This is a genomic window from Novosphingobium sp. SG720, from assembly GCF_012275365.1.
Taxonomy (GTDB): Bacteria; Pseudomonadota; Alphaproteobacteria; order Sphingomonadales; family Sphingomonadaceae; genus Novosphingobium; species Novosphingobium rhizosphaerae.
The window spans coordinates 1-114,351 of sequence record NZ_JAAZQN010000001.1; the positions used below are offsets into that span (position 1 = coordinate 1).

The window sequence follows — 114,351 nt, forward strand, 5'->3', positions numbered from 1 at the left end:
GGGCTTTGTTGCTAACATCGCGGGGTGGAGCAGCCCGGTAGCTCGTCAGGCTCATAACCTGAAGGTCGCAGGTTCAAATCCTGCCCCCGCAACCAGAATCTCACGAAGCCCCGTCGCTAACGCCTCGGGGCTTCGTTGCGTCCAGCACGCGCGCAAGCTCGCAACAGCCCCTCCCCATACCCCTCCCACTCGCGCGTGGGCTTTGGGCGTTCAGCCTAGCTGCGTTGGGTCGACGTGGGGGTAGGCGGACACCAGATCGCTTCCGTGGGCGACCAAGGCTGCCTCGCTCAGCGCTTGTGCCTTTGCCATCAGCAACCAATGGCGGCCAAGCGCGGCGAGATGATCGTGGATCGGTGTGCCGGACAAAGCCGCCAGGCGCGCGGCGATCCAGCCGGTCGTGGCAAGCGAAGCCAGTTGCAGGAACGGATAGGCGACGACGGTGCCCTTGGTCTTGTCCAGGCTTGCGGCGGCGTGCTCCAGCATGTCCAGCAGTTCGCCCAGCGCCCTGTTACCCAGGCAAGCCGCGTCTGCCCGCGCGCGGGTGAGGAATGCGTGGTAAGCGCGGCCTTCGTCGCCCAGCACGCGCCGCAGCACGAGGTCGAGCGCCTGCATGCCGCTGGTGCCTTCGTAGATCGCCAGCACGCGGGCATCGCGCAAGTATTGCTCCGCCGGCCATTCGCGCGTGTAGCCCGCGCCCCCCAGAATCTGGATTGCCTCGTTGGCGCAGAGACTGGCCGCCTCGGCGGCAAAGTTCTTGGTGATCGGCAGCAGCCACGACAGCAACAGGCCAGCTTGCGATCGGGCCGCCTCGTCCGGCTCGCGCGCCTGAAGATCCGATACGGCCGATGCGGTGAGGACGAGCCCGCGCGTGATTTCTGCCCGTGCGGCGAGCGAGAGCAACATGCGCTGCACATCGCCGTGCTTGTCGATCGTGATCGGCGGCGCGTCGGCCTTGCCACCCTGGCGACGTTCGGCCGCGTAGCGCCAGGCGAGGCTCGCCGCCGCGCCGGCAATGCCTGCACCTTGGCTTCCGACCGACAGGCGCATGCCGATGATCATCGTGAACAATTGCGCCAGCCCGCGCCCCGGCGTGCCGATAAGGTGGCCCACCGCGCCCTCGAAGCCCATCGCGCAGGTGGGCGAGCCATGCAGGCCAAGCTTTTCCTCGATCCGCCTCACGATCACGGCGTTGCGCGCGCCGTCGATATCGGACGGCACCAGAAACAGGCTGAGCCCGGCCGAGCCCGGCCCGCCTTCGGGCGTGCGCGCCAGGACCATGTGGGCGATGCGCGGGGTGAGATCATGGTCGCCATAGCTGATCCAGATCTTTTCCCCCGTCACCCGCCAGGTGCCATCTTCGTGCGGCGCGGCCATGGTGCGCAGGCGCGGCACGTCGGACCCGGCATCTGGTTCGGAAATGCAGATCGTGGCGGCCCAACTCCCATCCACTAGGCGCGGCGCCCATTCCGCGCGCAGCGCCGGCTCCGCATAACGCTCGATCACTTTGGTGGCGCAGCGCATCGGCGTGGGCAGCATGCCGAACGCCGGTGAGGCGCGGTTGAACAATTCCTCGCACGCCGAATGGACCAGCATCGGCAAGCCCGCGCCGCCCCATTCGGTGGCGCCTTCGAGCGTGGGCCAGCCCCCTTCGACAAAGGCCTGCCAGGCCGCATGGTGGCCAGGGGCGAGTCCGACGCGGCCCTGGTCAAGCGTGCATCCCGCGCGGTCCGCCTGCAGGTTGAACGGGGCGATCACGCCTTCGGCCAGATCGGCCGCGCCGCTGACGATTTCGGCCAAGGTCGCTTCATCCAGCCCGGTATCGGGAAACAGCGCCTGGACGCGGGCAAACTCGGGCAGCGCCAGGATCTGGGCAACGATCGTACTGGCAGCGGCGGCGTAGGACATCGGCGTTTCCTCTCTCAATACGCTACCGTATGGTGAGGCGCGACGCCCCGGTCAAGACCGGTTCTGGACGCGCTGCTGCCGTCGGCCTAAGCCCAGGGCATGACGCAAGCCGCGCCCCCGCACCCAAACCCGCCTGCCGCCAAGCGCCTCACGCGGTCAGACTGGATCGCCGCCGCGATCAGCGTGATGGCCGACAGCAGCGTGGAACAGGTGCGGGTGGAAAAGCTGGCCGTGGACCTGGGCGCGTCAAAGGGCAGTTTCTATTGGCATTTCAAGGATCGAAGTGCCTTGCTGGCAGCGGTTCTGGAAGAATGGCAGGCGCGGTCGACACTGGCGGTGCAGGACCGCCTGGTCCGCGAGGAGCCCGACGTGCGGCAGCGCATCCTGCGCCTGATGGAACTGCCGTTTCATTCGCAGGCTGCCGCTCGCGCTGCCGATCTCGAACTGGCAATCATGGGCTGGGCGCGCCGGTCGGACGCAGCGCGCACGGCGGTGGCGGCGGTGGACGACGCGCGCACGGCCTATCTGGCGGACTTGTTCGCCAGCCTTGGCCTTGGTCAGGAGGATGCCGCTTGGCGCGCGCACCAGGCCTATGCCTTGCTGCGCTATGTGGCCCAGCGCACCGATCTGCCATTGGCCGAGCGCAAGGGCATGGTGCTGCGCCTCCATGCGCGGCTGACAGAAGGCCATGCGGCCGAAGGGGCCTGACGACCGCGCGATCATGGCACGCGGTGGTCTGGGGCGGTAGTAGCAGCCCAGCCAGAGCTTTAGGCGCGCGTGCGACCGGGCTTATCCCGGCCCACGCGCGCCGATACAGGGGAAATGCTGTGGGCGGCGAAGCAGTTATTCGCCCTGCCAGCCTTCCAGCAGATCACGGAATTCGTCGGCGTGGTCTTCTTCCTGGGCCAGGATGCCTTCGAGCATGATCCGGGTGGTGGAATCGCGATCGCCGACATAGGCGATCAACTCGCGATAGGCCTCGACGGCAATGCGCTCGGCGATCAGGTCTTCCTTGACCATGTCCTTGAGCGTCTTGCCCACCTGGTATTCGGCGTGGCTGCGCTGGGTCAGCGTGGCGGGATCGAGGTCGGGCTCGCCGCCAAGCTGCACGATACGCTCGGCCAGCTTGTCGGCATGGGCGCGTTCTTCGTTGGCGTGCTCAAGGAAATGGGCCTTGATCGGTTCGGAAACCAGGCCGTCGGCGGTATAGTAGTGGCGCATGTAGCGCAGCACGCAGACCCATTCGGTGGCCAGCGCCTTGTTCAACTGGGCGATGATCACCTCGCGGTCCTTGGGGAAGGACTGGGTCACGGGCCCCTGGTCGATATGCTTGCGGGCCTGCGCACGCAGCGTTGCGGTGTCGGTGAACGTGGCTTCGGGCGGGGTCGTCGGCTTGGCAATGCTGGCGGTGGCCATGGAACATGCTCCTGCAATGGGGCGGCATGCGCGCGGGGCCATGCCGTGTCATCGGGCAAATGATCGGGCTGCCTTGCGGTTCCAATGCACCTTTGGGGCCAGGGCGTTTGCGGCATGCGGATCAATGCCGCCCGCGCGATCGCTCTGCCGGGTAATCCGGTCCGTCGCCGTTCGGATTGCCTTCCCCTCATGAGCGGGACTGCTATAGCCCCCTCACGATGGACCTTGTGACGACTCCGCTGCGCATGCCCGCAGACTGGCGCGATTTCTTTGCGCTGACCAAGCCGCGCGTGATGACGCTGGTGATCTTTACCGGCCTGTGCGGCTTGTTGGCCGCGCCCGGAGAGATTCATCCGGTGCTGGGCTTTGCCGCGATCCTGTGCATTGCCGTGGGCGCGGGCGGTGCCGCCGCGCTCAACCAGTGGTGGGAAGCCGATCTGGACGCGGGGATGAAGCGGACGGCCAAGCGGCCGGTGCCCGCAGGCCGGATGGAGCGCGAATCGGCGCGCGATTTCGGCTTTGCCCTGTCGGGCGGGTCGGTCGTGGTCATGGGCCTGGCGATCGGATGGCTGGCCGCCGCGATCCTGGCCGTCTCGATCTTTTATTATGCCTGGGTCTATACCGTGTGGCTCAAGCCGCGCACACCGCAGAACATCGTGATCGGCGGTGGGGCCGGGGCCTTTCCGCCGTTGATCGGGTGGGTGGCCGTGACCGGGCACATCACCTGGATGCCGGTGGTGCTGTTCCTGATCATCTTCTTCTGGACGCCGCCACACTTCTGGGCACTCGCCCTGTTCGTCCAGACCGACTACGCCAAGGTCGGCATCCCGATGCTGCCGGTGGTGGCCGGCGAACGGGTGACGCGGCGGCAGATCCTGCTTTACACGTTGCTGCTGGTGCCGCTGAGCCTGGTGCCCTGGGCGCTGGGTGGTACCGGGCTGGTGTTCGGCGTGGCGGCGGCGCTGCTGGGCTTGGGCTTCCTGGCGCTGGCGCTGCGCGTGGGGCTGCGCCAGAGTGTGCCGAACGACACGATGAAGCCGGAAAAGCGGCTGTTTGCCTATTCGGTGCTCTATCTGTTTGCATTGTTCGCCGCGCTGGTGCTGGATCGGTTTGCCGGGCTCCATGGGTGGGCCTGACGGGAGAGGACGAGACGTGGGCAAAGACCCGGAACAATTTGATCTCAAGGCTTTTCGCAACCGGCAAAAGGCGCGCAACCGTGCGCTGGGCGTGCTGCTGGGCGCGCTGGTCGTGCTGTTCTTTGCCATCACCATCGTCAAGCTGGGCGTGCAGGCGGAACATCGCCAATCGGCGCAGCGGCCGGCCGGCGCGAGCCATGCCTGAAGCCATGACGCGGGCCTGAAGGCTCCATAACGGGAGAAAGACGATGGCAGCGGCAATCGAGAAAACCGCCCGTGCCAATCGCAAGGTGGCAGCCATCGCGGCAGGCGCGGCGCTTGGGATGCTGGGGCTGGGCTATGCGGCCGTGCCGCTTTACCGCATGTTCTGCCAGGCCACCGGCTTTGCCGGTACCACCCAGCGCGCCACCGCGGCGCAGGCGGCGGCGGTCAAGGCCACGCTGCGCCCGATCACCATCCGCTTCGACGCCAATGTCGCGCCGGGCCTGCCCTGGACGTTCAAGCCCGAACAGGTGACCCAGGACGGGCGAATCGGCGAGCGCAAGATCGCCTTCTTCACGGCACGCAACAATTCCGACGCACCGATCGTGGGCCGCGCGGTGTTCAACGTGACGCCCGAGCAGACCGGCGCCTATTTCCACAAGATCCAGTGCTTTTGCTTCAACTATCAAAAGCTTATGCCTGGCCAGGAAGTGCGCATGCCGGTGGTCTACTACGTAGACCCCGCTATGCTGGATGACGCGAACACGCGCAACGTGCCGGAAATCACGCTGAGCTATACGTTCAACAAGGCCGCAAATTGACTGGACCGGCAGTGCGCAGGCCGATAGACGTTGCAACCATCACAAAATTGGCTCCCGCTGCGCAAATGGCGAGGATGCCAGGCAAGCCTTGGGGGAAGTAGACGATCATGGCCGGTGCCAAGAACCACGATTATCACATCCTGCCGCCTGATATCTGGCCACTGATGGGGGCTTTGTCCGCCCTGGTGATGACCAGTGGCGGCGTGCTGTTCATGCACAAGATCACCGGCGGCACGCAGATCATGCTGCTGGGCCTGCTCGGCGTGATCCTCACCATGTTTTCCTGGTGGGGCAAGGTGATCAAGGAAGCCCACGCCGGCGATCATACCCCGGTGGTGCAACTGCACCAGCGCTATGGCATGATCCTGTTCATCGCTTCGGAAGTGATGTTCTTCGTCGGTTGGTTCTGGGCGTTCTTCGATTTCTCGCTGTTCCCCAGCAAGATCAACACCGACGTGATCGGTGGCGTCTGGCCGCCCAAGGCGATCGAGGCGGTGATCAACGCCTTTGATCTGCCGCTGCTCAACACGCTGATCCTGCTGTGCTCGGGCACCACGCTCACCTGGGCGCACCACGCGTTGATCCACGGCGATCGCAAGAGCCTCAAGCAGGGCCTTGCTGCCACGATCCTGCTCGGCCTGCTGTTCACCTCGATCCAGGCCTACGAATACGTCCACGCGCCGTTCGGCTTTGGCCAGAACACCTATGGCTCAGCCTTCTTCATGGCCACCGGCTTCCATGGGTTCCACGTGATCATCGGCACGATCTTCCTGATCGTGTGCTGGATCCGCGCCGAACGCGGCGAATTCACCCCGCGCCAGCATTTCGGCCTGGAAGCGGCGGCCTGGTACTGGCACTTCGTCGACGTGGTGTGGCTGTTCCTGTTCGTGGCAATCTACGTGTGGGGCAACTGGGGCGCGGTGGTCGAATAAGCCACTGCTTTTCCGCACCGCCTAAGAAATGGGGCGCCTTCCAGATGAGGAAGGCGCCCCTTTTTTGTGCCTGCGGGGGAAGGCCGGCTGGCCTCCCCCGCTCGACCGTTACTTCACAGCGGCGAGTTCGGCAGACAGCCCGGCCGCGCGCTGGTCCTTGAGCACGGCGCAGTCCTGCACCCGCTCGATCGCGCGATCGAGTTCCAGCGCACCCGAGTTGTTGGCAAAGCGGGGCCGCCACGCAACAATCGCCTTGGCCTTGTCGGCCGAACAGAACCCGCTCACCACCTGCGGCAGGCTGCGTGCCAAGAAAATGCCGCCGCCGCTCGACAACAAGCTGTCGAGATGCGCATCGGCCCAGGCAAAGGCCTGGTCCGCTGTCTTTGGAGAAGCGATGGCCAGCGAAATGCCCATCAGCTTTTCCGAAAGGCGCAGGCGCTTGTCGGAAAAGTCCTCGACCAACCACTTGGCCACGGCCGGATCGTTGCTGCGCCCCACGGCGCGGAGCAGGGCCGGGCGCAGCACCGGGTCTTCCGAAGACAGCGCCTTCTCCATCAGCGTCTTGGCGCCGGCCAGTCCATGCGGCTTGAGCCAGGCCTTGAACGCGCTGTTGTAGAAGGCGGGATCGAGCGCCTTGGCATCGCCCGCCAGCATGGCATCCACCGCGCCCGCCAGCTTGGTGTTGAGCGCAGCATCTTCGGCGGTGTCGGCCAGTTCGGCCACCAGCGCCACGCGGCGTTGCTGCGTATCGGGATCGTCGCCGGCATGGGCGCCTGCGCGCGGATCGAAGCCCAGCTTGGCCAGTTGGGGAGCGCGCACTTCGCCCACCAGGCGGCGCAGTCCATCGTGCGCGGCAGGCGTCAACAGGCCCTGGGTATCGAACGCGATCAACTGGCCGGTGGCGCCATCGCTGGCATAGCTGTCGGGATTGGCGGCAAAGCTGCGCGCGGCGGCCACCAGTTGGGCCGGGGTGGCGCGGCCGGCCATGAAGCTCGCTTCCAGGCTGTCGATCGTGGCCAGCGCTTCGCCGCCGGGCAAGCTGGCCCCTTGGGCGATCAGGCTGTCCCACTGCGCGGCGGGCAATTCGAAGCGGTAATAGCCGGTGCCGCCGGCATTGGGCACCAGCGCGCCGGTCCCGGCAATCGAGACCGTGGCGGTCTGGTCCACCAGCAACTGGCAGGCGCGGGCGTCGCCCTGGCGCAAGCACAGCGGCACGCCCCAGGTTTGCGCCGGCGCCTGCGTGCCCAGTCGCGCATAGCGGCTTTGCGTCACCGTCCACTTGCCCTGGCCCGCCGGCGCGAAGGTGACGAGTGGCACGCCCTGCTGGTCGGTAAAGCTTTGCATCGCGGGCAGGATACGCGGATCGCCGGCAGCATCGGCCATGGCGCCAAAGAAATCGGCGGTGCTGGCATTGCCGTACTTGTGCTTGGCCATGTAGCCGCGCACGCCATCGCGGAACTTGGTATCGCCCATGAACGCGGCGATCATCGATACGACGTGGCCGCCCTTGCCATAGGTGATCGTGTCAAACGCCGCATCGATCTGGCTGTTACGCGTGATCGGCTGGTGGATCGGCCGGCCCACGAGCAGCGCATCGGTGCGCATCGCGGCAAAGCCTTCTTCCAGCGCGCCGGCGCCGATGTTGAGATCGGGCCGCCATTCGTTGCCGATGCGGAAGCCCATCCAGTTGGCAAAGCTTTCGTTAAGCCAGATATCGTCCCACCACGCCGGGCTGACCATGTCGCCAAACCACTGGTGCGCCAGCTCGTGCGCCACGACCATGCCGAAATTGCGCTTTTGCGACGTGGAGGCCTTGTCATCGAGCACGAGGAGCGAATCCTCGTAAAGATCGGCCCCGGCGTTTTCCATCGCGCCCGGCATGATCGGCGCGGTGATCTGGTCGAGCTTGGGGAAGGGGAAGGCCTGGCCGAAATAGTTCTCCAGATGGCTGACGATGCCCTTGGTGCCATCAAGCGCGAAATTCAGCTTGTCAGCATTGGGCCGGGTGGACACGACCCGCAACGGCAGCGGGGTGGCGCGCTGCGGCGTGGCCGGCACGGTGCCTTCCACGCTCACGAACGGCCCAGCCATCACCGCCACCAGATAGCTGGGCAACGGCAGGGTTTGGGCAAAGCGGTGCACGGTCTGGTTGCCACGGGTCTCGGTCGCCACTTCGGGTGCATTGCTCACCGCGCGCTGGCCGGCCGGCGTGGTGATCGTCACGGTATAAGGCGTCTTGAAGCCGGGCTGGTCGAACGACGGGAAGGCACCGCGCGCATCGATCGATTCGAACTGGCTCCAGCTGTACCACTGGTCGCCCACGTGGACGCGGAACAGGCCGGTGGGGCCATCGTTGAAGCCGGCGTCATAATCGAACACCAGCGTTGCCGTGCCGGCGGGAAGGGCCTGCGCGAACGTGACGAGCGCCACGCCGGTATCATCGGCTTGGCTGAACGTGCCGGCAATGGTCTTGCCACCCACTTTGGCAACCACGCGCTTCACCCCCAGGTTCAGCCCGTGCATCCACACATAACGGCCGCCCTCGTTCACGGTCACGTCGATCTCGGCATGGCCAGAAAAGCGCGGCTGGGCCGGATCGAGCGTGAAATCGAGGCGATAGGCCTGTGGCACCACTGCGTTGCCCAGCTTGCCTACCGGCATGGTGCCTGCAGCGGCGGGAATGGCCTTCGCCTCGGAAGCGGCGAGCGCCGGCGTAGCGGCAAGAGTGCCCGCCAGCATGGTGGCAGCAAGAAGCAGAGCGCGCATGGGATCCTTTCACGCGAAAAAGAGCATGCCCGCGTGCTTGCGCGCGCTTTGTTGCAGGGGCAACCGGTTTCGACGAACCGCAGGCAACGATCTGCCAACGGCGTGAGAAGACGCACGCCCATGCATGCGCGAAATTGTCATCGACATCGTTCGCGCAATCCGGGAAGCAAGGCACATGAACGGATGGCGGCCCCAATTCGAAGCAGCGCTGAAAAAGCTGGCCGAAATCAGTTCGGCGATGGATGAGCGCACGCTCACTCCCCCCATCCTCGTTGGCGGCGCAGCCGTGGAACTTTATACGCAAGGGGCCGTGAACACAGGAGACTTCGATCTGGTCAGCGCGCAACAATCCGCGCTTGAGGTCATGATGATGCGCCATGGCTTCGTCAGGCCGAGCGGTCCGGGCGTGTTGACGCGGGTTGGATACACCCGGACCTGAAACTGGGCTTTGAAGTGGTTGGCAGCCGGCTGCTCGATGGCCATGCCGATACCAGCCTGCTCCAGATCATCGAAGTTGCAGCGCATGGGACCGTGGCAGTCATTTCCATCGAAGATCTCATTGCCGACCGCATGGGGCAATATGCGTCAGGGGCGGCGCACGATATGCTGGGTCAGGCCAGGGTGCTCTTCACCCTTTCTGAAGGGCTCGATCTTCACTACATGGAACGGCGCATCCGCGAAGAGACGGCACAGGCATATGGCGTTCAAGACCTTGAAGACGAAGCGTGAGGCTATCAGTCTTGCCGCGCTTGGCGAACGCGTTGCCGCGCGCCGCCGCGCCGTGGATGTGGGCGAAGTACCGCGCAACGCCGGCACGCGCCGGACGCCGTCCAAGCAGGCACTGCTGGATGCGATCGCATGGGCCGGTGGCGAGTGGTGAGCGAGGTCTAGAGCGTCCTGCCTACTCGATCCCGCGGGCGCATGGCGACATAACCTATGCGAAGTCCGGGGAGAAATCCCAGACTTTCATAGAAACTGTGAACACGCGGATCGGTTCTACCGCTTTGCATGAGCACGTGGTGGCAATCACATGTCCATGCGTGATCGAGCGCCGCGCGGACCACGGCGCGCCCATATCCGAGGCCACGCTTGTTCGGATGGGTAACGACGTTCTCCAGGAAGCCGTGCTGTTGACCGCCGCGCAACAGGTTGGGTGCCGTTATCAAGGTGCACGTTGCCACCAGGCAGCCACGCACATCGACAACGAACACCGCGACGCTGTCGCTTGCCATCGTGCGCTGCCAGATGTGCTTGGCCTGTTCGCGTGATTGCACGGCGGCGCTGACTTCAGACTGGGCGAACAGCGAGAGCATCCCGTCCAGGTCAGATGGCAGGGCCAATCGCGCGGTGGACACCATGCTTACCGCAACAACCCGCCCAGCAGGCCGCGGGCGAAGCGGCCCAGGGCTTCGCCGCCCAGGCTGGTGGCGATGGAGCCGACCACGGCGCTGACGCCACTGGCCACCGGCGAGGCGCGCGATTTCTTGCCGGCGATTTGCGCCGCGATCATGGCCCCGGCAGAGGAAGCGACGGCGCCCGCTGCGGCCTTGCCGGCCTTGCCCCACAGCGAGGGGGACTGGCGCGGCTGCGCGCGTTGCGCGGCTTCGCCCTGTTCTGCCGCCACTTGCGCGGCGGCGGCGGCATCGGCGGCCTTCTGCGCCAGCACTTCCGCCGCGCTTTCGCGATTTACGGAGGTATCGTACTTGCCGCCGAACGGGCTGGCTGCCTGGATCGCGGCGCGTTCGGCCGGGGTGACCGGCCCCAGGCGCGAGCGTGGCGGCGCGATCAGGGTGCGCGCCACCATGCCCGGTGCGCCTTCGGCGTCGAGCGTGGAAACCAGCGCCTCGCCCACCTTCAGTTCGGTGATGGCCTGCGCCACATTCAGATCGGGGTTGATGCGGAAGGTTTCTGCTGCGGCGCGGATTGCCTTCTGGTCGCGCGGGGTGAACGCGCGCAGGGCGTGTTGCACACGATTGCCCAGCTGGCCGGCAACCTTTTCTGGAATGTCGATCGGGTTCTGCGTGACGAAATAGACCCCCACGCCCTTGGAGCGGACGAGGCGGACGACCTGCTCGACCTTGTCCATCAAGGCATCAGGCGCATCGTCGAACAAGAGGTGGGCCTCGTCGAAGAAGAACACGAGGCAGGGCTTTTCCGGGTCGCCCACTTCGGGCAGCGCCTCGAACAGTTCTGACAAGAGCCACAGCAGGAACGTGGCATAGAGCTTGGGGCTTTGCATCAGGCGGTCTGCGGCCAGCACGTTGACCAGCCCGCGCCCCTGTTCGTCCACGTGCAGGAAATCGTTGATCTCGAACGCCGGCTCGCCAAAGAAGCGATCGGCCCCCTGGCTTTCCAGGCCCAGCAACTGGCGCTGGATGGCGCCCACGCTGGCCTTGGTCACGTTGCCATATTTGGTGGCAAGCGCACCGGCATTTTCCGCGCAGGCCGCCAGCACGGCCTGAAGATCGGCCAGGTCCACCAGCAGCAGGCCGTTGTCGTCGGCATAGCGGAACGCGATGGTCAGCACGCCTTCCTGCGTTTCATTGAGGCCCATCAGCCGGGCGAGCAGCAACGGCCCCATTTCCGAAATCGTGGTGCGGATGGGGTGGCCCTGCTCGCCATAAAGGTCCCAGAACACCGCCGGATTGTCGGCATAGGCATAGTCGGCAATGCCCAGGTCCCTGGCGCGCTGTTCCAGCGAAGCGGCATGCTTGAACGTGGGGCTGCCAGGCATGGCGATGCCCGAAAGATCGCCTTTCACATCGGCCAGGAACACCGGCACGCCCGCGCGGCTGAACTGTTCGGCCATGCCCTGCAGCGTTACGGTCTTGCCCGTGCCGGTGGCCCCGGCGACCAGGCCATGGCGGTTGGCCCGGCCCAGCAGCAGCACTTCGCGTTCGCCCTTGTTGCCCAGGCCCAGGAAAATCTCGTCCATCGCCGCACTCTCTCGTTTTGGTTTCACCCGTGTTTAGGATGGCGCGCGATTGCCCGCGAGGGCTTTTTGCATCCGCATCGGCTTGCCGCTATGCGCGTGGGGCCATGACACGCGCCCCCTTCCTTTTGCTCGATGACGCTCGCCACGGCGATGCCGGCTCTGCCCGGCTCTATACCGACCCGCGCGAGATCGTGATCGCCCGCCGCCCGGAAGAAGTGGAAGCGGCCTTGGTGCGGATCGGTGCCACGCCGGGCCGGTGGGCCGGGGCGCTGGCTTATGAAGCCGGACTGGCGCTGGAAGAGCGACTGGCGCCGCGCGCGGCGGCGCGCACCGGGGCGGCCGGTCCGCTGGTGTGGTTTGCCCGCTTTGCGCAGATGAAAGCACTGACCAGCGCGCAAGTGGGCGCCTGGCTGGCGCGCGAAAGCAGCGCGCCTGGGCGGCTTGGGCCGCTTGGCCCGGCGCTTTCGTCCGGCGGCTATGCCCGCGCCTTTGCCAAGGTACAGGAAGCGATCCGCGCGGGAGACATCTATCAGGCCAATCTCACGTTCCAGCTGGCGGGATCGTGGGCCGGAGATCCGCTGGCGATCTATGCCGCGCTGCGCGAGGATGCACGCGGTGGGCACGGCGCCGTGCTGTGGGATGGTTCGCACTGGCACCTGTCGGTCTCGCCCGAGCTGTTCTTTGAGTGGCAGGGAACGCAAGTCACCGTTCGCCCGATGAAAGGCACTGCCCCGCGCGGCCGTACCGAAGCGGAAGACGCCGCGTTCAAAGCCGCGCTGGCCGGCAATGCCAAGGACCGCGCCGAAAACCTGATGATCGTGGACCTGATGCGCAACGACCTGTCGCGCGTGGCGGTGCCCGGCACGGTGAAAGTGCACGATGCCTTTGCCGTGGAAACCTATCCCACTGTGCACCAGATGGTGACGACGGTGACGGCGCAAGTTGTGCCCGGCACGGCGGCGGCCGATGTCTTGCCCGCGATATTCCCCTGCGGATCGATTACCGGCGCGCCCAAGATCCGCGCGATGGAATGGATCGACATGGCCGAGCGCGATGCGCGCGGGCTCTATTGCGGGTCCATCGGCTATGTCGATGTGCCCGATCCTGCCGCCAGCGCGGATGCCGATACACCTGGGGCCGATACACCTGGGGCCGATACACCGGGGGCCGATACACCGAGGACTGGCAGCGCGGCGTTCAATGTGGCAATTCGCACCGTGCGCCTGGTGCCAGACCATCCCGGCGCGGCCGGGGGGCGGGCGACCATGGGGGTCGGTTCGGCCGTGGTCGCGGATTCGGCGATGCTGGGCGAATGGCGCGAATGCGTGGTAAAGGGGAATTTCTTGCGCCTGAACGCCGGCAGTGCCGACCTGATCGAGACCATGGCCTTCGATCCCGCGGCGGGCATTCCGCTGCTGGAACGCCATCTCGAACGGATCAAGCAAAGCGCGCAAGCCTTGGGCTTTGCGTTTGACCGGCACGCCGTGCGCAATGCCATCCACGCGCTGTGTTTCGATCTCGATGCACCGGCCAAAGTGCGGCTGGTCGTGGCCAAGAGCGGTGCCCATGCGCTGGAGGCCGCGCCTTTGCCCGCGCCGTTCGATGGCGCGGCGGTTTGCGCGGTGCTGCCCTTGCCGGTGGACGCTGGCGATTGGCGCCTGCGCCACAAGACCAGCGATCGCGGCTTTTATGAGGCCGGCCTCAAGGCCGCGCGCCGCGCCGGTGCGCAAGAGGCCCTGCTGCGCCGCGACGACGGGCGGCTGACCGAAGGCTGCTTTACCAACCTGTTCGTGCCGCGCGATGGCGTGCTCGTCACCCCGCGTGCCGAGCTTGGCCTGCTGCCCGGTGTGCTGCGCGCACAATTGCTCGATGAGGGCCGCGCGGTGGAAGGCGATGTCACGCTTGATGACCTGGCCCCGGGCTTTTTCATCGGCAACGCCCTGCGCGGCTTGATCCCCGCCCGCCTGCTGGGGCAGGGCTGACCCGCCATGGACAGCCAGAAAACCAGCCAGGCGCTTGGGCGCATCTCGCCCTCGCGCACCAATGCGATGACCGACCGCGCGATCGAACTGCGCGCGCAGGGCAAGGACATCATTTCGCTCTCGGTGGGTGAACCCGATTTTCCCACGCCGCCCCATGTGATCGAAGCCGCCAAGGCCGCGCTCGATAGCGGCCAAACGCGCTATACCGCCGTGCCCGGCACCCAGGCCCTGCGCGAAGCCGCGGCGCGCCATTTCCGCCGCGACCTGGGGATCGTGGTGCCGCCCTCGCAGGTCATCGTCACGGCCGGCGGCAAGCAGGCGATTTTCGAAGCGCTGCTGGCCACGCTCGATGCTGGCGACGAAGTGCTGATCCCTTCGCCCTGGTGGGTAAGCTATCCTGAAATCGTGCGTTTTGCCGGTGCCACGGTGGTCGATCTGCCGACGCGCGCAGAGGGCGGCTTTCGCATCACGGCGGAACAACTGGAAGCGGCGATCACGCCCGCCACGCGCTGGCTGTTGCTCAACAGCCCCGGCAATCCCACCGGCGCCACCTATCCGGCTGCCGAACTGCGCGCGTTGGGCGAAGTCTTGCGCCGCCACCCGCGCGTGCTGGTGCTGTCCGACGATATCTATGCCCCGCTGCGCTATGGCGGGGGCGCCCATGCCACGCTGGCCGTGGAATGCCCGGAGCTGGCGACGCGCATCCTCACGGTATCGGGCGTTTCCAAAAGCCACGCGATGACCGGTTTCCGTATCGGCGTTTCCGCCGGGCCGGAATGGCTGATCCGCGCCATGGCCAAGCTGCAATCGCACAATTCCGGCAATCCCTGCTCCATCGCCCAGGCGGCGGCGACAGCGGCGCTGGCCGGTCCGCAGGATTTCCTGCTCGATCGGCGCGAACGCTTCCGCGCGCGGCGGGACAAGGTCGTGGTGGCGATCAACGCCATTCCCGGCCTGTCCACCCCGGTGCCCGATGGCGCATTCTATTGCATGATCGACGCTGCCCCGCTGATGGCGCGCTTTGGCGATGACGAGGCGCTGGCGCTGCATCTCCTGGAACATGGCGTGGCGGTTGTGGCGGCCTCTGCCTTTGGCGGGGCGCAGGGCTTCCGCATCTCGTTCGCGGCCGACGATGCCGTGCTGGACGAGGCGCTGCGGCGAATTGCGGCGGCGCTGGCCTGACTCCTTCGACAAGACGGGCGCAAGCGGCTAAGGGGCAGCCAACAACCCCGTTCGTGCTGCGCCTGTCGAAGCACGCCAGCGCAAGGCATCACCCGAATTCATGATTGAAATCCCCATCCTGTTCGAAGACGGCGAAGCGCTGGTCATCGACAAGCCTGCCGGCCTGCCGCTCGACCGGCCCCGCGCCGGCGGCATCTCGCTGGAAGACCGCATCGAGGAACTGAAGCTCGGTTTCCAGCGCCCGCCGATGCCGGTGCACCGGCTGGACCGCGATACCTCGGGCTGCCTGCTGCTGGCCCGCAACCCCAAGGCGCTCAAGCGCTTTTCCGCCGCGTTCGAAGCGCGCCAGGTGGAAAAGGTCTATTGGGGCGTGGTCGCCGGCGACGTGGAAGGCACGGCGGGCACCATCGCGCTGAACCTTTCCAAGATTTCCAGCGCCGCTGCCGGCTGGCGGATGATTGCCGCGAAAAAGGGCAAGCCCGCCGTCACCCACTGGCGCGTGCTGGCGCGCCTGCCGGGCCGCACGCTGGTGGAGTTCCGCCTGGAAACCGGCCGCACCCACCAAGTGCGCGTCCACGCGCTGACCGGCCTTGGCGCGCCGCTGCTGGGCGATCCGGTCTATGGCGATGGCAAGGGCGCCGCGCGCACGCTGCTGCACGCCACGCGCCTCGTTGTGCCGCGCGAAGGCAAGGAGGCGATCGTTGCCGAAGCGCCGATCCCGGCGGACATCGCCGGGCTGGGCTTCACCCTGTGAGCGATTCTCCCGAGGCAATCGTGGCCCGCGCCATGGGCCTTGTGGAGGAAAGCTTCATCGCCGCCGCCGGGCCGGGCGGGCAGAACGTCAACAAGGTGGCGACGGCGGTGCAATTGCGCATCAACGTTTTCGCCCTGCGCCTGGCCCCGCCGGTGTTCCATCGCCTGAAGGAACTGGCGGGCAGCAAGTTCACCAGCGGCGGCGAAATCGTGCTGACCGCACGCCGCTTCCGCACGCAGGAGGCCAACCGCGAGGATGCCCGCGCGCGGCTGGCCGAATTGCTGCGTGACGCGTGCAATCTGCCGGAAAAGCGCGCCAAATCCCGCCTCAACCGCGTGGGCAAGGTGCAGCGGCTGCAAGGCAAGAAGATCCGCGGCGCGGTGAAAGCCGGGCGCGGCAAAGTGCGGCTGGATTGAGCGGCGCTGTGGCGCTTCACCTGGCACAATAATACAACGTCACCCCGGACTTGATCCGGGGGCCAGCTTTTCTTCGAGCGGTGGCGCAAGGCGTCCAGAACAAGCGGGACCCCGGATCAAGTCCGGGGTGACGAAGGAATGGGGGCGGAGGGGTTACTCCGCTATCACTCCGAACAGGTCGTGCGCGTCGGCCTCTTCCACAACCACATCGACGAAATCGCCGGCCTTGAGGCTTTCGGGCACATTGCGCAGATAGACAGCGCCATCGATTTCAGGGGCATCGGCCTGGCTGCGGCCGGTGGCGCCGATGTCGCCGTCTTCGTCCGGCTCGCCCACGTCATCGATGATCACGCGGATGGTGCGGCCCACCTTGGCGGCCAGGCGCGCGGCGCTGATCGCCTCGGTCTTGGCCATGATCCGGGCATAGCGCTCTTCCTTCACCGCGTCGGGCACGGGATCGGGCAGAGTGTTGGCCGCCGCGCCTTCGACCGGCTCGAACCGGAACGCGCCGACGCGATCGAGCTGCGCTTCATCGAGCCAGTCGAGCAGGTACTGGAAATCCTCTTCGGTCTCGCCGGGGAAGCCGACGACGAAGCTGGAGCGGATGGCCAGATCGGGGCAGATGTCGCGCCAGGCCTTGATCCGGTCGAGGACCTTGGCTTCGTTGGCCGGGCGCTTCATCGCGCGCAGCACTTTGGGGCTGGCGTGCTGGAACGGGATGTCGAGATAGGGCGTGAGCAGCCCTTGCGCCATCAGCGGGATGACTTGGTCGACATGCGGATAGGGATAGACATAGTGCAGCCGCACCCACGGCACCTGGCCATCGGGCGTGCGCAGCTGGCCCAGCTCGCGCGCCAGGTCGGTCATGTGGGTGCGCACTTCGCGGCCCTTCCACTGCCTCGTTTCGTGGCGCACGTCCACGCCATAGGCCGAGGTATCCTGGCTGATCACCAGCAGTTCACGGGTGCCCGCCGCCACCAGCTTTTCCGCCTCGCGCAGCACGGCGTCGATCCGCCGGCTGGCCAGCTTGCCGCGCAGATCGGGAATGATGCAGAACGAACAGGCGTGGTTGCAGCCTTCTGAAATCTTGAGATAGCTGTAGTGACGCGGGGTGAGCTTGACGCCGCCCATGTCGTCCAATGCCTGCGGGATCAGGTCGAAGTATGGCCCCATCGCCGGTGGCGCGGCCTCGTGCACCGCTTCCACCACGGCTTCGTACTGGTGCGCGCCGGTCACGGCGAGCACGTCGGGGAAGCGGGCGCGGATCACCTCGGCTTCGTTGCCCATGCACCCGGTCACGATCACGCGGCCGTTCTCGGCAATCGCCTCGCCGATCGCGGCCAGGCTTTCCTCCTTGGCGGAATCGAGGAACCCGCACGTGTTGACCAGCACCACGTCGGCCCCGGCATAATCGGCGCTCATGGCATAGCCATCGGCGCGCAGGCGGGTGAGGATGCGTTCGGAATCGACCAGCGCCTTGGGGCAGCCCAGGCTGACCATGCCCACGCGCTTGGGCTCGGGGGCGGGGGTGGCGGAATTTTCGCGGGAATCGGGGGGAAGTGTGGCCATTGTGGGCGCGCCCATACGCGCAAATCGCGGCCACGTCATCCTATCATCGGTTTTCCCCGGCGGCGCGCCGATTGCTGCGATGGGGCGTGAAGGGAAAGCGATGACTTCCTGATGCATGTTTGCGCTTTGGCGCTGCCGGGTCTAGGCACTGCGACATACGGGGGCGCCGCACAGGAAAGAGGTGCAATGGGTCCGGTAAACTGGTTGGCAGTCGTAATGGCCGTGGTGGCGGCCTTGGTGGTGCAGGGCCTGTGGTATGGCCCGCTGTTCGGCCGCGCGCGCCTGGCGGAAGTGGGGCCCGGCGGCCTGGGCCTGCGCGCCGCGCCGGGGCGCACCCTGGCGCTCACCGCCGTGCTGCTGCTGGTCACGTCGTCGATGATGGGCCACATGTTCGCCCGCGTCGGTGCCGGCACGCTGGCGGTCAAGCCCTGGCTCTATTTCATGATGTCCGGCGGCCTGGCCGGCGCCTTCGTGATCCCGTCGCTGTGGATCAGCTATACCCAGCAGCGTGTTTCCACCCGCCTGGCCCTGATCGATGCCGGCTGCGTCATGCTGTGCTACCTGGCAATGGGCACGGTGTTCTGGCTGTTGGGGCATTGAGGCTGGCTTAGGTCTTCCGCCAACACAACACCCTCTCACAAACCCTTACAACCGTACCGGCAGGTAAGGCGCGGGATCGCGCGGCACGTTGTCGCGGCGCAACTCGAAATGCAGCGTCGGCTTTTTCGCTTCGCCGCTCTTGCCGATGCGGGCGATGGCCGCGCGCGCGGCAACCTGCTGGCCTTCCCTGACCTGCACTTGCCCGAGATAGGCATAGGCGGTGACCCAGCCGCCGCCATGATCGATCAGGATCAACTGGCCAAAACGTTCGGGTTCGGTGCCGGCAAAGATCACGCGGCCGGCCGCGGCAGCGTGGACGGTGGTGCCGGCCAGTGCGGCCAGGTCGATGCCGTTGTTGGGCCGTGTGCCGGTGCGGCCGGTCACCGGCACGCCATAGCGGCCCATGATCGCGCCCGATGTCGGCCAGGCCAGGCGCGGGGCGCCGGCCTCGCGCGCGTGACTGGGCGCAGGCGTGGGCGCCGGGCGAGGCGGCGGCGCAGGGCGGATCACCGGTGGCGGGCGGCGCACGGGTGCCTGGGCCGCGACCGGCGGTGGCGGCGGAGGGGGCGGGGCGGAAGCCGGGGAGGGCCGGCGCAGCACTTGCCCCTGCGCAATCAGATAGGGCAGCGGCACGCGATTTTCTGCCGCCAGCGCTTCCATCGAAACGCCCATGCGCCGGGCGATCGCGGCAAAGGTATCGCCCGGCTGGACCACATAGGTCCAGGCGATGATCGGGCTCTCATAGGGCGGGGGCGCGCTGGCCTTCTGCGCCGCCAGCGGCGCGGCGGGCAAAAGCAGGGCCGGCAGCAGCGCGCGCAGCAAGCCCTTACCGTGCCGCTGCGCGCCGGCCACGATCAGGCCTGCGGCACCAGGCGGGTGATCCCGCCCATATAGGGGGCAAGCGCCGCGGGTACTTCTACCGAGCCATCCTCCTGCTGGTAGTTTTCCAGCACGGCCACCAGGGTGCGGCCCACGGCCAGGCCCGAACCGTTGAGCGTGTGGACGAACTCGGTGCCTTTCGCGCCTTCCGGGCGATAGCGCGCGTTCATCCGCCGCGCCTGGAAATCGCCGCAGTTGGAGCACGAGGAAATCTCGCGATAGGCATCCTGCCCCGGCAGCCACACTTCCAGGTCATAGGTGATGCGCGCGGTAAAGCCCATGTCCCCGGCGCAGAGCAGCATCTTGCGATAGGGCAGGTCCAGCGCCTGAAGCACGGATTCGGCCGCCTGCGTCATCCGCTCGTGCTCGGCCGCCGAATCCTCGGGCTTGCAGATCGTGACCAGTTCCACTTTGTCGAACTGGTGCTGGCGGATGTAGCCGCGCGTGTCGCGCCCGGCGGCGCCCGCTTCGCTGCGGAAGCACGGGGTCAGCGCGGTCATGCGCAAGGGCAGGGCGCTTTCGGCTAGGATCTGTTCGCGCACGGCATTGGTCAGCGAGACTTCGGCCGTGGGGATCAGCCAGCGCCCATCGGTGGTGCGGAACAGGTCTTCGGCAAACTTGGGCAGCTGGCCGGTGCCGAATACGGCCTCGTCCTTCACCAGCAAGGGCGGCGCGCATTCCACGTGGCCGTTCACCCCGGTCTGGTGATCGAGCATGAATTGCGCCAGCGCGCGCTGCAGGCGGGCCATCTGGCCACGCAGGAAGGTGAAGCGCGCGCCGGAAATCAGCGCGCCGGTTTCAAAGTCCAGCCCCAGCGCGGGGCCAAGGTCGGCATGTTCCTTGGGTGCGAAGGCAAACTGGCGCGGGGTGCCCCAGCGCGCCACTTCCACGTTGCCGGCTTCGTCTTCGCCTTCCGGCACGGCGTCGGCGGGCAGGTTGGGCAGTGCGGCGAGGGCAGCGGCGGCCTGGGCAGAAAGCTCGCGTTCTTCTTCTTCCAGCGCGGGCAGCGTGGTCTTGAGCGCGGCCACTTCGGCTTTCAGCGCTTGCGCGGTGTCCTTGTCGCCCTTGGCCATGGCCGCGCCGATCAGCTTCGAGGCTTCGTTGCGGCGGCCTTGCGCTTCCTGCATGCGCGTGGCCACGTCGCGGCGCCGCGTGTCGAGCGCCAGCAGATCGGCAGAGGCAGGGGCCACCCCACGGCGGGCGAGGGCGGCGTCGAAGCGGTCCGGGTTTTCGCGGATCAGGCGGATATCGTGCATGGTCGGGCGGCTATGCCCGCAAGCCTGCGTCGATGCAATCGGGCGGATGCGATCAGGCTTGTCGGCAAGGCGCGAATGGGGAACAACGCGGCCATGACGCAGACCCGCCCTGGCCTGGACATCCAGGTTTCCGAACCGCTTGGCATCATCACCCTGGCCAACCCGCCGCTCAATTTCCTGTCGGTGGACCTGCTGGGCCAGATTGCCGATGCGGTGGATGCGTTGGATGGCGATGCCCGCGTGCGCTGCATCGTGCTGCGCGCGGCTGGCAAGACCTTTTGCGCCGGGGCCGATCTGGTGGGGGGCGCTGCGGGCGAAAGCGGCGCGCAAGGGCTGGCTGCGATCCGCCGCCTTTATGACCACGCCGCGCGCCTCTTTGCGCGGGCCAAGCCGATGATCGCGGTCATCAACGGCGCGGCGGTGGGGGCTGGACTGGGCCTGGCGCTGTCTGCCGATTTCCGCATTGCCAGCCCGCTTGCGCGCTTTTCGGCCAATTTCGTGGCGTTGGGTTTTCACCCCGGCTTTGCCATCAGTTGCACCCTGCCGCGCGTGGTGGGCGCGCAACGGGCGGCGTGGATGATGCTTTCGGCCGATCGGGTCAAAGGCGAACAGGCCCTGGAATGGGGCTTGGTCGATCGCCTGGCAGCGCCCGAGGCGCTGGACGAAGCGGCCCTGGCGATGGCGCGCCAGGTGGCGGCCAACGGGCCGCTGGCCCTGGTGGAGGTACGCGCCACCATGACGCGCGGCCTGGCGCAGGACGTGGCCGCCACACTCGATCACGAACTGGCGCGGCAGGCGGTGCTGCGCGAAACGGCCGATTATGCCGAAGGCGTGGCCGCGGTGTTCGAACGGCGCGAGGCGCGCTTTACCGGCCGGTAGCAGGGTGCACCCCGTCGACGGTTTGGCTGATAGTATCAAATATATCAGATAATTTCGTGCGCTGCTATGCACGTGTGGTCAACGCAACGCGCCCGAGACGGTGTGCTCACGCGGTCGAAGGTGCTCGTCAATTCGGACTTAATTATGTAGAAATGAAGGATTATAAAGCTATCCGTGGCCAGTCCTGCAATTATGCCACCGGTGGCAGGCCGGAAAATGAATTAAACTATTGATTGATAATAAGAAAAATCCATTTCCTAGCTCCTTTTTGTCCGATTTATCCGTTACGATATGATATCGTATAATATATTTGACTCATATTCTGAGATATGATGGATTGCGCCCCATTCAGAACATGAGGGGCAAAACATGCGATCGAAATCTCACCTTTTCCGGGGCTCGGCGGGCCTTGGCGCGCTGACGATGGTGCTGCTGTCGTCGGCTGCGGCGGCGCAGGACTATGTCGCGCCGCTGCCAGCCAATCCCGCCATTTCGCCCGACGCCTCGGACGGTGCGATCGTCGTCACCGGCACACGCATCAAGCGGGCCGACCTGCAAAGCAACAGCCCGCTCAGCGTGGTGAGCGCCCAGGAACTGCAATACCAGGGCAACACCAATGTCGAAGACGCGCTCAACCGCATGCCGCAGTTCACCGCCGACGCGAACGACAACGTGTCCAACGGGTCTGACGGCACGGCGCAGATCAACTTGCGCAACCTCGGCGCCAACCGCGTGCTGACCTTGCTCAACGGCCAGCGCATGCTGCCCGGCCAGGCGATGGACATCAATTTCGTGCCTTCGGCGCTGATCGAGCGGATCGACGTGGTCACGGGCGGCGCATCGGCGGTCTATGGCTCCGACGCCATTTCGGGCGTGGTCAACTTCATCCTGCGCGACAAGCTGGAGGGCCTGCGCGTCGATGCCCAGGGCAGCATCAACAACCATCACAACAACAATGCCTATGTGCGCGGCCTGCAATCCGCGCGCGGCTATGAAACCGCGCCCAACTGGGTGACCGACGGCGGCAAGGTGGATGTGAACGGCGCCTTTGGCCACAGCTTTGCCGGCGGGCGCGGCCATGTCACCGTCTATGGCGGCTATCGCAAGACCAACCCGGTGCTGCAATCCTCGCGCGATTATTCGGCCTGTGCGCTCAACCAGGCGGACGATGTGGGCACGGGGTTGGCCTGCGGGGGTTCGTCCAACACCACCTATGGCACCTTCGTGCCGCTGACCGGGCCCAGCGCCGGATCGGGCTACATCACCAATGCCAAGGATGGCTCCAAGACCTGGGTGCCTTACGATTCATCCTATGCCTACAACTACACGCCCACCAACTACATCCAGCGGCAGGACACGCGCTATACCGGCGGCGGCTTCCTCAGCTTCGACGTGTCGGATGCGGCCAAGCTCACCGGCTCGTTCATGTACATGGACGACCAGACCCATTCGCAAGTGGCACCCTCGGCCCTGTTCCTGGGCACGTCGTTCAACATCAACTGCGACAATCCGCTGATGAGCGCGAGCCAGGCGACCGCACTGTGCGGCGCGGCGGCGGGCACGAGCCAGACCGAAAGCACGCTGATCGGCTATCGCCTCAACAACGATTTCTCGCGCCGCGACGATCTGCGCCACAAGGACTATCGCTATAACCTGGGGGTGCAGGGCGATCTCGGCCACGGCTTCAGCTATAACGTGGACTACATGTTCGCCCTGGTCCGCTACAACGAGACCTACAGCAACAACGTGGACAACGTGAAAGCGCAGCGCGCGCTCAACGTGGTCAATGTCAATGGCACGCCCACCTGCCAGTCGGTGATCGACGGCACCGATCCCGATTGCGTGCCGATCGACGTGTTCCAGGCCAACGGCATTACCTCCGCCCAGGCCAAGTACCTGTTCAGCAACAGCAACACCGCCAGCCGCAACAGCCTGCGCCAGGTCACCGCCGGGCTCAACGGCGATCTGGGCACGTTCGGCATCAAGACGCCTTGGGCCAAGAATGGCGTGGCCATCGCGCTGGGCGTGGAAAACCGCAAGGAAACCCTGCTGTTCACTGCCGATGCCGTGGCCAAGCAGGGCGGCACCACCGACGCCGATGGCGAAATCAGCGTGTGGGAAGGCTATGGCGAAGTCGAAGTGCCGATCCTGGAGGACGTGCCCTTTGCCCACCGCCTCACGCTCAACGGCGGCCTGCGCTATTCGTCGTACACCAACGACCAACTCTCCAGCGGCAATCATTCGGCCTATCGCGTGTGGACCTACAAGGGCGAACTGGCCTGGGCGCCCGATACCACGGTGCGCCTGCGCACCAGCTACAACCGCGCCATCCGCGCGCCCAACATCACCGAACTGTTCGGCTCGCAAAGCGTGGGCAACGTCTCGCTCAGCGATCCGTGCGCGGGCACCGATCCCACCGCTTCGGCCACGGCCTGCGCGGCCACTGGCGTGACGGCGGCCCAATATGGCACGGGCGCGGTGATCCAGTGCCCGGCCGATACCTGTTCTCAGCTCTCGGGCGGCAACCCGGCGCTCAAGCCGGAAAAGGCCGATACGATCACCGTGGGCCTGGTGCTGACGCCTGCGGACTTGCGCAATTTCTCGGTCTCGGTGGATTATTACCACATCAAGGTGAAGGACTATATCTCCACCATCGATCCCTCGCTGATCGTCTCGCAGTGCGTGTCGACGGGCGATCCCTATTACTGCGGGCTGTTCCACCGCGATCCGCAATCGGGTGCGATCTTCGGCACCAACGGCTATATCGTCTCCACCACGCTCAATACCGGCTCGCTCAAGACCGACGGCATCGATCTCAACATCGATTACATGCGCGATCTGGGCCGGATCGGCCGCCTCAGCTTCAACTTCGCCGGCACGTTCCTGCTCAGCCAGGTGAACGAGCCGCTGCCGGGCCTGGGCACCTATGATTGCAAGGGCTATTTCGGCTATACCTGCGGCCAGCCCAACCCGGAATGGCGCCACAACGCCCGCCTCACTTGGTCGGCCCCGCGCGAGGTGGCCACCGTGTCGCTCGCCTGGCGCCACATCGGCGGCACGCGCCTGTCGAGCACGTCGAGCAACAGCTTCCTCACCGGCACGGGCAGCCTGATCAACGGGCGCATCAAGTCCTACGACTATATCGACTTGGCGATGACCGGGCGGATCAACCGGGCGATCAACGTGCGGGCAGGCGTGAACAACCTGTTCGATCGCGATCCGCCGGCGATCGCCTCGGGCATCCTGTCCTCGTTCGGCAACGGCAACACCTATCCGGGCGTCTATTCGGCGCTGGGCCGCAACCTGTTCGTGGGCGCCACCCTGGCGTTCTGATCCCTGGCCAACGCAAAGGCCCTGGTCGCTGTGCAGCGGCCAGGGCCTTGTTCATTGGGGGCAGGGGTGGTTCAGGCGGCCAGGCCGAAGGGATCGTCGATCGAATGGGCTGGCTGGGTGAACCATGCGGCGCCGGTTTCGGTCACATGGAAATGGTCTTCCAGGCGGATGCCAAAGCGTTCGGGCAGCACGATCATCGGTTCGTTGGAAAAGCACATGCCCGGCGCCAGCGGCGTGGTATCGCCGCGCACCAGATAGGGCCCTTCGTGGATCGACAGGCCAATGCCGTGGCCGGTGCGATGGGGCAGGCCGGGCAGGCGATAGTCCGGGCCCAGCCCGGCGCGCTCCAGCACGCGGCGGGCGGCCGCGTCGATCGCTTCGCAGGCCACGCCCGGCCGCACCGCATCGAAAGCCGCCGCTTGCGCCTCGCGCTCCAGGTTCCAGATGCGGCGATGCTCGTCGCTCGGCGTGCCGAAAACATAGCTGCGCGTGATGTCAGACGTATAGCCCTGCACATAACAGCCCGTGTCGATCAGCACGACATCGTCCTGCTCCAGCCGCCGTTCGCCCGGCAGGCCGTGGGGAAACGAGGTGCCCCGGCCGAATTCGACGATGCAGAAACTGTTGCCGGCCGCACCCAGCGCGCGATGCGCCGCCTCGATGAAGCGGGTCACTTCGCCCGCCGTGATGCCGGGGTGCAGGATGCGGGCCACGCGGCGATGCACTTCCAGTGTCATCTGCTTGGCCTGGGTCATGATCGCCAGTTCGGCGGGGGACTTGATCGCGCGGCAAGGCTCGATGATCGGCCCGCCATCGGCCAGGGCCACGCCCGGCGCGGCCGCTTGCAGGCGCAGCGCCATCTGGAACGGCAAGGCCGGATCGACGGCCAGACGCGTCACCCGCCCACCCGACAGCAGTGCGGCCATCAGGGCGTGGGGGTTTTCGTGCTCTTCCCAGGCGTGGATTTGCGCAGGAATGGCCAGCTCTGCTTCGAGCGAACCCAGCTCAAAGCGCGGCGCCACGATCTGCGGGTTGCCTTCGGGCAGGATCAGCATGGCCACCAGACGCTCGCTGGCACCCCATGGCACACCGGCAAAATAGCGCAGGCTTGATCCGGCATTGACCAGCAGCGCGTCGACGCCCTGTGCGGCCATCAGGCCCCGCGCCTTGGCCAGGCGATCATGATATTCGCCTGCGGTGATCGGCGCGGCACGCGCTGCCCAGGGTTGCAATTGCGCCAGTTCGGCTTGTGCGGTGGAGCCACCGATACCCAGCGTGGTCATGGTCATGATCCTTTGGTGAAAGCGGAAAACGGGTCAGGCAAAGCGATCGAGATCGAACGGCGCCAGATCGATCGCGGGTGCGGTGCCATCCACCAGGTCTGCCACGATGCGCGCGGTGGCCGGCGCCAGGGTCAGCCCCAGGTGCTGGTGGCCAAAGGCATAGACCAGATTGGCGGCGCGGGTGCTGCGGCCAATGGCGGGCAGGTAATCGGGCAGGGTGGGGCGCGCGCCCATCCATTCGCGGTGCGTGGTCTCGAACGGCAGGTTCAGGGCCCTGATGCGATGGCGCAGCGCCTGCCATTTGCGCGGGTCCGGGGGGGAATCCGGGCGGGCCAGTTCGACAAAGCTGGACGCGCGCACCCCATCGGCAAAGCGCGTGACGATCATCGCATGGTCCTCGAACACCACGGGCGGCAGTTCGGCTGGCCAGTGTGCGCCTGCGGCGTGAAGGTGATAGCCGCGCTCGGCAATCATCGGCACGGTATGGCCCAGGGCCTGCGCCAGCGGGCGGGATCCGATCCCCGCAGCCAGCACGACGACGTCGTCAGGGGGGCTGCCCACCACCCGGCAATGGCCCAGTGCCGTTCGCTCCAGGCGCGCCGGGCCATCGCGCCAGCGGCCGCCGGCCGCGGCAAAGGCTCCATGCAGCGCGGCAAACACCGCGGCGTGCCCGACGATGCGCCCGCTGCCGATGCAGCGGATCGCCCCGGCCGGACGCCGCCCGATGAGCGCGGCGATTTCGTCCAGTTCGCCTGCGTCGGCAGGACGAAACCGCGCGGTTGGCGTGTCGAGCCCCAGCCAGCCCGCCGCGCCCGCCTTGGCGCGGGCGGGATCGGACCACACGACCAGGTGGCCATCCTGGCGCAGCAGGCCCGGGGCGTCGAGCCGCTGGGCGAGTGCCTGCCAGGCCGGCATCGCATCGGCCATCAGGGCGGCAAGCGCGGCGCGCCCGGCGGCAAAGCGGCCGGGGGTGCTGGCGGCCAAGAGGCGCAGCCCGAACGGCAGCCACGCCCCCGCGTCGCGCGGGGGCAAAGACAGCGCGGCGCCCTGGCCCCACAACCGGCGCGGCAGGGCGGGCAAAGCGGCGGGGGAAGCCAGCGGCTCTACCTGCTCCACCGCGATGTGCCCGGCATTGCCCCACGATGCCGAATGTCCGCGTCCGGCGCGCGTGCCGCTATCGGCATCGTGGATGGTGACGGCATGGCCACGGTCTTGCAGCGCCAACGCAATGGTCAGGCCAACGATGCCGCCGCCGATCACGGCGATGGAAGCAGGGCGGGAAGAGGCAGGCATCGCTGAAATCCAATAGAGGTTGCGATCGGGCGCGCAAGCTCAGCGCGGGGTGAGCGTGAGGACGGTGGGCCCTGTTCCCAGCGCCAGGGCGGTGGCGCCGCGCTCGGCCGTGCCGCGGTCGGCGGCATAGCGGCGCCCGGTGGCGGTCGTGGTGGTCAGCACGAGGCGGGCCTGCGGTTCGTTGGGCCCGGCCGGATCGAGCGTGAGCTGCACTTTGCCGCTGGCGAGGTCATAGCGCGCGCGGGCGATGCGCCCCGCTTCCAGCGTGATCCACAGGCCGGCCGGGGCAATGAACAGGCGGCGGCGTGCGCCATCCTGTGGAACGATGGCGATGGAGCGCTGCCCCGGTGTAACCGCCCCGCCAAACCCCAGCCAGCCCAGGCGATCGTCATGCACCAGATAGGTCGCCGCGGCGATGGCGTGGCCATAGAAGCCCATGCCGTAATCGCCGCTATAGGCATCCCAGCGCATCATGTCGGGCCAGCTGTGGAATGCGGCCGAACCAAAACCCTGCTGGTCGATATTGGTGATCCCGCCCATCAGCCCGCCATAGGCGACGCGCAGCAGGTGCAGGTCTGCCGGATCGCGGCGATAGGCATCGAACAGCGGCACGGCATTGAGCGCGGAGCCATAGTGGTGGATCTGCCGCTCGATCCGCGCCACTTTGCCGCCATAGAGGAAATCCCAATAGCGGCGGGCATTGCCGTTGTAGCCCCAGCTGGGGATCGTGGGGTCATAGCCCAGGATCACTTCGCGGGTCTCCTCGGCCTGGCGATCATGGCCGAAATGGCGCATCCAGGCATAGACTTCGGCCTGGCCGGTGGAATCCCAGGCCATTTCGCTGCCGAATGGATAGGCCAGGCTCTTCCAGTGGTCGGCCCGCGCGCGCATCGCCGCCTCCATCGCATCGGCCTTGTCGGTCATGCCCTCGTGGCGCAGATCGGCCAGGATATCGAGGAAGACATCGCCCTCCATCTGCCCGAACTGCGCATATTCGGGCGCCTCGCGCACCATCGCCATGCTCGTGCGCCAGGCCCAGTCGAGGTAGAACCGCCAATCGTGGCGCGTGACCAGGCCCGCCTGGTTGCGCGCCAGGCGATAGAGCACCCAGTGCCCGATCGCGACGTGGGGATAGTTGTAGGATCGCCCCAAGTCTTGCGCCTGCGCCTTGGACCACGATGCCCAGGTGTGCCAGTCGATCTTGGGGTCATAGGCCTCGGGCAGGGCAGCGGGATCATAATAGAACAGGCTCTTGCGCACGCCGCCGGCTTGGGGGCCGCTGTCGACCTGCAAGTGGCCCAGCACCGTTTCATCGACCAGTCGCTCCAGCTTGGCCACTTCCACGCGGTTGGGGTTGTCGAGCTGCTTGGCGATGGCTGCCACCCAGCTGCCCGCGCCGCCTTCGTCGCTCATCCCCGCGATCCACACCCGCGCGTCCTGCGTCACCACGTGGTTGGCCTCGCGGTCATAGGTCAGGATCGCGGGGTTGCGGTGGAACGGGTCGGATGCCGGTTCGAACCATTGCGCCGTGGTGGAAAAGTGGCCCAGGTCCGCCATGACCTGCGGCAGCGGCTTGGTGATGAAATAGCTGACGGTCTGTTTTTGCCCGTCGACATAGGCGATGGTCAGCCGTGCCTGGCCCCAGCCATGGGCGGTCACGCGATAACGCGCCCAGGGCTTGCCCTGCTTGCCCGGCCCGCTGCCATCGCGCCGGGCCACCAGCGCGCCCTTGGGCGAGGCAGTGATGCTGGCCACTGCGCTGTGGCTGTTGAGGAACAGCGTGGCCACCTGGTCGGTCGGCACGACATAGCCGGGAATGCCCACCGCCACCGGCCGGCCCTGCTGCACCAGCGTATCCTCGATCGCGCGGATCGAGGGGGACAGGGCAAAGCGCAGGCCAACCTGCCGCCGGGCGCCCGGCGCCAGGGTGAAGCTGGTGGGCGCGTTCCATGGCGTGCCGGCACCGGCCCATTCGCGTTCGGCCAGTGCCTTGCTCGCGATGGTCCAGTCATAGAACCCTTCGGATACCTGGCTGCGCCGGCTCTTTTCGGTGAACGCCGTGCCCGCCGGCGCCTTGGCCGCTTCGGCCAGCGGCACATAGGCTTCCAGCGGGGTGCCGCGCTCGGGCACCACGAGCAGCGCCGGGCCGGCGCCGTTGAGGCGCGTCACCTGCACATAGCCGGCGTCGCGCCCGATATAGGGATCGGCAAAGCTGGCCTGGGCATGGGCCTGTTGCAGATCGCGGTCGGCGATGATGTTGTCGAACACCATCGGCAGGCCCAGCGCGCCGATCTCCACCGGCAGGGTGCCGGTGTTGACCAGCACGAAGCGCAAGGCGGGCGCGCCATCGACCATGGCCCAGTGCCGCTCCACCCGGATCGGCAGGCCCGCGCCCAGGCTGGCGGAAATATCGGCGGCGGCCACTTCGCCGGCGCGCGTGGGCAGCGGGATTATCGCCTGGCGATGGCGGGCCGAAGCGTAATCCTGCCAGGCGCCCCCGCCCACCCGCAGGCGCAAGTGGATATCGCCCACGTGGTTGTACCCGTCGCCCGCCCGCTCGCCCTCGCGCCCCGCCGGCACGAAATCGAACGCAGGGTCGCTGCGGGGTGACAGGCGCGCCAGCGTTTGCGTATCCTGGCGCAGCGCCATCAGGAACGCGGCCGTGTCGACCGGCATGGTGGCCGGCAGCGGCGTTTGCCTGGCGGGTGGCGTCGGTTCCGACCAGGCGTCGGGCGCCGTGGCGAGCAAGGCCAGCGTGGTGGACAGGAACAGGTAAAGGGAGCGGATCATCGGGCAGGGTCCATCATCCGGCAATAGCGCGGCAGCCGTGGAACGGTGGCGTCAGGACGATGGCTTGTCAAATATAATATACGATATAATGTGCAGTGCCATTCCCTGGTCGTCAGGCCGTCACCCATACGAAAGATCTACTCCATGAAACTCAGCCGGCGCGCATGGATGGCCAGCACGGGCATCGGCATCATCGCCTTGGCGCAAGCGGGCCGCGCCGTGGCGGCACCGGCCGATCTCGCCACGTCCCGCATCCGCCCCTTGCCGCTTGAGGCGGTGCGCCTGCTGCCTTCGGACTATGCCCGCGCGGTGGCAGTCAACCGGCAATACCTGCTCGCGCTGGAGCCTGATCGCCTGCTGCACAATTTCCGTGCCTATGCCGGCCTGGCGCCCAAGGCGCCGCTCTATGGCGGCTGGGAAGCCGATACCATTGCCGGCCACACGCTGGGCCATTATCTTTCCGCCCTGGCGCTGATGTGGCAGCAGGTGGATGACGGCGAATGCCGCCGCCGCGCCGACTATATCGTGGCCGAACTCGCCGCCGCGCAGGCCGCGCGCGGCAGTGGCTATGTCGGCGCGCTGGGCCGCCGCACCAAGGACGGCAGGATCGTGGATGGAGAACCGATCTTCCACGAAGTGATGGTCGGGCAGATCACCTCGGGCGGGTTCGATCTCAATGGCTCGTGGTCACCGCTCTACACCGTGCACAAGGTCATGGCCGGGCTGCTCGATGTCCACGCCGCCTGGGGCAATGCCCAGGCGCTGGCCGTCACGCTCGGCCTTGCCCGCTATTTCCAGAATGTCTTCGCCGCGCTCGACGATGCACAGATGCAGACGCTTTTGGGCTGCGAATATGGTGGCCTCAACGAAAGCTATGCCGAACTGGCCGCGCGCACCGGCGATGGGCAATGGCTGGCGGTGGCGCAGCGCCTCTATGACCGGCGCGTGCTCGATCCGCTTGTCGCCGGCAAGGACGAACTGGCCAATTTCCACGCCAACACCCAGGTGCCCAAGGTGATCGGCCTGGCGCGCATCCATGATCTGACCGGCAAGGACGAACCGGCCCGCGCCGCGCGCTTCTTCTGGCAGGCGGTGACCGGCCACCATTCCTACGTCATCGGCGGCAATGCCGATCGCGAATATTTCTCCGCGCCCGATACCATTGCCGATCACATCACCGAGCAGACCTGCGAGCATTGCAACAGCTACAACATGCTCAAGCTGACGCGGGCGCTCTATCGCTGGCAGCCCGACGCGGCCTGGTTCGACTATTACGAACGCACCCATCTAAACCACGTCATGGCCGCGCAAGACCCGGAAACCGGCGGCTTTACCTATATGACCCCGCTGATGAGCGGCACGGCGCGGGAATATTCGACGCCCGATGACGATCCGTTCTGGTGCTGCGTGGGCACCGGCATGGAAAGCCACGCCAAGCACGGCGATTCGATATTCTGGGAAGACGGCGCCACGCTTTACGTCAATCTCTATATCCCCGCCCACGCGCGCTGGCAGGCCAAGGGCTTGGGCTTGCGCCTGGAAACCGCCTACCCGTTCGAACCCGAAGCCACGCTGACGCTGGATACCGTGGGGCGCAAGGCGGCCTTTGCCGTGGCACTGCGCGTGCCGGGCTGGGCACGCGGGCGGGCGCTGGTTTCGGTCAACGGGCAGACGGTGCGGCCGGTGGAGCGCGACGGCTATGCGGTGCTCGCCCGCCCATGGCGTAGTGGCGATCGCGTGGGACTGGTCCTGCCGCTCGACCTGCGGCTGGAATCCGCGCCCGGCGCGCCCGATACCGTGGCCGTGCTGCGTGGTCCGCTGGTCATGGCCGCAGACCTGGGGCCGGCGCAAATGCCCTGGACCGGGCCCGATCCGGCGATGGTCGGCGAAGCGCCACTGGCCGCGTTTCGGGCGGTGCCCTCGGCCCATCCGCGCTATGCCACCAAGGGCGTGCTGCGCCCGGCAGATCTTTCCTTCGTGCCGTTCTACAGCCAGTATGCGCGGCGCAGCGCGGTCTATTTCAAGCGCTTTTCCGATGCTGCGTGGAAAGACCAGGAGGCCGCCTATCTGGCCGAGCAGGCCCGCGCGCGCGACATCGCGGCGCGGTCGGTCGACGTGATGCACCTGGGCGAAATGCAGCCCGAACGCGATCATGCCCTGGCATCGGAACTGTCCTATCCGGTCACCTATCGCGGCCGCAACGGGCGCGATGCGCGCTCGGGCGGCTATTTCGAGTTCACCATGAAAGTGCAAGCCGGGCCGATGCGACTCCAGGCCAGCTATTGGGGCGCTGAGCGCCGCCGCGTGTTCGATATCCTGGTCGATGGCACGGTCATCGCCACCCAGACGCTCGACATGGATCGTCCCGGCCAGTTCATCGATGTGGAATATGCCGTGCCCGAACGGTTGACCGCCGGCAAGGCCAGCGTGCGCGTGCGCTTTGTCCCCCATGCGCGCGAAAGCGCCGGGCCGGCGTTCGGCGTGCGCATGATCGCGCCCGCGCCCGTGGCCAATCCGGCCGGCACGAGCAAGGGGTAATCCGGGGGTTGCCATTTGATGGAATATAGTATACGAAAACAGACAAGATTTCGGAGGAACGATAAATGACCATTGCCAAGGCGTTGTGGAAGGGCGTCTATCCCGCCGCCACGACCCAGTTCGCCGCCGATCTGTCGATCGATTATGATGCCACGCAAAAGGTGCAGACCGCGCTCGTCGACGATGGCGTCAACGGCCTGATCCTGCTGGGCACCTGCGGCGAGAACAATTCGCTCGAAGCCGATGAAAAGCGCAAGGTGCTGGCCGCCGGCGTGGAAGCCGTGGGCGGCCGCGTGCCGCTGGTGGCGGGCGTTTCGGAATTCACCACCGCGCGCGCCATCGACTATGCGCGCGATGCGGAAAAGCTTGGCGTCGATGCGCTGATGCTGCTGCCCGCGATGGTCTATGTGCCGACCACCAACGAATTGCAGGCCCATTTCCGCGCTGTGGCCGAGGCCACCTCGCTGCCGATCATGCTCTACAACAACCCGCCCGCCTATCGCGTGAATGTCGATTTCGACACGCTCGATGCGCTGCAGGACGTGCCCAACATCGTCGCGATCAAGGAAAGCGCGCCCGATACCCGCCGCATCACCGACGTGATCAACCGCTTTGCCGATCGCTACACCGTGATGGCCGGGCTGGACGACGTGGCGTTCGAAGGCTTGCTGCTGGGCGCATCGGGCTGGGTTTCGGGCCTGACCAGCGCGTTCCCCGAAGAATCCGTGCGCCTGGTGGCCGCGCTGGACGAAGGCCGCATCGATGAAGCGCGCGATATCTATCGCTGGTTCATGCCGCTGCTGCACCTTGATGCCGAACACGATCTGGTCCAGTCGATCAAGCTGGCCGAACAGATCATGGGCCGGGGCAGCGAGCGCGTGCGCATGCCGCGCCTGCCGCTGACGGGGGCGCGCCGCGCCCAGGTGACCGCCTGGGTGGAACAGTGCGCCGCCACGCGTCCCTGCCTCAAGGCGGCCGTCGCGGCCTGAGGAAAGACCGCATGCGCCATCACTTCTTCTGCGTCGATGGCCACACGGCCGGGAACCCCGTTCGCCTGGTGGCGGGCGGGGCGCCCCTGCTGCGCGGCGCAAGCATGATCGAGCGGCGCCAGGATTTCCTGGAGCGGTTCGACTGGATCCGCACCGGGCTGTGCTTCGAACCGCGCGGGCACGACATGATGTCGGGCGGGTTCCTCTATCCGCCCACGCGCGCCGATACCGATTGCGGCATCCTGTTCATCGAAACCTCGGGCTGCCTGCCGATGTGCGGCCATGGCACCATCGGCCTGGTCACCTTCGGGCTGGAACATGGCCTGATCCAGCCGCGCGAGCCGGGCTTCCTGCGGATCGAAGTGCCCGCCGGGGTGATCGAGATCCACTATGGGCAGGAGGGCCAGCGCGTGCGCTGGGTGCGCATCCGCAACGTGGCGGCCTATGTCGCGGCCACCGGCATCGCCATCGATGTGCCCGGCTTCGGTCCGCTCAGCCTCGACATTGCCTATGGCGGCAACTTCTACGCCATAATCGAGCCGCAGGGCGCCTATGCCGGGCTCGATGACCTGGGCGCCGCGCGCATCGTGGAATTGAGCCGCACGGTGCGCGAACTGGTGCGCGCGCAGATCACGCCCGTGCACCCGCTCGACAGCCGCATCCAGGGCGTGAGCCACGTGCTCTGGGCCGATAAGCCCAAGGGCGAGGGCGCCGACGGGCGCAACGCGGTGTTCTATGGCGAGCGGGCGATCGACCGCAGCCCTTGCGGCACCGGCACCTCGGCGCGCATGGCGCACCTGGTGCACAAGGGCGTGCTCGCGCCGGGCGACCGCTTCGTCCACGAAAGCTATATCGGCAGCCGCTTCATCGGCCGGGTCGAGGAAACCACCGATCTCGCCGGCACGCCGGGGATCATCCCCTCGATCGAGGGTTCGGCGCTGGCCACCGGCTTCAACACCATCTGGATTGACCGCGAAGATCCGTTCTGGGCCGGCTTCACGGTCGTCTGACAAAAGGGCAGGGCATGAAATCGCTGTTGGGGCCGCGCAAGCCGGTCGTACCCGAGGCTGGCGACACCAGCGGTTCGCATCGGCTGAAAGCCACGCTGTCCTGGCCGCACCTGGTCGCGCTCGGCGTGGGCGCCATCGTGGGCACGGGCATCTATACCCTGATCGGCGTGGGGGCAGAGCGCGCCGGGCCGGCGGTGATCCTTGCCTTCCTGGTGGCGGGCGCGGTCTGCGCCTGCGCCGCGCTCGCCTATGCCGAGATGGCCACGCTCATGCCCGCGGCCGGCGGCGCCTATACTTATACTTACGCGGTGCTGGGCGAAACACTGGCCTGGATTGTGGGGTGGAGCCTGATTCTGGAATATTCACTGGCCTGCTCCACCGTGGCGGTGGGCTGGTCGGGCTATCTCGTCGGCTGGCTGCAATCGGCGGGCATCCACTTGCCGGCGGCGCTGCTGGTGGGGCCGCATGCGGGCGGGCTGGTCAACCTGCCGGCGGTGGTGGTGTCGCTGGCGATTGCCGCCATGCTCACGCTGGGCACGCGCGAAAGCGCCACGCTCAACATCGTGCTGGTGGTGATCAAGATGGTGGCGCTTGCCGCCTTCGTCGCCCTGGCGCTGCCCGCGTTCGACGCGGCGCACTTGCACCCGTTCATGCCCTATGGCTTTGCCAGCCATGTGCAGGGCGGCGAAACGCGCGGGGTAATGGCGGCGGCGGCCGTGGTGTTCTTTGCCTTCTACGGTTTCGATGCCGTGGCCACCTCGGCCGAGGAAGCGCGCAATCCAGGCCGCGACCTGACGATCGGCATCGTTGGCTCCATGGCGCTGTGCACGCTGATCTATATCCTCGTGGCCGTGGCCGCGATCGGCGCGCTGCCGTTCACTGCGCTGGGCCAATCGGCCGAACCCTTGGCCCTGGTGCTGCGCACGCTGGGCCACCCGCTCGCCAGTTGGGCCATTGCCGGGGCGGCGCTGGTGGCGCTGCCTTCGGTGATCCTGGTGATGATGTACGGGCAAAGCCGCATCTTCTTCGTCATGGCGCGCGACGGGCTGCTGCCCCCGGTGCTGGCGCGGGTTTCGGCCAAAAGCGGCACGCCGCGTCTGGTGACGATGATCACTGGCGTGTTCGTGGCGGCGGTAGCCGGGTTCTTCCGGCTGGACGAGATTGCCGAGCTGGCCAATGCCGGCACGCTGCTGGCGTTCATCGCGGTGGGCCTATCGATGATGGTGCTGCGCCGCACCGCGCCCGATCTGCGCCGCATCTTCCGCAGTCCCGCGCCCTATGTGGTGGGCACGCTGACCGTGCTGGGCTGCCTCTACCTGATGGCCTCGCTGCCCACCAAGACCCTGGTGCGCTTTGCCGAATGGAACGCCATCGGCCTGGCGATCTACCTGCTTTATGCCCGCGGGCGCAGCCTGGCGGGCCGCACTTAAAGCAGGTTCAATTGCTGGCGCAGGTCGTTGAGCGTGCCGGTGATGTGCGCGGCGGCCAGTTCCTGCGCCCGCGCGGCATTGCGCGAAAGCCAGGCCTGCAGCAGGCCGTTGTGTTCGTCATGCGCGCGGTCGCCGCGCCCGGCCGGCGCCAGGTGCGCCACGGTATAGCGTTCCGACATGATCTGCAGCCGCTCGATCAACTGCATGGTCAAGGCGCGGCGGCAGGGCCGGGTCAGCGCCACATGAAACTCGCGGTTGCGCATGGCCACCAGCTCGGCCTGGCTGGTGGCGGCTTCGTCCAGCGCCTGCATCGCGGCAATGGCGGCGGCGCGTTCCTCGTCGGTGGCGGCCAGCGCGGCCAGGCCCACGGCGGCCGGCTCCACCGCCAGGCGCAGAGCATAGATTTCCTCGGCCTCGTCCGCGCTCATCGCGCGCACGAAATAGCCGCGGTTGGCATGGGAAACGAGCAGGTTTTCCTGCTCCAGCCGGGCCAGCGCCTCGCGCAGCGGGATCTTGCTCACGCCGAATTCGGCGGCCAGCGCATCCTGGCGGATCGGCTGGTCCTCGGCCAGTTGCCCGGAAACCACTTTCTCGCGCACAAGGTCGAAAATGCGATCGGCCAAGGTACGCACAACAAGGCTCATTCCTGATCACTCCCGAAGCCGCAGCCCTGCGGCAGATGCCGCGCCCGCCCCGCGCGGTGACCATATACGGGCGGGGCGGCCATCCGCAATGGCGCGCTCACTCCTCGTCCGGGTAGGGGCCTTTGCCGCCCTGCGCAATGAAGCGATCGACCGCCGCATCAAGCACCGGCAGCGGCACCGATCCCAGTTGCAGCACGGTATCGTGGAAGGCGCGGATATTGAACTTGGGCCCCAGCGCCTTTTGCGCGCGGGCGCGGGCCTCCAGGATCGCACGTTCGCCCAGGTAATAGCTCAACGCTTGCCCCGGCCAGGCGATGTAGCGGTCGGTCTCGGTCTCGATTTCGTGGTCCGACAGCGCGGTGTTGTCGTGCAGGAACTGCTGCGCCTGGGCCCGGCTCCAGCCCATGGTGTGGATGCCGGTATCCACCACCAGCCGCGCCGCGCGCCACATCTGGTAAGATAGCATGCCAAAGCGTTCGTAGGGCGTGTGGTACATCCCCATGTCCTCGCCCAGCTTTTCGCAATAGAGCGCCCAGCCTTCGCCAAAGGCAGAGATGTAGGAATTCTGCCGGAACGGCGGCAGGCCCTTGTTCTCGGCGGCCAGCGGCATCTGGAACGCATGGCCCGGCGCGCTTTCGTGCAGGGTCAGCGCAGGCAGCGAATAGAGCGGCCGTGAGGGCAGGTTATAGGTGTTGACCAGGTAGACCCCCGGCCCGCCGCGCCCGGCGGTGTAATAGGGGGCGATCGCATCGGGTACCGGCACGATGGCAAAGCGGCGGCGGGGCAGATGGCCGAACCAGTCGGCCGCCTTCCCGTCGAATTCCTTGGCGATCCACGCTGCGCAGTCGAGCAGGGCCTGGGGTGTCTTCACATAGAACTGCGGGTCGCTGCGCAGGAATTGCAGGAACGCGGGCAAGTCTCCCTGGAAATGCACGTCCTGCATCACCGCCTGCATCTGCCTGCGGATCTGCGCCACTTCATCCAGCCCGATCTGGTGGATCTGCGCGGGTGTCAGGTCCAACGTGGTGTATTCGCGGATCTGCGCCTGGTAATAGGCCGCGCCATCGGGCAGCGAATAGGCATCGAGCCGAGTGCGTGCGCGGGGAATGTAATCCGTTTTGAGGAATTGCAGCAGGCGCTGGTGCGCGGGCACCACCGCTTGCGCCAGGGCGGCGCGGGCCTCTTCGCGCAAGGCCGCCTGGCGATCGGCGGGGATCGTATCGGGCATCGCCACGAATGGCGCGTAGAACGGATTGTCTTCAACCTTGGGCGCGGCGGTTACCGGCAGGATCGTGTCGTCGCGCCCCTGCAGGGTGATTTGCGGCGGGGTGAAGCCACGCGCCAGGCCGGCGCGCATATTGGCGATCTGCTGGTTGAAATAGCGCGGCACGTCGCGCAGCATGGCGATATAGGCGGTGTAGTCGGCCTCGCTGCGCAGATGCGCCTCGCGCGCGCTGTCGGCCAGGTCGCCCCAGAAATTGGTATCGGCGTTGAGCGGCTTTTCATATTCGCGATAGCGCTGCGCGGAAATCAGCGTGCCGATCTGATAGCGATAGATCGCCGCGTTCACCTGGTTGGCCGGGGACAGTCGCTTGGTGTCGATCTTGTCGAGTTGGGCGCGCACGTCTTCCCACTTGCGCAGGCGCGTGGCCTGGGCGGCGGCGCTCACATCGGGCAGCCGGGGCACGCCGTGGGTGCCGCTGTCCTCGTCATCGGGAAACTGGGTCTTGCGCCAGGCCCATTCCGCCGCTGTCAGCGCGGCGAACCGGGCATCCTCGCTGCTTGCGGCTGCCTTGCCCGCGGGCCGGGCCATGGCGGTGGCGGGCAGCACCGCCGGCGCGATCGCGCTGGCAAGAAGCAGGCCTGCAACCAGGTCGCGGACGGGGGAGCGGCGCCAGGGGAAGGGCATCGGGGGTTCCTTTGTTGCAGGTCTCGAAAAGGGATTAGCGCGGCGCAACCGGCAGGGCGAGGGGGCGGCGCAGCGCCAGCGCGGCCAGCGCACCAGCGGCCGCGATCGCGCCGTTGCCGGCCCAGAACGCGCTGGCGCCCCAGCTTTCGTAAAAGCGTGCGAGCCATCCGGCGGTGAGATTGGCGGCGAACAGCCCGGCATAGACGCCACCGATCAGCGTGGCGGTGAGATGGGGCGGTGCCGCGCGGGCCACGGCCGCCAGCAGCACGGGCATCACGAAAAGATAGGCCGACGACGCCAGCAGGAAATAGGCAAAGCCAGTTAGCGGCCCCAGCGCGTGGGCCTGGGGAAAGGCGTGGGCCAGCCCGGCCAGCAGCGCATCGGCCGCCGCCAGCATGGCGCAACCGATGCCAATGCGCGCGGCGGCATCCGGCAATCGGCCGGCTCGCGTCTGCCGCGCCCACAGCGCCAGCACCACCGGTGTTGCCAGCACGGTGATCAAGCCGTCGCTCGCCAGATACCAGGCCACTGGCATGTCCATGCCCCCGATGTGGCGATCGGCGGCATGGTCGATCCACAGCGGAAAGACGTTGTAGCTCTGCCCCACCGGAATATTGTAGAACAGGCTGAGCGCGATCAGGCCCAATAGCACGCCCAGCCGCGCGCGCGGGGCGTCATCCGCCGTGCCGTCGGCCAAGGCAGCCGGCCCGTCTGCGGGCAGGTGGCGCCAGCCGGCCACATAGACCGCCATGCCCACCAGCATGCCCACCCCCGCACAGGCAAAGCCCAGGTGCCAGCCCGCATCCTGCCCCAGGAAGCCGCAGACCAGCGGCCCGCCAAAGGCGCCGATGTTGATGCCCAGGTTGAACCACAGATAGGCCTGGTCGCGGCGCTGGTCGGCCGGGGCATAGAGCCGCCCCACTTGCGTGGCGATGTTGCCCTTGAGGCAGCCCGATCCGGCAATCAGCAGCACCAGGGCCACCAGGAAGAATGGCTGCAAGGCCAGCAGCAGGTGCCCCATCGCCATCAGCCCCGCGCCGATCAGCACGGTGCGCCGCCCGCCCAGCAAGCGATCCCCGATCAGCCCACCGGCCAGCGGCGTCAGATAGACCAGCCCGGCATAGAGCCCGAACACCTGCGAAGCGAAGGCCTGGTCCGACATCGGCCCGACCACGGCCGAAAGCGCCTGGCGCAAGCCGGCCAGCCCAAGCACCCGCGTCCCGCAATCGCCGCGCGCCTGGGGCAGCAATTGCGTGGTCATGTAGAGCATCAGCAACGCCTGCATGCCGTAGAACGAAAAGCGCTCCCACGTTTCCGTGGCGGCAAGCACCGCCAGACCGCGAGGATGGCGCAGCGGCGGCGCAGCGGTCATCGCCGGCCCCCGGTTGTGAGCGCAAGGCAGGCAGGGCGGGACGCGCAGGTAACGTGCATATATGGTATTTTGTATAATATTTTTGCGGATGTCCAGCCCGCATGCGCCAAGCGATTGCCGCCAGGGCGCACGGCGGCACAATGGCCGCAAAGCCTGTCTGTGGCGATGGCGAAGAAAGGGGATATCCGTATTGGCGCGTTGCGAAACGCTGCCGTCATCCCATCTGGGATGAAACCATAACCTCTTGATGTTCAGGAGATCATGGTGGGCGCGACAGGGATTGAACCTGTGACCCCACCCGTGTGAAGGGTGTGCTCTACCGCTGAGCTACGCGCCCGCCTCGATGGCGTCCCGCCGCGGCCGTTTGGGGCCGCCCGGGTGTGGAGGGGGCCTCTAACGGCCTTGCACAGCGTTGACAAGTGGGCACGTAAAGATATTTCGCACACACATGACCGATGCAATCGAAACGCCCGAAAACGCGGGCACCGAAACTGTGGACACCACTGCCACGTCCGCTCCCGCGCCTGCCGCTTCGGGCGATGTGCCGCCCGATCGCCTGGCGATCAACCCGCGCAGCCCGTTCTTCGATGCCGATAAGCTGACGCGTGGCGTCGGCATCCGCTTCAAGGGCACGGTGCGCAAGAACGTGGAAGAATATTGCATTTCCGAAGGCTGGGTGCGCGTGCAGGCCGGCAAGACGATGGACCGCAAGGGCAACCCGCTGACGCTCAAGCTCTCAGGCGCCGTCGAAGCCTGGTATGAAGACCTGGGCGAAGACGCCCCCGTGGCCAAGGCCTGATTCTGTTGGTGCCGGGTGCCTGCGTTCAGCGCAGGCGCCCAGTGCTGGCCAACGTACTGGCCGCTGCGCCGCCCATCCGGCTGGCAATGATGCGGCCGATCGGATCATCCGAAAGCGCCGTCCGCGCCATGCTGCCCGGCACCGTACGCGGGGCCGGGGCACGCCTGGCCACCGTGGTGGTGGCCGCTGCGGGTTCATCGGCCACCCCTTTCAGGAAATCTGCATCGATGCGGCCGCGCGCGGTCGCCGGTGCCCGGGCCATCAGCAATGTCTGGCGCGGGGCTGCCGTCGTGGCGCTGGCCAGCCGCAGCGGGCCGCCCAGGCCGATATTGGGCCGGCGCGCAGGCGCGCGGTTGTAGATGAAGCCATCGACCGGCCAGTGCGTGGTGCCCAGGCCCTGGATCGGGGCAAACCACACGCGCACTTCGCTCCAGTCGTTGGCATCCGAAACGTCCACCGCGCGCACGTCGTCTTCCCGCTGCCCGCGGGTGCCGTTGATGGGTGACCAGTTGGCATGGCGCAACAGCACCGTGCGCGAATCGATCACTTTGCTGACCATGGCGACATGGCCAAGGCGCATCGCGCCAAAGGGATGAAAGCTCATCACCGCGCCGGCCTTGGGCGTAAAGCCGCGTTCATAGCGGCCTTCTGCCTGGTCCCACCAGGTGTGGGCATCGCCATAGAGCTTGATGCCCGAAACCTGCCGCGCATAGGGCACGCATTGCAGATAGGGCAGGGCGCCGGTCGTGTCCGCTGGCGCGCTATCTCCCTGCTCAGGCCCGGGAATCAGCGCGATCGGGGCGGCGCGAGCAACCCCTGGGGCCATCAGCCCGGCGATCAGAGCCGCCCCCGCGGCCAGGCCCAGGGGCCTTGTTCTTGTCCACCACACCATGCCGCCGTTGTGCCGGCAAATGGTCAATGGCTGCCTGATCAGATTGGTTAACCACGCGGATACGATTGGCCCGCCTTGGCTGCATGCATGCAACGCCCGCTTGCCTTTGCCGCCAAGCCGGGCCAACGGGGGCTATGCGTCCCCAGGTTATCATCATCGGACGGCCCAACGTGGGCAAGTCCACTCTGTTCAACCGGCTTGTCGGCAAGAAGCTGGCGCTGGTTGACGACCAGCCCGGCGTCACCCGCGATCGCCGCTTCGGCGATGCGTCGCTGCTGGGCCTTGAATTCACCATCGTCGACACCGCCGGGTGGGAAGACGACGATCCCGCCAGCTTGCCCGGCCGCATGCGCCAGCAGACCGAAGCCAGCCTCGAAGGGGCCGATGTCGCGCTGTTCGTGATCGATGCACGCGCCGGGATCACCCCGCTGGACGAGGAAATCGGCCGTTACCTGCGCGGGCACGACATTCCCGTGATTCTCCTGGCCAACAAGGCCGAAGGCCGCGCCGGCGACCATGGCCTGTTCGAAGCGTTCTCGCTGGGCTTTGGCGATCCCGTGGGCGTTTCGGCCGAGCATGGCGAGGGCATGGGCGATCTGTTCGAGGCGCTGCTGCCCCACATCGGCGAAACGCCGGAAGACGCGGGCGAGGCGAGCGACGAGGAGATCGAGTACGATCCCAAGGCCGTGCTCAAGCTTGCCATCGTGGGCCGGCCCAACGCGGGCAAATCCACGCTGATCAACCGCTTCCTGGGCGAAGACCGCCTGCTGACCGGCCCCGAAGCGGGGATCACCCGCGATTCGATCGCGATCGACTGGAGCTGGACCGATCCCAAGGATGGCGAAACCCGCCCGATTCGCCTGATCGACACCGCCGGCATGCGCAAGAAGGCGCAAGTGGTCGACAAGCTCGAAAAGCTCTCGGTCGCCGATGCGCGCCGCGCGATCGACTTTGCCGAAGTGGTCGTGCTGCTGCTCGATGCCACGCGTGGGCTCGAACACCAGGACCTCAAGATCGCCTCGATGGTGCTCGAAGAAGGCCGCGCCCTGATCATCGCGATCAACAAGTGGGACGTGGCCGAGGATGCCAGCGGCCTGTTCAACGGCGTGCGCCAGGCGCTTGACGACGGGCTGGCCCAGGTGCGCGGGGTGCCGCTGGTGGCGGTTTCGGCGCGCACCGGCAAGGGGCTGGACAGTCTGCTGTCGGCCGCGTTCAGCCTGCGCGATGCCTGGAGCAAGCGCGTGCCCACCGCCGCGCTCAACCGCTGGTTCGATGATGCCCTGGCGGCCAATCCGCCGCCCGCGCCCGGTGGCCGCCGCATCAAGCTGCGCTATATCACCCAGGCCAAGACGCGCCCGCCCGGCTTCGTCCTGTTCGGCACGCGGCTCGACCAGCTGCCGGAAAGCTATCGCCGCTATCTGGTCAACGGCATCCGCCGCGAACTCGGCTTTGATGCCGTGCCGATCCGGCTCACGCTGCGCAGCCCCAAGAACCCGTTCGCCACGAAATGACCCACGTTCCCCCGCGCAGCCTGGCACAGGCCCTGTGGCGCGGGGGGCGGGGACACTGTCCGCGCTGCGACGGGGCCCGGCTGTTTGCCGCCTGGCTGCGGCCGGTGGCGCATTGCCCCGCCTGCGGGCAGGACTGGCGCGGCCATCGCGCCGATGATTTCCCCCCATATCTGGCGATCCTGGTCACCGGCCATGTCATGGCCCCGGTGATCATCGAGCTGGGCCTGCACACCGCGCTGTCGTGGCCGGTGATGCTGGCGCTGTGCCTGGTCATGACCGTCACCCTGGTGCTGGGCCTGCTGCAACCGGCCAAGGGTGCGGTGATCGCGCTGCAATGGTGGCTGGGCTTGCACGGCTTTGCTGCAGACCCCGGCAAGGCCGGCCGGCCGCTGTCCGAACCCGCGATCGAGACACGCAACCGCAACGAAACGTAATCGCCTGCCGCAGCGGGTGCGGTGGTGCAGGCACTGCCCCACCCCCGGATTGTCGGCGCTTTGGGCCGCATGCTGCGCCACGGCAGACATGAAGACGCAATCTTTTCTTGCGCAGCAACACTTCTTCACGAAGGCGCACCCATTGCGCAAAGGGCATGATGTTACCTCGGACACAACAACGAATGGAACGGAGTGTCCCATGATCATCGCCTCGCTTCTCGCCCTCGCCTCGCTGTCTGCGCCCGCTTCCCCGCTGCTGGCGGCGCCCACTGCCGCTGCCGCCCAGGCTCCGGTCTGCCAGGGTGCCCCCGGCCGTCCCTCGCTGTGCCGCCCGGCCGATGCGGTCAAGCCGGCTGCCGCCGCCCCTGCCGCCAGCGGTGCCCGCGTTGCCGTGGTCGCCTGCCATCCCGATCCCAGCAAGAACCGTGGTTGCTTCCGCCGTACCGAAATCGGTGGGGAAACCGCACCTGCTGCCAAGGCGCCGGTGCGCGAGGATGCGCGCTGAGACCGCGCTCATGACCGAGCCGGGAACCAAAGGAGCGCATCTGCGTAGCACAGCCATGCTGGCCACACGTCTTGCCCCCTCCATCGTCCTAGTCGAAGATGACGGCCCCCTCCGCACGCTGACAGCCCGCGCCCTGCGCGAGCATGGGTATGAAGTGCGCCCGGCCGCCACGGGTGCGGAAATGTGGGTGCTGCTCGACAGCGCACCAGCCGATCTCGTGGTGCTGGACATCATGTTGCCCGGCACCAACGGGATTGAACTGTTCCGCAAGCTGCGGCGGCTGAGCGACGTGCCGATCATCTTCATTTCCGCGCGCGGCAGTGAAGAAGATCGCGTGCTCGGCCTGGAACTGGGTGCGGACGATTACCTGGCCAAGCCGTTCGGCACGCGCGAACTGGTGGCCCGCGTGGGTGCCGTGCTGCGCCGCGGCGGGCAGGGCGGTGATGGCCTTGCCTCGGCCGAACCGGGCGAACGGGCCAGCGAAATCCGCTTCGACGGGTGGACCTTGTCGCTCGCGCGGCGCGAACTGCATGCGCCGGGCGGCGTGATGGTCGATCTGACCGGGGCGGAGTTCGATCTGCTCGCGACGTTCGTGGCCCAGCCGCAGCGCGTGCTGGGGCGCGAACGCCTGATCGAGCTGTCGCGCACCCGCCTGGGCGACAGTTCCGACCGCAGCATCGACGTGCTGGTGTCGCGGCTGCGCCGCAAGTTGACAGCGGCCGGTGGCGAAGCCCCGATCGCGACGGTGCGCGGCGTGGGCTACATGTTCAAGGCCCAGGTCACGCGCACTTGAGCGCCATGCCTTCATGATCCCTCGGCGCGGTTTGTGGCTGCGCCGGGCCATGCGCCGCTTCGGCTTGCCGGAGCGGCTTTTGGCTATTCTGGTGCTGATGGCGGCGATGGATTTCGGCGCCAACGCGGTGCTGTTCGACCGCGCCAGCAATTTCGCGCTGCGCAGCGACGATGCCGCACGCATTGCCGAAAACCTGGTGATCGCCAGCCGTGCGCTGGAAGCCGAAGAGCCCGCGCAGCGCCCCGCGCTGGCCGAACGGCTCTCGTCCCCGCGCTTTTCCCTGGCGTGGAAGCCGCGCCTGGCCCACGCCGACGATGCCTTGCCGCTTGATCGCCTGCGCGCGCAGGTGCTGGACGCCGCGCCCGAACTGGCCGCGGGCGATCCGCGCTTTTCGCTGCGCTCGCTCGCCTCGCCCGGCTCGGTCAACGGCGCCATGCTGCTCAAGGACGGCACGGGCGTGGTGTTCCGCACCCAGGCGAGCGAGGCCTGGACGCTCAACGCCGGCCGGCTTGCCGTGCTGCTTTTGCCAACGCCGCTGCTGGTCGTCTTGGCCTGGGTGCTGTTTCGCGCCACCATTCGCCCGCTCAAGGCCCTGGTTTCGGCCACCGGCCGGGTCGGTGCCGGCCCGCCCGAGGCGCTGATCGAGCGTGGCCCGGATGAAGTGCGCCGGCTGATTCGCGCCTTCAACCGCATGCAGAGCCGTATCTATCGCCAGATGCTGGACCGCACCCAGTCGATGCTGGCGATTGGCCACGATCTGCGCACGCCCTTGGCGCGTTTGCGCCTGCGGCTCGACGATGCCGGGATCGATCGCGAAACCCAGGCCGACATGGTGCACGACATCGACGAGATGATGCATTTGCTCGCCTCGCTCCAGGCCTATGTCGAAGGCGAAGGGCGCCAGATCCCGGCCGAGCCGGTTGACCTGGCCGCCATGGCCATGACCTTGGTCGACAATGCCTATGACCACGGCGGCGACGCCCGCTACGAAGGCGAGGATAGCCTGGTGATCCAGGCCCGGGCCGTCTCGCTGCGTCGCGCGCTTGGCAACCTGGTGGAAAACGCATTGCACTATGCCGGGCATGTCGAAGTGACAGTGCGCCGCACGGGTGATTTTGCCGAAGTGGTGGTGGCCGATCGCGGGCCGGGCATCCCGTCCGACCGGCTCGACGAGGTGACCCAGCCGTTCGTGCGCCTGGATGCCGCGCGCGGCCGCGATACGCCCGGCATGGGCCTGGGCCTGGCCATCGTGAAACGCGCGATCAGGGCCGAAGGCGGCACGCTGATCCTGGCCAATCGCAGTGCCAGCATGGGCGGCAGCGTTGGGGAAACCGGGCTGATCGCCACGGTTCGTCTGCCGCTCAAGACGCCTCAGCCGCATGCCGCAGCGCGGAAATAGTTCCTTACAGTTCCGACGGAACCGGGCAAAGCCGGTGCCTTACCTCCCTGATGCAAGCGCTGCGGCTTTCATGCTGCGGCGAACAACCAGGATGGGGTAGCAATCATGAACGAACTCATCGGCCGGGTCTTCAGTTTCGAGAAGACCGTCTTTCCGCAGAGCAGTGAACTCTACGGGCAGCTTTCCACCCATGGCCAGGCGCCCAAGGCCCTGATGATCTCTTGCGCGGATTCGCGCATTGTGCCCGAACAGATCATGCAGGCCCAGCCTGGCGACCTGTTCGTGTGCCGCAACGCGGGCAACATGGTGCCCTCGTACTCCACCATGAACGGCGGTGTTTCTTCCACGGTGGAATATGCCGTGGTCGCCCTGGGCGTGCGTGACATCATCGTGTGCGGCCATTCCGACTGCGGTGCGATGAAGGCGCTGGCTGCCCCCGAACCGCCGCAGGGCATGCCCAACGTGGTGGCCTGGCTGCGCCATGGCGCAGCGGCAGAGCATGTCGTGTCGAGCTGCTCGCCCCACCTCCACGGCACCGAGCGCGTGCGCGCGGTGAGCCTGCAGAACATCATCGCCCAGATCGATCATCTGCGCACCCATCCGTCGGTGGCCACGGCGATTGCACGCGGCGAAATGTCGCTGCATGGCTGGTTCGTCGATATCGGCGCGGGCCAGGTGCTCGGCCTCGATGGCGATACCGGCCAGTTCGTGCCGTTGCGTGAAGACCGGCCCCTGCCGGTGGCCCTTGCGGCGCGCACCCGCTTCGCCAGCGAACCCGCTCTGGCGGAGGCGGCCGAATGAGCCAGGCAGCCATCGCTGCATCGCCCGAGGCTGCCCCCCAGAGGGGCGGCCTCGTTCGCGATTTCACCGCGTCGATCGTGGTGTTCCTGGTGGCCATGCCGCTGTGCATGGGCATCGCCATCGCTTCGGGCGTCCCGCCGGAAAAGGGCCTGGTGACGGGCATCATCGGCGGCATCGTCGTGGGCCTCTTGGCCGGGTCGCCGCTTCAGGTGTCCGGTCCGGCCGCCGGCCTGGCCGTCATCGTCTTTGAATTCGTGCGTGACAATGGCCTGGCTGCGCTGGGCCCGGTGCTGCTGATTGCCGGCCTGATCCAGCTGGTGGCCGGCGTGGCACGCCTGGGCGGCGTGTTCCGCGCGATTTCGCCTGCCGTGGTGCATGGCATGCTCGCGGGGATCGGTGCGCTGATCGTGGTGGGGCAGTTCCACATCCTGTTCGATGCCAAGCCGATGTCCAACGGCCTGTCGAACCTGTCGATGATCCCGGCGCGTGTGCTGGGCCTGTCGCCGTTCGATTGGCAGGCCAGCGAAATGGCGCTGGTGCTGGGCCTGATCACCATCGGCGGCATGCTCGCCTGGGAAAAGTTCAAGCCCAAGGCGCTCGCCCTGGTGCCTGGCGCGCTGATCGGCGTGGTCGCGGCAACGGTCGTGGCGGCGGTGTTCAAGCTGCCGGTCGCGCGCATTGCCGTGCCCGACTCGCTGGCAGCGGCCTTTGCCGCGCCGGGTGGCGCGTTCCTCGATCCGCTGCTGGCCAAGCCCGCGCTGCTGGTTTCGGCCGTGGCGATCGCGTTTATCGCCAGCGCCGAAACCCTGCTCTCGGCCGCCGCGGTCGATCGCATGCACAACGGCGTGCGCACCGACTACAACAAGGAACTGCGCGCCCAGGGCGTGGGCAACCTGCTGTGCGGCATGGTTGGCGCGTTGCCGATGACCGGCGTGATCGTGCGCTCTTCGGCCAACGTCCAGGCTGGCGCGCAAAGCCGTTGGTCGGCCGTGCTCCACGGCGTGTGGATCCTGGGTTTCGTGGCCCTGCTGCCCTGGCTGCTGCGTGAAGTGCCGATGGCGGCGCTGGGCGGCGTGCTGGTCGTCACCGGCTGGAAGCTTGTCAGCCTCAAGCATGTGAAGCACCTGTTCGCCAACTATGGCGCGCTGCCGGCGGCAATCTGGGCCGTCACGTTTGCCCTGGTCGTTTCGACCGACCTTCTCACCGGCGTGCTGGTGGGCATGGCGCTCTCGCTGGTGGAACTGCTGCCGCACATGAAGCATCTCAACCTCGGGGTGCATCGTCACGAACATGACGGCACCACCAATGTCGAGTTGAAGGGGGCGGCCACGTTCCTGCGGCTGACCAAGCTCAATGCCGTGCTGGAAGACCTGCCGGCCGATCGCCGCGTCCACCTCGATCTGGGCCGGGTCAAGGCGATCGACCACACCACCGCCGAAACCCTGGGCGAATGGCTGTCGCGCCGCCGCCAGCAGGGCAATGCGGTCACCGTGTCGGGGCCCGAACCGATCTTGCGCGCGGTGCCGCACGCGGGATGACCTGACCAAACGCAGATTCCTTTGAGCCTACCCCCATCCGGGCTCTCAGGATGGCGCTAGGCGCCCGCTGCCCCCACTGGCCCATGGCGCCGGTGGGGGCAGTTTCGTTGTCAGGAACGGGCGGCCAGTTCCTGGCGCAGCACGGCGATATGTTCAGGGCCAATGCCGCAGCATCCGCCCAGGATCGTCGCGCCCTCGCCGGCCCAGGCGCGGGCAAAGGCGGCATAGCCTTCGGGCGTCAGGTCGGCGCGAATGGGGCTGAGGCCGCTGTTCGCTTCGGCATCGGCGCCCTGCGGGGGAAAGGCATTGGCATAGACGCCGATGGCCACGTCGCTGCCCGCCAGCGCGGTTTTGGCCTGTCCCACCGCAGCGGCCATCACTTCGGGCTGGCTGCAATTGAACAGCAGCGCCTTGGCGCCCAGCCGCTGTGCCGCTGCCGCGGCATCGGCCACGCTTTCGCCCGAGCGCAAGTGCACAGGCGCTGCCGGGTCTTCGTCGGCCAGGGTGAACGAAAGCCACAAGGGCTTGCCCGTGGGCGCGATCAGGTCGGCCACCAGTTCCGCTTCGGCAATGGCGGAAAGCGTTTCGGCCTGCCAGTGGTCGACATGGGGCGCAAGCGCGGTCACCAGCACCGACAGCACCGTGCGGCTGCGTTCCAGGTCGATCAGGTCGGGGCGGTACGATCCCGAAACCGGCGGCAGCGATCCGGCCACCGCCACCTGGCGCGGAGCGGCATCGGCCACGTCGCGCGCCAGGCGCCCGGCCAGCCCGGCCCATTCCAGGCCGTGCGCGTCGAACCGGTCCTGCCCGATATGAAACGGCACCACGGCATAGCTGTTGGTGGTGATCACGTCGGCCCCGGCATCGACATAGCGCTGGTGCACCTGGCCCACGAATTCCGGCGCCTCGATCAGCGCCAGGGCAGACCATTCGGGCTGCTGGAACGGCGCGCCGATGCGCGCCAGTTCGCGGCCGGTGCCGCCATCCAGGATCAATACGCTCACAGGCTCACCGTCAGCCGCAGGTAATAGGACCCGCCGTTGATGCCATAAGGCGCGACGTGCGAATAGCGGTCGTAGTTGAGCGCCTGGCCGGTCGCGGTGTCGATTGCGCGCGGGTGCACGTCGAACAGGTTGTTGGCACCCACCCCCAGCCGCACTTGCGGGCTGAAGCGATAGCCGATGTCGATATCGGTGATCACGCGGCTGCCAGTGTCGATGATGTAATAGGGTTCGGCATAGCCCTGGGCCTGGCGGGCATTGCTGTAGAACGTGTTGCGCAGCGTGAAGTCCCACTGCCCGCTGCTCCACGCTGCGGCAAGCGAGGCTTTCCACGAAGGCGTCGCGGTGGTCAGGTTGGTGCGCTGCACGGCGTCGACCAGGGTGAGCCCCGCATCGGCCAGCACGGCGGGCGCGGCGTGGACGCGGCGGATCGTGGTATCGACATAAGCCAGGCCCGCATCCCAGCGCACCGTCCCCAGCACGGACGTGGGCATCGTCCAGCTGGCGGTCACGTCCACCCCTTGCGTGCGGGTGTCGACGCCATTGGTAAAGAACACCGCGCTGACGTTGTCGGCTTCCAGCCCGGCGGGGATCGTCGTGCCGTTGGCGGCAATAGCCGCCTGGGCCAGATCGCCATAGAGATAGGCGCTTTCGATGATCCGGTTCTTCACGTTGATGCGATAGGCATCGACCGTGATCGCCAGCCCGCGCACCGGCTCGGCCACAAAGCCCAGGCTGGCGCTGGTGGAGGTTTCGGGCTTGAGCGCGGGGGCGCCCAGCAGGTTGGCGCCGGGCGAGCCGAGCGGCAGCTGGATCGAGGCATAGCCGGTGGTGACGGTCGTGGCCGAATAGTTCTGCTGCGCCAGGGTGGGCGCGTGGAACCCGGTGCTGACACTGCCGCGCAGGGCAAAGCCATCCGTCACGTCATAGCGGCTGGCGATCTTGCCGTTGAGGCGGCTGCCCACGCCGTTGTAGTGCTCCCAGCGCAAGGCGCCCGAAAGCTCCCACGCCTTGACCGGGCGCAGCGTCAGGTCGGCATAGCCGGCCACGCTGTTGCGGTGCACGTCGGCCGCGTCCGAAGGGCGGAAGCCGGGGAACGCCTGCGGCCCGCCGGAATAATAGGAGTTCGCTTCGCCGGCGCGGATTTCGTAGGTTTCATAACGATTTTCCGCCCCGAACGCGAACGTTGCCGGCCCGGCCAGGCCCACGTCGAACTGCTTCTTGACGTCAATGTTGCTGGTCCATTCCGACGCGGCAAAACCGCCGACATAAAAGTCGGTCTGGGCATTGCCGGTATCGGCCAGCAGATCGGGGTTGATCGTGCTGATGTTGCGCAAACGCACCACGTCGCGGCCATAAGTGGTGGAGAGGTCCACGGCCCAGTCGCCATGGCTCTTGATGCCGCCGGTCACGCTGAAATCGTGCTCGTTCAGCGTTTCCTGCGGGGTGAAGCCGTTCGGATAGATCGCGTCGACTGCATCGGAGAACCAGCCTGGCTGGCGGGGATTCTCGTTGGCCCGCGCCTTGCGCCAGGCATAAGTGCCGAAGCTGTAGAGATCGAGCGTCTCGCCCAGCGGACGGGTGTAGTCATAGCCGCCGCTGATCACCACCGAGCGCGGCAGGCCCTGCACCTTGGCCGGCTGCACCCCGCCGCTGTCGCCGCTGCGATTGGTGAAATCCTGATAGCGATAGCCGGCCGACAGATGCAGCACGCTGCCATCCTTGAAGCCCACGCCCTTGTCGGCGTTGGCCTGGATCGCCGTGCCGTCGCCGGCATAATACTTGCCGCCCTGCACCGAAACGCCGCCGGAATTGGCATCGTCCTTGAGGATGACGTTGATCACCCCAGCGATGGCGTCAGAGCCGTATTGTGCGGCCGCGCCATCGCGCAGCACTTCCACCCGGCCCACCGCGGCCAGCGGGATCATGTCGAGATCGACGACGTTCGAGCCCTGCGAGGGGTCGCTGTCGGCATAGATGCTGGATGAAAGGTGCCGCCGCTTGCCGTTGACCAGGACCAGCGTCTGGCTGGGGCTAAGGCCACGCAGGGCAAAGGTGCGCGCCAGGGCCCCCACGTCATAGCCCACTGCCGGCGCGCTGAACGAGGGCAGCACGTTGCGCAGCGAATCGATCAGGTTCGATTGGCCGGTGGCGGTCAGCGTGTCGGCCTTGACCACGTCGATCGGGGTGGCGCTCTGCCGGGCCAGGCGGCCGCTTTCGCGCGTGCCGGTCACGATGATCGCATCGCCGCTGGTGCCTGCGTCCACCGCCGGCGCATCGGCCTGGGGTGCGGCAAGCGCGGGTAGACTGACGGAAAGGCCGAGCGAAACCAGCGCCAGGCGCAGCGGCATACGATGATAAGCTACGGAAAAAGCCACACAAACCCCAGATGCAACGGAGAGCGGAAAATTCCACCTAGGGACTTGAGTATTATTCGGTCAAATGAGCTCTGCAAAACTGGCCAATCCTTGCGCATACTGTGGCAATCGCGCACTAGGGACATTCCAGATCATGGCCCCCAGCCTTGAAAGTGCCTGCTTGACCACGTCCTCCCCCACTCGCCCAACTCGCTCTGGCCCCCGCGCGCACCTGGGCGTGCCGCAGGCCATGCTCGTGGCCCTGGGCATGGTGATGTCCACCGACAGCCTCAAGACCGCGCCCACAGTGGCGGCCAATGCGCCGGGCGGCCACGTCCTGCTGCTGTGGATCGCGGGCGCGCTGGTCACCATGGTGGGCGCGCTGTGCTATGTCGAAATGGCCGCCGCCTTTCCGGATTCGGGCGGGGAATACAGCTTCCTGCGCCGGGCCTGGGGCGGGCGGCTGGCCGCGCTCTATGCCTGGTCGCGCTTTGCCATCATGCACACCGGGTGGATCGCGCTAATGGCGCACTTGCTGGCCGATTATGCCGCCGCGCTCTGGCCACTGGGCCATGGCGGGCGGACCGTGCTGGCGCTGGCCATCGTCGCGGCGATGACCGGGCTCAACCTCGTTCACGTGCGGCTGGGATTCCTGACGCAGGCCCTGTTGGTGGCGACGGTCGCCGTCGGCTTCGCCTGCGTTACGGCGGCGGGGCTGCTGGTGCCCGCGCCCGCCTCTGCCCCGCTGGCCCATGGCGGCGGCAGCGTGGGCGTGGCGCTGATCTATGTGTTCCTGGCCTATGGCGGGTGGAGCGACATGGCCACGCTTTCGGGCGAAGTGCGCGGCGGCAAGCGGGCGATGCTGGCGGTCGTGATCGGCGCACTGGCGCTGCTCATGGCCATCTATTGCATGATGAACTGGGCGCTGCTGCGTGGCCTTGGCCTGGCGGGGCTGGCGGCCAGCACGGCCCCCGGCGCCGATCTTGCGCGCACGGCGTTTGGCCCGGCAGGCGCTTGGCTGACCGTGGGCATCGTGGCGATCTCGGCGATCAGCAGCATCAATTCCACGCTCATCGTCTGTTCGCGGGTCACCGCCTCGGCGGCGCGCGATCTGCCGGCGTTGAAGGCACTTGGCAACTGGCATGATCTTCGCGGCACGCCGGCGCGCGCCACCTTGGCGGTTGGTGGCTTTTCCCTGCTGCTCACCGCCATATCCGGCCTGTCGCAAAGCGGCTTTGGTGCCATGGTGGACTACATGACGCCGGTCTACTGGCTGTTCGTGATCCTGGGCATGGCCGCGCTGATCCGTCTGCGCCGCACCATGCCCGGCCATGATTGGCCGGTGCGCACCCCGCTGTTCCCGCTGTTCCCCGTGGCATTCATGGCCCTGTCGGCCGCGATGCTGTGGTCCTCGCTCACCCAACTGGGGCCCGGCGCCCTTGCCGGTGCCGGGGTGCTGGCCCTGGGCCTCGTGCTGGGGCGGATGGCCGAGCGCGGGCGGCCGCTTACCCGATCTGTCCAACAAACCTGAACAATTTGAAGCGTCATATCAGGATTTCCTTGAATGCTTTGAACGCCTAAATCGGGGTCACGGCCCGGCAAGGGCGCAAACGAGGAACTCTCCCATGACCATCCGCACCCCCGATGTGCCGGGCATCGAATTTGCCCTTTTGCCCCCGGTTCGCGATCTGGGCGAAGGCTTCAAGGTGCGCCGCGCGCTGCCTTCGGCCCACCGCCGCATGGTGGGGCCGTTCATTTTCTTCGACCAGATGGGCCCGGCTGCCTTTGCCGGCGGGGAAGGGCTGGACGTGCGCCCGCATCCGCACATCGGCCTCGCCACGGTGACCTATCTGGTGGAAGGCGAAATTCTCCACCGCGATTCGCTCGGCTCGGTCCAGGCGATTCGCCCCGGCGAGGTCAACTGGATGACCGCCGGGCGCGGCATCACCCATTCCGAACGCACCGGCCCGGAGATGCGCAGCCGTGGCGGCCCGCTGTTCGGCCTCCAGGCCTGGGTCGCGCTGCCCACCCATGCCGAGGAAACAGATCCTGCCTTTGCCCATCACAAGGCCGATGAAATCCCCACTGGCCAATACGATGGCACGCGGCTGACGCTGATCGCCGGGCAAGTCGATGGCCTGGCCTCGCCGGTCAAGACGCTGTCGGACCTGGTCTATGCAGAACTGGTGATCGCGCCCGGCGGCCGGTATCGCGTGGCGGCAGAGCATGTGGAGCGCGCGCTCTATGTGGTGACCGGCGAAATCGCCGTGGGCGGCCAGACCGGCCAGTTCGCCACCAACGAACTGATCGTGCTCAAGCCCGGCGCGGAAGTGGTAATCGAAAGCACGGGCGGCGCGCGCGTGATGCTGATGGGCGGTGAGCCGTTTCCCGAAAAGCGCCACATCTTCTGGAACTTCGTCTCCTCCCGCCCGGATCGGCTGAAGCAGGCCAAGCTGGACTGGAAGGAAGACCGCTTCGATCACGTGCCCGAAGAGCACGAGTTCATTCCCCTGCCCGAGTGATCGGACTTTTTGGGTTTGCGGCCGGTGCCGCAGGCCTACCACTGTGGCGCCAAAGCCACAGCAGAAACACAGCAATACTTCGTCTCAATCGGGACAAGGAGCAGACAGCATCGCAGCCTAACCCCGGTCTCATCGGCGCAACCTGCTGCCGGAGATGACCGGGGTTTCCCTTGCCATCATCCGAGACGGGCAGGCGCCGATACGCAGGCGGAACCGTTTTCGATGACCGTGAGGGAAGGACGATTCCGATGATTCAACGCTCTGCACGCCGCCGGGCCGGCCGACTTGCCCTGGCCGCCACGCTGGCCGGTGCTTCCATGGCCGTGGCGAGCGCCGCCAAGGCGGAAGACACCGCGCCGCCTTCGGCCATCACCATTTCCGGCAGTGCTGCCGTGGTGACCGACTATCGCCTGCGCGGCGTATCGCAGTCGAACAATGGCTTTGCGCTTCAGGCCGGTGTGACGATCGCCCATGAAAGCGGCTTCTATGTCGGCACCTGGGGTTCGAACCTGGCCGGCTGGGGCACGTTCGGTGGTCCCAACCTGGAACTCGATGCCATCGGCGGGTTCAAGAAGACCTTTGGCGCGGCCACGCTGGACGTGGGCCTGACCTGGTACATGTATCCGGGCGGCGCCAACAAGACCGACTTTGCCGAACCCTTCGTCAAGCTGTCGGGCACGGTTGGCCCGGTTTCGGCCCTGGCGGGCGTGGCCTATGCGCCCAAGCAGCAGGCGCTGGGCCAGTGGTATGATTCGGGTGCCAGCTATGTCGAAGGCACGCCCGATCACCCCGGCGCCAAGAACGACAACCTCTATGTCTGGGGCGATGTCAGCGGCGCTATCCCTTCCACGCCGGTCACGCTCAAGGGGCACCTGGGCTATTCCAAGGGCAATCCCGGCCTTGGCCCCAATGGCACCAGCGTGGCGCCGACCGGTTCCTATTTCGACTGGCTGGTGGGTGCAGACCTGGCGCTGGGCAAGGTCGTGCTGGGCGTCGCCTATGTCGATACCGACATCAGCGATGCCGATGCGGCCTATCTGCGGCCCAACTTCACCAAGTTCCAGACGCAGGACGGCGCCTCGATCTCGTCCTCGCGCGTGGTGCTGACCGCTACGGTCAATTTCTAAAGCCAATTCTACCAGGTACGCACGACTGTCCCCCGCCCGGCATGCCAGGCGGGGGACTTTTTGTTCATCCCAGCAGCGCCAGGAACTTGTCCAGCGGGCAAACCATGGGCTGGCCTGGCAGCGCGCAGGCGGGCAGCGGCACGGGCACGCTCACCGGCGCGCGCGGCGCCAGGGTGCGGATCGCGTCGAGCGTCTGCGCGCGATAGCGCACGCGCACCAGGGGCCGGCCGCCGGTGCCGCGCAGCCGTTCGATAATGAAGGCACCGCCCGGCGCTGGGTCATCGGCGGCAAAGCCCGGCACCTGCCAATGCGCGTCGATCAACCCGGCCAGGTTGGCCACGTTGGTATCGTGGCCGGCGATCATGGTGATCCGCGCCGGTCCGGTAAGGCCTTGCCGCACGATCGGCGCCAGCCCGGCAAAACCGGGTGCTGCCACCGCACGCGGGCGCGCCAGCAGCGCGAATTCCAGCGCATGGAATTGCGATAGCGCCGTCACGTCAGCCGCGCTGGCCCGGCCCCAGCCCACATCGTGCATCGGCTTGCCCTCGGCATATTCCAGCAACAGGATCTGCGCAGCAGTAGACGCGCGATCGAGCGTGCCAGCCAGCTTGGGCTTTTGCCCCGGCGTGGCCGGCGCGATGCTGGTGGGCTTGTGGTTCACGCCGCAGCCGGTCTTGGCCGCGCCGCACAGAATGGCATTGAGGCGCGCGGTCAGCGGCTGCATCTGCGCGTCGCGCGCGGCCAGGCCGCCAGGGCCCACGGCCTGGGCCACGCCGGCATCCACTGCCGCCGGATCGAACGGGGCCAGGCCATGGGCAATCGCGTTGAAGCGCGGGTCTTCCACGTCCTGCGCCAGATGGTCGGCCTTTACGGCGCAGCCCGGTGCCAGGGTGCGCGTCCAGGCCTGCGCCGTGGCAATCGTGCGCTGGTCGCTATCGGCCACCACCACCAGGCGCCCCGGTGCGGGGCAGCCGCGTGCGGGCAACAAGCCCTGGGCCTTGAACAAGCGCGCATCGGCCGTGCCCAGCAGGCCCACGGCGCGGGCACCGTGGGGCGTGAGCCAGCCGGGCGCCACGGGCCAGGCCGGCCAGGCCTGGCTGGCAAAGCCGGCGGGCATGGCCGGGTCCTTGGTCGGCGGGCGCACGCCATGGCGCATGACCACCACCACTTGCTCCACCGTGGGCGCGGGCGTGGGCGCCGGCGCGCGCGCGCCAGCTGCACCCGGCAGCGCGAGCAGGGCAAGCCCTGCCATCCAGCGTGCGCGCATCAGAAGTGCACCTGCACGCCGCCGCGCACCATCGATCCATAGTGCTCGCGTTCGATCAACTGGCTCTTCACGCCCTGATAACGGCGCCAGGGCGCATCGGTCAGGTTGGTGGCATCGCCGAACACCGTCACCTCCGGCTTGATCTGATAGGCCACATGCACGTCGAGCTGGCCATTGCCATCGGTATACTGGTCGGTTGCCGCGCTGTCGCCCAGGGTATCGAGGTACGACGAGCGGTAGTTGAACGCCACGCGCGCCGACAGGCCGTACTTTTCATAGAACACCTGGACGTTGCCCACGTTCTTGGACTGGTAGGCCAGCGGAATGGCCCCGCTGCGCACCTGCCCGCCATGCGCGTCGCCCCACACGTGGGTATAGTTGGCCGAGATGCCGAAGCCGCCGAGCAAGCCGGGCAACTGGGTGAACTGGTACTGCACGTTGAATTCCACGCCCGAAAGCTGTTCGCGGTCCACGTTGATCGGCTGGGTGACCAGCGCGCTGGCATAGAGCGTGCCGCCCAGCGTCACGTTGGTTTCGGTCTGGCCGTAGCTGTAGATCGGGTTGTGGATATCCTTGTGGAAATAGCCCGCCGAAAGGATCGCGCCGGGCGCCGGATAGAATTCCACCCCGGCGTCATAGTTGATCGCGCGATAAGGCTGGAGATCGGCATTGCCGATCGAGACGGCCGGCACGGTGCCGCTGGTATCGGCAATCACATAGGGCGCGAGATCGGGATAGTTGGGCCGCCCGATCGAGGTGGTCACCGCGCCGCGGATGACCAGGCCACGCGCCGCGTCGATGCGCGCGGTCAGGCCGGGGAAGAAGTCGGTATAGCTGTTGCGGCCATAGCTGTTGTAGCCATCGGCCAGCGTGGAGGTGGCATCGACGATCTTGGCATAGGCCTTGTCCACCGTGTGCTCCATGCGCACGCCCGGCACCAGGGTGAGTGCCCCGGTCTTGATCGTGGCCATGGCATAGCCGGCCACGATATCTTCCTTCACGCGATAGTCGCTGGAAAGACTGTCGGAAATCGTGCCGCTGCTATCCAGCGCATATTGCGTGGGGTTGGCATCGAACCAGGCCTTGGCCGCGCTGTAGTCGATCCGCGTGCCGAACGGAAACTGCCCGCCCATGAAGCTGGTGTCGCCGGTATAGTCCACGTCGCTGAGCGCGCCGCCGGTCTTGCCGATCTTGCCGGTGGTCTTGTAGTCCTGCCGGTCGTGGTCGTCGGTCTTGTCGCGCGAGAGCAGCTTGGCGCCCACGGCCAGCGTCATGCTTTCGCCCACCGGGTGGGTATAGTCGATCCGCCCCTGCCAGATTTCCTCGGCTGCGTGGCGCGTTTCGAAATTCACCTTGCTGAAGGTAAAGGCCGAAGGCGTGTTGAACACGTCGGTGGTGGCGGCCAGCGTATAGGGATAGGTGCTGCCGTTATAGGCCGTGGTCACGCCGCCCTTGGCCGTGGAATAGGTGAATTCGCTGCGCAGCGGGTCGTTCTTCACCGCGCGCGTCCACCCGCCCGAAAGCGACAGGGTGCCGCCCGCCACTTCGGAAAATTCGCCACCCAGCGTGGCCGAGCGCGTGTTGTCGTTCTCGATCCGGCGGCGCACCAGCACCGTGGCCGTGGCGGCCATCGTGGTGGAATTGGTGATCGCCAGGCGGTTCTGGTCGCGGGTTTCGTTGTCCTTGTATTCGCTATAGCTGGTGCGCAGATAGATCTTGGCCGTGGGCGAAGGGTGCCAGTCGAAATTGCCGACCACGCCCAGGCGCGTGCGCGTCAGGTTGTAGTCACGCAGGCCATTGCCATCGGGCAGGCCACCCGACCAGGCGCTCGACCCCTGGTAGTTCTCGCTCTCGATATTGCGGCGCGAGTAGTTGACCGAGACCACCGCGCCGAACTGCTCGTCGGCACCAAAGCGGCCGCCCACGGTGCCATCGGCTTCCCAGGCGGTCTTGTGATTGAGGCTATAGCGGCCCAGCGCGCCGCGCGCGTCGAACGTGAAAGGGGCCTTGCTGTCGAACGCGGTGCGCGTGCGGATCGCCACTTCGCCGGCAATGGCATTGGCATCCTGGTTGGGCAGCACCGACTTGGTGACAGTCACCGCCTGGATCATCGCCGAGGGCAGGTCGTCCAGCTTGACCTGGCGACCATCGGGTTCGGGCGCGGGCAGGGTCTGGCCGTTGAGCGTCACGTTGAGCAGGCCCGGATCGATGCCGCGCACGATCGCATAACGGCCTTCGCCCTGGTCGTTGGCAACAGACAGGCCGGGCAGGCGCTTGATCGCTTCGGCCACGTTCTGGTCGGGCAGCTTGCCCACGTCGTTCGCGCGCAGCGTTTCGGTGGTGTTGAGCGCGCCCTGCTTTTCGGCGGCCGCTTCTTCCTGGGCGGCGCGCACGCCGGTCACGATGATGGAGCCTTCGGGCTCACCTTCGGCTGCGCCCGGCGCGATCGCGGCATCGGCGGCCGCGGGGATAAGGGCCCCTTTTTCAGCGACGATCACGAACACCCCTTCGCCGGTGCGCCGGGCGACCAAGCCGGTGCGGCCCAGCATGCGGGCAAGGGCAGTGGGCACGTCCATGGTGCCGTCCACGGCCACGCTGCGGTGCCCCTGGGCGACCGTCCCGGCCACCACGATCTGGACATGGGCCTGGGCGGCAAACTGGTGCACGGCGTCGGCCACGCCCTGGGCGGGAACATGCACGGTCACGGCTGGCATGGTGGCTACCGGCAGCGGCATGCCTTGGGCTGCGGCGGAAATGGCGGAAAGCCCGGCCACGGCCAGGGCGAGCGTCGAAACGGAGCGAAACGGCGCAGACATCGTGGAAAACCCCTCATACGATCCCGCTCAGGGCAGGGACACTGGCGTGACGAAGGGCCGGGTCGGTTTCCTTAAAGGCGCTCGCAAAAAATGTGGTTCAGCGCTCGATCACCAGGCCATCGGTCGTCAGCCGCGCCCGGCCACCCACGCTCGCGGCCACCGCCTGGGCAAAGGCCACGGGATCGTTGAGGCGAAACGCGCCATAGAGCGGTTCTGCCCCCAAGGCGGGCGTGCCCAGCGCGATCTGCAACTGGTTGTGCCGGTTCATCTCCGCCACCGCTTCGCGCAGGACTTCCCCGTTCAGGTCCAGCCGGCCTTCCGTCCAGCCGGCGGTGCGGGCAAGGGTGGTGGCGTCCACGGCCTGGGCCGGCGGGGGCGGCGCGCTGGCCGCAAAGCGGCCGCGCTGCCCGGCCACCAACAGGCGCGTGCCCAGCGGCGTTGCCACGCGCACTGCGCCTTCGCTGACGATCACGTCCACCGTCCCGGCATCTTCGTCCTGCGTCACTTCGAACACGGTGCCCACGTCGGTGATGGTCACGCCGCCGGCCACCACCTGAAACGGATGGGCGGCATCGTGCGTCACGCGAAACAGCGCGCGGCCCCCCGTCATGGCCACCTGCCGCCGGCCGCCACGCACCACGTCGACCGTCAGCCGCGATCGCGCATCGATGGCCAGAGACGATCCATCGGCCAGGCCCAGCCGCCGTACTTCGCCCGTGCCGGTGGCCACGGCCATGCCCCCGCGCGGCAGCAGCGCAAGTGCCAGCGCGGCTGCCACCGCGCCCAGCCCGGCCAGCATGGCAATGCGGGGGTGGCGGCGCGGGGGTGGCGGGCTTTCCAGCGGCACCGGCTCGGCCGGCGCGGCTTGCGCATCGGGGGCGAACATCGCCAGCACGGCCCGCGCGCGCAGCAAGGCGCCGGCGTGGCGCGGATCGGCGTCCAGCCAGGCGGCCAGGTCAGGGTCGTGTGCGCTGTCGGGCTCTGCATCGATGCGGGCAGCCCAGTGGGCCGCCCAATGGGCGGTGCCGTCTTCAACCGGTTGTTCTGGCCCGCCCTTGATCAATTCCCGTCCATTCCTTGCCTTCAGGCCCAGTGCCTTCACGGTTGCCGATGGCCCGTTGGATGGCCTTCAGTCCCTTTTGCACATCGTTTTCCACGATGCTTTCGCTGACGCCCAGGCGTGCGGCGATGGTCTTTTGCGGCAGACCTTCGATCCGCTTCAACCGGAAAATCGTGGCACAGCGCTCGGGCAGGGTGGCCAGCAGTCGCTCGACCAGCCGCAATTGCATCCGCGCCGCCACCACGGCTTCCAGCCCCAGTGCTTCTTCGGTGACGAACAGCGCGGCATTTTCCGTAATGTCTTCGAATTTTACCACCGCCGCGCGGCGCAAGGCATCGCGCCGCAGGTTCTTGACCATGGTCATGAAATAGGCGCCAGGCTCGGCAATGTGGGTCACGTCGGCCATTGCGGCAAAGCGGCAATAGGCTTCCTGGACAAGATCGTCCGCGTCGGCCGGGCTGACGCCGGCGCGCAGCAATGCTGCCCGCACCCGTGGCTCTGCCGGCACCACGTGCCGCGCCACCCAGGCGACAACTGTCGGCGGGGTCAGCGCGGCTCTGGCCGCAGCGCTGGGATGGGATACAGATCGGGCTGGCACGGGGGGCGTTCCTTCCGTGCCGGGGCGCTATAACCCCATCAAGACGTTTTCATGACAGGCGCATCAGGCGGCGCCGTTCCCGCGCGGATAGACGATGATCGACAGGTAGCGCAGCGTGCCCGGCCCCATCGTTTCCGGGCCGTGCTGGGCCTGGCTGTCGAACAGCAGGGTGTCGCCCGGCGCCAGCTCGAACCGCCGATCGCCGTGGCGATAGACCAGGTTGCCTTCCAGCATGTGGATCAACTCGGTCCCGGCGTGGGAAAAGCTGGTATAGGGGCTGGCCCCGTCCGACAGGGTGATCAGATAGGGTTCCACCGCCACGTCGCCCGCGCGCAGATGGCCCAGCAATTGATAGACGTGGCCCGATTTGGTCCCCCGTCGCTCGATCTTCACGCCCTGGCTCGCCGCCACGAACGACACATCGTGACGCTCTTCGGCCAGCGCGAACAGCGACGAGATCGGCACGCTCAGCGCCTGGGCCAGCGACTGGATCGAGGTGAGCGAGGCGGAAATCTGGCCATTCTCGATCTTGGAGAGCATGCCGGTGGAAAGCCCGGCGGCCGCGGCCAGATCAGCCACCGACAGGTCCTGCTGCCGGCGCAACTGGCGTACGCGCAGGCCCAGCGCCTTTTCCAGCGCACGCGGATCGTTGCTGGGCGCGCCCGAAAGCGTGGTGAAACCGTCGATCAGCCCATCGGCCACTTCGGTTTCGGCGTCGGGCTTGTCGTCTTTCTTGGCGCGTTTGGGCATATCTTCTCCTGGCGCCCTGCATGGAACGAGGGCGCGGCAAATTCAAGGCAACCCCATGGTCTTTTGACAAAGACCACTGGCCCGGCGCATGAGCGCGTCCATGCATCTTGCCCACTTCGACATCGCCCGGTTCCTGGCCACGGCCTGGCAGAAACAGCCGCTGCTGATCCGCAATCCGTGGGGTGATTGGGCCAATCCGCTCGAACCCGATGAACTGGCCGGCCTGGCGTGCGAGGCGGGGGTGGAATCGCGCCTGATCGTGCGCGGGCCGGGCGGGCTGACGCTGGAACATGGGCCGCTGGCCGAAGACCGCTTTGCCAGCCTGGGCGCCGATCCCTGGACGCTGCTGGTCCAGGCGGTGGACCAGCATGTGCCCGATGTCGCGGCGCTGATCGAACCGTTCCGCTTCGTGCCTGATTGGCGGATCGACGATGTGATGATCAGCTATGCCACCGATGGCGCCGGGGTTGGCCCGCACTATGACCAGTATGACGTGTTCCTGATCCAGGGGCTGGGCCGCCGCAAATGGCGCGTGGGGCCGCGCTGCAATGCCGCCACGCCGCGCCAGCCCCGTGCCGATCTGGCGCTGATCGCCGATTTTGCCGCCACGGGGGAATGGGTGCTGGAACCGGGCGATATTCTCTATGTGCCGCCCGGCTTCGCCCACGATGGCGTGGCGCTGGGCGATGATTGCATGACTTATTCCATCGGCTTTCGCGCGCCGGCGCGTGGCGAACTGGTGGAAGGCTGGGGCGCCCACGTGGCCGATGCGCTGGAAGAGATGCCCGATGCCACCGCCGATCGCTATGCCGATCCCGACCTGCCCTTGCAGGACCATCCCGGCGAGATCACTCCCGCCGCGCTCGACCGGCTGCACGCCATGACGCTGGAGGCGCTGGCCGACCGTGCCGCCTTTGCCCGCTGGTTCGGGCAGATGAACACGCAGGCCAAGTATCCCGAAACCGACTGGCGGCCCGAGGAACCGGCCGATCCCGCCGAAGTGGCCGCGCACCTGGCGCAAGGCGGGGCGTTGCAGCGCAATCCAGCCCACCGCCTGGCGTTCATCCGCGATGGCGCGGCGGCGCTGCTCTTTGCCGATGGCCAGTGCCACGCGGGCGTGCAGCCTGCCCTGGCAGAGGCCCTGTGCGGCGGCGCGCTGGTGCTGCTCGATCCCGCGCTCGCCAGGGCACCGGGCACGGCGGCGCTGGTTACCGCGCTGATCGACCAGGGCACGCTGGTCCTCGATCATGGCGACGATGACGATGATGATTGGGCGGATTGACCGGCCATGGCGCTGATCGCGTTCAACAAGCCCTATGGCGTGCTGTGCCAGTTCTCGGCCGAGCCCACAGGCCCGGCGCGCCCCACGCTGGCCGATCACATCGCGATGCCCGGCGTCTACCCCGCTGGTCGGCTCGATCTCGATAGCGAGGGGCTGCTGCTGCTGACCGACGATGGCCGGCTCCAGGCGCGGATTGCCGATCCCCGGTTCAAGGCTGCCAAGACCTATCTGGTGCAGGTGGAGGGCGAGCCGGACGAGGCCGCGCTCACCGCGCTGCGACGCGGGGTGCGGCTGAAGGACGGGATGACGCTGCCCGCCGGCGCGCGCCGCATCGATCCGCCAGACCTGTGGCCGCGCGTGCCCCCGGTGCGCTTTCGCAAGAGCGTGCCCGATTGCTGGATCGAAGTGACCTTGCGCGAAGGCCGCAACCGCCAGGTGCGGCGGATGACCGCCGCCGTCGGCCACCCCACGCTGCGCCTGGTGCGCTGGGCCATCGGCGACTGGACCCTCGATGGCCTGGCGCCGGGCGAATGGAAGCAGATCGGCTGAGCGATCACGGGGCCGGACTTGGCCCAAACCCGGCCGGCGGTGTCAGGCCATAGCCGGCCCAGGTCTTGTCCACGCCGGGCGAAAGGCTGCGCGCGCGGGAAAGATCGGCCAGTGCGCGGTCACGCTCGCCCAGCCGGGCATAGGCCAGGCCCCGGCCATAAAGCGAGGCGATCAGGTTGGGCGCAACGCGCAGCGCGGCATCGTAATCGGCAATCGCCGCCTTGGCATCGCCCTGGCGCAGATGCAGAAAGCCCCTGCTGTCAAGAAAGTCGGGCCGGGCAGGAGCCAGGCGCACGGCCGTGTCGCAATCCGCGCCAGCCGTGTCGAGCGCGGCGCCATGCGTCGCCTTGAACCAGCACACCAGGTTATAGGCCTCAGGATCCTTGGCATGCGTGGCTTGCACCTGGCTGGCAAGGCGCAGGGCATTGTCGATCTGCCCCTGATCGGCCAGGGCGTCCATCCGCGCAGAGGCCAAGGGCAGCGAATCCGGCGCCAGTTTCGCCGCCCGCGCCAGGTCGGCATCGGCCGCCGCGCCATTCCCGGCATCGCGGTTGATCCGCGCGCGCAGGATCAGCGCGTCGACATGGTCGGGATCGATCTGCAAGGCCTTGTCCAGGTCGGCCAGGCGCGCGGCGCGGCCCTCTGCGGGGCGAAGCTGCGCGCGGCTGACGTAATCCCTGGCCTTGCCGTCATGAGCGACCAGCCAATCGGCATCGGCGAGCGCGCTGGTCGTGTCGCCTTCATCCTTGCGTATCTGGGCGCGCATGCCGCGCATCATGCGGTCATCGGGGTTGACGGCCAAGACATTGTCCGCCGTGGTCAGCGCTTCGGCGTTGCGGCCCAGCATGGACAGAGCAACGGCGCGCAACGGTTGCAAAGGCATGCTTGGTTCGAGTGCCAGGGCCGCGTCGGCATCGGTCAGCGCAGGGGCGTAATGGCCCAGCGCCAGATGCGCGCTGGCCCGGCCGGCCAGGCTGCGCGGGTTGCGGTTGTCCAGCGCGATGGCGCGGTCGAACGCACCAACCGCGTCGCCCATGCGGTTGTTCTGCAAGGCCACCAGCCCCTTTGCGGCCCAGGCCATGTCCTGCTTGTCATCGGCGGCCAGCGCGGCGTCTGCCTCGGCCAGGGCCTGCGGATCGCGCTTGGCGGCATAGGCAAAGGCCAGCAGGCTGCGGGCGTAAAGCTGCTTGTCGTCCGCCGCCAGCGCGGCCTTGAGCGACGGAATGGCGCCGGCCATGTCGCCCTTGTCGAACGCCACCGCGCCGCGCATCAGCCAGGCATGCGCGAGCGCCGGCGTGTCGTCGGCCAGGGCGGCCATATCGGCGTCGGTCGCTTCATAGGACGTGGGCAGGCGGATGAACTGCCCGTGGTTGCCCAGCTCGGCCATGCGATCGCGCACTTTGGGCGCATCGGCGGCGGGCAATTCGCCTTTCAGCGCGCGGGTGTCGTTCTCCATCGTCACCGTGTCGCCCTTGAGCGCCACCTTGCGGTGAAACGTGTAAAGCCCGCCCACCGTCTCGTCCACGTCGCTGGCCTGCAAGGCAAAGTCCTTGCCGCCGCGCGGCAGGTGCACGGTTTCGCGGTTGGCCCACCAATCGGGATAGTCGAACGCAAACGGCGCATCGGCCAGCAAGGTGCCGTCGCGCTCGATGTCGGGTTTCCACCCCACGCGGGCACGGTCCAGCTCGTACCAGCGGGTCGTTCCGCTCGATACCCATTCCATCTTGGCGCTGCCGGTCATGGTCAGCACATAGTCGCCGGTGGCTTCTTCCACGCCGGCGGAAACGGTCTGCGGGGTGATGAAATCATAGACATCGCGCCACAGCTTGCGCAGCTGGCGTTCGCGCTCGGCCGGGGCAAGGCCGGCATATTTCATGCGCCAGCGCGCCGCCGTCTCGCCGCGCCCGCGCATTTCCGCCTTGGCAGGGGCAGGCACTTCCACCCCGGCGCTGGCATCCAGGTCCAGCGTGGTCACCACGGTTGGCGCGGTGGGCAGCGTGGGGGCCAGCGCCAGCAGCGTGCTGCCCTGCGCCGTCACCGGCAGGCCGGCGTGATAATCGGGCACTTCCAGCCGATCGAGCCGGGTGTCGCCCTGGCGCGTGCCGTCCAGCCAATAGCTGCGCCCGCCGATCCGCGCTTCCACCAGCACGTGATCGAACAGGCTCATCGCCGGCAGCCGCGCTGGCACCGCATCGCCGCTGTCGGTATCGACATAGACCGGCCGCGCATCCACCCCCAGGCCCTTGAGCAGCGCCACCAGCAGCGCCGTCTTGCCCTTGCAATCGCCAAAGCGGCGCTGCCACGTCAGGTCGGCCGGTGCGGGGACAAAGCCGCCATCGTTCATGCCGATGAACAGATAGCGCACCTGTTCCTGCACCAGGATCAGCGCCAGTTCGGCGCGGCGCACCGGATCGGGCGTGGCGGCGGCGATCCGCGCGATCTCGGCCTTGAGCGGGCTGTCGGCCTTCAGCGTCTCGGCCGCATCGAACAAGGCATGGCCGGTGCGCGAAACGCTGGGCCAATCGGCAAATTCGGTCAGCTCCACCAGGTTGACCAGGCCAAAGCGCGCCGGCGCCCCGGTGGGCGCGCGCTGGGTGACGAAATCGGTCTTTTCGGCCAGCAGTTCCATGGTGTCGCCCTGGCGGGTGAGCTTGGGCTGGACCATGCCGGGCCAGGCACGCCACTGCACGGCCCGCGAAGCCGGCCAGGTCACGCGCAGGCGATAGTGCCCCAGGGGAAAGCCATCGGGCGGCCCCAGCACCAGTTGCGCGCGCCCGCCGATCGCCGGATCGCGCCGCGTGAGGGTATAGGCAATGTCGATCACGTCGCCCACGCGCAAGTCGTCGGGCTGGAGCGAGGCGGTCAGCTTGCCGTCCAGCATCGCGTCTTCCAGGTTCTTTTCCCGCCGCACCACCGACAGCGCGCTGCCATCGCCCAGCAAGTCGATCACGCTGTCGCCGCGCAGGATGCGATAGCGGTGCAGGGTCAGCGTCTCCAGGCTGGGGTCCCAGCTCAGTTGCAGGGCGGCATTGTCCAGCCCTTGCGCCGTGGCGATGCGAAAGCGGTTGGCGCGATAGGTGCTGGTGCCGCCCTCGATCAGGCGGGCCTGCTCGTCCATCAACAGGTCGACCGTACCGGCACCTTGGGCAGCGCTTGGTTCTGGCGCGGCACCGGGAGGCAGCACCCATGGTTCGGGTGGGGCAATCGCCGGGCGGGCCAGCGTGTCGCGCGCAGGGGGCGTGCCATGCTCGGCCACGGGCGCGGCGCGTGCGGGCGCAATCGCCACCGGCAGCAGCGCCGCCAGCGGCAGCGCAGAAACCGCGGCCAGTGCCGCAGCCTTGTTGAAAACGCCCAAGCAACCCCCCGGAAGAATAGGGGCGGTCCCTTGCCCCATGCCCAAGCGTATCGCCTGGCCAAGCCGCCGTCCAGCAGGGCAAGCCCTCAAAATTGCTTCAAGTTTCGCGGCAAATCGGGCAGCAATGGACCAGCGCCCGGTGCGCGCGACAAGGAATTTTCCGGCATGGCCGTCTCTCATCTTCCCGCCCGCCCAGGTGGCCGGCCTGTCGGTCGGCCAATCGGCCGGGGCCGGCTGGTGGCGGGCGTCGCGCTGCATTTCCTGGCGCCCAGTTATGGCCTGGTGCTGGTGGCCGATGCGGCGCTGGGCCATGCGCCGGGCACCTGGGCGGCGTGGCTGCCGCATGCGCTGGGCCTGGGCGGCTGGTTCCTGGCGGCCTATGGCGGCGCGGCAGTGGTGGCCAGCGGCCTTGCCGCGCTGACCGACCGGCGGGGCAGGGCCAAGGCCCGGTCCGATGCGCCCGATCTCTACGCCACCATGGCAGCGGCGCGCGGCCGCTTTGGCGCGGATGCCGATGCCCAGCTCGATCGCATTGCCGCGCTGGCGGCGCAGGCCGGCAACGGCCCGATCGCGGCCGACATCGTGCGGCTGCTGGCCGCGAGCAGCGCAGCGCCCGCACCCGATGCGGCCTTGCAGCGCCACACCGCACAGGCGCTTGCCACCTTGGCCGATGCGCTTGACGCGCAGGTGCGCGCGCAAGTGGGCCAGGCGCAGGATCAGGCGCTGGTCATGGCGCGCTACATCGATCTCAAGTACCGGGCCGATCACGACAGGCAGGATACTTTGTGACATTGCGATTCTTGTGGATTTCAACTTGAAACAGGCATAGAAGAGATGCCGGTCGCATTTCGCGGCTTTTATCAGGGCAACAGCACCCATGGGTGTGCACTTCTTCCCTTCGGCCTGGACGATCGTTCGGCCAACTTCCGCCAAGCACAAGTTTGAAAGCCCGGGCACCTTGCGTCCTTAAGGGCTGATTGCGCCTGGCGAGAGCCGCGCCGCGTGCGCGCTCCGCACCCCCTTACCGGTATTCCCCGCCAATCGGCGCGGTGTCATGCGGCCTTTGCCGCTGCACGCCGCGCGCGATGGGGTGCCGTGTGCCCCTGATTTTCCAGACACCACAGGATGTCCTTCATGCCAGATTCCATCATGCTCGGCAGCGGTGCCGTGCTCGTTGCGTTCGTCTTCGTGCTGTTCGTGGCCTCGCGCTGCGTGCGCTATGTCGGCAACAACCGCGTTGCCGTGGTTGAAAAGCTGTGGAGCGGCGCCGGTTCGATCACCGATGGCCTGATTGCCTTGCGCGGCGAAGCCGGGTTCCAGCCCGATGTGCTGCGCGGCGGCTATCACTTCTTCTTCCCGTTCCAGTATCGCATCCACAGCCAGCCGCTGGTGACCATTCCCCAGGGCCAGGTCGGCTATGTCTTTGCCCGTGACGGTGCGCCGCTCGGCCCGACGCAGACCCTGGCGAGCAATGCGCAGACGGCCGATTTCCTCGATGTGCGCGCGTTTCTGTCGGGCGGTGGGCAAAAAGGCCCGCAGCGCGCAATCCTGCGCGAAGGCACTTATGCGATCAATTCCGCGCAGTTCGTGATCGTCACCCGCGATCGCATCTATGGCCTGATGCTCAGCGCCAACGATGGCGACCTGTTCGATCAGATGCAGGCGCTGATTGCCGGGCGCAACGGCTTTGAAGCCGTGGTGATCAAGGATTCGTCAGACCAGATCGGCATCGTCACGGTGCACGATGGTCCCGCGCTCAACGCCGATCACATCATCGCGCCCGAAGTGGGGACGGAGCAATCCGATGCCGCCACGTTCCACAACTCGTTCCAGGACCCGGAAAAGTTCATTGCCGCTGGCGGCCGGCGCGGGCGCCAGCTGCAAGTGCTGGTGGAAGGCAGCTATTACATCAACCGCCTGTTCGCCACGGTGGAAATGGTGGCCAAGACGGTGATCGAGGTGGGCCATGTCGGCGTGGTGATCAGCTATACCGGCAACGACACGGCTGACACCTCGGGTGACGACTATCGCCACGGCGAACTCGTCGCGCGTGGATCGCGCGGGGTGTGGAGCGAGCCGCTGCTGCCGGGCAAATATGCGTTCAATACCTATGCCGGCAAAATCCTGATCGTGCCCACCACCAACTTCATCCTGAAGTGGGAAAGCGACACCATCGGCCAGCACAAGTTCGATGAAAACCTGTCCGAAGTCTCGCTGATCACGCGCGATGCGTTCGAACCCACCCTGCCGCTTTCGGTGGTGGTGCACATCGATTATCGCAAGGCGCCGCTGGTGGTGCAGCGCTTTGGCGATATCAAGAAACTGGTCGAACAGACGCTCGACCCGATGGTTTCGGCCTATTTCAAGAACATCGCCCAGAAGAAGACGCTGATCGAACTGCTGCAGGAACGCAGCGACATCCAGGAGCAGGCCGGCGCGGAAATGCGCACCAAGTTTGCCACCTATAACCTGGAAATGCAGGAAGTGCTGATCGGCACCCCGCGCGCCAGCGCCGGCAACGACCAGATCGAGAAAGTGCTGCAACAGCTGCGCGAACGCCAGGTGGCCGAGGAACGCGTAACCACGTATGAAAAGCAGCGCATCGCCGCCGAAGGGGAAAAGGCCCTGCGCGAGGCCGAGGCCCGCGCCAACCAGCAGACCGCGATCACCCAGTCCGAACTCTCGATCATCGTGCGCGAAAACGAAGGCAAGGCGGCCCTGCGCCAGGCCACGCAACAGGCCGAGCAGACCCGCACCCTGGCCAAGGCCGAAGGCGAACGCGTGCGCCTGATCGGCGAGGGCGAGGCGGCCAAGATGATCGCCCTTGCCGCCGCTGACGCCGAGCGCATCACCAAGACCGGCCTGGCCACGGCCGAAACCATCGCCAAGCAGGTGGAAGCCTCGGGCGGGGCGCACAACCAGCTGACCCGCCAGATTGTGGAACGCCTGGCCGAGGCGCTGGAAAAGTCGGGCGTGGACATCGTGCCCCGCATCCAGATCAGCACCGGGGGAGAGGGCGGTGCTGCTGGCGGCCCGCTGGCCGCACTGATCGGCATGATGCTGGGCGAAAAAGGCCAGGACCTGCTGGCCGAGCAAGCCACCGCAGAACCCGCGCAGACCCATTGACCAAAGCCTGCGGCCCTGTTCCAATCAAAACGGAACGGGGCCATTCCATTTTTTTGCGGGCAATTTGGAAGAAGGGCCGGGCTATCCGGCCAAGAGAGAAAGTGGTGCCAGGAGAGGACTCGAAATTGGCCCGCAACCGCCGAGAATCGCGACGTTTTTGATGAGAGCCTGAGGCCGATACCCACATCGATACCTTCGAACGTTCTTGCTGCGGGGTTTGAGTCCAGCAACGACTTATGCGGCTCAAAAGCATCCCGTTTTGTGGGTGATTCGCCTGATATGATCTTGCCGACCTGGCAAAAGGAACGAAGTCTTCGCCCCCGGCCTCGTCTTCGCGGTCCCGGTCCGTCGAAGCGGTGATGCACGGCGAGTCCTGAGATGAATAGGCACGACGGAATATGTGCGTCGGGCCTTTGGCACCATCCAGCGTGTGTCAGGAGAAAAAGGGTGCCGCCTGACTCCTTCGATTGTCGACTGGGTCAATCTTCAGGTGCGATCCGGACAGTTGAACCGTCATGTTCGGCCGACAGACGGACCTGGCAGGACAGCCGCGAAGCACTGTTGCGGTGCGCTGATGAATCAAGCAGGTCGTCTTCGTCGTCCGACCTGTCTAGTTCGGCCAGTGGGCCTTCGACATAGACATGGCAGGTGGCGCACGAGCAGCAACCGCCGCACAGCGCCAGCAACTGGTCGAACCCGTTGTCGCGGATGGCTTCCATCAGCGAAATATCGGTGGGAGCCGAAATCGGCGTGGTATTGCCCTGGCGATCCACAATATTGAGTGTAATCACGAATTTTTGGCCTTTGGAAGTAAGCGGGCGGGCGCGCAGCGAGACGCGCCCGCCAAAGTATCAGTTGGTTTCCCAGCGTAGGATGAAGGGCTCGCATCCGCCCACGATGCCGCCACGGTGGCGCAGGGTCTGGCCCGGTTCGAGTTCGAACCGGGGGATACGGGCAAACCATTCCTCCAGCAGTACTTTCATTTCCATCCGGGCGAGGAATTGCCCGGGGCAGGTATGGTGGCCGCTGCCGAAGACCATGTGGTTGCGTACCTTGCGGTCCAAGTCGAAGTCGAGCGGACGCTCATTCATCTTCGGGCTGAGCGCATAGAGCTCGGTCGGCGCAACGACCATATCGCCCGCCCGCAGTTGCACCCCATCAACCACTGTATCGGCGATCACTTCGCGTGCGGAAGAGACCAGCGGTAAGCGCCGCAAGCATTCGTTGATAGCGGCGTGATGGAGATCGTGATTGGCGGCGAGACGGGCCTGAACCTCCTGCGCCTGGGCCAGGGCCCGCATGGTAAAGCTCATGAAGTTCACCACGGTGTCCAGCCCGCCGACCAGAACCTGGATCGCCAGCCTGGCCGCTTCGCTCAACGTCATCAGCCGACCGTTGACTTCGCTCGTGGCGATGTGTGTCAGCAGGTCTTGCCCTCCTTCGGCACGTCGCTGCTCCAGGATCGGGGCAATATAAGCCTTGAATGCCTCGGTCGCCTCGGCGGGGGTGATGCTGCCATCGGGGCGGGTGAACTGGTCGGCCAGATGCTTGAGCCGCGGCAGATGCTCGACCGGCAGATCGACCAGTTCCATGAACACCCGAAGGGGTAGCTGTTCGGCAAACTCATGCACGAAATCGCAGCGCCCATTGGCGACAAAGCCGTCGATGAGGTCGGCCGTCAGCTTGCGCACCTTGGGCTCAAGCGGGTGGATTGCCGCGCCATAGAGCTTGTCATTCAAGACTTTGCGAAACGGACGATGCTCCGGCGGATCCAGCGATAGCGGAATGAATTCGGCATAGGCTTCGCCCGCTGTGGACTTGGGGACCAGCACCACGCGGCTGGAAAAGCGCGTGGCATCAGAATAGACCTGTGTGATCAGTTCGGGCGACAGGGCGATCCAGTGTCCTTCGTTGTGCGGGGTCCAGACGATTTCGTGCGGGGTCGATTTCTGCAGCTCGGCCCAAGCCACGTGCAGATCGAACTGGCCGTGGAACGGGTTGTAGATATCGAAGTCGACGATCCGGTCTGGCGGCAGGTCAGCCGCGGGCGTGGCAAGAGTGGCGGTGTCGGTCATTCAAGCCTCCACCTTGGCAAACGCGCCGTTGGGCAGCTTGGGCGCGATATCCTGCGCTAGGCGACGCATCGATTCGTTCCACGGCGTGGGGTTGTCGATGTAGTCGTAGCTGTAGAGCAGCAGGGTGCCGAAGCCGCCGCCGAGGCTGTGGGTCCAGGCTTCCAGCTTTTCCGCCACCGTCTCCGGCGAGCCGACGATCCAGAAGTTGTCCGCCAGGAATTCGGGCGTCACGTCGGAAACGGATTTGTCGGTGCCCTCTACCAGTGCCTGGGCAATGCCGAACGAATGGTAGGTGGGCAGCAAGTATTCCGTCCAGGCCCGGCCCATGCCGCCTTCCAGCGCCAGCTTGCGCGCTTCAGCATCGGTATCGGCGATGAATACGTCGCGCACGACGCGGTGCTTGGTGCGGTCACCCGGGCGCCCGGCATCGGCGGCGGCCTTGGCGAAAATGTCGAAATGGTCGATCAGCGCCGAATTGCTGGAGAAAACCGAGCAGGGCGAATACCCGTGGGCGCCGGCATAGCGGATCGAGGGAGAATTGGGGCTGAGGCCGGTCATCGCCATCGGCATGGTGCCGCCCCACGGCTTCTGGTCGCGCACCGGGTGGGCTGCGTCGCCCTCGGGCAGGCCGGCATTCCAGAATTCGCCTTCATATTCGAAGGGTTCGCCCTTCCACACCATTTCCATGATCTTGACGGATTCGCCCATCATGCGGTGGTTCTTCGACATGTCTTTGATGCCGCGCAGCCGCGCATCGCTAGGATAGGCGCCGGGTGCCACGCCCATCTGGTAGCGGCCCTTGAGGATGTGGCTGAGCCAGGCAGCCTGGGCGGCCAGCGTGGCGGGATGGTAATAAGGCAGCAAGTGGGCCAGGGGGCCCAGCTTGATCCGTTCGGTCTGGCGCGCGGCGGCGGCGATCACCAGTTCTGGGCTGGGAATGGCTTCCCAGTTCAGCGTGATGTGCTCACCGATCCAGTATTCGCTGAAACCAGCCTGATCGGCAGTAACAGCCTGCGCGACGGCCCAGTCGAACACTTCGGCGGGCGTGCGCTCGGGCGGCAGGAACGGCGTCTGGAACATACCAATTTCCATGGCATCTCTCTCCTTTGCATAGATCAGCTTTGGGCAACTGAATTATTACATCTGTGATATTGATATGCCTGATCCCTCGATTCGTCCAACTATAATTCGCCGAAATGGCCAAAAATTAGCACAGACGTTATAGAGTTGACATTTTGTCGGTTGAGATTAGGCCCTTGGCATGCCCACGATGACCGCCCCAGCCCGCAAGGTCCGCCCGCTCGCCACCGGCACGCGCGAACGATTGATTCTGGAAGCAGAGGCATTGTTTGGCGAGCGCGGCATCGATGGCGTGACGATGCGGATGATCTGCGAAGCGGCAAACCAGAAGTTTGCCGGATCGGTGCAGTACCATTTCGGAGACCAGCTTGGGCTGCTCTATGCCGTGTTCGAATATCGTGAGGAACAACTTCAGCCGCAGCGCGAAGCGTTGCTCACGGCCGGGCGCAAGACGGGGCAGCTGGACAATTTACGCTATCTTTTGCGGATTTTGTTCGAGCCCAATTTTGCCATGTATGAAGAAAAGGGTGTCATTTCCTATATGCGATGCCACGCAGCCTATTTGGCGACGCACCGGCCACGTGGCGTGCCCCATCCGGTGGACCAAGGCAGCCCGGCGACGCGCGCACTGCGTGAGGCGATGACGCTGCTCGAAGCGAGGTTGGCCGCGCTGGGGCCGCAACTGGCCGCGTTCCGCCTCGAATGCGTGGGCGCGATGTTCCTTCAGGGCGTGACACAATATGCATCAGGCCCCGAACATTCAGGCATGACCGCGCGGCAGTTTTTCGACGACATGCTCGACATGATGACCCAGGCGATCTCGGTCCTGCCGCGCACGCGCCAGGGTGAGACCTGAAACCGTACCATCAAATGCCGGGACCTAGGTCGCAAAGAGCGGCGGGATCAGGGCCAGTTCGTCTGTCGTGGCGGTGATGTCGAGGAAATCGCCCAGAGTGCGGATCGTTGCGGCATGGTCCCGCAAGTCTTCCGGCGCGTGGTTGGGGTCGAACCAGCCCTGGCCCACGGCAAAGCCGATACGCGCCACCTTGCCCGACGAGCTGCTGAAGATTTCGCCGTTGGTCGTGGTGCTGGCATGGGCCAGCCACAGCACGGTGGGGGCCACCGCCTCGGGCGGGCCCATCGGGATCCGGCCTGCGCGCAAGTCGGCGCGCCAGTCGGTCGCTTGCTCATTTTCCGACTGGCTGGAACCGACCTCTTTCCCGCCGAAGAAGGCGTCGCGGTTCATGCGTGTGATCGCCATCGGCGCGACTGCGTTCACGGTAACGCCGGTGCCCGCCACCTCGTGCGCCAGGCAGCGGGTCAGGCCCGCCACCGCCAGCTTTGCCGCGCCATAGTGGCCTAGCGTGGCGGCCCCGCCAAACCCGGCGTTGGACGTGGTGTTGACAATGCGCCCATGGCCCTGCGCCAGCATGGACGGCAAAACTGCGCGACACATGTAAAAGGCGCCATCCACGGTTACCGACTGCATTTTGCGCCAGGCTGCGTCGCCCAGTTGCGCAATGGGGGCAAAGTCGATGATTCCGGCATTGTTGACCAGCACCGTCACCTTGCCGAACGCGGCACTGGCGGCGGCGACCACTGCCTCGGCGTTGCCCGGCTCGGTGATCGACCGATGGTCGGCCAGGGCGCGGCCGCCCCTGCCGTGAATTTCGGCAACGACCTGGTCGGCGACCGGGCGCTGCCGGCCCGTCGCATCGGGTTCCTGGCCGATGTCGTTGACCACGACCGCCGCGCCGCGCTCGGCAAAGGCCAGGGCGTAGGCACGCCCCAGCCCACGCCCCGCCCCGGTGATGATGACGACATCATCATCGAACCGCATCGGCACGCCCGAACCGACGGTCACGCCGGAATCTCGAACAGCCCTGCGGCACCCATGCCGCCGGCCACGCACATCGAGACCACCGCATAGCGCACCCTGCGCCGCCGCGCCTCGATCAGTGCATGGCCGGCCAGACGGCTGCCAGTCATGCCGAAGGGGTGCCCGATGGCAATGCCGCCGCCATCGACATTGAGCTTCGCGGGATCGATGCCCAGCCTGTCGCGGCAGTAAAGTGCCTGACTGGCGAAGGCCTCGTTGATTTCCCAAAGGCCGATGTCGTCGATCGATAGGCCCGCGCGTTTCAGCAGCTTGGGAATCGCAAAGACTGGGCCGATGCCCATTTCCTCGGGCTTGCACCCGGCTGCCTGGAAACCGCGAAAGATGCCCAGCACCGGCAGGCCTTCGCGCTCGGCCGTCTCGCGGTCCGTCAGCACTTGCGCCGATGCGCCGTCGGAAAGCTGGCTGGCGTTGCCGGCCGTGACGAAACGGCCTTCCTTCACGAGCTGGCCATCCTTCCAGACCGGCTTCAGCTTGGCCAGGCCTTCCAGCGTGGTGTCGGGGCGGACGCCCTCGTCGGTGTCGAGCGTCACTTCCTCGCGGCCCGAGATCGTGCCGTCGCGCTCGACCACGTTGCGCGTCACCGTGATCGGCACGATTTCGTCGGCGAGCCGGCTCTCGCGCAGCGCCGCGGCGGCGCGCAGGTGGCTTTCCAGCGCGAAGGCATCCTGCGCGTCGCGGGGGATGCCATAGCGTTCGGCGACGATTTCGGCCGTCTCGATCATGGCCATGTAGGCATGCGGATCGCCGGCCAGCACTTCGGCCGGCTGGGCGCGATAGCTGGGGGCATGGGCATTGCGGGTGTGGGTAATGCATTCGGTGCCGCCCGCGACGCCGACGTCGATATCGCCCGCGATGATCGCGCGGGCGATATAGGCCAGCGTGGTCAGGCCCGAACCGCACTTGCGATCCAGCGTAGTGCCGGGAATGGTTTCGGGCAGGCCCGAGGCAATGATGGCCGTGCGCGCCAGGTTGGAGCCTTGCGTGCCCCATTGCGTGCCCACACCGATCGCCACGTCGTCGATCCGCGCCGGGTCGATCCCCGCGCGCGCCACGGCGGCCTCGATCACGTGCGCGGTCAGGCGCGGGGCGTCGGTGTCGTTGAAAGCGCCCTTGAACGCCCGGGCAACACCGGTTCGGGCAGTGGAAACGATAACGGCTTCACGCATGGTCATGGGTCCTGTTGTGGGCATCGAGAAACGCGCGCGTTTCCGCGATGAATCGGGAAGTGAACTGATGGTGCAGCCAGTGGCCGGCATTGGCGTAGTGGCTGATCTGGTGGCATTTCAGGCGGGCGCGCCGTGCCGGGCCGGGCACCGGGACCCAGCTGCTCGTGCCGTAGGAAAGCAGCACGGGGCACGAGATAGCATCGAGCACGTCGTCCAGGTCGTGCGCGCGCTGGTCTTCGGGCGCGCGCAGGCGCACGCGCGGGTCGAACTTCCACCGCCAGCCCTTGTCGACATCGTGCACCAGGGCATGGGCCGCCAGCGCGTCGACCAGGTCCGCCGCCAGGTCGGGGTGCTGCCCGTGCATCCGGGCCAGGGCCTCGGCGCGGGTGGGATAATGGCGCGTGCCGCGTGCGCGGGCCTGCGCGCGCCGGTCCAGCCAGTGGCGCAGCCGCACCGCATAGGGCGTGGGTGCCGCCACCTCGTCACGCTGGATCGGCAGTTCGACGCATTCGATTCCGGCCAGAGCCCAGACGCGATCGGCGTCGGCCGCTGCCAGGCGCAGCGCAATGGCCCCGCCCAGCGAATGGCCGACCAGCGCATAGCGTTCCAGGTCAAAGGCGCGCGCGATATCATGGATATCCGCCACAAAGGCGGCCAAGGCATAGCCATCTGCCCCGGCCCAGTCGCTGTCTCCATGGCCGCGCAGATCCGGTGCGATGACGCGATAGCCGGTGGCAAGCGCGGCGGCGACACGGTCCCAACTGCGGCCATGATCGCGCAAACCATGGACCAGGATCACGGCGGACGCATCGGCATGGCCCCAGACGGCCACCTGGATGTGCCGCCCGTCGACCGCCAGGGTTACCGTTTCCGGATGCCCGGTCATGACGCTGTCGCCAGGGTAGCGGCCCGATCGCGCAGCGCGCGCCGCAGGATCTTGCCGGTCGGACCCTTGGGCAATTCGTCGAGGAAGCAGACGCCGCTGGGCCATTTGTAGCGGGCCAGATGTGCCGCACAATGCGCCAGCACACGCTCGTCGCCCAAGGTGCAGCCCGGCCGCGTGGCGACAAAGGCCAGCGGTACTTCACCCAGCACCGCGTCAGGCTGGGCAACCACCGCCACTTCGCTGATCCCGTCGATGGCGTAGATCACTTCCTCGATATCGGCCGGATAGATGTTCTGGCCACCCCTGATGATCACGTCCTTCTTGCGGTCGACGATCCAGGCAAGGCCATCGGCATCGAGAAAGCCGATATCGCCGGTGCGCAGCCAGCCATCGCGCAGGGCCTGGGCGGTATCGGCCGGCGCATTGAAATAGCCGGCCATGACATTGGCGCCGCGCACGACCAGTTCACCCGCGGTGCCGCGTGGCAGGATCACGCCATCGTCGTCCATCGCCTCGAGCTCCACGCCCGGCAGCGCACGACCGATGCTCTTGCCACCGGCCAGCTTGCCGGCAGGATCGCACGATACCCGATGCAGTGTCACCAAAGCGGTCGCTTCGGTGAGGCCGTAGCCGGTGCGCACGTCAACGGCAGACCCGGCCGCAGCGACGATCCGCTGCAGCAAGGCGGCGGGCACCGGGGCGCCCCCGGTCATGATGCGGCGCAGGCTGCGCAGCGCGCGGGGCCGCAGGCCGGGATGGTCGACGATCTTCTGCAGCATCGTGGGCACGGCGGGCATGAACGTGCAGCCATACGCGCCGATCGCCTCGATGCAGCGAGCCGCGTCGAAGCGGGGCAGCAGCACCATGCAGGCACCGGTGACCATGATGGCATTGATGCCCTGGTTGAGCCCGAACGTATTGAACAGCGGCAGCGCGCAGAGGATCACATCGTCCGCTCCCAGGCCAAGCCAGCCTGGCGTGGCATCGTAGTTGGCGGCCAGGTTGCCGGCGGTGAGCATGACGCCCTTCGACTTCCCGGTCGTTGCGCTCGTGTTGAGCAGGAACGCCACGTCAGTCGCCGCGACGGTGGCCGGATCGGTCAGCGGCCGGGCCAGGGTTCGCGCATGATCGAGCGAGGCATAGCCGGATAGCAGGTCCCGGCCCGCAGCGCCCGCCGCGATCTTGATCGGCGGGGCCTGCGCGGGCATGCGGTCGCACCAGTCGGCGTGCAGCACGATGGCCTGCAGCCCGCAACTGTCGATTGCATGGGCCAGATCGGACTGCATATAGGCCACGTTGAGCGGCGAAACCGTGGCGCCCAGCAGCAGCAGGGCCTGTTGCACGATGATGAACTCGGGCTCTGCCGGAAGCATGATGCCCACCCGCGTGCCGGCACCGATGCCCAGATCGCGCAGTGCACCGGCGGTAACGCAGGTGCGTTGCGCCAGCGCCGCAAAATCGATCCGCTCTGCCCCGGCGATGATCGCCATCCGCTCGGGCGTTTGTTGCGCCCGATGCAGCAAATGCAGGGTGCGGTTGAAGTTGCGCGGCTCAGCCATGCACCAGCCGATCCGGCGCGGCGACTGCATCGGCGATGCGATAGAATCGGGCGGCAGTCCCGCTGAACAGCGCCTGGCGCTCGGCGCCGGAGGCCGACGCTGTGAGGCGCACGAAGGCGTTCCACAGCGTGCGATAGGAGTACATCGCCTTGTCGACCGGAAAATTGCTTTCGAACATGCAGCGATTGGCGCCGAACAGTTCGATGCAGGTTTCCACATATGGCCGCCACGCCTGCGCCAGGGTGGCGGAAGAGGGCGGACATTCCGCTTCGTGCCAGCGCGCCCCGCACACGATCATGCCGAAGCCGCCGATCTTGACCGAGACGTTGTCGCGCTTGGCCAGATTGGCCATGTCGAGGCGCCAGCGTGCAAACAGTTCGTCGGCGCGGCCAGCATAGGGGCCGACACCCAGGATGCAGCCGATGTGATCGAGCACGATCGGCAAGCCGGGGAGTGCATCGGCCATCGCCGCAAGTTCGCTGATCTGCCCGTGGTAGAGCATGGCATCGTAGCCAAGGCCGAGTCGCTGGACCGTGCGCAGCCCAGCGCGATAGGCCGGATCCCCCAGCAGCCCGGCAGGGGCAGGCCGAATCACCACGCCATCGGGAAAGGCGGGATCGCGCGACACGCTGTGGCGGATACCGCGCAGCGCGCCTTCGGCGGCTTGGGCATGGGCCTCGATCACGGCCTCGACCCCGTCGCCCAGCGTAAGATCGGCGAAGGCGACGATCGCCGATGCGACGTGGGGCAGGCCCTGCGCACGCGCCGCAAGGGCCATGGCCGCGACCTTCTCGGTTTCGCCGACCGGGGCAAGGTGCGCGGGGCCGTTGTCGCGATAGCCGTAATGGGCCTGAACGAAGACGGTGGCCGTCACGCCGGGCACCGTGGCGAGATCGCCAGCCAGGTGATCGAGCAGATAGGGATGCCCATCCTGAACCCACAGGTGATGGTGCGAGTCGATGATCGGCAGGTCCGGATCGAGCAGCGGTTCTTCGTGTCGCGCAAGCCAGGCGGCGTTGGGCGGGGGGTACCGAAATCGCCCCGTTACATCGAGTCCCACGCTCCGCTCCCTTGTCTCGTTCTATCCGATAATGTTTCGGGGAAAATTAAATTGCAAGACCGAAAAGTCACGTTTCTTCCAGCGTGATTCGTATATGAGCCGAAACCTCTCGTTCAAGAATCCGACAAAACGTCGAATTTTGTTTTTGACATCGGCAACGCGCCGGGCATACAAGATGGCGGAGAGGCCGAAGGAGCCCGCCGCGGCGAATTTCGGCGAATGACAGGGTGAGGAAGCCAATGGGTCTCAGTCAGGTTGCGGTGCTTGCCTCCGCACAAACCGAGTTGCGTCCGGCGTGGCGCGACGCGCAACACATCGATCTGATTTCGTCCGTCGTTGCCAATGTGTTCAAGGGCACCGGCCTGACGCTCGACGATGTCGATTTCGTCATCGATTCCGGCAGCGACGTTCTCGATGGCCGCTCGATTTCCAACTGCGGCTTCCTGGGCGCGCTTGGCGCTCACCACAAGGAGGAGGCGCGTGTCGAGGAAGACGGACTGTGGGGCGCGCTCTATGGCGTCAACAAGATCCGCTCGGGCGCCTCGTCGATCGGGTTGATCGTCGCCTATTCCAAGCCTTCGGAATCCGACATCGACCTGTACTGGTCGGCCATGGTTGAGCCGTTCTACCAGCGCCCGGTGGGCTTTGGCCAGAAAGCCGCCCTGGGCATCCAGGCACAGCGCTATCTCGCGGCGCACGGGATCACCGATGAAACCCTCGCGGCGATCGTAGCCAAGCGCTGGGCCGACGCGGCCGCCAACAGCAAGGTTGCGATCGACACGTTGCCCGATGCTGCGGCCGTGCTGGCCGGCGACGAAGCGGCCTGGCCACTGACTAACCTGATGATTTCCCGTCCGCTCGACGGCGCGGTTGCCGTCCTGTTGTGCAACGAGGACGTGGCCCGCCGGACCGGGCGTCCGCCCGTGTTCATCACCGGTATGGGCACCAGCCTGGAAACGCACAATTTTGCCGACCGCAGTGCCAACCGGCTCGACTCGGTTGCCGCAGCTACGCGCATGGCGCTGGGCAAGGCGGGCTGGGACAAGGCCGCCGCCGACGTGGTCGAAACCAGCGGCAGTTCGGTGGTGGGCGAATTGCTCACCCTGGAAGGGCTGGGCCTGGCCGCCCAAGGGCAGGGCGCCGGGATCGCGCTCGATCCGGCGATCAACGCTTCGGGCGGCGCGCTCCCGGCCGATCCGATCATGGCGACCGGCCTGGTCCGGCTGGCCGAGGCGGCCAAGCGGCTTTCGACGCCGGTTGCGGCAGGGGCCAAGGCGCCTGCAACGGCACTCGTTCACGGCACCGGCGGTGTCGCGATGCAGACCAACTGCGTCTTCACTCTCGAGGTTTGATCATGGGTCGCGAAGTAGGAATCGTTGGCGTCGGGCAGACGCATCACGCGCGTCGCCGTACCGACGTCAGCCAGGCAGGCCTCGTGCGCGAGGCCGTTGACCGGGCGTTGGCCGACGCCAATCTCTCGATGGACGATATCGACACGGTGGTGATTGCCACCGGGCCGGTGCTGTTTGCCGCCGTGAACCAGCCCGAAAAGTGGGTGGTCGACGCGATCGGCGCGCAGGGCAAGTCGGTGGTGCGGCTTACCAGCGGCGGTGGCGCCGGGTTTGCCGGTGCGCTGGCCGGCTATTACCAGGTCGCCGGCGGCTATTCCGACCGGACGCTGGTGGTCGCCTACGACAAGCTGTCCGAAGGCCAGCTGCAGTACTCGATCTCGACGCTTTACGATCCCTTCTGGGGCCGGGAATTCGCGGTGGGGATCATGGGCTTTTCGGCCGCCTACTGGCGCGCCCGCATGGACGTGCTGGGTCACACCGAGGAAGCGGCGGCCATGGTTGCGGCCAAGAACCGCAACAACGCCCTCAAGAACCCCTATGCGCACCAGAAGAAGGCGGTGACAGTCGAGGATGTGCTGGCGTCCAAGCCGCTGTGCTGGCCGATCAAGCTGCTCGACGTGCCGCCGATTTCCGACGGTGCCGCCGCGATCGTCTTGGCGTCGGACAAGGTGGCGCACCATTCGACCACGCGCCCGGCCTGGATCCGCGGAATGGCCTATTGCTGCGAAGCCGATAACGCGCCCGAGCGGTCGCTGATGCTGTCCGAACCGCTGGCCATTGCCTCGCGCCAGGTCTATCGTGCCGCCGGTATCACCAATCCGCGTCGTCAGTTCGACGTGGTCGAAGTGCAGGAACCCTACTCCTGCTTCGAATTGAACTATTACGAAAGCCTGGGCCTGTGCCCGCCGGGGCAGGCGGCCGAACTGGTGGCCTCGGGCGCGACGCAGGTCGATGGCGACATTCCGGTCAATCCTTCGGGCGGGTGCATGGGCGCCAATCCGATCGGTGCCGTCGGGGTCATTCGCCTGATCGAGGCGGCGACCCAGGTGATGGGCCGCAACGAAACGCACCAGATCAAGGACGCCAAGCTGGCGCTGGTCCAGTCCGGCGGCGGTTGGGCCAACTTGCGCGGCTGCGCCGTGCTTAGCGCCTGAGGAGGGATAGACGATGTTCTACGCACCTGAAACCGCACCGATCGATCTGCCCACGTTCAAGAGCACGATCTCTCTGCCCTACACGCTCACCCCCGGCAAGTCGGCGGGTACGTTCCTGGCCGAAATGCCCAACCGCCGCATCGTCGGCACGCGGTTTGCCGATGGCTCGGTGATCGCGCCGGGACAGGATTTCTCGCCGGTCGATGGCGAGGAGCCGGTCGGCCTCGTCCAGGCGCCGGAAACCGGCGAATTGACGGCCTTTACCCGCACCGGTGGCGTGGTTCTGGGCCTTGTCCGGCTCGATGGCTGCCGCAATGCCTTCGTGCACAAGATCCTTGCCGATATCGACACGCTGGCGGTGGGGCAGCGCGTGGCGGCGCGCTGGTCGACCAGCGACCAGGGCACGTCGATCACCGCGATCGAAGGCTTCGTGCCAGCGCCCGACGCTGCGGTTGGGGACGTGCAGCCGCTCAATACCCCGGCCGAACCGCTTGGCGTGATCAACTATGCCATGGCGCTGCACTATGACCATGCCTATGGCCCCTATTACGGCCGCATGTTCGACGAAATCCGCCAGAATGGCGTGGTCATGGGCGTCCGCGGTTCCAACGCCGACGAGGCCCTACTGCCCCCGCGTGAGATCGACGACATCACGCACAAGCGCACCGGCACGTGGAAGGCCTGTGCTGATACCGGCACGATCCGCGCCTGCTCGCTGATCAACATGGAAGTCTACGGCCAGACCCGGCCGGTGCCCTATGCCTATGCCGAGATCGTGCTGGACGGCGCCTCGACCAAGATGATCCACATCATCGAGATCGACGACCTGGAAACCGCCAAGCAGACGATCATGCCCGGCACGCGCGTGCGCGCGGTCTGGACGCAAGGCGAACGCAAGGGCGCGGTGTCCGACATCGAGCGTTTCGAGGTGATCGACGAATGACCAACTGGACGGTCACCACGCTGCGCATCGGCGAGCTATACCTGCAGCACGGCGGGGCCATCGTGCGCGATCCGGTGCACGTGTGGCTGGTGCGCGGCGAGGTGGCCGGCAAGGCGGTCAACCTACTGGTCGATAGCGGCATGGCCGACATTCCGACCGTGCATCAACGCCTGCGGGTCAAGGGTTGGGGCGGCGGTCACGCCGCGCTGACGGCGGCCCTGGAGCAAGAGGGGCTGGGTCCGCAGGACATCGACTATGTCGTGTGCACCCACCTGCATTTCGACCATGCCGACAACCTGGACCTGTTTCCCCAGGCTTGCGTGGTGGTGCAACGGGCCGAACTAATGGCGGCGGTCGACCCCGTGCCCTCGCAGCGGATCTTCTACTGGAAATCCACGCTGCGCAACCTGATCGAGCGCAAGCGACCGACACAGTTGCGCCTGATCGAGGGCGACACCGACTTGTTGCCAGGCATCCGCCTGTTGTTCGTGCCCAGCCATACGGAAGGCATGCAGGTGGTGGTGGTGACGACGGAAAAGGGGCGCGTTGCGCTCGTCTCGGACCTGGGCGATCACTATCGCTATTGGTACCCGGCCGATCCGCGCGCCACCGATCAGCCGCTGCGTTCGCTGTCCGATGCCTTTCTCACCGGCAATATCCGCAGCGAGAGCGAACGCGCGTGGCAGGCGGCCATGCGCCGCGTTCTGGACAATGCCGATATCGTCGTGCCCGCGCACGACTTCCGCATCCCGCTGCGCATGCCGGAACAGTGGTTTGCCATCCCGGACAGCACCGAGGGCGATCTGGCCCACGTGCCGCCAGCCGACGCGCAAAATTGACAGGGGTCGACATGGACTACGAAAACATCATCTATGACGTGAGCGAGCGCATCGCCACCATCACGCTCAACCGGCCCGACGCGATGAACGCGACGACGGACCAACTCTACAGCGAACTGCAGCACTTGATCCCGCGTATCGCCGCCGATCCGGGCGTGTCGGTGGTGATCCTGACCGGTGCGGGCCGTGGCTTTTGCGCCGGTGCCGATCTCAAGGCCAGCAAGGACAGCCTGACCCCGCTGCAGCGCCGCGCGCGCCATCGCTGGATTCTCAAGGAAGTGCTCGAGCCGCTCTACAAGCTGGAAAAGCCGGTCATCGCCGCGGTCAACGGCGCAGCGGCAGGGGCCGGTGCGAATATCGCGCTGTCGTGCGATATCATCATCGCCAGCGAAAAGGCCAGCTTCATCCAGGCTTTCGCCAAAGTGGGGCTGATGCCCGATCTGGGCGGCATGTTCTTTCTGTCGCGCGCAGTCGGGATCAACAAGGCCAAGGAACTGTGCTTTACCGCGCGCAAGGTTCCCGCCGAAGAAGCGCTCGCGCTGGGCATTGCCAACAAGGTCGTCGCCCACGAGGCGTTGATGGACGAAGCCCGCGCCATGGCACGCCAGATCGTGGCCGGTTCGCCAACCGCGATGGCTATGAGCAAGCGGCTGCTCAACATGTCGCAAACCGCGACGTTCGAGCAGATGCTGGAATTCGAAGCCTATTCCCAGACCATTGCCTATCTCACTCCCGAATATCGCGAAGGCGTGATGGCCTTCCGTGAAAAGCGCGCGCCCGACTTTGCCGGTGCGGCCGAGCGCGCAGCGGCCGGTCAGGATTGACAGGGGGGACGTGCGATGGACTTCAACTACACGCCTGAAGAAAGCGCGTTCCGGGCCGAACTGCGGGCGTGGCTGGCCGATGCGTTGCCCAAGGGTTGGGGCGAGACCGTGTTCGAGCCCGAGGACGAGCACGAGCGGGCGATGTTCCGGCTCGATTGGGAACGCAAGCTGCATGCCGGCGGCTGGAGCGGGATCAACTGGCCCAAGGAATATGGCGGGCGCGGCGCGACCCTGATCGAGCGCGGCATCTTTGCCGAGGAGATGGCGCGTGCTTCCGCGCCCGAGGGGATCAACATCATCGGCCACAATCTGGCCGGGCCGACGATCCTTGCCCATGGCACCCAGGCGCAAAAGCAGCGCTTCCTGCCGCCGATCATTTCTTCGGACGAGATCTGGTGTCAGGGCTTTTCCGAGCCCAATGCCGGTTCCGACCTTGCCTCGGTCCGCACCCGGGCCGAACTGGTGGGCGACAAGTTCATCGTCAATGGCCAGAAGATCTGGACCAGCTATGCGCAATATGCACAGTGGTGCTTTGCCCTTGTGCGCACCGACCCCGATGCGCCTAAGCACAAGGGCCTGTCATTCCTGCTCATCGACATGAGCTCTCCGGGCATCACGATCCGGCCGCTGCGGCAGATTTCGGGCGAGTCCGAATTCAACGAGACGTTCTTCGACAATGTCGAGGTGCCGGTGGAAAACGTGGTCGGCGCGGTGAACGAAGGCTGGAAGATCGCAATGACCACGCTGGCCTACGAGCGTGGCCCCGAAGACGCGCTGGGCCGCCAGGTCCGCTTCAAGCAGGAACTGGGCAAGCTGGTTTCGACCCTGTGCCAGACCATGCAGGGCGGGCGCGCCGCGATCGACAACCCGGCAATCCGCCAGCGGTTAGCGCGGGCCATTACCGAGATCGAAATCGTCCGGCTCAATGCCTTGCGCTCGTTCAGCCATTACCTGGACGGTGCTGACCGCGGGGCCGATGCCTCGATGACCAAGCTCTATTGGAGCCACGCCGCCCAGCGCATGTACGATCTGGCGATGGATGCGCTGGGCCCGGTCGCGCCGATTTCGGGCAACGACCCATCGGCCCTGGCGCTGGGGCGGTTCCAGCTCAGTTGGCTGCAATCCAAGGCCTTTACCATCTACTCCGGCTCGTCGGAGATCCAGCGCAACATCATTGGTGAGCGCGTGCTCGGGCTTCCGCGCTGACGCCCGGCCGCTGCAAGGATACCCAACCATGAACTTTGCCTTCGACGAGGATCAGAAAAGCCTGGGCGATACGGTTGCCCGGTTGCTTGCCGACCATGAGGGCCTGCGGGCGCCGGATCTTGGCCGCGCCGCTGCCGCGCCCGCTCGCGCCGCCCTGGTCGAACTGGGCCTGTTTGCGATGATGGTGCCTGAGGAACAGGGCGGGGCGGGGCTCAAGGCTGTCGATCTCGCGCTCTCGCTTGAAGCGCTGGGTGGCGCGCTGGCCCCGGCGGCCGTGCTCGATACCCTGCTGGTTTCCGAAGTGCTTGCGGCCCATGGCACTGCGGCACAAAGGGACGCGCTCCTGCCGCTGCTGGCCGCTGGCGAACTGCGCGTGGCCATTGCCGTGACGGAAGAGGGCGGCGACGACGCGCCCGCAACCGTTCGCACCCGCGTTGCGGCCGAGCGGTTGACCGGCAGCAAGCTGCTGGTTCGCGAGGCGGCCGATGTCACGCACTTTGCCGTCATCGCGCAAGGGGCGGGTGGCCCGGGGGTGTATCTGGTGGCGGCAGAGACGGCCGGTGTGGCGATCCGCGATCACGAGGATATCGACCCTTCCGCAGGCATGGGCGCAGTCTCGTTCGACGATGTCGCTCTTGATGCCGATGCCCTTGTCGGTCCCGGCGATCCGCTGGCTGTGGTCGAGCGGCTGTTCGACGGCGGGGCGGCGATGAGTGCCTGCCTGCAACTGGGGATCGCGGCGCGCATGCTGGATACGGCGGTGGAATATGCCCGCACCCGTGTCCAGTTCGGCAAGCCGATCGGCTCGTTCCAGGCGCTCAAGCATCGCTGCGCGGATCTCGCCGTCGCGGTCGAGGCAGCGCGTTCGGCCACTTATCACGGCATCTGGGCCTATTCGGAGGATGCCCCCGATCGCGCCCGCGCCGTGTCGATGGCCAAGGCCTATGCGGGCGAAGTCGTGCGCGAGGTCTGCAACGAGGCCATCCAGATCCATGGCGGCATGGGTTTTACCTGGGAACTGGGCCTGCACCGCTATCTGCGACGCGCCAAGGTGATCGAGCATGCGTTCGGCGCCGCCATCTGGCACAACGAACGCATCTTGGTCGAAACCCTGCGCGACGAGCTGCCCGGGGTTACCGCCGTCGACCGGAAGGTGGCCTGAGCCATGGGCGGCCCGCGCGAGCGGATCGGTCTGGCGTGGGCTGCATCATCCTGATCGCACACGATTGACAGTTTGCCTGCGACATGGCGCGGGCCGATGGAAGGGAGAGCGTGGGGTATGGCCCACATTGATTTTCTCGACGAGACGATGCGCGACGGCCAGCAGAGCCTGTGGGGTCTGCGCATGCGTGCGGGAATGGCCTTGCCGGTGACGCCGCTGATCGACCGCACGGGTTTCAGCACGATCGACCTGACCGGCGGCGGCATGCTCGACGTGCTCACCCGCTATTGTCAGGAAAACTATTGGGAAGGGCTCGACCTGCTGGTCGCCTCGATGCCCAACACCCCGCTGCGCGCGGGCCTGCGCGCCAATGCCAACGTGACGTTCGGGATCACGCCCCCGGTGCTGATGGACTTGTGGGTCCAGCGGCTCTGCGCGCACGGGATCCGCTCGTTCTGGATCTATGACGTGCTGTTCGGCATGGACAACATGCTGCGCCTTGCCAAGGTGGCCAAGGAAGCCAATGGCGCCTGGGTGGCCGGGGCGATCATGTTCGCGCTGTCGCCGGTCCACACCGACGCGTTCTTCATCGCCAATGCAAAGAAGCTGGCGGAAAGCCCGCACGTCGACTCTATCCTGCTGTACGACACGGCCGGGGTTCTCGAAAAGGAACGGATCCAGCAACTGGTGCCGGGTCTTGTCCAGGCCGCCGGCGGCAAGCCGATCGAGTTCCATTCCAACAATCTGCTCGGCCTTTCGGCCAAGGCCTATCTCGACGCGATCGATTGCGGCGTATCGGTCATACACACTGCCAGCCGGCCCATGGCCAACGGCCCGTCGGTGCCGTCGACCGAGATCATGGCGCGCAACATCCAGCTGCGTGGCCACACCCACAGCCTCGATGAATCGCTGTTCCAGCCCGTGGCCGACCATTTCCGCGCCGTGGGCAAGGCCTCGGGCAACCTTGTCGACCAGTATGCCGAATACGACGAGTTCTCGATCCAGCACCAGATTCCGGGCGGAATGATGGGCACGTTCAAGGCCCAGCTGGCCATGCACAAGATGATGGACAAGCTGCCCGAGGTGCTCGACGAAGTTGCCGCCGTGCGCCGCGACCTGGGCTATCCGGGTATGGCCACGCCGTTCAGCCAGCTGGTCGGCATCCAGGCCGTGCTCAACGTGGTGACTGGCAAGCGCTATGGCACCGTGCCCGACGAAGTGATCCAGTATGCGGCCGGTTTCTATGGCGAACCCGTGGCGCCGGTCGATGCCGATGTGCTGGACCGGATCATGGCCGCACCGCGCGCGAAGGAAGTGATCGCCCAGCCGCCGGAAATGCCCGATCTCGACACGCTGAAGAGGCGCTACAGCACGCAGGACGAGGACGAACTGCTCTATCGCGCGTTCGTGCCCCAGCCCGATATCGACAAGATGCGCGCGGCCGGGCCGGTGTGTCGCGATTATCCGCTGCTTTCGTCGCCCGAACTGGAAGACGTGCGCAAGCTCATGCAGGTCGCCACGCTGCCGGTGGTGGAACTGAAGTCCGAAGGCCTGAGCCTCAGCCTTCGCCGTTGAAAGCGCCCCTGCGGGGGCAGACCGCCACGCCACGGCGTGCTGGAAACCAAAGCCAGAGGATGGTTCTGAGCCATGACGCACAAACCAGTCATCGACAATCCGGTCGATCAGGTTCGCCTGCTGATCGAGGAGTTCACCCGGTCCGGGATCGCGACGCTGCACATGCGGTCCGGTCCGTTCGAACTGCTGCTGTCCAACGATCCGGCGGCCGGCACGCTGGTCACTGCCCAGCCTGCCGCGGCCGCGCCGCCTGCGCCAGCGCCCGTCGCACCGGCGGCCGTGCCGGCCGCCCCGGCAGCGGTAACGTCGGCAACGGCGTCTGGTGCCGTTCCGGAAGGGGCAGTGATCATCGTCGCGCCCAACCTCGGCACGTTCTACCGCGCGCCCAAGCCCGGCGCGTCGGCCTATGTCGAAGTGGGGGGCAAAGTGGGCGGCGATGATGAAATCTGCCTGATCGAGGTGATGAAACTGTTCACGGCCGTCAAGGCGGGCCAGGCGGGCACCATCGTGGCGGTGCTGGCCGACGACGGCGCGATGGTCGAGGCGGGTCAGCCACTGTTTGCGCTGGTGGCCGACTGATGGCAATCCGGCGCCTTTTCGTCGCCAACCGTGGCGAGATCGCCCTGCGCATTGTGCGGGCCGCGCAGGCGCTCGGGATCGAGACGGTCGTGGCCGTGTCCGACGCCGATCGCGACAGCGCGGCGGCGCGGTCGGCCGATCGGGCGGTCGTGCTCGGCCCGGCGCAGGCCGCGCGCAGCTATCTCGATCCGCGTCTGGTGGTTCATGCCGCCAAGGCAAGCGGGTGCGACGGGCTGCATCCCGGCTATGGCTTCCTGTCGGAACGCGCCATCCTGCCGCAGCTGTGCGCCGCCAACGGCATCGCCTTCGTGGGCCCCGAGCCCGACGTCATCGACGCGCTGGGCGACAAGATCCAGGCGCGTGCCATGGCGCGGGCGGCCGGGGTGCCGCTGGTGCCGGGTTGCGACAGCGTGGCGACGGCGGCCGACGCGCGCCGGGAAGGGGACCGGATCGGCTATCCCGTGCTGCTCAAGGCCGCAGCTGGCGGCGGTGGGCGCGGCATGGTCATCGCCCATAACGGCGACGAGGCCGAGGCCGGATTCCACCGCGCATCGGCCGAAGCGGTTGCCGCCTTCGGCGACGGCACGCTGTTCATGGAACGCTTCGTGCCCCAGGCCCGCCACGTCGAGGTCCAGCTGATGGGCGATGGCAAGGGCGGTGTGGTCCATTTCGGCGAGCGCGACTGCTCGGTGCAGCGCCGCTACCAGAAGCTGATCGAGGAAGCGCCCTGCGTCGCCATGCCCGATCACCTGCGCAAGCAGTTGCACGAAAGCGCCTGCGCACTCGCCGCCTCGGTCAACTATCGCAACGCGGGCACGTGCGAGTTCCTCTATGACGTGGCGCGTGAGGAATTCTATTTCATCGAAGTCAACGCCCGCATCCAGGTGGAGCATCCGGTCAGCGAGATGATCGCGGGCTTCGATCTGGTGCAGGAACAGTTGCGCATTGCCGGTGGGGCCCCGCTGTCGGTGACGCAGGACCAGGTCCGGCTCACGGGCCACGCGATCGAATGCCGCATCAACGCCGAGGACACCGCACGCGATTTCATGCCCTCACCCGGGCGGATCACGCGCTGGTCGGCGCCGACCGGCGAGGGCGTGCGCCTCGACACCCATATGTCGGAAGGGGCGATGATCCCGCCATACTACGACAGCATGATCGGCAAGCTGATCGTGCATGCCCCCACGCGCGATCTCGCCATCGACCGGCTCGACGCGGCGTTGGCCGAGTTTCGCGTGGAAGGCATCGCCACCACCATCGGTTTGCACCGCGAAATCATCGCCCACCCGGATTTCCGGGCCAATCGCATCCACACCCGCTGGCTTGAACAAGTGCTGCTGGCCGAACGGAAAGGCGCCGCCGCATGATCGCACTGGACGACAACGCCCGCCGCACGATCACCAACGCGCGCGCCCTGCTCGATGCGATGCTGGCAAGCGGCTGGCAACAGGTGTGCCTGCAAAGCGAGGAAGGGGATTTCTTCCTGGCCCGTTTGCCGGGAGCGCCCAATCCACTGCTGGCCCCCGCACCCGTGGCGGCCCCGGCCGCGCCGCCTCCGCCGCCGGCTGTGTCCGCGCAGGCCATCACCGTCAGCGCGCCGCACGTCGGCACGGTGGCCTGGTTGCTGCCGGTCGGAAGCCAGGCGGGCAAGGGCGACGCAGTGGCGCGGCTGGCCGTGCTCGACACGCTGGTCGATGTGCCAGCGCCGCTGGCCGGGGTCGTCGTGTCCCACGGGTCGGCTGCCAACGAACTTGCCGAATACGGCACCATCCTGCTTGGCATGGAGGGCTGACATGGCGTCGATAGCGCGCATCCATTCGGCGGTGCGCACGGACTGGAGCCGCGAGGAAATCGCCGCGCTGTTCGACCTGCCGTTTACCGAGCTGGTGTTCCGCGCCGCGGCCGTGCACCGCGATCACCATCGCGCGGGCGAAGTGCAGTTGTGCACGCTGCTGTCGATCAAGACTGGCGGCTGCCCCGAAGATTGCGGCTATTGCTCGCAAAGCGTGAAGGCCGACAGCGGCGTTGCCGCCAGCAAGCTGATGGATGTGCAGGCCGTGCTGCAATCGGCCGCCCAGGCGCGCGATGCTGGATCGAAGCGGTTCTGCATGGGCGCGGCCTGGCGCAACCCCAAGGATCGCGACATGGGCGCCATCGTGCAGATGGTGAAAGGCGTGCGCGAAATGGGCATGGAAACCTGCATGACGCTGGGCATGCTCACCCCCGATCAGGCTGCTCAACTGGCCGAAGCCGGCCTGGATTACTACAATCACAACATTGATACCTCGCCCGAACGCTATAACGAGGTGATCACCACCCGCACGTTCCAGGACCGGCTCGATACCTTGAGCGTGGTGCGCGAAGCAGGGATCAACGTTTGTTCGGGCGGCATCGTGGGCATGGGTGAAACCCGCGCCGATCGCGTCGGCTTCGTCCACGCGCTGGCCACGCTGGAACAGCACCCGGAAAGCGTGCCGGTCAACGCGCTGGTCCCGGTGAAGGGCACCGTGCTGGGCGACATGCTGGCCGATACGCCGCTGGCCAAGATCGATGACATCGAATTCGTGCGCACCGTGGCCGTGGCGCGGATCACCATGCCGCTCTCGATGGTGCGCCTTTCGGCCGGTCGCGAAAGCATGAGCGAGGCGACCCAGGCACTATGCTTCCTGGCGGGTGCGAACTCGATCTTCACCGGCGACAAGCTGCTGACCGCGCCGAACGCCGGCGACGACAGCGACGCGGCGATGTTCGCGCGCCTGGGCCTGAGGCCCATGGAAGGCGAGGAACCGTTGCGTGCGATGAAGGCAGTGGGTGGTTGCTCGGGCGGCTGCGCGGCCTGAGCCTGACCGACACAGGAATATCGGAGAGTCAGACGTGAACGAGATCATCAGGATTGGCGTTTGTGGCGCCGGCACGATGGGCAGCGGTATCGCCCAGGTCGCGGCCCAGGCCGGCCATCCCGTCGTCATCTACGATGTCCACGCCCCCTCGCGCGATCGCAGCAGGGAGCAGATCACCAAGGGCCTGGCAACGCTCGTTGCGCGCGGCAAGTTGGAGCCCGGGGAGCCCGAGGCGATGCTGAGCACCATGGCCTGGACCGACGATCCGGCGGGCCTGGCCGATTGCGACCTGGTGATCGAGGCGATCGTCGAGGATCTGGCCATCAAGCAGGGCCTTTTTGCCGCGCTCGAAGCCAACATGCGTAGCGATGCGGTCATCGCCAGCAATACCTCGTCGCTGTCGATTGCCAGGTTGGCACGGGGGCTGGCTCATCCCGGCCGATTCATGGGTATGCACTTCTTCAACCCGGCAACGGCGATGAAGCTGGTGGAACTGGTTTCGGGCCCCGCCACCGATCCTGCCGTGGCGGCGCGCGTCGCCGATGTGGCCAAGCGCTGGGGCAAGGTGGGCGTTCCGGTTACCGACGTGCCCGGCTTCATCGTCAACCGCGTGGCGCGGCCGTTCTATGGCGAGGCGTTCACCTGCCTGCAGCAGCACGGCGCACCGGCCAATGTGATCGATCACCTGTTCAAGCATGCCGCCGGCTTTCGCATGGGGCCGCTGGAACTGACCGACCTGATTGGCCAGGACGTGAACTTTGCCGTCGCGCGTTCGGTGTTCGATGCCTATTTCGGTCAGACTCGGTTCGTGCCGCAACTGGCGCAGTCGGCCCTGGTCGATGCTAACTGGCTGGGTCGCAAGACCGGGCGCGGGATTTATGACTATGCCCAAGGCAAGGGCTTCGAACAGCCGGTTGCCCCTGGCGCCGCGATGGCAGCGGATGCCGCGCGGCGGCCGGCCGAGTTGCACTGGTGCCTGCCGGCATTCGACCTGGGCAAGATCCACGTGCGTGCGTCGCGGGGCCGAACCGCGCGTGACGAGGCACTAGAGATCGGACGGCCTGTGGCCGTGCTCGATTGGTTCGACGAGAGTTGCGCCGGGTCCATCGGCTATGCCGCCAGCGATGATGAAGCGGGTGCAGCCGTGGAAGCCAAGCTGGCGGAATGGGGCCTCGCGGCCCATCGCCTGGCCGATCGCCCCGGGCTGGTGGTGTTGCGCACGCTGGCGCAGATCGCCAATGCGGCGGGCGACGCCGTGCTGGAGCATGTCAGCGACGAGCAGGGCATCGATGCCGCCTTGCGCTTTGGCGCCAACTATCCGTTCGGGCCATGCGCCTGGGCCCGCCGTTTCGGCGTTGCCGCCCTGGTCGATACGCTTGCCGCGATCGCCGCGGCAACCGGGCACGCGATGTACAAACCTTCGGAATATTGGGTGAATCTCGCATGACAGACAATTCTGGCCTGCTGCTCGTCGATCAGGCGACCACGGGCGTGCTGACCCTGACACTGAACAATCCGGAAAAGCGCAATGCGCTGGCCACCCGCACGCTGGCGCTGGTGGCCGACGCACTCGATGCAGCCACCAACGATGCGGCCGTCCGCGCAGTGGTGATTACCGGATCGACCAAGGTTTTTGCGGCCGGGGCCGACATCAACGAATTGATCGAAAAAGGCGTTGCCGGGGCGCTGGCCGATCCGCGCCCGGGAATCTGGGCCCGCATCCGCGCCTTTCCCAAGCCGATCGTGGCGGCTGTCGAAGGGTGGTGTCTGGGCGCGGGCAACGAGTTGCTGATGTGCTGCGACCTTGCCATTGCTGGCGCGGGTGCCCGTTTCGGCCAGCCGGAAAGCAACCTGGGGATCATCCCCGGTGCCGGCGGCACGGCCACGCTGCCCCGCGTGGTGGGGCGGATGGCGGCGATGCACATGGTCTTGCTGGGCCAGCCGATCGATGCCGCCACCGCGCAACGGCTGGGCCTGGTGCTCGAAGTGGTCGACGAAGGCGGTGCGCTTGCTCGCGCCACGGCGCTGGCCGAGGCCATTGCCGCGCGGGCACCGGTGGCGATCCGTCAGGCCAAGAGCCTGGTCAACGCGGCATTCGATCTGCCCCATGCCGCGCACTTGGCAGCCGAACGCCAAGCCTTTTCCGCCCTGTTCGGCACGGCCGACAAGCGCGAGGGGATTGCCGCTTTTCTTGAAAAGCGCCAGCCGGACTGGGCGGGGGGCTGATCCGGCTGTTTCTGGCCGGCGCGGATCCCCAGTTCGCGCCGGGCCAGAACCGCAAGGCGCCTGCACGGGCAGCCGGTGTGGTGTGCACCGGCTGCCTTTTGCATCAGTCAGGCTTTCAGGCTCTTGCGCCCGCGACGCAGGGCGGCCAGCACGGCCGCTTCGCTGGCGGGGTCCTCGACTAGCGCGGAAGACAACTCCTGCGCTTCGAGATAGGCGTCCATCCACTCCGAACCCTCCCATTCCAGCGATGCCAGTTTGCGGGCGCGCAGCACGGGCATGTTCTTGCGGGCGATCTGCCCGGCAAGGTCGAGGGCGATGGGCAGCACGGCCGCCGGGGGCACCACATAGTTGAAGAAACCGGTCGGTTCCAATTCCCGCGCGGTAAAGGTGCGCCCAGTATAGATCATCTCGCGCACTTTGGCTTCGGGCATGCGCAGCGTTGCAAACAGGCCGGCGCTGCCGCCGATCAGCCCATAGTCCACTTCCGGGCAGGCAAAGCGCGCGGTTTCGCTGGCGACGCGCAGATCGCACATGCCCGCCAGCATCACCCCGACACCCACGGTGGCCCCGCCGATCGCGGCGATCATCGGCTTGTCTACCGCATGGAAGCGCGGCAACTGGGCGTTAATGAAGCGATAGCGCTCCTTGCGGCGTTCGGCCGTCATGCCCTTGAATTCGTGCAGGTCTGCCCCGCCGCACCAGGCGCGCGCCCCTGGCGGGGCCGTGATCACCAGCACCCTGACGCTGTCGTTCAGCGTGGCATAGTCGGCCAGGCGGCCGATGTCTTCGTAGACGGTCAACGACACGGCGTTGACCGGCGGGCGCGAAAACGTGACAATCACCACGCCATCGTTGCGGTGTTCGAGCGTGAAGGCACCCAGATCGACGGTCTGCGCCATCGTCATGCCTGCACCAGTTCAAGGTCGGTAAGCGTGCGCAAGGTATCGAGCGTCATGCCGTCCACCATCTCGATCACGCTGGCGCCATCGGGGCCGACAATGAAGACCGCGACATCGGTATAGACCCGCGATACGCAGGCAAGGCCGGTCAAGGGATAGGTGCAATGGCGCACCAGCTTGCTTTCCCCCGACTTGGTAAGAAGGTCCATCATCACGAAAACGTCGCGCGCGCCGATTGCCAGGTCCATGGCGCCACCGACGGCCGGAATGGCCTCGGGCGTGCCGGTGTGCCAATTGGCCAGGTCCCCGTGGATCGAAACCTGAAATGCGCCCAGCACGCAGATGTCGATATGGCCTCCGCGCATCATCGCAAAGGAATCGCCGTGATGGAAATACGACCCGCCGGGCAGGATCGTGACCGGCTGCTTGCCCGCGTTGATCAACTCCCAGTCGATGTTCTCGGGCGCGGGGGCGGAGCCCATACCCAGCAAGCCGTTCTCACTCTGCAGGAAGATGTCCTTGTCCTTGGGCAGGAAGTTGGCGACCATGGTAGGCGCGCCGATGCCAAGGTTGACGTAGGCCCCTTCGGGAATGTCGCGCGCGACGCGGGCGGCAAGGGCGTTGCGGTCCATGCGCTGCATGTCTGGTCTCCTAGTGGGTCAGGCGATCGGCGCGGGCTGCATGGCCACGACGCGATCGACGAAAATGCCGGGGGTCACGATGGTTTCGGGATCGAGCGCGCCAAGTTCGACGATCTCGGCGACTTGAACGATCGTGGTCTTTGCGGCCATAGCCATGATCGGGCCGAAGTTGCGAGCGACCTTGCGGTAGACCAGGTTGCCCCAGCGGTCGGCCGCACGCGCCTTTACCAGGGCGAAATCGGCATGGATCGGATATTCCAGAACATAATGGCGGCCGGCGATCTCACGGGTTTCCTTGCCTTCGGCCAACATGGTGCCATAGCCGGTCGGCGTGAAGATCGCGCCCAGCCCGGCACCCGCCGCCTGGATCCGCGCGGCGAGGTTGCCTTGCGGGACAAGTTCCAGTTCCACCTCGCCCGCCCGATAGCGCGCGTCGAAGTGGTGCGAGGCGGCCTGTCGCGGGAATGAACAAATCACTTTGCGAACGCGGTTGGCCCGCATCAGCGCGGCGATCCCGGTTTCGCCGGCGCCCGCATTGTTGCTGATGATCGTCAGGTCCGTTGCGCCGTGGGCGATCACGGCCTCGATCAGTTCTGCCGGCGCCCCGGCATCGCCAAAGCCGCTAATCATGATCGATGCGCCGTCTTCCATGTCCATAACGGCCTCGGCCATCGAGTCGACGATCTTGTTAATCATTCCTCTCGTCCTCTTTGCCACGCATATTGTTTTGGGCTTTGTTCAAGCGGGCACGGCCGACGCGAACTTGCCATCCAGATAGAGCAGTGCCGCAGCGCCTGCGTTGCGGTGCATCGCACCCACCTTGCCGATGAGGATCGTGTGCGTGCCGTGCGAGTGGGTCGCTTCCAGCACGCACTCGAACGCCACCGTCGCGCTTTCCAGCAAGGGCTGGCCGCGGGGGCCGCGTCGCCACAATCCCGGGGTGAAGCGATCCTTGCCGGCAAGCGCGGCCTTGCCCGCGAATTGGCCGACCACGGCGCTGTCCTGCGCCGAAAGCAGGCTGAGCCCGAACGCCCCGGTGGCCAAGATGAGATCGTGCGCGCTGGCCGAGCGGTTGACGCAGGCCAGAAGCATCGGCGGATCGGCGCAAAGCGAGGACCAGGCCGTTGCCACCAGCCCGCCGGCGTTCTCGCCCTGCGCGCTGGCAATGATGGCAACCGCTCCGGGTACTTGGCGCATCTGTTCCAGAAAGGCGGTGCGCAAGACCGTGTCGTCGGGCGCAATTGAGCTCGCGTTGTCCATCTTAGTGTGACTCATAAATCCGAAAAAACGTCGGATATAACTAGCGCCACCGACGCGCTGCGCAAGCGGAATCATGTCGCGAGGGTGTAGCCTGCACCTTCGCGACACGCTGTTTCACAGGGCAGTCAGGCCGCCGTCGATGATATATTCCGATCCGGTGATGAAGCCGGACTCGTCGGAAGCGAGGAAAACCACGAGGTTAGATACATCTTCCACTTCGCCGACCCGCCCGATCGGGACCGAGGCCGATGCGACGCGGATCCCTTCCTCATCGAGCGCATCGGTCATCATCTTGGTCTTGATGTAGCCGGGATGGACCGAGTTGGCCCTGATGCCCTGCTTGCCGTATTCGATTGCGACCTGCTTGGTGATGCCGCGCACCGCGAACTTGCTGGCGGCATAGGCCACGTTGGGCGTGCCATAGATCGCCACGATCCCCGAGATCGACGAGATATTGACGATAGAACCGCCACCGGCGCGGATCATCGAGGGAATCACGTGCTTGGTGCCGAGGAACACGGCGGTCTGGTTGATGGCGCAGACTCGCTGGAATTCGGCCTCGGTCAGGTCTGCGCAAAGCGTGGGCGAACCGATGATGCCGGCATTGTTGACTAGCGCAGTGACAGGGCCAAAGCGCGCCTCGGTATCGCCGACGACCGCTGTCCAGCTCGCTTCGTCGGCAACGTCGAGGCGATGGAATGCAGCCTTTTCGCCCAGTTCCTGGGCAAGGGCCTCTCCGCGTTCCACATCGATGTCGGTGATCGTCACGGCGGCGCCTTCGGCCAGAAAGCGGCGCGCATGGGCTGCTCCCATGCCCTGTGCGGCACCAGTAATGATGGCAACTTTGCCTTGGAGTCGTCCCATGAAGCCTCTCCCATTTAATTTCGACGATAATTCGGATATAATGGCAACGAATGGGCGAGATTGGAAGCGTGTTCGCGCGCCTCGGCCTGGAATTGCTGCACGGGCGCGGCGCGGACGAGACCGGACGGCGAAAGGTGGCAGATGCGGGCGTTGGGGGCGTTGGGGCGTGGGGAGGGCGTCGCGGCGCCGGGTGCGCCCGCAAAGCCCTCAGGGGCGTTCGTTGGCGATCATCGTGATGACGCGATCGGCCATTTCCGCGCTAGCTTTCGTCAGGTTGCGCGGGCGCCGGTAGAGCAGCCAGGTGATGATTACCTGGTTGACCGCGCCGAGCAGCAGCGAGGCTGTTTCATAGCTGTTCCGGCCGGCCGGGAATTCGCCCTGGCGGACGCCTTCGTCGATCAGGTAGCGCGCAATCCGCGCAAAATCGTCGACGCTGTGGCGCAGCTCGGTTTCGCTAACGAGCACGCTAGGCCAGATTTCCAGGTAGAACAGGCGGCCCCAATCGGCATGTTCGCGCGCGAAATCGGCAGACATGGACAGATAGAGAAGCAGTTTTTCGCGCGCGGATGTCTTCCCGGCAACTGCGGCGCGATACTCCAGGAAGAAGCTGACCAGATGTGAGCTAGGCAGATCGTAGGCGAGATCTTCCTTGCTCTTGTAATACTCATAGAGTGTCGACGTGGATATCCCCGCTTCGGCAGCAATGTCGGCAATGCGCGAGCGCGAAATTCCGTCGCGCGCGAAGACACGCAGGGCAGCATTGAGAATTTGCTGCTCCGTGCGCTTGCTGCGGTTTTGCTTGCGGTCCGGCGCGCGCTTCGGGCGGCTGGTGACCAGCTGGAGCAGTGTGTCCCAAGCATCGTCGCCGCCTTCGGTCGCATCGACCAGTGTGGCATCGGTCGAGTCTTGCGCGTCAATCCCGCGGTTCGATAGGGGCATCTTGAAAGCCTTGTTGATGTATCTGCCTGCTACTATCAGGATAATGCCGACCGACCAAGGGTCGGGTAAATTAAGATTTTAGACTGTTTTATCAGTAGTATATAGTTTTCAAAGCAATCTTATCCGACAAAACGTCGAAAAAAATTGACGACGTCCTTTCGGGAAACTAGGCTTCTCACAACAAAAACAGAAGGCGCTCGAATCAGGCGTATCCGCAAGCGCAGCCAGGCAGGCTGCCCCACGCGGCAGTGCACCGGTTAGGATAGCGACCTGAATTCGCGGAGAGGATGATGGCTGAACTTGCCGACCGTTCCGAGCGCTTGATCCAGGCATACAATGCCAAGGATTTCGCCGCGATGGAGGAGCTGATTGCTCCCGATGTGGATTTTGCCCATTACAACCGCGACTTCCATCTGAAGTCGCGTGACGCGCTGCTCGATGTCTTGCGCGGTTTTGCCGAACATTATGTTCCCGATCGCCATTTCGAGGGGGCAGACCTCGTGGTCGAAGTCGGCGACACGGTCATTCGCCAGGCCTGGTATGTCGGCACGCCCAGCGTGGACTTGCCCGGCTTCGGGAACGCCGGGGCACCATTCCGGCTGAAATTCTGCAGTTTCATCAGCTTTGATGGCGATGGCCGCATCGTCGAATGGAAAGACTTCGGCTGACGGTGAGCCCGGCGGGACGGCCGGGCCGCTGCTTCCGACCAACGAGGTGATCCCATGAAGATTGGCATGTTCCAGACGCCGTTTCTCCGTCCCGAGCGGACAGCGAAGCAGGTTTTTCAATGGGCGGTTCGGCAGGCCATCCATGCCGACCGCGTCGGTTTCAGCGAATACTGGGTGGGCGAACACGGCACGCTGGACTGGGAAAGCATTCCCAGTCCGGAACTGGTGATCGCCGCTGCGGGAGCGCAGACCAGCCAGATCAAGTTCGGTCCGCTGGCGCACCTGCTGCCCTACCATCACCCGGCCAGCCTGGCTATCCAGACGGCCTGGCTTAGCCAAGTGCTGGAAGGTCGCTATATGCTAGGTGTCGCGACGGGGGCCTATCCCACCGATGCGGCGGTGCGTGGCATTACCGACATGAGCAAGAACCACGCAATGATGCTCGAGGCGATCGACATCATGGAGCGGGTGTGGAAAAACGAACCGTTCCAGATGGAAGGCCAGTTCTGGAATGCCGGCTACCCGACTAGCGACCCGGCCCATCCATTGCGCGATACCCGCCCGTGGGGTGGCGAAATGCAGATGGCGATGACCGGGCTTTCGGCGCCGTCGCCGTCGATCGCCTTTGCCGGTCGGCACGGGTTCCTTCCTGCCTCGGTCTATGCTGGCAATGCGTTCCTGCGCAGCCATTTCGAGACCTACCGCGAGGAAATGGAACGGGCCGGGCGTCCGAGCGACCGCTCTGCCCACCGCGTGGTGCGTGACGTGGTCGTTGCCGAAACCGACGCCGAGGCGCGCAAGCTTGCGCTGGATGGCGGGCTGGGTCTTGCCTGGGAAAGCTACATCAAGCCAACGTACAAGCGGTTTGGCGTGCTCAAGGGCTTGCTGCACGATCCCTCGGTCGATCCCGACACGGTCGATGCCGAATATCTGGCCGAGCACGTGTGGATCGTGGGCTCCGTCGAAACCGTGCGCCAGAAGATCCAGGCCTGGTGCGACGATCTGGGCGGTCCCTTCGGCACACTGCTGGTCTACAGCCACGACTATATCGACAATCCCGAGCCGTGGGAGCATTCGATGACGCTGCTGGCGCAGGAAGTGGCGCCGCAGATCGGTGCCCCGACCGTGGCGATCGTGGCGTGACCATGTCGCGCCTTGCCGGAAAGGTTGCGGTCATCACTGGCGCCGCGCAAGGCATGGGGGAGGCCCACGCCCGCGCTTTCGTGCGCGAAGGGGCGCGGGTGGTGCTCACCGATGTCAATGCTGCGCGCGGTGCAGCCATCGCGGCCGAACTGGGCGATGCTGCCTGCTTCGTCGAGCATGACGTGGCCGACGCGGCAGGTTGGCGGCGCGTGGTGGGCTTGGCGGAAGCGCAGTTCGGCCCGGTTACCGTGCTGGTCAACAATGCGGGGGTGATCGGCCCGGTCAAGGGCATGCTCGATTTTACCGAGGCCGAATTCCTGGAGGTCTGTGCCGTCAACCAGTTGGGGACGTACCTCGGAATGCAAGCCGTGCTGCCCGGGATGCAGGCCGCAGGCGGCGGTTCGATCATCAACGTATCTTCGATTGCCGGCATGATCGGCACGGCCGCCTCGTCCAACGCCGCCTATTGCGCCAGCAAGTGGGCCGTACGCGGGATGACCAAGCTGATGGCCGTATGGCACGGCAAGGATGGCATCCGCGTCAATTCCGTACATCCCGGCTACATCCTTACGCCGATGATGGTGGCTGCCACCGACGAGCACGGCGGCGGTGCTGCGGCGGCCATTCCCCTGGGTCGGCTGGCCCAACCGCATGAAGTTTCCAATGTCGTCGTATTCCTGGCGTCGGACGAGGCCTCGTTCGTTTCCGGCGCCGAGCACGTGGTCGACGGGGCGATGATCGCCGGTTGATCTGGCATCTGCGGTTGCGCGGCTAGAGGCTTGTTTACCTGATCTAACAGAAAAAAATGGGAGGTAGAGATGCGCCTGAAGACACAATACCTTTTTGGTGGAGCCGCTATTGCGCTGGCGGCCTTGTCCGCCGACCCTGCGTTTGCCCAAGCGGCTGCCAAGCCGGAAGAGGCGGCGGCAGCGACGCCGGAAATCATCGTGACCGCCAACAAGCGCGAACAATCGGCCAATAGCGTGGGGCTGACCATTTCGGCCGCCTCGGGTGCGGAACTGGCCCAGCGCGGCGTTTCCGGCCCGGCTGACCTGGCCAAGCTGGTACCCGGCTTTACGTTTACCCAGTCGCTCTATTCCACGCCAGTATTCACCCTGCGCGGCATCGGCCTGTACGACGCGACCTTCGGCGCGCCGCCCTCGGTTTCGGTCTACACCGACCAGATCCCGCGCAACGTGCCAGTCATGTCGGATGCCCTCGATCTCGACATCGAACGCGTCGAAGTGCTCAAGGGGCCGCAGGGTACGCTTTTCGGGCAAAGCTCGACCGGCGGTGCAATCAACTATATCGCGGGCAAGCCGACCACCGATTTCCACGCCGGCTTCAACGCCTCTTACGAACGCTTCAACCGCGCTGAAATCGGCGGCTTCGTGAGTGGGCCGCTGGGCGACAAAGTTTCGGCCCGCCTCGCGGTCAAGGGGATCAGCGGTGGCGCGTGGCAGCGCAGCCTGTCCCGGCCCAACGACGACAATGGCGATACCCGCAAGATCATGGGACGCCTCACGGTCGACATCGCCCCCGCCGATGGCGTCAAGATCGAACTGATGGCGACCGGTTCGCGCGACCGCTCTGATCCGCTGGCCCCGCAATATGCCGGCACGATCTACAACATCTACGGCAACCAGGCGCAGCTGACCGCTTCGGGTAACCCTTACGGCTATGTCGATGCCAAGCGTTATGCCGACCTGACCACGCCCGGTTCTGCCGGATACAGCAGCAGTTTCCTGGGGGCTCAAGCCACCCTGGTCAGCCGGCTCAACGGCACCGATCCGGCCGTGGCGGCCGGGGCCCGCGCCGCGCTGGGCACGAAGATCAGCAACAACGCCCGCGATGCCGAATGGACGCAGGGATTGCTAGGCAAGTCGGACAACAGCTATTACCAGCTGGCCGGTCGCATCGACGTCGACCTGACCGACACAATCACCGTCACGTCGGTCACCGCCCTGGCCAAGCAGAAGCTGGCCTACAACCAGGATCTGGATGGCACGACCGCCAGCGTGGTCGATGTGCCGCTGTTCGGCAACGTGCGGTCGTTCAACCAGGAACTGCGCTTGGCCGGCAACTCGCCCACCTTGCACTGGATCGTCGGCGGCAGCTACGACAACGTCCGTACCTCGCAGAACAACTATTTCCGGCTTAACGACTATTCGGGGAACCTGGGGCTGATCACGCTCACCCTGAACAATTACACGTCCAGGCTGCGCTCCTATGGCCTGTTTGCAAACGTCGAAGCTGAAGTGGTGCCGAACCTGACAATCCAGGGCGGCGTGCGCTATACCAACAACAAGCAGAGCGCGACGTATTGCTACAACGACCCGGCGATCGATACGGCGCAGGGCACAGCCACCATCTATGGCTCTGCGCTCAACAGCGTGCCGATCACCATCCTGCCCGGACAGTGCTTCCCGACTTCGGGCGACCTCCTGCTGGGCACGGCCAAGTCGACCATCGATCCGGTCACCAGCCACCTGCAGGAAGACAACGTGTCGTTCCGCGCCGGCGTGAACTACAAGTTCGACCAGGGCACGTTGCTCTATGCCACGGTCAGCCAAGGCTACAAGGCGGGGACGTTCTCGGCAATCGGCGCGTCGCGCATCCTGCAGTATACCCCGGCAACCGAGGAAAAGGTGCTGGCCTTCGAAGCTGGCTTCAAGGCGCCGCTGGCGGATCGCAAGGTCCAGCTCAATGCCGCAGCGTTCTATTACGATTACTCCAACAAGCAGGTTCGCGGCCGCATTGCCGATCCGGTCTTCGGCCTGCTCGAAAAGATGCTCAATGTGCCCAAGTCCTATATCTTCGGCATCGAGGGCGAACTGGTGGTCAAGCCGGTGGACGGTCTGCGGCTGAGCGCCAGCGCCACTTATCTCAAGGCGAAGGTGACGTCGGATTACTCCAAGACGCCAGACGGCCAGGCAGTCTACAACGCGGCGGGTTACACCGGCAACTTCCGCAATTCGGAACTGCCCTATACCCCCAAGTTCAGCGCCAATGTCGACGTGCAGTATGAACGTCCGATCGGAGACGACCTCGTTGGCTTCGTCGGCGGCATGCTGACCTATCAGGGGCGCCAGAACACCACGTTCCACAACGCCGCCTTGCCTGCCGACGATTTTGAAATCGCAGGCTATGCCACGCTCGATGCCAGGATCGGCATCGGGTCGGCCGACGGGCGCTGGCGCGGGACGATCTATGGCCGCAACGTGACCAACAAGGTCTATACCACGGCGATCTCGACCTACCTCGATACGCTGATCCGCTATCGCGGCAAGCCGGCCGTCTATGGAGCGTCCATCGCCTATCGCTTCTGATCCCATATCGCCCTGGCCCCGTCGGGGGCCAGGCGGAAATCTCCCGGGCCACTCCATCGAGGGGTGGGCCTTCGTTTCTGCCCATGCCATTGGTGAGAGTGTACCGGAATGAAAGCCCTGGTCTGCGTGAAGCGGGTGATCGACTACAACGTGAAGCCGCGAGTGAAGGCGGATGGCACGGGTGTCGAGCTTGCGAACGTGAAGATGAGCATGAACCCGTTTGACGAGATCGCGGTGGAAGAAGCGATTCGCCTGAAGGAAAAGGGCGTTGTTTCGGAAGTGGTTGCGGTGTCGGTGGGCCCGGCGAAGGCGGCCGACACGCTGCGCACGGCGCTGGCGATGGGCGCGGACCGGGCGATCCTGGTGCAGTCCGACGAAGACGTGGAGCCGCTGGGCGTGGCCAAGATCGTGGCAGCGATCACCGGCGAGGAACAGCCCGGCCTGATCATCACCGGCAAGCAGGCAATCGACGACGATTCGAACCAGGTGGGCCAGATGGTGGCCGCGCTGCTCGGCCGTCCGCAGGGCACTTTTGCCAATGAAGTCAGCATGGAAGGCGATCAGCTGATCGTGAAGCGCGAGATCGACGGCGGGCTGGAAACGGTCAAGCTGGCGCTGCCCGCGGTGGTGACCACCGACTTGCGTTTGAACGAGCCGCGCTATGCCTCGCTGCCCAACATCATGAAGGCCAAGTCCAAGCCGCTCGCCACCAAGACCGCCGCCGACCTGGGCGTGGACGTGGCGCCGCGCCTCAAGACGCTGAAAGTGGCCGAGCCGCCGGTGCGCGCGGCGGGGGTGAAAGTGGCCGATGTCGATGCGCTGGTGGCCAAGCTCAAGGAACTGGGAGTCGCGTGATGGGTACGGTTCTTCTCTGGGTCGAGCACGATGGCGCCGCGGTTCGGGACGCGACGCTGAGCGCGGTGACGGCGGCGGGCCAGCTTGGCGACGTGGTCGCGCTGGTGGCGGGCGAAGGCGTCGATGGCGTGGCCGCTGCGGCGGCGCAGATTGCCGGTGTTTCCGCCGTGCTCAAGGCCGATGACGCGGCCTATGCCCATGCCCTGGCCGAGAACGTCGCGCCGCTCGTGGCCGGCCTGATGGCCGATTACGACGCCTTCGTGGCGCCGGCCACCACCACCGGCAAGAACGTGGCGCCGCGCGTGGCCGCGCTGCTCGATGTGGCGCAGGTCTCCGACATTCTCTCGGTGGAAGGCCCCAAGACTTTCACCCGGCCGATCTATGCCGGCAATGCCATCGCCACGGTCGAATCGGGCGATGCCAAGCTGGTGGTGACGGTGCGCGCCACCGCCTTTGCCAAGGCCGAAGCCAGCGGCGGCAGCGCGAGCGTGGACGCGGTGAGCGGCGCGGGCGATGCGGGCCTGTCCAGCTTCGTCGGTTCGGAAATCGCCAAGAGCGAGCGCCCGGAACTGACCAGCGCCAAGGTCATCGTCTCGGGCGGCCGCGCGCTCAAGGACGCGGAAACCTTTGCCGCGACGATCACGCCGCTCGCCGATAAGCTGGGCGCCGCGATCGGCGCGAGCCGCGCGGCGGTGGACGCAGGATACGTGCCCAACGATTACCAGGTGGGCCAGACCGGCAAGATCGTGGCGCCGCAAGTCTATGTCGCGGTGGGCATTTCCGGCGCGATCCAGCACCTGGCGGGGATGAAGGACAGCAAGACCATCATCGCCATCAACAAGGACGAAGACGCCCCGATCTTCCAGGTGGCCGACGTGGGCCTGGTGGCGGACCTGTTCACCGCCGTGCCGGAACTGGTGGGTAAGCTGTGAGGGGATAGATCGCTCAAGGTTTGTGCAGCAGAGCGCGTATCTTGGGACAGGCCTGGAGATTGACGGCAAGTCCGAGCGCGGCAGCGTGGGTAAAGGTCAGGCTGAGACGGTTGAGCGCCTTGGCCGCCGAGGCACGGCCATGAAGTTCAATCATAGCAATCTCTACAGCCACGACACCGCAGCAGACCGGGCAATGTTCGAGCATTACTTCGGTTTCCGCACGCTCGTCGAGCGCGGTACGAAGATGGCGATCCTGGACCACGACGGCTTGATGCTGATCGTCAACCACTTCGACAATCGTCGCGACGGCTTTGACTATCCGAAAAATCTCGACATCCTGCATATTGGCTTCATTCTGGAGACACGCTACGCCGTGAATGCCATGCATGCGCGCCTGCACTGGGACGGCTGGGAAACGCAGGCGCCCCACGAGGCCCATGGTGCCTCGTCCTTTTATTTCCGGGCCAATGGCGGCTACTTCATCGAAATGACGACGTTGACCCCAATCCATCCCGAAGAAGCATATCATGGTGACCGAGCGTAAGGTTCGTTTCGGCCCGGCGGAGCAATCCGCCGACCATTTCCAGCCTTGCTAAGGCTCGCACGAGGCGGCCAACAACCCGCCCCGTAAGTCCCGGCGAACAGCGCTTTGCGATTAGGATGATATATGTTCACGCACATCATGATTGGCAGCAACGACCTGGATCGATCCAAGGCCTTTTACGACGCGACGTTCACGGCCCTGGGCGGAACGCCCGGCGTGTGGGACGAGAGAGGAAGGCTGATCTACGAACACGACGGCGGGCGACTTATGATCACCACGCCAATCAATGGCCTCCCGGCAACCGCTGCCAATGGCGGAACGATTGGTATTGCGGCCTGCAGTGTGGACCATGTCCGCGCCTGGCACGAGGCCGGTGCAGCGCATGGCGGCACCTCGGTCGAAACGCCGCCCTGCAAGCGCCCGAACGGCGTCTTTGTCGCCTATCTGCGCGATCCGGACGGGAACAAGCTGACCGCGCGAACGAAGTCGGCAGGGTAGGCCGGCATGTCGATTGGCATGAGTCTGATCGTCCTGATTGCGGCGGTCCTGCATGCGAGTTGGAACGCCCTCCTGCGCGGAGGCGATGACCGGCTCTGGTCGATGACGATAATGTGCATCTCCATCGCGCTAGCCTGTGCCCTGATGGTGCCATTCGTGCCGGTTCCCGCGATGGCGAGTTGGGACTGTATCACGCTTTCGGCCCTCCTTCACACGGGTTACAATCTCTTCCTCGTCCGCACCTACCGGCAAGGCGATCTCGGGCAGACCTACCCGATCGCCCGCGGCGCCTCGCCGCTTCTGGTCTCGGCTGGGGCTGCGGTCTTTGCGCGTGAGCTGCCCGATCCACTTAGCCTTATTGGCGTGCTGCTGGTGTCGGGCGGCATCATCGTGCTGGCCTTCCATGGGCGGACCATCGCGCCGCGGACAATGGTCTTCGCGCTGGGCACTGGCTGCTTCATCGGCGCTTACAGCGTGACTGACGGCATTGGCGTCCGGCTGTCAGGCTCGCCGGTCGGCTATACTGTATGGATGTGCTTGTCGTGGGGCCTGCTCGCGCCTGTGACCTACATCATGCTGCGTGACGCGCGCTCCCTGGTGCGTGGGCGCTGGGAAATGATGACTGCCGCTGGTGGTGGGCTCGCATCGCTTCTGGCCTATGGGATCGTCATCTTCGCCATGGCACGAGGTGCGATGGGACCGGTGTCGGCGCTACGCGAGACAAGCGTGGTCTTCGCGGCCCTGATCGGACGCGTTTTCCTTCGGGAAAGGCTGAGTCGTTCTCGGATCGCTGCCTGCCTGGTGGTAGCGACCGGATCGATGCTGATCGCTCATGCTGGCTGAAGACGCACAGGGGTTCAACAGAGAAGCGCACGTGTTGCACTCAGCCTGCCGTTCGCTGCAGGAGAGGACTCGAAAATACTCACATTTTTCCCAGAAAACTGCCGTTTTTAGACGATGCCTAGAGACGATACCTTCATCGATACCCTAGAAATTTTTGTTGGACAGGTTCGAGTCCAAACAGCTGGCAATCGCTGATTTGCATCGCAGATTCGTAAACGCTGCGAGTGGAGCAGGTTGCCGCGGATATACGGCTCGGGCTAGCAGCACCATCGATCCGCAATATGTCAACAGATTGCGGAAAGATGGCTTTCAAGGCGCCTATGCCAGAGACGCCTCTGGCGCGCTTAGGCTTGCCCTATGACGTCCGGCGATCGCGGGTCGCTACCCCGCGATGGCTTGGACGATCCTGGCTTGCATGTCGGGATCTTGATCGCTGGATTGGCCGCGTGGGGTGGCAACACCGTTGCGCGTCGATCCGACAATGCGCGCGACAATGGCGTCTTGGCTGTTGCGGGGCAGAGTGGCAGTTCGGTTTGCATTTTCTGAGCCGCTTGGGGCGTGCGAACCTCCCACAAGGGTGTCGATTGCGATTTTCTGCCGATCGAGCAGCTGGAATGCTGCATGATGGATCTGGGGTTGTGTGCCGAGGGAAAGCGCTATGATGACTGCAACCATTTCCTGATCTCCTGGGCGGGTAGGGCGTCCGAACATGGACGGTTGGCAAGGGTTGGGATGGTCAGGCGCGCAGGGCGAAGGTCTTGCGGATCCCGCGGTCGAGCAGCGGAGACGGTGCAAATCGGCGCAGCACAGACAGCATGCGTGCGCCGGAACCGACCGGGCGGCGCAGGCGGTGGTTGCCGGCGATCGCGGCGAGGATTTCTGCGGCCACTGAAGACGGCGCCGCCCCTTCGGCGATTTGCCGTTGCACGGCCGTCAGGCTCGACTGGAGGGCGCTTTCATAGGCCGGCAGCGGCTCTTGGGTGAGCGTGGCGTTGGCGTCGAGGCTGGTGTTGGTAAAACCGGGCTGCACCAGCACGACGCGGATGCCGAACCCGCGCACTTCGTGATCGAGCGATTCCGACAGGCCTTCGAGCGCATGCTTGCTGCTGGCATAAAGGCCCATGAATGGGCCGGGCAGAAAGCCGAGCACCGAACTGATATTGATGATCATGCCACTGCTTTGCTGACGCATCGTCGGCAGGACCGCGCGCGTCATGCGCAGTGCGCCGAACAGGTTGGTGTCGAAAAGGGCCAGCGCTTCGGCGTCGCTGGTCGCTTCGACCGGTCCGGCAAGAGAAACGCCCGCGTTGTTGATCAGCACATCGATGCGGCCGCAACGCGACAACACCTCCTCTACGGCACGCGAACCTGTTCGGGCTTGCAGACATCGAGTTCGAGCAATTCGACGTTTTCTGGAGCCGTGACGGCATCCGGCCGGCGCGCACCGCCGAACACCCGATAGCCGGCGGCGGCGAGCGCTTGCGCAGTGGCTGCGCCGATGCCGGAGGAGGCCCCGGTGAGCAGGACGACTTTTTTCATGGGCTTATCCTTGTTTGTCAGCGTGGGTTCTTGCCTGGCGCGATGTGCGCGAGGGGGGCGTCAGGCGCGGGGGTGGGGCGCGCCTGGCGCGGCTTGGCTTCCGGTTGCCGCCCGCTCCAGCACGTCGACACGCTGCTCGAGGGCGGCAAACCGGCACGTCTGGTCGTGGAGTGGATCGGCAGCCATGGCCTCGTCGATGGCCGCGAGGGCTGCCCAGATCGTCCGGCCGGCGCCGGCAAATCGTTGGAACAGGGGCATGGCTGTCTCCATTGAAGGGAACGATGGTGGATCAGGCTGCAAGCGCCGCAGGTGCGTCTCCGGGACCGGCTGGCCCCGGAGACGTGATGCGGAACCACAGGGCGTAGAGCGCGGGCAGGACGAGCAGGGTGAGCACCGTGCCGCCCAGCGTCCCGCCGATCAGGGTGATCGCCATCGAGCCCCAGAACACCGACTTGATCAGCGGCACGAAGGCGAGGACGGCGGCAAGGGCGGTCAGGATCACCGGCCTGGCGCGCTGGACGGTCGCTTCGACCACGGCATCGAATGGCGCTAGCCCAGCGCGATCGTTGTCATGGATCTGGCCGATCAGGATCAAGGTGTTGCGCATCAGAATGCCGGCCAGTGCGATAAGGCCCAGGATCGCGTTGAAGCCGAATGGCGTGCCGGTGAGCAGCAGCGTGGGCACCACGCCGATGAGCCCGAGCGGCGCGGTGAGCAGCACGATCCACATTGCCTTGAGATTGCGCACCTGGAGGATGATCACGATCATCATCAGCACGATCATCAAGGGGAAGATCGGTGCCAGGGCCGCATTGGCCTTGTTGGCTTCCTCGATCGAGCCGGCCATGTCGATGCGATAGCCTTCGGGCAGGTTCTGGATAATCGGTTGCAGCTTGGCGAGCATCGCCGTCGAAACGTCGGGCGGTTGCAGGCCATCGGCAATGTCGCCACGCACCGTGATCGTTGGCACGCGGTCGCGGCGGCGCAGGATGGGGTCTTCCATCCGCACTTCGACTTTGCCGATCTGGCTGACCGGCACGCTCTGCCCATTGGATCCGGTCAGTACGTAGTCACCGATCCGGGCGGGATCGAGCCGCTTGCCGCCTTCCGAGCGCGCCACCACGTCAACCGTGCGGATATCCTCGCGCACCTGGCTGATCGTGACGCCGGTGAGCAGGAACTGCAACTGCTCGCCAACATCGCTGGAGGTGAGGCCCAGCGCGCGCAGGCGATCCTGGTCCAGCACGATGTGCAGCGCCGGGCTGCGTTCGCCCCAATCGGTGTTGACGGTGCGCATCGCCGGATCGTTCTGCATCACCTTTTCGACGCGGGCAGCGATGTCACGCACCTTGGCAAGATCGGGGCCGTTCACGCGGAACGCTACCGGGAACGGCGAGGGCGGGCCGAACACGAGCTGCGTCGCACGCACGCGGGCGCTGGGCGCCAGGCCATTGGCCACCGCCTCGCGCAGGCGCAATTTGAGCGCGTCGCGATCCGCTTCCTTCTCGGTCCGTACGATGATCTTGGCGAACGAGGGATCGGGCAGTTCGGGCGAGAGCGGAATATAGAAGCGCGGTGCGCCCTGTCCCACGTAGGTCGTCACGATGCGGGGCTCTCGCTGCGCGCGCAGCCAGCTTTCTACCTCGCGCGCGGCTTCGCTGGTGCGCTCGATCGCGGTGCCTTCGGGCATCTGCACTTCCACCAGCAGTTCCGGGCGGTCGGACGTGGGGAAGAACTGCTTCTTCACCGGCCCCATGCCCAACCCGGCGATGAGGAACGCACCCAGCGTTGCCAACGCCACCCATTTCTTGCGCAGCACAGCCCAGGAAATGACGGCGCGGACCTGGTTGTAGCGCGGGGTGCGATAGATCGCCTCGTGCCCGCCGGAGACCGGCTTGATCGCGGGCAGCAGCTTGACCCCCATGTACGGCGTGAAGATCACCGCGACGAACCACGACGCGATCAGCGCAAAGCCCACGACCCAGAAGATGTTGCCGGCGTATTCCCCCGCCGTGGACTTGGCAAAACCAACCGGCATCAGGCCGATTACGGTAACCAGGGTGCCGGCCAGCATCGGCGCGGCGGTGTGGCTCCAGGCATAGGCGGAGGCGCGGATACGATCGTAGCCCTCCTCCATTTTTACCACCATCATCTCGATGGCGATGATCGCATCGTCGACCAGCAGGCCGAGGGCGAGGATCAGCGCACCCAGCGTGATGCGGTCGAACGCGCGATCGGTGGCCCACATGATCAGCAACACGACCGCCAGGGTGAGCGGCACGGCTGCCGCGACCACCACACCCACGCGCCAGCCCAGGCTGACCAGGCTGACCACCATCACGATCGCCAGGGCTTCCATGAAGGTGTGCATGAACTGGTCGACGGCTTCGCTGATATTGACCGATTGGTCGGTCACGGTGCTCAGCGTCATGCCCAGCGGCAGTTCGGTGCGGATCTTGGCGACTTCGGCGTTGAGCGCCTTGCCCAGGTCGAGGCCGTTCCAGCCTTGGCGCATTACCACACTGAGCATCAGGGTCGGCTCGCCTTCACTGCGGATCAGGAACGAGGCCGGGTCTTCATAGCCCCGCTCGACTTTGGCGATTGCCGACAGCGGCAAGGTCTTGCCATTGGCCACGATGGGCAGGTCGCGGATCTTGGCGAGGTCGTCGAACGCGCCATCGAGCCTCACGAACATCTGCTGGCCCTTGGTTTCCACCGATCCGGCCGGCGTGACCAGGTTCTGGCGGTTGAGGGCATCGAACACCGCGCGCGCCGAAACGCCCAGTGTCGCCAGGCGATCCTGCGCGAATTCCACATAGATACGCTCAGGTCGTTCGCCGAGGATCTTGATCTTGTCGACGCCAGGAACGTGCAGAAGCCGCTGCCGCAGCGTTTCGGCCTCACGCGCCATGTCGCGCTGGGGTTCGCCCTTGGCCTTGAGAGCCAGGAGCGCAAAGCTCACGTCGCCATATTCGTCGTCGACGAACGGCCCGACCACGCCACGCGGCAGCCGGGGGGCTTCGTCCGACATCTTCTTGCGCGCCTGGTAGAATTGCTCCGGCACGTCCTGCGGCGGGGTCTGGTCGCGCAGGGTCAACGTGGTGAAGGCCAGGCCCGGTCGAGTGAACGTCTCGCTGCGATCGTACCAGCGCAACTCCTGCAGGCGCTTTTCCAGGGGCTCGGCCACCTGGTCCTGCATTTCGGCCGCGGTGGCGCCGGGCCAGGCGGTGACCACGGTCATGGTCTTGATCGTGAAGCCGGGATCTTCGGCACGGCCCAGTTTGAGAAAGGCGAACAGGCCGGCCACGATGATCGCGACCAGGAAGAACAGCGTGACCGATTGCTCGCGCACGGCCAGCGCGGACAGGTTGAAGCGGCCGGAGCCGGCATCGGGGTTGGGCGCGCTCATCGTGCGGCCACCCGCACGGCCTGGCCCTGGCGCAGCAGGTGCGCCCCCATCGCCACGAAGCGGTCGCCGGGGTTGAGGCCGCTGGCGATGGTGGCGGTTTCTTCGCCAAGGCCGCTGACGACGACCGGGCGCCAGGAGACAGTGGTGCGCTGTCCCACGCCCACCACCCAGACTCCCGGCCCTTTGCCGACATCGCGGATCGCGCCGAGCGGAACCTGGATTGCCTTGGTATTGCCGGGACGAGCCAGATTGACCGTAACGGTCGAACCCAGCGGTGCGCGCGCGGCATCGCCGGACAGCACGTAGCGCGCCTCGAACGTGCGCGTCATCGGATCGGCGGCGTCAGAGAGCAGGCGCAAGGTGCCGATGCCGGCGGCACCGCCAAACGTCCGGGCCGGGGCCGTCGAGCCAATGGCTGGGCGCAGGGTTTCGGGCAGTTGCACCAACGCCTCGCGCGGACCGGACCTGGCAATACGCACGACGATCTGCCCAGCGCCGACCACCTGTCCGGGCTCGGCCAGGGTTTCGACGACCGTGCCATCGGCATCGGCAACCAACACACTATAGCCCGCTGCGTTGCCCGCGACGCGGGCCTGGGCCTGGGCGGCCGAGAGCTGGGCGCGCGCTGCGTCGGCGGCGGCCTTGGCCTGGTCATAGGCCGATGCCGATACGGCCCCCGCGCTGACCAGATCGCGCATTCGGCGTTCGTCGGCAGCGGTTTGCACCGCGCGGGCGCGGGCAGCGGCGACGGTTTCCAGTGTCGATTGCGTGTTGAGCGCAAGATCGGTGCGATCGATCCGCATCAGCGGTTGGCCCTTGTGCACCGTTTGCCCGGCATCGACGAGACGCTCGACGACTTTGCCGCCCACCCGGAAGCCAAGGTCGCTCTGGACGCGGGCGGCAATCACGCCGGTGAATTCCCGCCCATCCGCATCCTGTGGCCAGGCGGCCAAAACACGCACAAGCGGTGGCTCGGTGCGCGGGTCAGTCTCCTGCTGGTGGCAAGCAGCCAGGGGCAGGGACAGCATGAGGGCAGCGAACCCGATTTTGCTCGGCCGACTCGACACGGTGGACTCCTC

The 114,351-nt window shown here is 66.3% G+C and carries 101 protein-coding genes and 2 tRNA genes; 59 read left to right on the forward strand and 44 right to left on the reverse strand.

All coding sequences use genetic code 11. The features are described from left to right. The first annotated feature begins 18 nt into the window (after positions 1-18). Positions 19-95, forward strand: a tRNA-Met gene (locus FHW94_RS00005). A 115-nt stretch (positions 96-210) separates the two neighbouring features. Here the strand turns inward: FHW94_RS00005 and FHW94_RS00010 are convergent. Continuing rightward, positions 211-1,905 carry an acyl-CoA dehydrogenase family protein gene (locus FHW94_RS00010; protein WP_168553773.1) on the reverse strand — a complete coding sequence of 565 codons (1,695 nt, stop codon included), beginning with the start codon at positions 1,903-1,905 and terminating at the stop codon, positions 211-213. A 99-nt stretch (positions 1,906-2,004) separates the two neighbouring features. Here FHW94_RS00010 and FHW94_RS00015 point away from each other — a divergent pair, with 99 nt between their 5' ends. Further along, positions 2,005-2,613 (forward strand): TetR/AcrR family transcriptional regulator, encoded by a 609-nt coding sequence (locus FHW94_RS00015; protein ID WP_168553774.1) that lies wholly within the window; start codon positions 2,005-2,007, stop codon positions 2,611-2,613. 135 nt (positions 2,614-2,748) lie between these two features. Here FHW94_RS00015 and FHW94_RS00020 read toward each other — a convergent pair whose 3' ends face one another. After that, positions 2,749-3,321 carry a ferritin-like domain-containing protein gene (locus FHW94_RS00020; protein WP_168553775.1) on the reverse strand — a complete coding sequence of 191 codons (573 nt, stop codon included), beginning with the start codon at positions 3,319-3,321 and terminating at the stop codon, positions 2,749-2,751. Between the two features lie 218 nt (positions 3,322-3,539). Here FHW94_RS00020 and FHW94_RS00025 point away from each other — a divergent pair, with 218 nt between their 5' ends. The 4 genes from FHW94_RS00025 (at position 3,540) to FHW94_RS00040 (ending at position 6,192) form a co-directional block, all read left to right on the forward strand. Next, the gene (locus FHW94_RS00025) at positions 3,540-4,457 is read left to right on the forward strand and encodes a heme o synthase (RefSeq protein WP_168553776.1); all 918 of its coding nucleotides are present in this window, start codon (positions 3,540-3,542) and stop codon (positions 4,455-4,457) included. Between the two features lie 16 nt (positions 4,458-4,473). Beyond that, positions 4,474-4,662, forward strand: coding sequence for a hypothetical protein (locus FHW94_RS00030; protein ID WP_210425592.1), 189 nt, complete (start codon positions 4,474-4,476; stop codon positions 4,660-4,662). A 43-nt stretch (positions 4,663-4,705) separates the two neighbouring features. Further along, positions 4,706-5,260 (forward strand): cytochrome c oxidase assembly protein, encoded by a 555-nt coding sequence (locus tag FHW94_RS00035; RefSeq protein WP_168553778.1) that lies wholly within the window; start codon positions 4,706-4,708, stop codon positions 5,258-5,260. Positions 5,261-5,367: 107 nt separating this feature from the next. Continuing rightward, entirely contained in the window at positions 5,368-6,192 is an 825-nt protein-coding gene (locus FHW94_RS00040) for a cytochrome c oxidase subunit 3 (RefSeq protein ID WP_168553779.1), read from the forward strand. Positions 6,193-6,300: 108 nt separating this feature from the next. Here the strand turns inward: FHW94_RS00040 and FHW94_RS00045 are convergent, their stop codons facing one another. Beyond that, the gene (locus tag FHW94_RS00045; protein ID WP_168553780.1) at positions 6,301-8,958 is read right to left on the reverse strand and encodes a M1 family metallopeptidase; all 2,658 of its coding nucleotides are present in this window, start codon (positions 8,956-8,958) and stop codon (positions 6,301-6,303) included. Positions 8,959-9,082: 124 nt separating this feature from the next. Between FHW94_RS00045 and FHW94_RS23660 the strand changes: the two genes are divergently transcribed. The 3 genes from FHW94_RS23660 to FHW94_RS00055 are packed head-to-tail and all read left to right on the forward strand — an operon-like array spanning position 9,083 to position 9,838. Next, complete coding sequence (locus FHW94_RS23660; protein WP_349237407.1) at positions 9,083-9,397, forward strand: hypothetical protein; 315 nt, start codon at positions 9,083-9,085, stop codon at positions 9,395-9,397. Positions 9,398-9,411: 14 nt separating this feature from the next. After that, positions 9,412-9,687, forward strand: a complete 276-nt coding sequence (locus tag FHW94_RS23665; protein WP_349237408.1) for a hypothetical protein — start codon at positions 9,412-9,414, stop codon at positions 9,685-9,687. After that, entirely contained in the window at positions 9,671-9,838 is a 168-nt protein-coding gene (locus tag FHW94_RS00055; protein WP_246865824.1) for a hypothetical protein, read from the forward strand. Before FHW94_RS23665 ends, FHW94_RS00055 begins: the two co-directional genes overlap by 17 nt. A gap of 7 nt (positions 9,839-9,845) precedes the next feature. Here FHW94_RS00055 and FHW94_RS00060 read toward each other — a convergent pair whose 3' ends face one another. Next, positions 9,846-10,316 carry a GNAT family N-acetyltransferase gene (locus tag FHW94_RS00060; RefSeq protein WP_210425423.1) on the reverse strand — a complete coding sequence of 157 codons (471 nt, stop codon included), beginning with the start codon at positions 10,314-10,316 and terminating at the stop codon, positions 9,846-9,848. Between the two features lie 2 nt (positions 10,317-10,318). Continuing rightward, positions 10,319-11,893, reverse strand: a complete 1,575-nt coding sequence (locus FHW94_RS00065; protein ID WP_168553782.1) for a helicase HerA-like domain-containing protein — start codon at positions 11,891-11,893, stop codon at positions 10,319-10,321. A 104-nt stretch (positions 11,894-11,997) separates the two neighbouring features. On the opposite strand from FHW94_RS00065, the gene pabB reads away from it, so the two are divergent. From pabB to arfB, 4 genes are all read left to right on the forward strand, one after another. Then, entirely contained in the window at positions 11,998-13,875 is a 1,878-nt protein-coding gene (gene pabB / locus FHW94_RS00070) for an aminodeoxychorismate synthase component I (protein ID WP_168553783.1), read from the forward strand. Positions 13,876-13,881: 6 nt separating this feature from the next. After that, entirely contained in the window at positions 13,882-15,057 is a 1,176-nt protein-coding gene (locus tag FHW94_RS00075; protein WP_246865825.1) for a pyridoxal phosphate-dependent aminotransferase, read from the forward strand. A gap of 100 nt (positions 15,058-15,157) precedes the next feature. Continuing rightward, positions 15,158-15,811 (forward strand): RNA pseudouridine synthase, encoded by a 654-nt coding sequence (locus tag FHW94_RS00080; protein ID WP_168553784.1) that lies wholly within the window; start codon positions 15,158-15,160, stop codon positions 15,809-15,811. Positions 15,812-15,843: 32 nt separating this feature from the next. Beyond that, the gene (arfB, locus tag FHW94_RS00085) at positions 15,844-16,227 is read left to right on the forward strand and encodes an alternative ribosome rescue aminoacyl-tRNA hydrolase ArfB (protein ID WP_168555358.1); all 384 of its coding nucleotides are present in this window, start codon (positions 15,844-15,846) and stop codon (positions 16,225-16,227) included. Positions 16,228-16,380: 153 nt separating this feature from the next. Here the strand turns inward: arfB and rimO are convergent, their stop codons facing one another. Next, on the reverse strand, positions 16,381-17,796 hold the full coding sequence (gene rimO, locus FHW94_RS00090; RefSeq protein ID WP_246865826.1) for a 30S ribosomal protein S12 methylthiotransferase RimO: 1,416 nt from the start codon (positions 17,794-17,796) through the stop codon (positions 16,381-16,383). Between the two features lie 216 nt (positions 17,797-18,012). Here rimO and FHW94_RS00095 point away from each other — a divergent pair, with 216 nt between their 5' ends. Continuing rightward, positions 18,013-18,396: a DUF1761 domain-containing protein gene (locus FHW94_RS00095; protein ID WP_246865827.1), complete on the forward strand. Its 384-nt coding sequence runs from the start codon at positions 18,013-18,015 to the stop codon at positions 18,394-18,396. 45 nt (positions 18,397-18,441) lie between these two features. On the opposite strand, the gene FHW94_RS00100 is transcribed toward FHW94_RS00095, so the two are convergent. Further along, positions 18,442-19,248 (reverse strand): M23 family metallopeptidase, encoded by an 807-nt coding sequence (locus FHW94_RS00100; RefSeq protein ID WP_168553787.1) that lies wholly within the window; start codon positions 19,246-19,248, stop codon positions 18,442-18,444. A 2-nt stretch (positions 19,249-19,250) separates the two neighbouring features. Next, positions 19,251-20,531, reverse strand: a complete 1,281-nt coding sequence (gene serS / locus FHW94_RS00105; RefSeq protein WP_168553788.1) for a serine--tRNA ligase — start codon at positions 20,529-20,531, stop codon at positions 19,251-19,253. Between the two features lie 93 nt (positions 20,532-20,624). Here serS and FHW94_RS00110 point away from each other — a divergent pair, with 93 nt between their 5' ends. Continuing rightward, the gene (locus FHW94_RS00110; RefSeq protein WP_168553789.1) at positions 20,625-21,410 is read left to right on the forward strand and encodes an enoyl-CoA hydratase-related protein; all 786 of its coding nucleotides are present in this window, start codon (positions 20,625-20,627) and stop codon (positions 21,408-21,410) included. Between the two features lie 369 nt (positions 21,411-21,779). After that, positions 21,780-24,743: a TonB-dependent receptor gene (locus FHW94_RS00115; protein WP_168553790.1), complete on the forward strand. Its 2,964-nt coding sequence runs from the start codon at positions 21,780-21,782 to the stop codon at positions 24,741-24,743. Positions 24,744-24,814: 71 nt separating this feature from the next. Here the strand turns inward: FHW94_RS00115 and FHW94_RS00120 are convergent, their stop codons facing one another. The 3 genes from FHW94_RS00120 to FHW94_RS00130 are packed head-to-tail and all read right to left on the reverse strand — an operon-like array spanning position 24,815 to position 30,109. After that, positions 24,815-26,026: a Xaa-Pro peptidase family protein gene (locus FHW94_RS00120; protein WP_246865828.1), complete on the reverse strand. Its 1,212-nt coding sequence runs from the start codon at positions 26,024-26,026 to the stop codon at positions 24,815-24,817. A 33-nt stretch (positions 26,027-26,059) separates the two neighbouring features. Next, positions 26,060-27,319, reverse strand: coding sequence for an FAD-binding oxidoreductase (locus FHW94_RS00125; RefSeq protein ID WP_168553792.1), 1,260 nt, complete (start codon positions 27,317-27,319; stop codon positions 26,060-26,062). 39 nt (positions 27,320-27,358) lie between these two features. After that, positions 27,359-30,109, reverse strand: coding sequence for a DUF5695 domain-containing protein (locus FHW94_RS00130; RefSeq protein ID WP_168553793.1), 2,751 nt, complete (start codon positions 30,107-30,109; stop codon positions 27,359-27,361). 144 nt (positions 30,110-30,253) lie between these two features. Here FHW94_RS00130 and FHW94_RS00135 point away from each other — a divergent pair, with 144 nt between their 5' ends. From FHW94_RS00135 to FHW94_RS00150, 4 genes are all read left to right on the forward strand, one after another. Further along, positions 30,254-32,647 (forward strand): glycoside hydrolase family 127 protein, encoded by a 2,394-nt coding sequence (locus FHW94_RS00135; RefSeq protein WP_168553794.1) that lies wholly within the window; start codon positions 30,254-30,256, stop codon positions 32,645-32,647. Positions 32,648-32,712: 65 nt separating this feature from the next. Next, the gene (locus FHW94_RS00140) at positions 32,713-33,636 is read left to right on the forward strand and encodes a dihydrodipicolinate synthase family protein (RefSeq protein ID WP_168553795.1); all 924 of its coding nucleotides are present in this window, start codon (positions 32,713-32,715) and stop codon (positions 33,634-33,636) included. An 11-nt stretch (positions 33,637-33,647) separates the two neighbouring features. Next, on the forward strand, positions 33,648-34,646 hold the full coding sequence (locus FHW94_RS00145) for a 4-hydroxyproline epimerase (RefSeq protein WP_168553796.1): 999 nt from the start codon (positions 33,648-33,650) through the stop codon (positions 34,644-34,646). A 14-nt stretch (positions 34,647-34,660) separates the two neighbouring features. Continuing rightward, on the forward strand, positions 34,661-36,076 hold the full coding sequence (locus tag FHW94_RS00150) for an amino acid permease (protein ID WP_168553797.1): 1,416 nt from the start codon (positions 34,661-34,663) through the stop codon (positions 36,074-36,076). Here the strand turns inward: FHW94_RS00150 and FHW94_RS00155 are convergent. The 4 genes from FHW94_RS00155 to FHW94_RS00170 form a co-directional block, all read right to left on the reverse strand. After that, on the reverse strand, positions 36,073-36,720 hold the full coding sequence (locus FHW94_RS00155; protein WP_168553798.1) for a GntR family transcriptional regulator: 648 nt from the start codon (positions 36,718-36,720) through the stop codon (positions 36,073-36,075). The genes FHW94_RS00150 and FHW94_RS00155 overlap by 4 nt on opposite strands. 97 nt (positions 36,721-36,817) lie before the next feature. Further along, on the reverse strand, positions 36,818-38,629 hold the full coding sequence (locus tag FHW94_RS00160) for a DUF885 family protein (protein ID WP_168553799.1): 1,812 nt from the start codon (positions 38,627-38,629) through the stop codon (positions 36,818-36,820). Between the two features lie 34 nt (positions 38,630-38,663). After that, positions 38,664-40,001 carry a peptide MFS transporter gene (locus FHW94_RS00165; RefSeq protein ID WP_168553800.1) on the reverse strand — a complete coding sequence of 446 codons (1,338 nt, stop codon included), beginning with the start codon at positions 39,999-40,001 and terminating at the stop codon, positions 38,664-38,666. Between the two features lie 262 nt (positions 40,002-40,263). Further along, positions 40,264-40,338, reverse strand: a tRNA-Val gene (locus FHW94_RS00170). Positions 40,339-40,449: 111 nt separating this feature from the next. On the opposite strand from FHW94_RS00170, the gene FHW94_RS00175 reads away from it, so the two are divergent. Beyond that, a complete protein-coding gene (locus FHW94_RS00175) occupies positions 40,450-40,800 on the forward strand; it encodes a DUF3297 family protein (RefSeq protein WP_168553801.1) in 351 nt (116 codons plus the stop codon). Positions 40,801-40,825: 25 nt separating this feature from the next. On the opposite strand, the gene FHW94_RS00180 is transcribed toward FHW94_RS00175, so the two are convergent. After that, a complete protein-coding gene (locus FHW94_RS00180) occupies positions 40,826-41,719 on the reverse strand; it encodes a CHAP domain-containing protein (RefSeq protein ID WP_349237412.1) in 894 nt (297 codons plus the stop codon). A 107-nt stretch (positions 41,720-41,826) separates the two neighbouring features. On the opposite strand from FHW94_RS00180, the gene der reads away from it, so the two are divergent. The 7 genes from der (at position 41,827) to FHW94_RS00215 (ending at position 48,673) form a co-directional block, all read left to right on the forward strand. Then, positions 41,827-43,203: a ribosome biogenesis GTPase Der gene (gene der / locus FHW94_RS00185; RefSeq protein ID WP_168553802.1), complete on the forward strand. Its 1,377-nt coding sequence runs from the start codon at positions 41,827-41,829 to the stop codon at positions 43,201-43,203. Then, positions 43,200-43,637, forward strand: coding sequence for a DUF983 domain-containing protein (locus FHW94_RS00190; protein WP_168553803.1), 438 nt, complete (start codon positions 43,200-43,202; stop codon positions 43,635-43,637). The genes der and FHW94_RS00190 overlap by 4 nt, the downstream gene beginning before the upstream one ends. A gap of 199 nt (positions 43,638-43,836) precedes the next feature. Then, positions 43,837-44,142, forward strand: a complete 306-nt coding sequence (locus tag FHW94_RS00195; protein ID WP_168553804.1) for a hypothetical protein — start codon at positions 43,837-43,839, stop codon at positions 44,140-44,142. A gap of 55 nt (positions 44,143-44,197) precedes the next feature. Further along, the gene (locus FHW94_RS00200) at positions 44,198-44,935 is read left to right on the forward strand and encodes a response regulator transcription factor (protein ID WP_168553805.1); all 738 of its coding nucleotides are present in this window, start codon (positions 44,198-44,200) and stop codon (positions 44,933-44,935) included. A 13-nt stretch (positions 44,936-44,948) separates the two neighbouring features. Beyond that, positions 44,949-46,334: an ATP-binding protein gene (locus tag FHW94_RS00205; RefSeq protein ID WP_246865829.1), complete on the forward strand. Its 1,386-nt coding sequence runs from the start codon at positions 44,949-44,951 to the stop codon at positions 46,332-46,334. 105 nt (positions 46,335-46,439) lie between these two features. Next, the gene (locus tag FHW94_RS00210; RefSeq protein ID WP_168553806.1) at positions 46,440-47,135 is read left to right on the forward strand and encodes a carbonic anhydrase; all 696 of its coding nucleotides are present in this window, start codon (positions 46,440-46,442) and stop codon (positions 47,133-47,135) included. Further along, the gene (locus tag FHW94_RS00215; RefSeq protein WP_168553807.1) at positions 47,132-48,673 is read left to right on the forward strand and encodes a SulP family inorganic anion transporter; all 1,542 of its coding nucleotides are present in this window, start codon (positions 47,132-47,134) and stop codon (positions 48,671-48,673) included. Before FHW94_RS00210 ends, FHW94_RS00215 begins: the two co-directional genes overlap by 4 nt. A gap of 110 nt (positions 48,674-48,783) precedes the next feature. Here the strand turns inward: FHW94_RS00215 and FHW94_RS00220 are convergent, their stop codons facing one another. Then, entirely contained in the window at positions 48,784-49,677 is an 894-nt protein-coding gene (locus tag FHW94_RS00220; RefSeq protein ID WP_168553808.1) for a homocysteine S-methyltransferase family protein, read from the reverse strand. Next, positions 49,674-52,052, reverse strand: coding sequence for a TonB-dependent receptor (locus tag FHW94_RS00225; RefSeq protein ID WP_210425424.1), 2,379 nt, complete (start codon positions 52,050-52,052; stop codon positions 49,674-49,676). Before FHW94_RS00225 ends, FHW94_RS00220 begins: the two co-directional genes overlap by 4 nt. Before the next feature lie 160 nt (positions 52,053-52,212). Between FHW94_RS00225 and FHW94_RS00230 the strand changes: the two genes are divergently transcribed. The 3 genes from FHW94_RS00230 (at position 52,213) to FHW94_RS00240 (ending at position 55,680) form a co-directional block, all read left to right on the forward strand. Further along, the gene (locus FHW94_RS00230) at positions 52,213-53,562 is read left to right on the forward strand and encodes an APC family permease (RefSeq protein ID WP_246865830.1); all 1,350 of its coding nucleotides are present in this window, start codon (positions 52,213-52,215) and stop codon (positions 53,560-53,562) included. Positions 53,563-53,656: 94 nt separating this feature from the next. After that, complete coding sequence (locus tag FHW94_RS00235) at positions 53,657-54,553, forward strand: pirin family protein (RefSeq protein ID WP_168553810.1); 897 nt, start codon at positions 53,657-53,659, stop codon at positions 54,551-54,553. Between the two features lie 248 nt (positions 54,554-54,801). Next, complete coding sequence (locus FHW94_RS00240; protein ID WP_168553811.1) at positions 54,802-55,680, forward strand: TorF family putative porin; 879 nt, start codon at positions 54,802-54,804, stop codon at positions 55,678-55,680. Positions 55,681-55,744: 64 nt separating this feature from the next. Here the strand turns inward: FHW94_RS00240 and FHW94_RS00245 are convergent, their stop codons facing one another. From FHW94_RS00245 to FHW94_RS00265, 5 genes are all read right to left on the reverse strand, one after another. Beyond that, positions 55,745-56,947: a histidine-type phosphatase gene (locus FHW94_RS00245; RefSeq protein ID WP_168553812.1), complete on the reverse strand. Its 1,203-nt coding sequence runs from the start codon at positions 56,945-56,947 to the stop codon at positions 55,745-55,747. Further along, entirely contained in the window at positions 56,947-59,763 is a 2,817-nt protein-coding gene (locus FHW94_RS00250) for a TonB-dependent receptor (RefSeq protein ID WP_246865831.1), read from the reverse strand. The genes FHW94_RS00245 and FHW94_RS00250 overlap by 1 nt, the downstream gene beginning before the upstream one ends. Before the next feature lie 97 nt (positions 59,764-59,860). Continuing rightward, positions 59,861-60,826, reverse strand: coding sequence for a FecR domain-containing protein (locus tag FHW94_RS00255; protein ID WP_168553813.1), 966 nt, complete (start codon positions 60,824-60,826; stop codon positions 59,861-59,863). Continuing rightward, on the reverse strand, positions 60,795-61,421 hold the full coding sequence (locus tag FHW94_RS00260; protein ID WP_349237413.1) for a sigma-70 family RNA polymerase sigma factor: 627 nt from the start codon (positions 61,419-61,421) through the stop codon (positions 60,795-60,797). Before FHW94_RS00260 ends, FHW94_RS00255 begins: the two co-directional genes overlap by 32 nt. Positions 61,422-61,484: 63 nt before the next feature. Then, on the reverse strand, positions 61,485-62,171 hold the full coding sequence (locus FHW94_RS00265) for an XRE family transcriptional regulator (RefSeq protein WP_168553814.1): 687 nt from the start codon (positions 62,169-62,171) through the stop codon (positions 61,485-61,487). Between the two features lie 100 nt (positions 62,172-62,271). Between FHW94_RS00265 and FHW94_RS00270 the strand changes: the two genes are divergently transcribed. Beyond that, on the forward strand, positions 62,272-63,453 hold the full coding sequence (locus tag FHW94_RS00270) for a cupin domain-containing protein (RefSeq protein ID WP_168553815.1): 1,182 nt from the start codon (positions 62,272-62,274) through the stop codon (positions 63,451-63,453). 6 nt (positions 63,454-63,459) lie between these two features. Then, positions 63,460-64,002: a pseudouridine synthase gene (locus tag FHW94_RS00275; RefSeq protein WP_168553816.1), complete on the forward strand. Its 543-nt coding sequence runs from the start codon at positions 63,460-63,462 to the stop codon at positions 64,000-64,002. Between the two features lie 4 nt (positions 64,003-64,006). Here the strand turns inward: FHW94_RS00275 and FHW94_RS00280 are convergent, their stop codons facing one another. After that, complete coding sequence (locus FHW94_RS00280) at positions 64,007-67,357, reverse strand: DUF3857 domain-containing protein (RefSeq protein WP_246865832.1); 3,351 nt, start codon at positions 67,355-67,357, stop codon at positions 64,007-64,009. Positions 67,358-67,522: 165 nt separating this feature from the next. Here FHW94_RS00280 and FHW94_RS00285 point away from each other — a divergent pair, with 165 nt between their 5' ends. Beyond that, the gene (locus tag FHW94_RS00285; RefSeq protein WP_168553818.1) at positions 67,523-68,146 is read left to right on the forward strand and encodes a hypothetical protein; all 624 of its coding nucleotides are present in this window, start codon (positions 67,523-67,525) and stop codon (positions 68,144-68,146) included. A 345-nt stretch (positions 68,147-68,491) separates the two neighbouring features. Then, positions 68,492-70,483 carry an SPFH domain-containing protein gene (locus tag FHW94_RS00290; protein WP_168553819.1) on the forward strand — a complete coding sequence of 664 codons (1,992 nt, stop codon included), beginning with the start codon at positions 68,492-68,494 and terminating at the stop codon, positions 70,481-70,483. 479 nt (positions 70,484-70,962) lie between these two features. On the opposite strand, the gene FHW94_RS00295 is transcribed toward FHW94_RS00290, so the two are convergent. The 3 genes from FHW94_RS00295 to FHW94_RS00305 are packed head-to-tail and all read right to left on the reverse strand — an operon-like array spanning position 70,963 to position 73,650. Beyond that, positions 70,963-71,274: a 2Fe-2S iron-sulfur cluster-binding protein gene (locus tag FHW94_RS00295; protein WP_168553820.1), complete on the reverse strand. Its 312-nt coding sequence runs from the start codon at positions 71,272-71,274 to the stop codon at positions 70,963-70,965. Positions 71,275-71,334: 60 nt separating this feature from the next. Next, positions 71,335-72,558 carry a cytochrome P450 gene (locus FHW94_RS00300; RefSeq protein WP_168553821.1) on the reverse strand — a complete coding sequence of 408 codons (1,224 nt, stop codon included), beginning with the start codon at positions 72,556-72,558 and terminating at the stop codon, positions 71,335-71,337. Beyond that, complete coding sequence (locus tag FHW94_RS00305) at positions 72,559-73,650, reverse strand: LLM class flavin-dependent oxidoreductase (RefSeq protein WP_168553822.1); 1,092 nt, start codon at positions 73,648-73,650, stop codon at positions 72,559-72,561. It abuts the gene before it with no gap. 178 nt (positions 73,651-73,828) lie between these two features. On the opposite strand from FHW94_RS00305, the gene FHW94_RS00310 reads away from it, so the two are divergent. Beyond that, on the forward strand, positions 73,829-74,494 hold the full coding sequence (locus tag FHW94_RS00310; protein WP_168553823.1) for a TetR/AcrR family transcriptional regulator: 666 nt from the start codon (positions 73,829-73,831) through the stop codon (positions 74,492-74,494). A gap of 24 nt (positions 74,495-74,518) precedes the next feature. Here FHW94_RS00310 and FHW94_RS00315 read toward each other — a convergent pair whose 3' ends face one another. From FHW94_RS00315 to FHW94_RS00335, 5 genes are read right to left on the reverse strand one after another with little or no spacing between them, the layout of a single operon-like run. Next, a complete protein-coding gene (locus tag FHW94_RS00315; protein WP_168553824.1) occupies positions 74,519-75,502 on the reverse strand; it encodes an SDR family NAD(P)-dependent oxidoreductase in 984 nt (327 codons plus the stop codon). Next, the gene (locus FHW94_RS00320) at positions 75,499-76,704 is read right to left on the reverse strand and encodes a thiolase family protein (protein ID WP_168553825.1); all 1,206 of its coding nucleotides are present in this window, start codon (positions 76,702-76,704) and stop codon (positions 75,499-75,501) included. The genes FHW94_RS00315 and FHW94_RS00320 overlap by 4 nt, the downstream gene beginning before the upstream one ends. Beyond that, positions 76,697-77,590: an alpha/beta hydrolase gene (locus FHW94_RS00325; RefSeq protein ID WP_168553826.1), complete on the reverse strand. Its 894-nt coding sequence runs from the start codon at positions 77,588-77,590 to the stop codon at positions 76,697-76,699. Before FHW94_RS00325 ends, FHW94_RS00320 begins: the two co-directional genes overlap by 8 nt. Next, complete coding sequence (locus FHW94_RS00330) at positions 77,587-79,149, reverse strand: AMP-binding protein (protein ID WP_168553827.1); 1,563 nt, start codon at positions 79,147-79,149, stop codon at positions 77,587-77,589. The genes FHW94_RS00325 and FHW94_RS00330 overlap by 4 nt, the downstream gene beginning before the upstream one ends. Next, positions 79,142-80,209 carry an amidohydrolase family protein gene (locus tag FHW94_RS00335; RefSeq protein WP_168553828.1) on the reverse strand — a complete coding sequence of 356 codons (1,068 nt, stop codon included), beginning with the start codon at positions 80,207-80,209 and terminating at the stop codon, positions 79,142-79,144. Before FHW94_RS00335 ends, FHW94_RS00330 begins: the two co-directional genes overlap by 8 nt. 239 nt (positions 80,210-80,448) lie before the next feature. Here FHW94_RS00335 and FHW94_RS00340 point away from each other — a divergent pair, with 239 nt between their 5' ends. The 14 genes from FHW94_RS00340 (at position 80,449) to FHW94_RS00405 (ending at position 94,909) form a co-directional block, all read left to right on the forward strand. After that, positions 80,449-81,561 (forward strand): 3-ketoacyl-CoA thiolase, encoded by a 1,113-nt coding sequence (locus FHW94_RS00340; RefSeq protein WP_168553829.1) that lies wholly within the window; start codon positions 80,449-80,451, stop codon positions 81,559-81,561. Positions 81,562-81,563: 2 nt separating this feature from the next. After that, positions 81,564-82,715 carry a propanoyl-CoA acyltransferase gene (locus tag FHW94_RS00345; RefSeq protein ID WP_168553830.1) on the forward strand — a complete coding sequence of 384 codons (1,152 nt, stop codon included), beginning with the start codon at positions 81,564-81,566 and terminating at the stop codon, positions 82,713-82,715. Between the two features lie 13 nt (positions 82,716-82,728). Then, entirely contained in the window at positions 82,729-83,658 is a 930-nt protein-coding gene (locus FHW94_RS00350) for an OB-fold domain-containing protein (protein ID WP_168553831.1), read from the forward strand. Next, a complete protein-coding gene (locus FHW94_RS00355; protein ID WP_168553832.1) occupies positions 83,655-84,497 on the forward strand; it encodes an N-acyl homoserine lactonase family protein in 843 nt (280 codons plus the stop codon). The genes FHW94_RS00350 and FHW94_RS00355 overlap by 4 nt, the downstream gene beginning before the upstream one ends. An 11-nt stretch (positions 84,498-84,508) precedes the next feature. After that, positions 84,509-85,321 (forward strand): enoyl-CoA hydratase-related protein, encoded by an 813-nt coding sequence (locus FHW94_RS00360; protein ID WP_168553833.1) that lies wholly within the window; start codon positions 84,509-84,511, stop codon positions 85,319-85,321. A gap of 15 nt (positions 85,322-85,336) precedes the next feature. Continuing rightward, positions 85,337-86,527 carry an acyl-CoA dehydrogenase family protein gene (locus tag FHW94_RS00365; RefSeq protein WP_168553834.1) on the forward strand — a complete coding sequence of 397 codons (1,191 nt, stop codon included), beginning with the start codon at positions 85,337-85,339 and terminating at the stop codon, positions 86,525-86,527. Between the two features lie 28 nt (positions 86,528-86,555). Then, positions 86,556-87,689: an acyl-CoA dehydrogenase family protein gene (locus FHW94_RS00370; RefSeq protein ID WP_168553835.1), complete on the forward strand. Its 1,134-nt coding sequence runs from the start codon at positions 86,556-86,558 to the stop codon at positions 87,687-87,689. A gap of 117 nt (positions 87,690-87,806) precedes the next feature. Further along, positions 87,807-89,264, forward strand: coding sequence for a pyruvate carboxylase (locus FHW94_RS00375; RefSeq protein ID WP_168553836.1), 1,458 nt, complete (start codon positions 87,807-87,809; stop codon positions 89,262-89,264). Positions 89,265-89,336: 72 nt separating this feature from the next. Beyond that, positions 89,337-89,843, forward strand: a complete 507-nt coding sequence (gene accB, locus FHW94_RS00380) for an acetyl-CoA carboxylase biotin carboxyl carrier protein (RefSeq protein WP_168553837.1) — start codon at positions 89,337-89,339, stop codon at positions 89,841-89,843. Further along, positions 89,843-91,210 carry an acetyl-CoA carboxylase biotin carboxylase subunit gene (locus FHW94_RS00385; RefSeq protein WP_168553838.1) on the forward strand — a complete coding sequence of 456 codons (1,368 nt, stop codon included), beginning with the start codon at positions 89,843-89,845 and terminating at the stop codon, positions 91,208-91,210. Before accB ends, FHW94_RS00385 begins: the two co-directional genes overlap by 1 nt. Continuing rightward, entirely contained in the window at positions 91,207-91,635 is a 429-nt protein-coding gene (locus tag FHW94_RS00390) for a hypothetical protein (protein ID WP_168553839.1), read from the forward strand. The genes FHW94_RS00385 and FHW94_RS00390 overlap by 4 nt, the downstream gene beginning before the upstream one ends. A gap of 1 nt (position 91,636) precedes the next feature. Beyond that, positions 91,637-92,683 carry a biotin synthase BioB gene (gene bioB, locus FHW94_RS00395; RefSeq protein ID WP_168553840.1) on the forward strand — a complete coding sequence of 349 codons (1,047 nt, stop codon included), beginning with the start codon at positions 91,637-91,639 and terminating at the stop codon, positions 92,681-92,683. Positions 92,684-92,717: 34 nt separating this feature from the next. Further along, complete coding sequence (locus FHW94_RS23670) at positions 92,718-94,130, forward strand: 3-hydroxyacyl-CoA dehydrogenase NAD-binding domain-containing protein (RefSeq protein ID WP_168553841.1); 1,413 nt, start codon at positions 92,718-92,720, stop codon at positions 94,128-94,130. Continuing rightward, complete coding sequence (locus FHW94_RS00405; RefSeq protein WP_168553842.1) at positions 94,127-94,909, forward strand: enoyl-CoA hydratase-related protein; 783 nt, start codon at positions 94,127-94,129, stop codon at positions 94,907-94,909. Before FHW94_RS23670 ends, FHW94_RS00405 begins: the two co-directional genes overlap by 4 nt. 107 nt (positions 94,910-95,016) lie before the next feature. On the opposite strand, the gene FHW94_RS00410 is transcribed toward FHW94_RS00405, so the two are convergent. The 6 genes from FHW94_RS00410 to FHW94_RS00435 all read right to left on the reverse strand — a co-directional run bounded on the left by FHW94_RS00410 (position 95,017) and on the right by FHW94_RS00435 (position 99,512). Continuing rightward, positions 95,017-95,808: an enoyl-CoA hydratase/isomerase family protein gene (locus FHW94_RS00410; protein WP_168553843.1), complete on the reverse strand. Its 792-nt coding sequence runs from the start codon at positions 95,806-95,808 to the stop codon at positions 95,017-95,019. Positions 95,809-95,810: 2 nt separating this feature from the next. Continuing rightward, complete coding sequence (locus FHW94_RS00415; RefSeq protein ID WP_168553844.1) at positions 95,811-96,449, reverse strand: 3-oxoacid CoA-transferase subunit B; 639 nt, start codon at positions 96,447-96,449, stop codon at positions 95,811-95,813. Positions 96,450-96,467: 18 nt separating this feature from the next. Continuing rightward, complete coding sequence (locus FHW94_RS00420; RefSeq protein ID WP_168553845.1) at positions 96,468-97,145, reverse strand: 3-oxoacid CoA-transferase subunit A; 678 nt, start codon at positions 97,143-97,145, stop codon at positions 96,468-96,470. A 42-nt stretch (positions 97,146-97,187) separates the two neighbouring features. After that, positions 97,188-97,709 carry a flavin reductase family protein gene (locus tag FHW94_RS00425; RefSeq protein ID WP_168553846.1) on the reverse strand — a complete coding sequence of 174 codons (522 nt, stop codon included), beginning with the start codon at positions 97,707-97,709 and terminating at the stop codon, positions 97,188-97,190. A gap of 114 nt (positions 97,710-97,823) precedes the next feature. Then, positions 97,824-98,573 (reverse strand): glucose 1-dehydrogenase, encoded by a 750-nt coding sequence (locus FHW94_RS00430; protein ID WP_168553847.1) that lies wholly within the window; start codon positions 98,571-98,573, stop codon positions 97,824-97,826. A 207-nt stretch (positions 98,574-98,780) separates the two neighbouring features. Next, entirely contained in the window at positions 98,781-99,512 is a 732-nt protein-coding gene (locus tag FHW94_RS00435; protein ID WP_168553848.1) for a TetR/AcrR family transcriptional regulator, read from the reverse strand. 290 nt (positions 99,513-99,802) lie between these two features. Here FHW94_RS00435 and FHW94_RS00440 point away from each other — a divergent pair, with 290 nt between their 5' ends. From FHW94_RS00440 to FHW94_RS00480, 9 genes are all read left to right on the forward strand, one after another. Then, positions 99,803-100,180, forward strand: coding sequence for a nuclear transport factor 2 family protein (locus tag FHW94_RS00440; protein WP_168553849.1), 378 nt, complete (start codon positions 99,803-99,805; stop codon positions 100,178-100,180). A 54-nt stretch (positions 100,181-100,234) separates the two neighbouring features. Continuing rightward, the gene (locus tag FHW94_RS00445; protein WP_168553850.1) at positions 100,235-101,323 is read left to right on the forward strand and encodes an LLM class flavin-dependent oxidoreductase; all 1,089 of its coding nucleotides are present in this window, start codon (positions 100,235-100,237) and stop codon (positions 101,321-101,323) included. Between the two features lie 2 nt (positions 101,324-101,325). Further along, positions 101,326-102,072: a glucose 1-dehydrogenase gene (locus tag FHW94_RS00450; protein ID WP_168555364.1), complete on the forward strand. Its 747-nt coding sequence runs from the start codon at positions 101,326-101,328 to the stop codon at positions 102,070-102,072. A 123-nt stretch (positions 102,073-102,195) separates the two neighbouring features. Beyond that, positions 102,196-104,652 carry a TonB-dependent receptor gene (locus FHW94_RS00455; RefSeq protein ID WP_282599553.1) on the forward strand — a complete coding sequence of 819 codons (2,457 nt, stop codon included), beginning with the start codon at positions 102,196-102,198 and terminating at the stop codon, positions 104,650-104,652. A 108-nt stretch (positions 104,653-104,760) separates the two neighbouring features. Further along, positions 104,761-105,507 carry an electron transfer flavoprotein subunit beta/FixA family protein gene (locus FHW94_RS00460; protein ID WP_168553852.1) on the forward strand — a complete coding sequence of 249 codons (747 nt, stop codon included), beginning with the start codon at positions 104,761-104,763 and terminating at the stop codon, positions 105,505-105,507. Next, on the forward strand, positions 105,507-106,439 hold the full coding sequence (locus FHW94_RS00465; RefSeq protein WP_168553853.1) for an FAD-binding protein: 933 nt from the start codon (positions 105,507-105,509) through the stop codon (positions 106,437-106,439). The genes FHW94_RS00460 and FHW94_RS00465 overlap by 1 nt, the downstream gene beginning before the upstream one ends. Positions 106,440-106,461: 22 nt before the next feature. After that, positions 106,462-106,983 carry a VOC family protein gene (locus FHW94_RS00470; protein WP_246865833.1) on the forward strand — a complete coding sequence of 174 codons (522 nt, stop codon included), beginning with the start codon at positions 106,462-106,464 and terminating at the stop codon, positions 106,981-106,983. A 123-nt stretch (positions 106,984-107,106) separates the two neighbouring features. After that, a complete protein-coding gene (locus FHW94_RS00475; RefSeq protein ID WP_168553854.1) occupies positions 107,107-107,481 on the forward strand; it encodes a VOC family protein in 375 nt (124 codons plus the stop codon). Between the two features lie 6 nt (positions 107,482-107,487). After that, the gene (locus tag FHW94_RS00480; RefSeq protein ID WP_168553855.1) at positions 107,488-108,324 is read left to right on the forward strand and encodes a DMT family transporter; all 837 of its coding nucleotides are present in this window, start codon (positions 107,488-107,490) and stop codon (positions 108,322-108,324) included. 381 nt (positions 108,325-108,705) lie between these two features. Here the strand turns inward: FHW94_RS00480 and FHW94_RS00485 are convergent, their stop codons facing one another. The 6 genes from FHW94_RS00485 to FHW94_RS00505 form a co-directional block, all read right to left on the reverse strand. Then, complete coding sequence (locus FHW94_RS00485; RefSeq protein ID WP_168553856.1) at positions 108,706-108,999, reverse strand: hypothetical protein; 294 nt, start codon at positions 108,997-108,999, stop codon at positions 108,706-108,708. A gap of 61 nt (positions 109,000-109,060) precedes the next feature. Next, positions 109,061-109,669: an SDR family NAD(P)-dependent oxidoreductase gene (locus FHW94_RS00490; RefSeq protein ID WP_210425425.1), complete on the reverse strand. Its 609-nt coding sequence runs from the start codon at positions 109,667-109,669 to the stop codon at positions 109,061-109,063. Positions 109,670-109,677: 8 nt separating this feature from the next. Then, the gene (locus FHW94_RS23550) at positions 109,678-109,863 is read right to left on the reverse strand and encodes an SDR family NAD(P)-dependent oxidoreductase (RefSeq protein ID WP_210425426.1); all 186 of its coding nucleotides are present in this window, start codon (positions 109,861-109,863) and stop codon (positions 109,678-109,680) included. Positions 109,864-109,923: 60 nt separating this feature from the next. After that, on the reverse strand, positions 109,924-110,121 hold the full coding sequence (locus FHW94_RS00495) for a hypothetical protein (protein ID WP_168553857.1): 198 nt from the start codon (positions 110,119-110,121) through the stop codon (positions 109,924-109,926). A gap of 31 nt (positions 110,122-110,152) precedes the next feature. Further along, a complete protein-coding gene (locus tag FHW94_RS00500) occupies positions 110,153-113,272 on the reverse strand; it encodes an efflux RND transporter permease subunit (RefSeq protein WP_168553858.1) in 3,120 nt (1,039 codons plus the stop codon). Beyond that, on the reverse strand, positions 113,269-114,234 hold the full coding sequence (locus tag FHW94_RS00505; RefSeq protein ID WP_349237415.1) for an efflux RND transporter periplasmic adaptor subunit: 966 nt from the start codon (positions 114,232-114,234) through the stop codon (positions 113,269-113,271). Before FHW94_RS00505 ends, FHW94_RS00500 begins: the two co-directional genes overlap by 4 nt. Positions 114,235-114,351: the final 117 nt, after the last annotated feature.

Coding starts and splice junctions, on each gene's coding strand:
- FHW94_RS00010 (WP_168553773.1), bottom strand. CDS start 1,905: ATGTCCTACGCCGCCGCTGCCAGTACGATCGTTGCCCAGATCCTGGCG.
- FHW94_RS00015 (WP_168553774.1), top strand. CDS start 2,005: ATGACGCAAGCCGCGCCCCCGCACCCAAACCCGCCTGCCGCCAAGCGC.
- FHW94_RS00020 (WP_168553775.1), bottom strand. CDS start 3,321: ATGGCCACCGCCAGCATTGCCAAGCCGACGACCCCGCCCGAAGCCACG.
- FHW94_RS00025 (WP_168553776.1), top strand. CDS start 3,540: ATGGACCTTGTGACGACTCCGCTGCGCATGCCCGCAGACTGGCGCGAT.
- FHW94_RS00035 (WP_168553778.1), top strand. CDS start 4,706: ATGGCAGCGGCAATCGAGAAAACCGCCCGTGCCAATCGCAAGGTGGCA.
- FHW94_RS00040 (WP_168553779.1), top strand. CDS start 5,368: ATGGCCGGTGCCAAGAACCACGATTATCACATCCTGCCGCCTGATATC.
- FHW94_RS00045 (WP_168553780.1), bottom strand. CDS start 8,958: ATGCGCGCTCTGCTTCTTGCTGCCACCATGCTGGCGGGCACTCTTGCC.
- FHW94_RS23660 (WP_349237407.1), top strand. CDS start 9,083: ATGCGCGAAATTGTCATCGACATCGTTCGCGCAATCCGGGAAGCAAGG.
- FHW94_RS00060 (WP_210425423.1), bottom strand. CDS start 10,316: ATGGTGTCCACCGCGCGATTGGCCCTGCCATCTGACCTGGACGGGATG.
- FHW94_RS00065 (WP_168553782.1), bottom strand. CDS start 11,893: ATGGACGAGATTTTCCTGGGCCTGGGCAACAAGGGCGAACGCGAAGTG.
- pabB (WP_168553783.1), top strand. CDS start 11,998: ATGACACGCGCCCCCTTCCTTTTGCTCGATGACGCTCGCCACGGCGAT.
- FHW94_RS00075 (WP_246865825.1), top strand. CDS start 13,882: ATGGACAGCCAGAAAACCAGCCAGGCGCTTGGGCGCATCTCGCCCTCG.
- FHW94_RS00080 (WP_168553784.1), top strand. CDS start 15,158: ATGATTGAAATCCCCATCCTGTTCGAAGACGGCGAAGCGCTGGTCATC.
- arfB (WP_168555358.1), top strand. CDS start 15,844: ATGGGCCTTGTGGAGGAAAGCTTCATCGCCGCCGCCGGGCCGGGCGGG.
- rimO (WP_246865826.1), bottom strand. CDS start 17,796: ATGGCCACACTTCCCCCCGATTCCCGCGAAAATTCCGCCACCCCCGCC.
- FHW94_RS00095 (WP_246865827.1), top strand. CDS start 18,013: ATGGCCGTGGTGGCGGCCTTGGTGGTGCAGGGCCTGTGGTATGGCCCG.
- serS (WP_168553788.1), bottom strand. CDS start 20,531: ATGCACGATATCCGCCTGATCCGCGAAAACCCGGACCGCTTCGACGCC.
- FHW94_RS00110 (WP_168553789.1), top strand. CDS start 20,625: ATGACGCAGACCCGCCCTGGCCTGGACATCCAGGTTTCCGAACCGCTT.
- FHW94_RS00115 (WP_168553790.1), top strand. CDS start 21,780: ATGCGATCGAAATCTCACCTTTTCCGGGGCTCGGCGGGCCTTGGCGCG.
- FHW94_RS00120 (WP_246865828.1), bottom strand. CDS start 26,026: ATGACCACGCTGGGTATCGGTGGCTCCACCGCACAAGCCGAACTGGCG.
- FHW94_RS00125 (WP_168553792.1), bottom strand. CDS start 27,319: ATGCCTGCCTCTTCCCGCCCTGCTTCCATCGCCGTGATCGGCGGCGGC.
- FHW94_RS00130 (WP_168553793.1), bottom strand. CDS start 30,109: ATGATCCGCTCCCTTTACCTGTTCCTGTCCACCACGCTGGCCTTGCTC.
- FHW94_RS00135 (WP_168553794.1), top strand. CDS start 30,254: ATGAAACTCAGCCGGCGCGCATGGATGGCCAGCACGGGCATCGGCATC.
- FHW94_RS00140 (WP_168553795.1), top strand. CDS start 32,713: ATGACCATTGCCAAGGCGTTGTGGAAGGGCGTCTATCCCGCCGCCACG.
- FHW94_RS00145 (WP_168553796.1), top strand. CDS start 33,648: ATGCGCCATCACTTCTTCTGCGTCGATGGCCACACGGCCGGGAACCCC.
- FHW94_RS00150 (WP_168553797.1), top strand. CDS start 34,661: ATGAAATCGCTGTTGGGGCCGCGCAAGCCGGTCGTACCCGAGGCTGGC.
- FHW94_RS00155 (WP_168553798.1), bottom strand. CDS start 36,720: ATGAGCCTTGTTGTGCGTACCTTGGCCGATCGCATTTTCGACCTTGTG.
- FHW94_RS00160 (WP_168553799.1), bottom strand. CDS start 38,629: ATGCCCTTCCCCTGGCGCCGCTCCCCCGTCCGCGACCTGGTTGCAGGC.
- FHW94_RS00165 (WP_168553800.1), bottom strand. CDS start 40,001: ATGACCGCTGCGCCGCCGCTGCGCCATCCTCGCGGTCTGGCGGTGCTT.
- FHW94_RS00175 (WP_168553801.1), top strand. CDS start 40,450: ATGACCGATGCAATCGAAACGCCCGAAAACGCGGGCACCGAAACTGTG.
- der (WP_168553802.1), top strand. CDS start 41,827: ATGCGTCCCCAGGTTATCATCATCGGACGGCCCAACGTGGGCAAGTCC.
- FHW94_RS00190 (WP_168553803.1), top strand. CDS start 43,200: ATGACCCACGTTCCCCCGCGCAGCCTGGCACAGGCCCTGTGGCGCGGG.
- FHW94_RS00195 (WP_168553804.1), top strand. CDS start 43,837: ATGATCATCGCCTCGCTTCTCGCCCTCGCCTCGCTGTCTGCGCCCGCT.
- FHW94_RS00200 (WP_168553805.1), top strand. CDS start 44,198: ATGCTGGCCACACGTCTTGCCCCCTCCATCGTCCTAGTCGAAGATGAC.
- FHW94_RS00205 (WP_246865829.1), top strand. CDS start 44,949: ATGATCCCTCGGCGCGGTTTGTGGCTGCGCCGGGCCATGCGCCGCTTC.
- FHW94_RS00210 (WP_168553806.1), top strand. CDS start 46,440: ATGAACGAACTCATCGGCCGGGTCTTCAGTTTCGAGAAGACCGTCTTT.
- FHW94_RS00215 (WP_168553807.1), top strand. CDS start 47,132: ATGAGCCAGGCAGCCATCGCTGCATCGCCCGAGGCTGCCCCCCAGAGG.
- FHW94_RS00235 (WP_168553810.1), top strand. CDS start 53,657: ATGACCATCCGCACCCCCGATGTGCCGGGCATCGAATTTGCCCTTTTG.
- FHW94_RS00240 (WP_168553811.1), top strand. CDS start 54,802: ATGATTCAACGCTCTGCACGCCGCCGGGCCGGCCGACTTGCCCTGGCC.
- FHW94_RS00245 (WP_168553812.1), bottom strand. CDS start 56,947: ATGCGCGCACGCTGGATGGCAGGGCTTGCCCTGCTCGCGCTGCCGGGT.
- FHW94_RS00250 (WP_246865831.1), bottom strand. CDS start 59,763: ATGTCTGCGCCGTTTCGCTCCGTTTCGACGCTCGCCCTGGCCGTGGCC.
- FHW94_RS00265 (WP_168553814.1), bottom strand. CDS start 62,171: ATGCCCAAACGCGCCAAGAAAGACGACAAGCCCGACGCCGAAACCGAA.
- FHW94_RS00270 (WP_168553815.1), top strand. CDS start 62,272: ATGCATCTTGCCCACTTCGACATCGCCCGGTTCCTGGCCACGGCCTGG.
- FHW94_RS00275 (WP_168553816.1), top strand. CDS start 63,460: ATGGCGCTGATCGCGTTCAACAAGCCCTATGGCGTGCTGTGCCAGTTC.
- FHW94_RS00285 (WP_168553818.1), top strand. CDS start 67,523: ATGGCCGTCTCTCATCTTCCCGCCCGCCCAGGTGGCCGGCCTGTCGGT.
- FHW94_RS00290 (WP_168553819.1), top strand. CDS start 68,492: ATGCCAGATTCCATCATGCTCGGCAGCGGTGCCGTGCTCGTTGCGTTC.
- FHW94_RS00300 (WP_168553821.1), bottom strand. CDS start 72,558: ATGACCGACACCGCCACTCTTGCCACGCCCGCGGCTGACCTGCCGCCA.
- FHW94_RS00305 (WP_168553822.1), bottom strand. CDS start 73,650: ATGGAAATTGGTATGTTCCAGACGCCGTTCCTGCCGCCCGAGCGCACG.
- FHW94_RS00310 (WP_168553823.1), top strand. CDS start 73,829: ATGACCGCCCCAGCCCGCAAGGTCCGCCCGCTCGCCACCGGCACGCGC.
- FHW94_RS00320 (WP_168553825.1), bottom strand. CDS start 76,704: ATGCGTGAAGCCGTTATCGTTTCCACTGCCCGAACCGGTGTTGCCCGG.
- FHW94_RS00325 (WP_168553826.1), bottom strand. CDS start 77,590: ATGACCGGGCATCCGGAAACGGTAACCCTGGCGGTCGACGGGCGGCAC.
- FHW94_RS00330 (WP_168553827.1), bottom strand. CDS start 79,149: ATGGCTGAGCCGCGCAACTTCAACCGCACCCTGCATTTGCTGCATCGG.
- FHW94_RS00340 (WP_168553829.1), top strand. CDS start 80,449: ATGGGTCTCAGTCAGGTTGCGGTGCTTGCCTCCGCACAAACCGAGTTG.
- FHW94_RS00345 (WP_168553830.1), top strand. CDS start 81,564: ATGGGTCGCGAAGTAGGAATCGTTGGCGTCGGGCAGACGCATCACGCG.
- FHW94_RS00350 (WP_168553831.1), top strand. CDS start 82,729: ATGTTCTACGCACCTGAAACCGCACCGATCGATCTGCCCACGTTCAAG.
- FHW94_RS00355 (WP_168553832.1), top strand. CDS start 83,655: ATGACCAACTGGACGGTCACCACGCTGCGCATCGGCGAGCTATACCTG.
- FHW94_RS00360 (WP_168553833.1), top strand. CDS start 84,509: ATGGACTACGAAAACATCATCTATGACGTGAGCGAGCGCATCGCCACC.
- FHW94_RS00365 (WP_168553834.1), top strand. CDS start 85,337: ATGGACTTCAACTACACGCCTGAAGAAAGCGCGTTCCGGGCCGAACTG.
- FHW94_RS00370 (WP_168553835.1), top strand. CDS start 86,556: ATGAACTTTGCCTTCGACGAGGATCAGAAAAGCCTGGGCGATACGGTT.
- FHW94_RS00375 (WP_168553836.1), top strand. CDS start 87,807: ATGGCCCACATTGATTTTCTCGACGAGACGATGCGCGACGGCCAGCAG.
- accB (WP_168553837.1), top strand. CDS start 89,337: ATGACGCACAAACCAGTCATCGACAATCCGGTCGATCAGGTTCGCCTG.
- FHW94_RS00385 (WP_168553838.1), top strand. CDS start 89,843: ATGGCAATCCGGCGCCTTTTCGTCGCCAACCGTGGCGAGATCGCCCTG.
- FHW94_RS00390 (WP_168553839.1), top strand. CDS start 91,207: ATGATCGCACTGGACGACAACGCCCGCCGCACGATCACCAACGCGCGC.
- bioB (WP_168553840.1), top strand. CDS start 91,637: ATGGCGTCGATAGCGCGCATCCATTCGGCGGTGCGCACGGACTGGAGC.
- FHW94_RS00405 (WP_168553842.1), top strand. CDS start 94,127: ATGACAGACAATTCTGGCCTGCTGCTCGTCGATCAGGCGACCACGGGC.
- FHW94_RS00410 (WP_168553843.1), bottom strand. CDS start 95,808: ATGGCGCAGACCGTCGATCTGGGTGCCTTCACGCTCGAACACCGCAAC.
- FHW94_RS00415 (WP_168553844.1), bottom strand. CDS start 96,449: ATGCAGCGCATGGACCGCAACGCCCTTGCCGCCCGCGTCGCGCGCGAC.
- FHW94_RS00420 (WP_168553845.1), bottom strand. CDS start 97,145: ATGATTAACAAGATCGTCGACTCGATGGCCGAGGCCGTTATGGACATG.
- FHW94_RS00425 (WP_168553846.1), bottom strand. CDS start 97,709: ATGGACAACGCGAGCTCAATTGCGCCCGACGACACGGTCTTGCGCACC.
- FHW94_RS00430 (WP_168553847.1), bottom strand. CDS start 98,573: ATGGGACGACTCCAAGGCAAAGTTGCCATCATTACTGGTGCCGCACAG.
- FHW94_RS00435 (WP_168553848.1), bottom strand. CDS start 99,512: ATGCCCCTATCGAACCGCGGGATTGACGCGCAAGACTCGACCGATGCC.
- FHW94_RS00440 (WP_168553849.1), top strand. CDS start 99,803: ATGGCTGAACTTGCCGACCGTTCCGAGCGCTTGATCCAGGCATACAAT.
- FHW94_RS00445 (WP_168553850.1), top strand. CDS start 100,235: ATGAAGATTGGCATGTTCCAGACGCCGTTTCTCCGTCCCGAGCGGACA.
- FHW94_RS00450 (WP_168555364.1), top strand. CDS start 101,326: ATGTCGCGCCTTGCCGGAAAGGTTGCGGTCATCACTGGCGCCGCGCAA.
- FHW94_RS00460 (WP_168553852.1), top strand. CDS start 104,761: ATGAAAGCCCTGGTCTGCGTGAAGCGGGTGATCGACTACAACGTGAAG.
- FHW94_RS00465 (WP_168553853.1), top strand. CDS start 105,507: ATGGGTACGGTTCTTCTCTGGGTCGAGCACGATGGCGCCGCGGTTCGG.
- FHW94_RS00475 (WP_168553854.1), top strand. CDS start 107,107: ATGTTCACGCACATCATGATTGGCAGCAACGACCTGGATCGATCCAAG.
- FHW94_RS00480 (WP_168553855.1), top strand. CDS start 107,488: ATGTCGATTGGCATGAGTCTGATCGTCCTGATTGCGGCGGTCCTGCAT.
- FHW94_RS00485 (WP_168553856.1), bottom strand. CDS start 108,999: ATGGTTGCAGTCATCATAGCGCTTTCCCTCGGCACACAACCCCAGATC.
- FHW94_RS23550 (WP_210425426.1), bottom strand. CDS start 109,863: ATGAAAAAAGTCGTCCTGCTCACCGGGGCCTCCTCCGGCATCGGCGCA.
- FHW94_RS00495 (WP_168553857.1), bottom strand. CDS start 110,121: ATGCCCCTGTTCCAACGATTTGCCGGCGCCGGCCGGACGATCTGGGCA.
- FHW94_RS00500 (WP_168553858.1), bottom strand. CDS start 113,272: ATGAGCGCGCCCAACCCCGATGCCGGCTCCGGCCGCTTCAACCTGTCC.